This window comes from Marinobacter maroccanus (assembly GCF_002933275.1).
Taxonomy (GTDB): domain Bacteria; phylum Pseudomonadota; class Gammaproteobacteria; order Pseudomonadales; family Oleiphilaceae; genus Marinobacter; species Marinobacter maroccanus.
Window position 1 is genome coordinate 110,236 of the sequence record NZ_PSSX01000001.1, and the last position, 115,343, is coordinate 225,578.

Here is a 115,343-nt window from a genome sequence, read left to right on the forward strand (position 1 = left end):
GGCAAGTGACTTCTAAATTTCCTCGGGAAACACGGCCTCTAGGGGGCTAAGCGAAGCTGGCGAATTCATCAGAACTATGGGCAGCCGACCGGGGTCTTCCTTCCGGGAGTGTGAGCAGCAGGGATGCTGCGATCAAGCCCCCATGGATGGGTTCACGGCGTCTCCCGGAAGGAAGATCCCGGTCGGCTGCATGCACCAGACCCCGAAGGCTGGGGCCCTAAAATAGCAGGCAGCCGAATTCAGGCGGCCTCGGAATTTCCGGATTCGCGGCGAGCCTTCGCTTCAGCCGCTACCTCCGCGGCATAATCCGCATACTTGGCCATCAGCTCTTCCTTCCGGTCAGGATCCCAGTTGATTTTGCTCAGATCCCCCTCGTAGTGATCAATCACCCGCTTATCCATGGTTTCGTACCACCACTGGGGCAGATAAGCCGGCAACAGCATCGAGGCATAACCGCCGGGTAACTGTGGGGCCTTCTCGAAATGCCTCAGGGCCTGGTAACTGCGTTGTGGATGAGCGTGGTGGTCTGAGTGCCGCTGCAACTGATACAGGAACAGATTGGTCACAATGTGATTGCTGTTCCAGCTGTGTTCCGGTTGCGTGCGCACATACTTGCCATGCTTGTCCTTCTGGCGCAGCAGGCCATAGTGTTCAATGTAATTCACGCTCTCCAGCAGGCTGGCACCGTATACCGCTTGCGCCGCGAGGAACGGAACCGCTCTCGGGCCGCAAGCCAGCGTTGTTGCGCCAAAGAAGCCAGCGCTCATGGCCCAGCCCTGAAGCAGCTCGTTGTTCAGGCTCCAGAAACCCTTGCCTTTGCGGGCAAGCCTTGCCTTCTCGATCTTGATCGATGATTTGATACCACCCACCACCGTACGCGGCAGAAACTTCCAGAAACTCTCACCCATACGACTGCTGGCGGGATCCTCCGGCGTTGCCACCCGTTTGTGATGGCCAAAGTTGTGCTCGACAACAAAGTGGGTGTAGCCGGTGGGGGCCAGGGCCGCCATCGCCAGCAACTTGTTCAGTCTGTTGGACTTGTGGCCGAGTTCGTGGGCCGTGTTGATCCCTACGCCGTTGATAGCGCCGACCGTCAGCGTCAGGCCTATCTTGTCGTCCAGTGGTGTGCTTTTGCGGCTGGCAAGCCAGGCACCCATGAAGGTCATGGCGTACTGGGTGGGAATAAACGCCTTCACAATCCGGTCGTAGTACTTGTCATGCTCCAGGGTCTTCACCGCGGATTCCGGTGGATTGCTTTGATCCTCGCCAATAGCCCGGTCCAGGGCAGGAATAATGCCGTGCACCAGCGCCGGTCCGGTCCAGGCCAGGGCTTTCAGTTTTTTCGGGGCCAGGGCGTAGCCGGTCAGCGCGGCAAGTCCGATTCCCGGCAGGGCGGGGCCGAGCAGCCACATGTAGCGTTTCGGGTCTTTCCAGTTGCCAGTGGCGTCTTTTTCGACAGGTGATGTGAGCTGGTGTGATTGCAGATTGTCTGGGGTTTTGGCGTTCATTGTTTTCTCCCGTTCGGTGCGCGTACCTGCAATCTATGTCGGACAATCTGGCAATGCAACGGTCGTCCAGCGTCTGGAAGAACCTTGGCTCGAAATGACAAATGGCATTTCTTTGGCAGAAAGCAGGTTTCTGGGCCAGACTGAATTGGATAAGAAGAGCTTGATCACAAGGAAGAATCAGCCATGCCCAATCCTTCGTCTGCCACTGCTTCATACTCTGTTCAGGGGATGCTTCGTGAGTACCTGTCTTCCGGCAGGTTGACCGAGGTGGTCTACCGCGATAGCGCCGGCCAGATCTGTCTGGTTCATGATGTCATTCGTGAGTTTTTCAGTCGGGCCGGTCAGGACTTCCTGCTACTCGGGCGGGGCACCATGCTCCCGTTTGATCACGTGATTACCATCGATGGCCAGGTGCTCTCTGGCAGTGCCGGGTAACGAAAGGGTAATCGGCCGGTAATTGTGTTTTTCAGAGATCTCGCCGTACCCTGTGCTCCGATGTAAATACTTACCAACAGAGGGATATGGTATGAACAAGCTCACACTGAGTGCGCTTTTGATGGTTCTCACGCTCGGCCTTGCTGCCTGCAGTTCGGAAGACAATGAAGGGGTGGATGTCGAGCAGGCTGCAGATAACGCCGGAGACATGATGGAGGACGCGGCAGATTCCACTGAAGAAACTGTCGAGCAAGCCACCGGCCAGGATGAAAGTGCAATGGGCGAGTTGCAGGAAGGCGCAGAGGAAGCCGGTGAAGCCATGGGCGATGCTGCCGAAGAAGCTGGCGATTCAATCGAAGAGGGCTATGAAGAAGCCACCCAGCAGTAACTGAGTAGACTGACCGCTCCGCCGCAACAAATTGCGCGGAGCGGTCGGTGTCCCGGTGTCAGCCCTTGTAAACTAATGTTAACGAATTTGTCTTTTTAACTTCTGCTTACTGTCACATTCCCCGCCGAAACTGGCCTCTCAACAACATCGACCCGCTGTTCTTTGAGAGAGGCAAAAACATGGCTAAGCACGACCTTGATCCCAATTACCTGGATCCCAACTACGAGCCGGTAGTCAACCACACTGAAAACACCCCCTTCCACCAGGTTCTGGCCGCACGTATGCAGCGCCGTACCGTGATGAAAGGTAGCGTAGGGGCTGCTCTCGCCAGCGTCATGGGTCTGGGGCTGGCTGGTTGTGGAAGCGACAGCAACGACAGTACCACCAGCAGCAATGTTTCTAGCACCGATATCGGCTTCAAGGCGGTACCGACATCTACGGCCAATGAGGTGGTTGTTCCTGAAGGCTACTCCTCCGAAACGTTCCTCCCCTGGGGCACGCCCATCACCGGGTCTTACCCTGATTACAAACCGGATGGCACGAACACCGGCGCGGAGCAGGAGCAGCAGGTGGGCATGCACCACGACGGCGTGCACTTCTTCCCGATTGACCAGAAGGCCGGTGGCAACAGCTCAACCGAAGGCCTTTTGGTGATGAACCATGAGTACATCGCCCAGGGCGCGTTGCATGCCAACGGAGCCACTTATGTAAACGATATGCGCCCTGCGGACGAAGTTCGTAAGGAAATCGCAGCTCACGGTGTTTCTGTCGTGCACATCAAACGCGACACCAACGGCAAGTGGGACATTGTGTTTGGCAGCCCATTCAACCGTCGTATCACCGGTAACACCGAGATGGATATTCGTGGTCCGGTTCGCGGCTACAGCAAGCTGATCACCAAGTACAGCCCGGATGCCACCGAAACCCGCGGAACGCTTAACAACTGTGCAATGGGGCCGACGCCTTGGGGAACCTACCTCGCGGCTGAAGAAAACTGGCACGGCTACTTTGCCAACGGTGATGAATCTCAGCCTCGCGAGCAGACCCGCCACGGCGTGGGCAGTTCCAGTCGTTATGACTGGGAATTGGCCGACAGTGCTGAGGACCAGTACGTTCGATTCAATGTGAGCACTCTTGGTGCAACGGCTGCCGATGACTATCGCAACGAGGCCAACACCTACGGCTACATGGTTGAAATCGATCCGTTCACTCCTGAAAGCAAGCCACAAAAACGCACTGCTCTGGGCCGATTCGGCCACGAGGGTGTCATCTTCGCCCCGGTCAAGGAAGGTGAACCGGTGGTTTGTTACTCGGGCGATGACTCCCGGTTTGAGTACATCTACAAGTTCGTGTCGTCCAAGCCCTACTACGCCGCCACAGCAGGTGGTTACCTGCTCGACGAAGGTACTCTGTACGTTGCCCGCTTTAACGATGACGGCTCCGGCGACTGGCTGTCTCTCGACCTCGATAATGCCGACTTCAAGGCCAAGGTTGATGCTGCGGTTGGAACCATGGTTGGCGACGTTGCCTTCGACGGCTTCGAGAACCAGGCTGATGTTCTGTTGAATACCCGTCTGGCTGCCGATATCGCCGGTGCGACCACAATGGATCGGCCCGAATGGGGCGCCGTCGACCCGATTTCCGGACAGGTCTATTTCACTCTTACAAACAATTCGAACCGCGGCAAAGAAGGTTATGACGGCGTTAACGCTGCTAACCCGAACGAAATTAACCGCACTGGCCATATCATCCGCTGGAGCGAGGAAGGCAATGACCATACCGCTACCAGCTTCGACTGGGATATCTTTGTGTTCGCCGGTGAGCAGGGTACGGAAACCGTGGTGGATGACGAGGTCATCGTATCCCTGACCGACGACAACATCTTCAACAGCCCGGATGGCCTTTGGTTCGACTATAACGGACGTCTCTGGATCCAGACCGATGGCTCCGATGCTGCCCCCTACCAGAACAACATGATGCTGGCCGCCAACCCGGAGACCCGCGAAATCAAGCGCTTCTTCGTTGGCCCCGTTGGTTGTGAGGTTACTGGCGTTGTCTCCACGCCGGATGTGAAGACCATGTTCGTCAACATCCAGCACCCTGACGGCAACTGGCCGGATTCCAATGATCCGCGCCCGCGTGATGCAACCGTCATCGTTACCAAGGACGACGGAGGCGTTATTGGCGCCTGAGCCAACGCCGAAGTAGTCATCTGAACACCGCAAACCCGGCCCACTCGGTAACAGAGTGAGTCGGGTTTGCGGTTTTTTGTTTCAGAAACGCTATTCCCCGCCGATATGCATTTTAAATACACTAAAGTATGAGTTATTAACTCACGTCAATTCTTTAGTCTCCTCGATGGCCTTAAATAACAAAATGTTTGCAGAAGCAACAAAAAAGAAGAGGTTTCTATGGGCTTACTGGATCGGGCTTCAGTCCTTTGGGGGGTGGCAGTTGCCATTGTTCTTGCAGTCGTCTGTGCAGTGGTGGCGCCTTTGCTAGGCCTGGAACCTGCGTCGGTTCTGATCGGGCTTGTCGTCGGCCTTGTGGCTGCTGGCGGCTTCCTTATTGTCAGGGTGCTGGAGCCAGTGGAGCGAGGCCTCAAGGCGCTGAATGATGGCACCCTGGCTGATGACCATCCGCTACAGGCCCAGTGCCGCCAACTGCTTGCCGATGCCAGGGCGGGGCGTGCGTTAGTAGAAACGCTGTCCGGGAGCGCCGACAAGAATGCTATCTCCGCGGCCCAGGTGTCTTTCGCTGCCGATCAACTGAAGCTCCGGCTCGACCGCCAGGTGGAAGAAACCGCCCAGATGGCCGATTACGCCGGGCAGATCACCGAGACCGTCCGGGAGTCCTCGGAACAGGCCACCGATGCAGCCACCATGGCGCTGCAAAACAAGCAGACCAGCACCGAGGGTCGTGAAGCGCTGATCTCCGCCATCGACAGTGTTCGGGCTGTGCACCAGCAGTCCGGGGAAAACCTGCGGCTGATCCAGGAACTGAACGAAAAGTCCAACAAGATCCAGGGCGTGACCACCACGATTCAGGGCATTGCCGAACAGACCAACCTGCTGGCACTCAATGCCGCCATTGAAGCGGCCAGGGCAGGTGACCAGGGGCGCGGATTTGCGGTGGTGGCCGATGAGGTTCGCCAATTGGCGGGCCGAACTGCTCAGGCGACAGGGGAAGTGGCGGAAACTCTGGAAGAGATACGGTCCGATACCACCTTGATCGTGTCCCGTATTGAAGACCTCGCCCGCAGTATTGAGGAAGGGCTCGCGTCGGTAGAGAGTGTGGGCGGGCGGCTGGAACAGATCAGCGAGCAGTCTGAGCGGGTTCAGCAACAGGTTGCCCGGATAGCTGAAATCGACCAGAACAACGAGCAGAGTCTGGCCCAGGTGTTCTCGGCCATTGAAACGGTGCGTGACCAGATCTCCGAAAGTGATACCAGCGTTTCGTCACTCGCAGAGCAGGCGGCTACGCTGATGGAGCTCGCCGAAAAAGCCAACGCCTCATTCGCATTGAACAGTGAAGCCAGCTATCACCGGCCGTTCTTCGATCAGGCCAGAGCCGGTGCCGACCAGATAGGCCAGATGTTCGAGCAGGCCATTCGGGACGGCAAACTTTCCGAAAGTGCGCTCTTTGACAAGACCCGGACGCCGATCCCGAATACTCACCCGCCAAAGTACTCAAGCAGCTTTGACAAATTTACCGATCAATACCTGCCGAGCATCCAGGAACAGGTGAAAAATGCCCATGAGGCCATTGTCTTTGCCATAGCCGCTGCGCCTGACGGGTATGTACCGACCCACAACCGCGATTTCGCCCATGCACCGACCGGAGATCCGAAGGTGGATCTGGTGAAGAGCCGGAGCAAGCGGCTGTTCAACGACCGAACGGGCATTCGTTGTGGCACCCACACCGAGAACATGCTTCTGCAAACCTATCGCAGGGATACCGGCGAAATCATGCATGATCTCTCCGTACCTATTTATGTGAATGGCAAGCATTGGGGCGGTTTCCGCCTGGGCTACCGTCCGGACAATCACTGACCGCGGCGGGATTTTCGGCCACGGGGGCTGTGGTAGACTCCGGTTAATCGATCAACAGGAGACTTGTCTTGGCTGAACCGGAGTTTATTCCTGCCGACACCGACCCCGCCTCCCGCCGAAGTGATCCGGCGCGTAACCTGGCGGTGGTCGTCTACATCCTTCAGGCCCTGTCTTTTTTCGTAGGGGGCATTACCGGTCTGGTGGGTGTGATCATCAATTACGTCAAACTGGATGAGGTCCGTAATACCTGGGTGGAGCGGCACTTCCGCTGGCAGATTCGCACCTTCTGGATCGGCCTGCTCTGGACCGTGATTGGCATAGTGACCACGCCAATTATCATTGGCTGGTTTATTCTCCTGGGGATTTCGATCTGGATCATCTATCGGATCGTGAAAGGGGCCCTGGCTCTGAATGACGGCAAGGCGCCCTCCTGAACGGGCGCCCGTGATCAGTCTTCGGTCACTTCCTTCAGCCGTATGGCACTGAACATCCCTGCCAGCCCCATCAGGCCCAGAACGATTATGACCGCCACCTCTGAAATCATTGATATGAGTGCGGTCAGGCCGCCGGTAACGAGCAGCAGAACCCCTATGACTGTGTTGCTCACCGCCGTGTAATCGGTCCGCTTGTTACCCCCTGCCATATCCACCAGATAGGTTTTACGTCCCAGCCTGACGCCAGCATGGGCGATGCTCAGAACGAAGAATGCGACCGGGTAAAACCAGACACTGCCGATGTCCGTCCCGCTAAAGAGCGCTGCGAAGCCGACGATCAGGCACACACCGCTGGCCATTGCTGCGCCGCGAATCATGACTCTGCGGCTGGAGGTGTCTGCTGCCCAGCCCCAGAAACTGGCGCTGAGTGAGCTGGCGAGACTGCTGGCCAGCAGGAAAATACCCAGCATCCAGCCAATGTCGGATTCCTTCTGAGCAAGGACCACGAAGTAGGGCGACGCCAGGGCCGAGCAGAGCAAAAGCGCCCGGGTAATCACAAAATTTCTGAACGGGACATCATCGCGGAGCAGGTAAAGGCTTCGAAACGCCTCGTTGATGGCGTTGCCGCCACCACCTGTTTCGCCTTCATACTCTTCCACTCCGGCAAACAGAAAACCGGCAATAACCCAGAGCACACCGGCCAGAAGCAGGAGCACTGTGTAAAAGGCTATTGTCGGGTCGCCGCGTTCCCAGAACAGCAGGGCGGTCAAGACAACGGTGGCAGTGCCGCCAATGGTGGACGCCAGCCCGCCGAGTCTTCCCCGCCGGGTTTTCGGGATGCATTTGCCCTGCACATCTTTCATGGACACCGAGCAGAATCCGCGGGCGAGGGAAAATACAATGAGGGCAGCAATGATCCCTGAACCCGCGGCATAACCCTCGAAAAACCAGATGCTGGCCGCCATGGCCACAACGCTGGCGGCCTGGCCGAAGCTCCCGAGGGTCCAGAACCACTTGCGAACCGGTTTGCGGCGTACCCAGGCTGCAATCACCATTTGCGGCACGAGCGAGCCGGATTCCCGGATCGGTACCAGCCAGGCCACCAGGGCGGGTGCCCCGATGGCGCTCATCAACCACGCCAATACGGTCTTGGGGCTGATCAGCAGGTCGCCCAGTTTGGTCAGGACGTTACTGGCGAGAATCAGGAAGAAATTACGGGGTACCTCGCGACAGGCCTCCTCCGGAATGTCTTTGCAGACCCGAGCATCTTCTTCGTTGGCAATCAGGCTGTAAAGCTGGTCGATGGTGTCTTTTCTGCTCTCGGGCAAACCGCTGTCCTCCGGAAATTGAGTCGAAAGGATACCAGTGTTGCCCGGTATCCTTAAGCCCGGAGTACGGCACTTGCGGGCAATCAGACCAGGTGGTGGTCCCAGTGAACGGGGAGGTCTGCAAGTTCCCTGGCGGGTGGGGCAGCGCCCAGCTGAACCAGTTTCCCCCGGCCAGAGGAGACAAGAAAGTCGCCCCCGGCAAGGGCCTGGATGCCAGCGCAATCGGCGATAAAGGCGCGGTTGACCAGTTCACCGGTACTGCCCCTGAAGACAATGGCTGTGCCACCAACAGGCGAGGCAGCAGCGACGAGGTCGTTTTCCGGGTGGGCAACCACGCTGGCGATGTAGTTGGCCAGGGCTTTCTGGGTGTCCTCGTCAAACCGGTATTCGCGTAATGTTCCCTTCTCAAGACGCGCCAGCAGGGGCGGCGTTTCATAAAGCGGCCCCTGGTACTGATAGGCCACGTACACGCGGCCACTATTGCTGACGCTTACATGACGGGCGCTCTGCTGATGATGGGGCGGCTTGAAGCGGCCAACAATGTTGCCGGAATGCCGATCCATCAGCAGCAGGGCAGGATCCATGGTCTCCAGATTCAGCTTCATGCGTTCGTAATCCGGGTGGGTCAGGATGCCGCCAAGCCCGACTACCAGGGTTTCGCCGTCCGGGTGCAGGGTCAGCTCATGGGGGCCGATGCCGTTCAGATCAAAGGTATCGGTGCGCTGGTAATCCCGTTCGGCATCATAGACCGCAATAATGCCCTCACCCTGTTCGTATCGGCTGGCGGTGACGTACAGCCAGCGGCCATCGGCCGAGAACGCACCATGGCCGACCAAGTGTTCGCCGGCGTTTGCGTCTACGCGGTGTTTTTGGATTCCGGAGGTTGTATCGAACACGTAGAACGACCATCCGGGGCGGCGTTCGAAGAAGACGGTTTCACCCATGCCAGGCCGGTTGCATCCACTGTGGCAGCGAGTTTTGACCGGCGTCTGCCAGAGGATGCTGCCGCTACGGTCGAAGGCGCTGACTCCAAAACTGCCGTCCGGCAAGCCAACGGCGCCGATGTAGCTGTCAGAATGCCCCGAGGCTTTTCCGGGAAGCAGGGAACAGCCGGTCAGGCCCACGGAAATACCGCCGGCAAGGGACGCTTTGAGAAGGGCCCTGCGGTTCAAGCGCATACGGTCAGCCTCCTCAGTCGCCATCGCTTGAGTTGAAGCCTCTTACCACGCCAAGAGCAACCGCTGCCTGGTCATTAACCAATGTGGTCAACTGGGAAATATCCACATAGAGACTCTGCAGGACCCGGAACTGGCCTTCTTCGTTGAGGGCAGTTGCCATCGGCAGGTGGGCTCCGGGAAAGTTCTGCTGAACCTCGCCGAATTGTTTTCGAATGCGCTCTGCAAGACCGGACTCCCCCTTCGCTTCCAGCAATGCAGCGAGCCCCGGTAAAAAGAACTGTCGCAGGCCATCCACAGTGGCTTCAACGGTCATCGGAGTGTTGCCGCTGCGCCAGGCGTCGGTGATATAGGGATTGCGTTTGCCGTTGCCGCGGAGCCCCATGGGCCGGGCCAGACGGCGCTCTTCCATGATTTCCAGCGTTGCCATCCCCGCGCGGATTGTGGTGTCGCGGTATTGATCGGTCTCCAGGTAGTGCGGCCTGAAAGCCTGCCATCCGGCCCTCAACTCGTCGCTGTTGCTTTTCACGTGCGTAGCGACGTTGGTCAGCAGTTCGCAGGTCCGGGCGGCAGGCAGTGCATTGTCCCCGGCATTGAGCTGCTGATCGAATAGCAGGTATTCCATCATCGGGAAGCCCTGCACAGCGACACCGGACTGGCTGATCACCTGCGTCGTGATTGGTTTATCGCTTCCAATCAGGTAAGCGGCTTTGCGTGCGATCAGATTCTTTGGATCCGGCCAGAACTGGAACTGCCAGGAAAGATTGTTGTTTTCGACCGGGCCGAAATCGACAAAACGCACCCGTTGCCAGGCCAGGAAGGCATCCAGCCAGGCTCTTTCCAGCCGTGCCCGACTGTCTTTGGCGGGATTTTCGCAGTAGCCACGTGCAGACTCGGCCAGTTCCCCCGTTTGTGTTGTCAGCAACTGATAGCCGGTCGCAATGCCCTCATGCCACTGATGACGGGCCTGGAGGTTGGTATCGTTTGCCCACGCCAGAGGCGACATCACGGCCAGAATAGAGGCGCACAGTAGTCTGGTGATCGGTTGCATGGCAGATCCTCAGAGTGAATTCAGGAAATCAATCAGGGCCGTACGATCCTCTGACGACATCTGACGGTAGCGTTCGGCGGCCGCCTGAGCCTCGCCACCATGCCAGAGCACAGCCTCTTCCACTGTGCGGGCGCGACCGTCGTGCAGGAACCCGGCCTGCGGATTCACCACCTTGGCCAGGCCAATGCCCCAGAGCGGCGGTGTTCGCCATTCATTGCCGTTTGCCAGGAATTCATCCCGACCGTCAGCCAGGGCGGACCCCATGTCGTGGAGCAGCAGATCCGAATAGGGCCAGATGGTCTGGTCGCTGAGGTCCGGGCGGTCGGCAACGTCGCCGGTTTGATGTCTCGGCGTATGACAGCTGGCGCAGCCGGTTTCGTTGAACAACCTTGCCCCCTGCTGGACGGACTCGGACTCAAGGTTGCGGCGGGCGGGCACGGCCAGGCTCTTTGCGTAGAAGGTCACAAAGTTGGCGACCTTGTCGCTTACTTCAGGCTCGCCACCGTGGGTAAATCGCTCACAATTCTGTTCGGGCATGCAGTCGGTTGCGGGTTTCAGAGTAGAGGTCAGGCCCATATCTCCGGCGAAGGCGCCCATGCTCTGTTGATGGACATTCGGCTCTGCCGCCTTCCAGCCGAACCGGCCGGGCAACGTCTGTTCCGTGGCCAGATCCCAGACCCGGTTAAGCTTTCCGGAGATTCCGTTGCCGTCCGCATCATCAGGGTCATGGAGAGCTTGCAAGTGTTCAATGGGGATGGCCTCCAGCAGACCCATTCCAATCATCTGCGGCGCTACCCGGGGTGACACCAGCAGGTCCTCGGGCAAGGGTCCGTAGTTCGGGTTTTCGATGCGGTACACAGGCTTGCGCAGTTCCACAACAGTGCCGTCCGCAAGGGTCTTTTCCACCGGCGTCCATTCAATGATCAGATCGGCCTCCGGTTTTGCCGCGGGAAGCGCAGCGGTCTGTAACTGGCTGCCGTATACCGGTGCCGGTTTAAAACCGTGCTTGCGCAGAATCCCGGCGTCCTGTTTCGGGTCAGCGGGAACTGCCAGCCTCAGAAACAGGGAGACCGGCGGCTCGTCGCCGCCAGGGGGATGTCCACGACCATCCTTGATATGACAGCCCTGGCAGGAGTTGGTATTGAACAGTGGGCCCAGGCCGTCACGGGCATCAGTGCTCGCCGGGGCTTCGACCCAGGGGTTCCGGAAGAAACTGTTGCCGACACTGAAATCCAGGCGCCTGGTCATCGACAAGTTGCCCTGGGGCAGCGAGTAGGCGTTCGTGTCTGACTGTTGTACCGTGCCATCACCACCGGTGGCCGGAGTGGTCTGAATAGGGTAGCCGGCGTGGGTCTGGGCGGAAAGGGGGGCGCTGGCGACTGCCAGCGCACCCATTAAAGCAAGCTGTCTCATCATGCTCAGAACGCGTGACCGGCATCATCCGGAGACAGGGCTTCAATACCCAGATCCCGTGCGGCCTGCTCAATGGAGCCGGTCTGTGCGACCAGCGCCATGATGGCACCGTTGACGATACGGGTTCCCTCGGCATTACCCGGTGCAATCATGGTGTCGAACGCCATGGGATTTTCGCTGCTCTCTGCACGGGCCTTCATCAGAGCCAGAGCTTCCATGGAGGCGTCCAGCTGGTTGTTCAGGCGGGCATCCAGTTCGGGATTTCTTTGCTGAACCAGGTCAGAGAGGGACGGACCTGTCACCAGGCTGCCATCGACACGACGGTAGGTGCCGGTATAGACGTTCTGAATGCCCTGGCCGTTGTAGTAATGGGAGTTGTGGGTATTGTCGCTGAAGCAATCGTGCTCATCCTCGAAAGAGTTGGCTTCCAGGGCTACCTTCATGCGCTCACCGGCCAGCTCGCCCAGGGACAGAGACCCCATGCCGAACAACATTTTCTGAACACCCTCGTTGGCGTCAGCCGCAGTCAGCTCGGCGCGATAGTTGTCGCTGGCGCCCGGCGCCCACTGGGCCACCATCCACTGCAGGTCAGATACCAGCAGGTCGGTCACTGCATCCAGATATTCCCCGCGACGCTCGCAATTTCCGTTGGTGCAATCAGCACCACGGGCATAATCCGTGACCGGACGTTCGCCTGCGCCGCTTTCAAAGCCGTGGAGATCCTGACCCCAAAGCAGGAATTCAACCGCATGGTAGCCGGTAGCAACGTTGGCTTCAGACCCGCCCACTTCGTTCAATTCCGCCAGCAGGTCTGGAGACAGCGAAGTCACGTCCAGGGTTTCACCACCCACATTGACGCTGTTGCTGGCAATGATGTTTGCGGTGGCCCCGGCGTTGCCGAGCTCATGCTGGTATCCGTCAGCTTTCACATAGTCGATCAGGCCTTCGTCCAGCGGCCAGGCGTTCAGTTGGCCCTCCCAGTCATCGACGATAGCGTTGCCAAAGCGGAATACTTCGGTTTGTTGGTAGGGCACGCGCGCTGCAAGCCAGGCTTTTTTAGCGGCGGCCAGGTTGGCTTCGGTCGGGTTGGCAATCAGTCGATCGGTGGCTTCGTCCAGCGCGCGGGCGGTGATCAGAGCGTCTTCATAATTTGCGTGCGCCAGGTCGGCGTAATGATTTACTACCGAAGCTTTGGTTGCAGGGTCGGATTCTTCAGAGGACCAGAGCGTATTGGCGCAGCCAGCGGTAAGAAGGGCTGAAACAGTCAGCGCCAGTGGGGCTGGACGAAACATGGACGTCATTCCTTTTTTCAGATGTAGTAATAGTGGTGCGAATAATAAAGATTAGCGTTCAGGATTATGGGTGCCATTTTATGGAAACGCAAGCGGGGAAAGGACCCGTGTGGTCAGGATTGACGATAGTGCTCTTGCCCTGGGCAACCGTGTTCGGGCCTAATTGCAACGTCACCAGGGAGCTATTCTTGTATGTTGAGTTATTTGCACGCCTTCCACGCCGGTAACTTTGCCGATGTCCAGAAACACGGGGCTCTGGCGCTGGTCCAGACCATGATGCAGGCGAAGTCATCCGGCATTGCCTGTTTCGACACCCATGCCGGAAGCGCAATATACGATCTGCGAGGTGAGCGGGCCCGGAAGACGGGAGAGGCCGACGATGGTGTTCAGAAGTTGTGGAGCGCCAAAGATCGGCTTCGTTCCGAGGATTGGAAGCCCTTTCTGGATGTGCTGGCAGGATTCAATGCCGGTAGCGGAGAACTTTCCGTTTATCCTGGGTCTCCGGCGTGGTTCCAGCATTTTCTGCGGGCCGGGGATGCATTGACGCTTTTTGAGCTTCATCCGGGCGAGAGCGAGCAGCTGGCAGGCTGGGCTTCCAGGGCACCCATTCGCGTGCTCAGGCAGGATGGCCTGTCTGGGCTGCTGAAACAGTTGCCACCGAAACAGCCGCGCCTGCTTTCGCTCATTGATCCCTCCTACGAGATCAAATCTGATTATGTTGACGTTGCTGAAACCCTGGGAAAAGCATGGCAAAAGTGCCGTCATGGGGTCTATCTTGTCTGGTATCCGATTCTCACCAGCGGACTGCAGGTGCAGCTGAAAGAGGCCGTCAGACATACCGATGTGCGCAAGGTGCTGTGCAGTGAGGTTTCTCTGAGCAACCCGCCGGCGCGCGGCATGATCGGATCCGGCATGCTGGTGGTGAATCCGCCCTGGGGCTTTGATGCCCGGCTATCTGCAATGATGAACGACGTTGCCGGGTCGGACATTTTGAATCTGTCCCATGAGATTGATTGGCTGGTGCCGGAGTAGCTGAAGCGGCGTGATGCGGGGGAGCGAAGGGGTTGAAGGAAAAGCCGGTTGAGAAGTCAGAGTCCGTGGGGATGCCAGGTGGTCTCATCCCCGTTGAGCATTGGAGAGTGCCAGAGACCTCGGTGCGGCGGTCATTGAAAGATTCTTTTCGCCATGCCCTTGCACAGATTGGGGCGGGTGTTGTAACGGATAAAGAAACATTTGAAAGCCTCGATAACCTTCCGGAGCTTTCGGTGGAGCAGCTTGAGTCTTTTGCTCCCCGGCCCGACTTCCTTGAACTGGCTGGCACATTGTCCGGCGCCCTTGAAGAATCCATGTCCAACGATTTGGTTTGCCATGGAGTGACGTTACTGGTGGCGCCGCCGTTTTCGGGTATACGTCCCACCCTTGAATGCTTTCCCCAAATTGAATCGCAGCATAATGGCGGGGCGAAACAATGGTCGCTGATCGTGCCTCCCGAGAACCTGCTTCTGGATGACCAGGGCGCCCGGGAGTGGTGGGACAGGCAGGACCTTTCCAGACCCTGGGTGATTCCCGAGCTGGCTGATTTCTGGTTGCGCCATCTTTCTGGTCTGACCCTGGTTCGGGAATTACTGCGTCGGGTTGCCGCCGGGGGGCTTGCACCTGGCGTTATTGGTTGCTCGAGCTGGTGCTGGCAATTCTGGTCCAGTTACCTGGACGATGCGCCTTTTGCGCCGGTGACAACCTCGCCCATGGGGGCAGCGGAACTCGGTGCGTGGTTTGAGTCTCTCGCTGGTGGCGGTAGCAACAAGTTAATCATCGCCCGAATGGCAGACGACGGTTTATGGGTTTTGCCGATGGCAGATGAGAGTGATTGGAAAAAACGCAAACACAGCGGCTTTCTCCGGGATCTCGCCTCCGTCGCAAGGGGGAATCCGGGCGTTGCGTTGGCGATCTGGCGTCGAGCGCTCAGGGTCAGACCGGAAGAAGAGACAGACACCAAAGAGTCTGGCGAGGTTTCCGGTAACAGCGGCGGAGTCGCCAGGGTTTGGGTTGTCCCTTTTGATCAACTAGGTCTTCCGACAGTACCCCAGAGCAAGGGTGATAACATTGGCCTGCTTTTGCATGCCTTGCTTCTGCACGATGGCCTGGACATTTCTAGTTTGCAGTTGGTTACCGGCGTCGCAGAGCATGAGATGGGATTCGTTCTGGCGCGGCTGGCGCGATTGGAACTCATCGAGTTCGAGGCCACTGATGCTAGCTGGAGGATTACTGCACATGGATACCCTTCGATTCGTCGGCACTTGCAGAGCTGGGGCTTCCCGGTCGACGCCTTTTAGGAGATGAGCCATGGGTGATCTCGGCATTCGAGAGGCGTTTTCAGCGATTACTTCCCAAGCATTGCTGGAATCATTATTGGTTGTGCTGCTGGCAACGGGCCTGACCATCGCCATTCAGAAGCTGTTCCCGCGAATCGCAGGTAAACTGGGCGGCAAACCCCGGCTTTATATCCTGGCGTCGGTGCCTTTGTTGAGGCTGGTCATTATTGTTCTGACCATCATCATTGTGGTTCCGATACTGGTGGAGCCTTCGTTTGAAAACATGGTTGCCATTTTTGGCGCGTTGGGGCTGGCCCTGGGATTTGCTTTCAAGGATTATGCGAACAGTCTGATTGCCGGCATTGTAACCCTGTACGAAATGCCTTATCGCCCTGGAGACTGGATCGAAGTGGACGGTCAGTACGGGGAGGTACGCTCGATTGGCACCAGGGCTGCCGAGCTGGTTACGCCCGATGACACCGTGGTGGTAATCCCCCACAGTAAACTCTGGGCTTCGCTGATTGCCAATGCCAACGACGGTACTGACAACCTGATGTGCGTGGCGGAGTTCAATCTTGAGCCCCACCACGACGTCAGCCGGGTTATGAGCCTTCTCCGGGATGTGGCTTACACTTGTCCTCTGACCCGGACTTTTCGTCCTGTCGTGGTGGTGGTGTCCAACAAGCCATGGGGTATGTGTTACCGGCTAAAGGCCTACCCGGTTGAGTTGAAGGATCAATTTCGCTTCATTTCCGAGTTGACGGCGAAGGGAGCAAATGCGCTTGCCTCCGAAGGCGTCAGTTTTGTCTCAGTCCCCGTCGCCGGAACCCGCTGAACCCTGACTTCCGGTTTCGGTGTCGTTAATCAACTGGCGTAACTGCTCAAAAATACGCTGCCCACTCTCGCCGGTGCGTTCCAGATAGATGTCACGCACTGGCATGCTGGCCTGCCGGAACGCCTCCCGTTCTGCATCGGTAAGGCGGACGACTTCCAGGTGGCCTTCTTCCAGCATTTTTTCGAGCCGGGTCTGATTAAGTTCCTCCTGGGTCTCCCAGGCAATCTGTGCAACATCTTTGAGGCCGTTATCCAGCCATTGTTGCTGGTTTTCCGGCAATGCGTTGTACCAGTCAAGATTGGAAACCACTGAAGCAACGAACTGGGCCGGCCGTGCGAGCGTCATGGTGCTCTGGACTTCATAGAAATCCATTTCCTCGATGGCAAAAACGGGGTTGCTCTGGCCATCGATCTTGCGCAGCTGAAGGTCGCTGTAGACCTGAGAATAGGGGGCCTGGCTTGGTTCGGCGCCATAGGCGCGAAAGGCTTCCTCGGCCATGTCGGATGTCATGGTGCGGATCCGTTGGCCATCGAAGTCTTCCGGTGTGCGGAGCGCCTTGTTGGCGGTCCACGCCATCCAGCCCTCGGGTACAAAGCCCAGAAGTTTCATGTTCTCCCGGGCGTAGGGCTGCTCAAAAAGATCGAGCAATTCCGGGCTTGCCAGAACCTGTCGGGTAACCTCGGGATCGTCCGGCAGAACATAGTGGAGGGTAAAAAGGCCGACTTCCGGGATGGTGTTGGCAAGGTGTCCGGGAGAGGCGAAGGCAAGGCTGACCGAACCATTCCGGACCAGTTCAGTAAGCTGAGCCGAAGTACCCAGCGACCCATAGGGAAAGATATCGACTTCAATCTTGCCGTCAGAACGATCTTCAATGCGCTCTTTCAGTGCTTCAGCATAGGCGTGCTGAACGCTACCTTCGATTTCTTCCAGGGCAAAGCGCCAGGTGACGGGATATTCGGGGGGTTCCGGTGCCTCGGACGTCTTGTCCCCACGATCGGTCTGGTTGTCTGAGCAACCGGTCAGTGCAATGGCCAATGCGAGGCTCAGTGGCCAGAACCTGAAACGGGCGGTGGGCATAGCGGGGACTCCAGTTTTCCCAATCCTTGTTTGATATTGATATACAAGGTAACACAAGAATGCTCGCTGCCGTGGGTAACAGGGTTCGATTGGATTACACTGTCGGCCAAACGACCCAGTGGAGAAAGGAGAGAATCGATGGAGTTTCAGTGGTTGGCAGGAGGCCTTGAATGAAAAACCAGAAACAGGCGATGCTCTATGGCCTGGGCACGGTGCTGTTGTGGTCTACAGTGGCAACCGCGTTCAAGCTCTCCCTGAGAGAGCTGGCTCCCGTTCAGATGCTGCTGATTGCCTGCAGCGCGTCAGTAGTGGTGATGGCCATTATTCTGATGCTTCAGGGGCGTTGGCATCTGGTGTTTTCACTCAGTCGCAAACAGTACGCCCAGTCTTTCGGTATGGGGCTGATCAATCCCTGTCTCTACTATTTTTTGTTGTTCGGCGCGTTTGATCGGTTGCCGGCCCAGGAGGCGCAACCGCTGAACTACACCTGGGCACTGGTGCTGGCCTATATGTCGGTACCGTTTCTAGGGCATCGGCTGCGCAAGCTGGATATTGTTGCAGGCCTGATCTGCTATGCCGGGGTGGTGGTGATTGCCACCCGTGGAGCCGTGACTTCCCTGAGTTTCGAGGATCCGCTCGGGGTTTCCCTCGCCCTGGGCAGTACTGTGGTCTGGGCGTCCTACTGGATTATTGCCACCCGGGATACCCGTGATCCGGTGGTTGGCCTGTTCCTGAATTTTCTGTGCGGGCTGCCGGTGATTCTGCTCATTTGCTGGTGGACGGAGGGCCTGAACTTTGCCACCGGAACGTCGCTTGCTGCTGCGTTGTATGTTGGCGTGTTCGAGATGGGCATCGCTTTCGTACTCTGGTCCTACGCCATGAAGAAGGCGGAGAACACCTCGAAGGTCAGCAACCTGATTTTTATCTCGCCATTCCTTTCACTGGTGTTTATCTATTTTATTCTGGGTGAGCATATCCTGCCTTCCACCTACATCGGGTTGGTTCTGATCATGATGGGGCTCTGGATCCAGCAGAAAAAAGTGAAGGATCGGGAAGAGGCCCTGAACGTTGGCTAGCTGGTTTGTCTACATGGTGCGAACCGCACGGGGGGCGCTGTATACCGGCATAACCACTGACGTTGAACGGCGTTTCACTGAACATCAGGGAGGCGCTCCTCGGGGAGCACGTGCTCTGAGGGGCAAAGGGCCACTGGAACTGGTGTTCAGCGCGCCGGCCGGAGACCGAAGCCGGGCTTCACGGCTGGAGTGGCACATAAAACAGTGGCCGCGGCTCAGGAAAGAGGCCCTGGCTCGGGGTGAGGTCAGTCTGCCAGATGACGTTTGATGTGTTCGCCGGCGGTCTCCATCGCGGCGGTGGCACGGTCGAGCTGACCGCTATGCACCTGAAAAACATGCCATAGGCTGTTGTAGACCTCGAGGCAGGTTTCCACATCGTGCCGGTTTGCGGCCTCGGCCAGCCGTTCGGCATCATTCAGCAGGATTTCCTGGCTGCCCACCTGGATCAGCAAAGGGGGCAGGCCGCTCAGATCCCCGAAAATGGGTGATATCAGTGGATTGGTCAGGGATTCCTGACCGGCATAGAGTTTTGCCGCCTTGCTGGTCCAACTGGCCTGGAGCACTGGTTCACATTCGGGTGCGTAGAGCTTTTCCTGAGTGAGATCTATCCAGGGTGAAAACACCGTGACAGATGAAGGAAGTGGCTGGTTTTTGTCGCGCAGCTGCATGGCGAGGGCGATGGCGAGGCCGCCACCGGCGGAATCGCCAGCGATGGCAATCTGCCCCGGTTTAAAGCCTTCCTCGAGCAGCCCGTTCCAACAGGCTTCGGCATCATCCAGAGCGGCGGGAAATGGGAATTCCGGCGCCAGCCGGTAATCGGGTGTGACTATGGTGCAACCGCTGGTTTTGGCCAGGTGCCCGGTTATGCCCCGATGCGTGGCAGAGGAACCGATGATATAGCCACCGCCATGCAGATAGAGAACGGCGCCGTGAGGTTTGTTGCCAAAACTGGTGCTGGTGGCCGGAATGCCGCCCACCCTGGTGTTTTCGAAGCTTGCCCCTCGGGGTGGCGTAGAACTCCGGTAAGCCTGACGCACAATGCGTCGCTGGAGCGAAACAGGTACTGCCGGGGTAAGAACCGGTCTGACCAACCGGTTCATGGTCTGGCGCAACGCAGTCTCCAGAAGCTGTTGCAACATCTGTGTCTTTCCCCTGCTATGGGTTAGGATTGGAGGCCAAAATTTATAACTCATTCATGACAGGCGTTTAACTCTACGTGTACTGGAAAACAGATACCATAGAAATACCGGATTGGGACAGGCACTCGCTCCTGGACAGACTCGAACCGTTCAACCCGACCGGCTCACGGGATCTCAGTGATGAAATGGTGGCCTATTGCCGCTTTTACGGCCTGGATCTCTGGGTAGAGCATCCGGACGTTGCTTACCATCAGGGTTACGTCAACGCATCTGATCATGAGGTCATGGTGCACTATTTCCGGTTGCCAGAGCAGGCAACTGAGCGTGGCACAGTGTTTATTCTGCACGGCTATTTCGATCATGTTGGATTGTACAGCCAGTTGATCGATCGCTGTCTGGGAGCCGGCTTTGATGTCCTGGCTTACGATCAGCCAGGACACGGCCTCTCCAGCGGTACGCCGGCGGCGATTGGCAGTTTTCTGGAGTACCAGGGGGTTCTGGCAGACGTTATGGCTCAGGTCAGAGAAAAGGTGCGTCAGCCCTGGTTTGCGGTCGGTCAGAGCACTGGTGGTGCGATCCTGATCGACTACCTGTTGTCCAACCAGCACAATCAGCAGACTTCCGACTTCCGGAAAGTGGTGCTCCTGGCGCCGCTGGTGAGACCTGCGGGCTGGTTGGGAGCAAAGGTGCTCCATAGTATCGCTAAACCGTTTGTATCGCGGTGGCGGCGAGTGTTCGCGGAGAACAGTGGCAATAGCCGATTCCTTCGTTTTTTGCGGGAGCATGATCCTCTCCAGGCCAGGGCGGTGCATGTGGACTGGGTAAGTGCATTGCGAAAATGGGTGCCCCACATCGAATCCGCCCGGCCCGTGGACTTTCCGGTAACGGTCGTGCAGGGTGAAAAAGATCTGACAGTCGACTGGCAACACAATTTGCGTATTATCCGGAATAAATTTTCCTCGGTGGAGGAACTGAAAATCCCTGACGGACGTCATCATCTTGTGAATGAAGCCCAGGATTTGCAGGCAACAGTATTCAATACCATCATTGATACATTCACGAACTCGGCATCAAAGACCCGCTAGCGGTCTCTGCCAGGAACATCATGCACAGGAGATAGTTGTGAAAAAGACAATACTCGCGTTTGCAGTGGCCACTGTCGGTCTCGGTGGTTGCATGACCTATGACCCCTATACCGGCGAGGAGAAAACCTCCAGTGCAACCAAGGGCAGTATCATTGGCGCCATTGGCGGCGCTGCCGTTGGTGCGGCAACATCCAGCAAGAGTGATCGTGGTAAAGGGGCCTTGATCGGCGCAGCCAGTGGTGCGGCCATTGGCGGCGGCATTGGTTATTACATGGACAAGCAGGAAGCCGAGCTGCGTCGCAAACTGGAAGGCACCGGTGTGCGCGTGGTGCGTAATGGCGACGAGATTGAGCTGGTGATGCCGGGCAACATCACCTTCGACCTGAATGAATCGACGATCAAGCCGTCATTCAGTGGCACCCTGGAGTCTGTGGGTCTGGTTCTGAAGGAATATGACAAGACCATTATCCAGATCGAGGGGCATACCGACAGCTCCGGCTCAGACAGCTATAACCAGCTGCTCAGCGAGCGTCGCGCCTCTTCTGTACGTGACTTCCTGCTGAATCAGGGCATTGAGCCCAAGCGAACGCGGGCTGTTGGTTACGGTGAACGCTACCCTGTGGCGACCAACGATACCGCGGCAGGGCGCGAGCAGAACCGTCGTGTTGAGCTGACACTGGTGCCCATGCAGTAAACAGGGCGCTTCGCTGACATAAAAAAACCGGGGCAAATGCTCCGGTTTTTTTGTGCCAGGCCGTGAATCAGAACAGGACGCGACAGCGAATTGTTCCCTTCACCTTGAGCAGCTTTTCAAGTGCCAGCTCGCCATACTCTTTGTCCACATCCACGACCACGTAACCGATGTCTTCCTTGGTCTGCAGGTACTGGCCACAAACGTTGATGCCGTTCTCGGAGAATACCTGGTTGATTTCGGACATCACGCCGGGCACGTTTTCATGGATGTGCAGCAGGCGGTGCTGGTTGGGGTGTGACGGCAGGGCCACTTCCGGGAAGTTCACGGAAGAAACGGACGTGCCGTTGTCGCTGTACATGGCCAGTTTTTCCGCCACTTCGCGACCGATGTTTTCCTGGGCTTCGATGGTGGAGCCACCCACGTGCGGGGTCAGGATCACATTGTCGAATTCCCGCAGCGGAGACACGAATTCCTCGTCGTTGGACTTGGGTTCAACCGGGAACACGTCGATGGCTGCGCCCAGCAGCTTGCCGCCGCCCAGGGCGTCAGCCAGGGCGTCAATGTCGACAACCGTGCCACGGGAGGCATTCATCAGAATGCTGCCGGGTTTCATCTGGGCAAATTGCTCAGCCTTGAACATGTACTTGGTGGCCGGTGTTTCCGGCACGTGCAGGCTGACCACGTCGGCGATATTCAGCAGCTCCTGGAGCGTGCCCACCTGGGTGGCGTTACCGATCGACAGTTTTGAGACTACATCATAGAAGTACACATCCATGCCCAGGCCCTCGGCCAGGACACTGAACTGGGTGCCGATGTTGCCGTAACCGATGATGCCCAGCTTCTTGCCACGGATTTCGTAGCTGTCCTTGGCCGACTTCAGCCATTCACCGCGATGGGCCTTGGCGTTTTTCTCCGGAACACCGCGCAGGAGCAGGATGGCCTGGGCCAGAACCAGTTCGGCAACGCTCCGGGTGTTGGAGAAGGGCGCGTTGAAGACGGCAATGCCGCGCCGGGTGGCGGCCTGCAGATCCACCTGGTTGGTGCCAATACAGAAACAGCCCACGGCCACCAGCTTCTTGGCGGCTTCAAATACTTTCTCGGTCAGCTGGGTGCGCGAGCGGATACCGATGAAGTGCGCGTCGGCAATCTTCTCGATCAGCTCTTCCTCGGCCAGCGAGTGAGTCAGATACTCGATGTTGGTATAGCCCGCAGCGTTCAGGGTATCAATGGCAGATTGATGCACGCCTTCCAGCAGCAGGATACGGATTTTGCTCTTCTCAAGAGACGTATTTGACATGGGCTTGCTTCCGAACCTTTCGTCACGTGAAATGACCTGTGGCCAGTGATCGTCGGGGCTGGCTCACAGAACAGGGGCGGTATGATACCATAAACGCAGATTTTCACAGCGCGCCGGTTTGCCTGAATCAACTGTCTGTGATTCCTGTTGCAGGATGCTCCGGCCCAAACCTGACGAGACCGAAAATTCCATGAATGCTGAACAGATCATTGCTTCCCTCAAAGACCTGATGGCTAACGGCAATGCACCCGGCAAGGTGCTGACCGATCCGGCGGATCTGGACACCTACGGCAAGGACTGGACCAAGATCTATCCACCCAAGCCGTTGGCGATCGCGTTGCCCAAGACCACCGAGCAGGTTCAGGCTCTGGTGAAGTTTGCCAACGAGAATGAGGTGGCACTGGTGCCGTCCGGCGGTCGGACAGGTCTGAGTGCTGGCGCGGTGGCGGCCAACGGCGAAGTGGTTGTGGCGTTCGATAACATGAACCAGGTTCTGGATTTCAACGCCAGCGATCGAACCGTCCGTTGTCAGGCGGGCGTTGTTACCGAGCAGTTGCAGAATTTTGCCGAAGAGAATGGTCTTTATTACCCCGTGGACTTTGCTTCCGCCGGTTCCAGCCAACTCGGCGGCAACCTCTCTACCAACGCTGGCGGTATCAAGGTGATCCGCTATGGCATGAGCCGGGACTGGGTTGCCGGTCTCAAGGTTGTGACCGGTAAGGGCGATATTCTGGATCTGAACAAGGATCTTGAGAAGAACAACACGGGTTACGATCTCAGGCATCTGTTTATCGGCGCAGAGGGCACTCTGGGCTTTATCACCGAAGCCACCATGAAGCTGTCCCGTAAACCGGACAACCTAACGGTACTGGTACTTGGTCTGAACGACCTGACCAACACCATGGATGTGCTACAAACCTTCCAGAAGAAGATTGACCTTACCGCCTACGAATTCTTCTCCCATCAGGCCATGGGACATGTGCTGGCACATGGCCAGGTACAGGCGCCGTTTGAAACCGAGGCGCCTTACTACGCACTAATGGAGTTCGAATCTGTCTCCGACCAGGTGATGGACGACGCGATGGCCCTGTTCGAGCAGTGCGTGGAGAACGGCTGGGTGCTGGATGGTGTTATCAGCCAGAGCGAAACCCAGGCCCAGAATCTCTGGCAGTTGCGGGAGAGGATTTCCGAGTCGATCGCACCCCGCACGCCCTACAAGAACGACATTTCCGTGGTGGTTTCCAAAGTTCCCGGTTTCCTTCAGGAAATCGATGCGGTGGTCACCGAGCATTATCCTGACTTTGAGATTATCTGGTTCGGCCATATCGGCGATGGCAATCTGCACCTCAACATCCTCAAGCCAGAAGATATGACCAACGAGGATTTCTTCGAGAAGTGCCAGCAGGTCAACAAGTGGGTGTTCGAGATTGTCGAGCGCTACCAGGGCAGTGTGTCAGCCGAGCACGGCGTGGGTATGACCAAGAAGCCCTATCTGCACTACACGCGCAGTGAGGCGGAGATCGCCTATCTGAAGGGGATCAAACAGGTATTTGATCCCAAGGGCATCATGAACCCGGGCAAGATCTTCGACTGATGCAGGACCATATCGTTGTACTGACAGGCGCTGGCATCAGCGCCGAAAGCGGCCTCTCCACCTTTCGGGACAACGGAGGATTGTGGGAGCAGCACAGTGTCTACGATGTGGCCACGCCCGAGGCCTTTGCCCGGAACCAGGAACTCGTGTTGCGGTTCTACAATGATCGTCGGCGCCAGTTGAAAACCGCGCAACCCAATCAGGCCCACCGCATGCTTGCGGAACTGGAACAACGCTACCGGGTCACCGTGGTCACCCAGAACGTGGACGACCTCCACGAACGTGGCGGTGCCAGTAACGTAATCCATCTCCACGGCGAGCTCATCAAGGCCCGCAGTTCAAAGTACCCGGAGCTCGTCTACGAGATCGGTTACCGCGATATCAATCCGGGTGACACTTGCGACCGCGGGGCCCAGCTTCGCCCCCATATCGTCTGGTTCGGTGAGGAAGTTCCCATGTTGGAAAAAGCCGCCGACATTGTTCGTACGGCTGATCATCTGCTGATTGTCGGTACCTCGCTCCAGGTCTATCCGGCTGCCGGACTAGTTTACGAAGTGGACAGGGACGTGCCCATCACGGTGATCGACCCTGGAGAGCCTGCTTCGGTGTCCCGGGCCCGGTTTATTCGAAAAGGAGCCAGCGAGGGGATGGCCGAGTGGGTGAGTAGCCTGCGCTAGCTCTCCGCGCCAGCGTGCTCGGAAATCTGAAGGTATCTTTCCAGCTCTTCCCGAAATGCAGCCTGAACACCCAGTCTTTTCAGCATCCAGTAATGCCCGGCAATCATACGGTCGATAAAGATGCTTTCCACCGGCGGCTTGAAGTAGTCCAGGTATTTGAACACGGTGCTGGTCTTTTCTGCCACGCGCTTGTGGATGTCGGCCTCGGCAAAGTCGTAAGGTACGTCGCGCTGTTCAAAAGGTACTACCAGAATATCACGCCACATGGCGTAGTAGGCTTCATCTACCGCTGGCTGGCTGCCGACCCTCGCGCCAAGGTCAATCAGGTGGCGATCCAGCGCTTCGTAATCCTCATCCAGGGCTGAAACCAGGGCGTTCCGGTAGGCGTCGATGATTTCCGGCTTTAGCTTTTTCACGCAGCCGAAGTCGTACATGATAATCGAGCCGTCAGGGCGGTAGGCAAAGTTACCCGCGTGGGGATCGCCATGGATGCATTGGAAACGGAAAAGCTGATCGGCCATCAGGGTGAAGATCCGATGGCCGATCAGGTTGATGGTGTCCTGGTCGTAGCGTTCCTTGGTGACCTTGCTGACATGATCACCTTCAACCAGCTCCAGTGTCAGTACCCGGCGGGTTGAATGGCTCTTAGCCACGGCAGGAATGAGGACCCAGGGCTGGTCTTTATGGAACTCTCGGAACAGTTCTATGTTTCTCGCTTCGTTCTCGTAATCCAGCTCCTCCTTGAGCCGCTCCCGGATTTCAGCGAACAACCGGTCGACAGACTCCTTGGGCATTTTGAGCAGGCCACCGAGCCTCAGGGCCATACGTAGCTGTTTGAGATCGGAATCGCAGGATTCATCCACGCCTGGATACTGAATTTTTACGATAACATCGGTGCCATCGTGAAGCCGGGCCCGATGCACCTGGCCAATGGAAGCGGCGGCGTAGGGTTTTTCCTGCAGGTATTCAAAGAGCTCGGATACCGGTTTACCCAGTTCCGATTCGATCTGCTCCACGATGACTTCGAACGGCATGGGCGGCGCTTCTTTCTGGAGCTTTTCCAGCGCGTCCGAGAATTCCTTGGGTAGGAAATCCTGAGTCTGGGAGGCAATCTGCCCCACCTTCATGACCGCTCCTTTCAGTTCGCCCAAGGTGTCGGCAATCTGGTCGGCCATGCGGGTATAGCTTTCGCTCTGTGCGCCTTCATCATTCTCTGAGCGGAATAGTCGGCGCGCCCGCTGTCCTGCATACTGCCCTGCCACAGAGGCAGTCATGCCAGCGAGTTTGAAGAAGCGACCACGTCGGGAGGTTACCGGTTTCTTTGCCATAAACAGATGTACGCCTTTGACCGGATTTGGGTTTAGCCGGCCCTGCACGTTAAACCACTTTGGTCTCCACGAACAGCAGGTCTTCCAGTTCGAGCGAGAGCGTCTGGCCAGAGATCAGCGGTCCAACGCCTTTCGGAGTGCCCGTCAGCACCACATCCCCCGGCAGCAGGGTGAACTGGCTGCTGATATGGGCGATCAGAGGCACAATCGGGTTGAGCATGTCTCCGCTATCACCGGTTTGCTGGCGGCTGCCATCGATGTCCAGTGTGAAGTGGATGGGGCCACCGGAAAACTTATCGACTGAGACAAATGGCGACAGCGGGCAGGCACCATCGAAGCCCTTGGCCCGTTCCCATGGCTGGCCTTTCTCCTTGAGCGTGCTTTGCAGGTCCCGCAAGGTCAGGTCCAGCGCCAGGCCGTAGCCGAGGATGGCGGATTTTGCCTCGCTGGCTGACGCCCGGGTTAAAGGGCGACCGATGAGAACAGCCAGTTCTGTCTCGAAGTGAACCGCGCCCTGGTTTCTCGGGAAATCCAGGGGGCGGGTGAGATGCACCGCCGAGGTTGCGGGCTTGATAAACAGCAGGGGTTCATCCGGTACCGGGTTGTTGAGCTCCCGGGCATGCTCAGCGTAATTGCGACCAATGCAGACGATCTTCCCCAGCGGCAGGTGAACGGGCGTGCCGTCTTTCCAGTGGTGTTGGTAATCCTGCATGGTCGCCTCCTGTTTGCTGTGGATTATTCCCCTTCAAATGAGCAAACAGTATAAACCTGAAGGCCTTCGTCCTGCAGCTTGCGTGAGCCGCCGAGATCCGGGAGATCGATCATGGCGGCTACTTCCACAATTTCCGCGCCAATACGGCGGATCAGCCGGGTGGCGGCGAGCATAGTGCCACCGGTGGCAATCAGGTCGTCCACCAGAACTACTTTATCTCCCGGCTTGAACGCGTCCTTGTGCAGCTCAACGGAGGCCGTTCCGTATTCAAGCTCGTAATCCTCCACCAGGGTATCGAAGGGCAGCTTGCCTTTCTTTCGGACCAGCACGAGAGAGGCGTTGAGCTCATAGGCCAGTGCCGAGCCGATGATGAATCCGCGCGCGTCTACCGCTGCCACGGCATCAATCTTGTGGCCGTGATAGCGGTGTACAAAGGCATCAATCAGTTTCCGGAAGGCAGTCTTGTCCTGCAGTACCGTAGTGATATCGCGAAAGGCCACGCCGGGCTTCGGCCAGTCGGGGACCGTGCGAATGGCCTTTTTGATGCTCTCAGAAAAATAGTCCATAAACGTTCCGGTTAATGCTCTGGACGCGGATCAGGCCGCATCCAGGAAAATGAATTTCAGAACAAAGACAACGGCAATGATAACAACACTGACGTTCAGATCCGCCCAGCGGCCGCTCAGCGCTTTGAGGATGGCGTAGGTGATGAACCCCAAGGCGATACCGTTGGCGATGGAGAAGGTCAGCGGCATCATCAGGGCGGTGACTACTGCCGGAGCCGCGTCGGTTACGTCATCCCAGTCAATCAGTTTGAGGCCGCTGGCCATCAGAACCGCAACGTAAAGAAGCGCCGGGGCGGTGGCGTAGGCAGGAATGATGCTGGCAATGGGTGACAGAAGCAGACACGCCAGGAACAGTGCGGCAACAACCACAGCTGTCAGGCCGGTACGCCCACCGGCGGAAATACCCGCAGTGGACTCGATGTAGCTGGTGGTGGTCGAGGTACCGAGGGCAGCACCGGACATGGTCGCAACCGAATCCGACATCAGAGCACGGCCAAGACGTGGCAACTTGCCGTCCTTGTCCAGCAGTCCGCCGCGCTGGGCGGCTCCGATGAGCGTGCCGGACGTATCGAACAAATCGACAAACAGGAAGGCAAAGATCACGCTGATCATGCCGATGTTAAGAGCGCCGGCCAGGTCCAGCTGCATAAAGGTCGGTGCCAGGCTGGGCGGGGCGGAAACAAAGCCTTTGTACTCCACCATCCCGAGCGCCATGGCAGCGCCGGTAACCGCGATAATGCCAATCATGACGGCGCCGGTGACCTGCCGGAAAGACAGCGCGCAGATCAACAGGAAGCCGCCAAAGAACAGCAGGCTCTCTGCAACCTTCACTTCGCCCAGTCCCACGAGCGTGGCGGGGTGATCCACTACAATGCCGGCGTTCTTGAGCGCAATCAGGGCCAGGAAGAAGCCAATGCCGGCAGAAATGCCGAAGCGCAGGGACAAGGGGATGCTGTTAATGATCCATTCGCGAACCTTGAAAATGCTCAGCAGGAAGAACAGGAAGCCGGAAATGAACACTGCTCCCAATGCCACCTGCCAGCTGTAGCCCATACTGCCAACGACCGTGAAGGAGAAAAAGGCGTTCAACCCCATGCCCGGCGCCAGAGCGATCGGGTAGTTGGCCCAGAGTCCCATGATCAGGGTGCCGATAACGGCTGCAAGGCAGGTCGCAACGAAGACAGCCCCGAAGTCCATGCCGGTGGACGACAGGATGCTCGGGTTGACCACGATGATGTACGCCATGGTCAAAAAGGTCGTAATGCCCGCAACCACTTCTTTACGAACAGTGGTGCCGTGGGCCTGGAGTTGGAACAGTCGTTCAAGCATGACGGGTGTCTGCCTCACAGGATGCTGAAAGTTAGTGTTTGGAAGTCTGGTCTGTGCGGAAATCGTGAATTGCGTGAAAAAACGGCAATATTACCGGCTCATCTGTCCCAGGCCAAGGGATGATTGACAGTTCGTCAAGCTCAAGAAGCTGTTAGCTGCCGTTTGGATCCCGCTGCAGCCGGATATCAAACCGTACGGCCAGCATGCGCGCAATCACGATGAAAAGCAGGCCGATGGCCAGGGGCAGAGCTTCGTTATCAAGGAACCACTGGCACACGAAGTACAGCCAGCAACCGGCAAAGGAAATGGACGCGTAGATCTGGTCCTTGCGGAAGATGTAGGGCACTTCGTTACACAGGGTGTCTCGCAGTGCGCCGCCAAAGGTGCCGGTCATGACCCCGAGCAGGGAGGCGACAAACCACGAGTGTCCGAGGTCAAGAGCCAGCTGGGCACCAAGAATGGAAAAAACCCCGAGTCCGATGGCGTCCGGAAAGATGATTCTGGACTCTCGGAGCCGCTCAGCCCGTTTCCAGTAACTGAAGACAATAGCCATCGCCAGAATCAGCATGGGCTGTTCCTCATGCTTGATCCAGTAGAGCGGATGGTTATCCATGATCAGGTCCCGCAAGGTACCGCCGCCCAGTGCAGTGATAAATCCGATGGTAAACACACCCACAGGATCCATATTCTTGGCGCGGGCCACGATCATGCCGGAAATTGCGAATGCGACGATGCCAATCATTTCAAGAACGTAGATGATGTCGAACATGGCGAAATCCGGGAGAGGCGAAGAATGGCCTGATGGAGTAGTTTTGAGGGCGGAGGATAGCGGAAAACCCCCTTTTTTTCATCTACAGATCTGGTCTGGAAGGTCGTATGGCCAGCCGGGACTGTGATCCATAACGACACTTTCAAGCGTATCTTGCATTCATCTTACCTCTATCCTGTTGTACGGAGTTGTTATGTCCTTGATGCGTCTGGCCTATGCCAGTGAAGCCACGTTCGAAGCCAAGCCGGTGGAAAAAGGTGTAGAGCCTCACGTCGCGCGAATTTTGATGACTTCTCGTAAGAACAATGCCAAGGACCATTTGGTCGGTGGTCTTTATTACGGAAACGACCGCTTTTTCCAGTATCTGGAAGGTGATGAAGATGCAGTGCGCAGGACCTACGATCGTATTCTGAAAGATGAGCGCCATCGGAACGTCGTGACTCTCATTGAAGAGCCGCTCTCAAGCCGGACCTTTAGCAACTGGTCTATGAAGTATGTGCCGCTGTCCCGGGATGTCCGGAAGTTTCTGGACGAGCAGGGGCTGGAATCCTTTGAGCCCTCCTCTTTCACATCGGATCAGTGTGAGAAAATGATCGAACTCATACGCAACTCCAGCCAGGATCAGAATCTGGGTAGACGTGACGATCGTAAATCCGTCGGCGATGCGCCCCAGGTGTTGTCCTCCGGGATGAAAGTGGGCCTGATTGTGGCTGGCCTGGTTCTAGTAGGGGCTCTGGTGATCGGCGGGACCATGCTCTGATGGAATCGCTGTGAGCAATAAGCCTGGCTTATGCGTTTGGATAAAAGAACTTTATTTGCTTCATGATAAGACTCTGTTTAGCTTGACGGGTATCAAGCGCGGGCAAATCGCGCCTCAAACCTGATCAAACAAGAACGGAGAGCTCATGAAAGCCATCCTCTGTAAGGAATACGGCCCGGCCGAGAAGCTGGCCATTGAAGATGTTCCCAGTCCTGAGGTGAAAGGCCGCGGTGTAAAAGTACGCGTAAAAGCCGCCGGCCTGAATTTCCCGGACACCCTCATTATTGAAAACAAATATCAGTTGAAGCCGAGTCTGCCTTTTTCCCCGGGTGGTGAAATGGCGGGTGAGGTTATTGAGGTTGGTGACAAGGTAACCCGATTCAAAGTGGGGGACCGTGTCGCAGGGCTTACCGGTTATGGCGCTTTTGCCGAGGAAGTGATTGTGCCGGAGCAGAACCTGCTGCCAGTCCCTGATGGCATGTCTGATGAAAAAGCCGCCGCCTTCACCATGGTTTACGGAACCTCCTACTACGCGCTCAAACAGCGCGGCAACCTTCAGCCTGGTGAGACGCTTCTGGTACTCGGCGCGAGCGGCGGCGTTGGTCTGGCGACGGTCGAGCTCGGCAAGGCCATGGGCGCAAAGGTCATTGCGGCCGCCAGTTCCGCCGAAAAGCTTGCGGTTGCCAAGGAAGCCGGCGCCGACGAGCTGATCAACTACACCGAAGAGCCTCTCAAAGACGCCGTCAAGAAACTAACCCACAGCAAGGGCGTGGATGTGATCTACGACCCTGTTGGCGGTGACTTCACCGAACAGGCCCTCCGTGCCATGGGTTGGAATGGCCGCCACCTGATCATCGGTTTCGCCGCCGGTGACATCCCGAAGATCCCGGCGAATTTGACCCTTCTGAAGGGTTGTTCCGTGGTTGGCGTATTCTGGGGCAGCTTTACCCAACGCGAACCAGAGGCCAGTGCCCAGAACATGATGGAGCTGATGAAGCTTTATGCCGAAGGCAAAATTGATCCGAAGATCAGTGCGGTTTACGACTTCGAGGATTACGCAAAGGCGCTGGGAGCTTTGACCGAGCGCAAGGCGACGGGCAAGGTGGTGCTTAAGGTCGGCTCCTGAGTTTTATCGGAGCCTGAAAGCTTTGGGAGGTTGCCGGTTGGAAGCCCTTCCCAAAAACCGCTACGAGCACCCCTACGGCGTCCAGCCAGCAATCACAGATTGCTGTCGTTCGGCTGTCGCATGAAGCTTCGCTTCATAAACGCTCGGCCTCACCCATGTGCGCTTGGCGTCGGCCATCCATGGCCGCCGACATTTTTGGGAAGGGCTTCCAACCGGCAACTTCTGGCTTGAGAGAGGTATCGACTATATCAAAGCCTGACACCCTTGCATTTTGTAGGTCGGATTAGACGAAGTCGTAATCCGACAACGAATCCAATGGGCTTGTGTGTATGTGTCGGATTACGGCTGCGCCTAATCCGACCTACCGGACTATAACTCCGAGGTTTGAGCGCCGGCTTCGGGACATCTGCCCAAAAATGTAGAGGGCCAAGGATGGCCCGAAACAAGCGCACATGGACGTGCTCGTAGCGGTTTTTGGGCAGATGTCCCGAAGCTGGCAGTCCCCGAATCAATAAGGCTAGGGCAAAACGACCGGTCTAATCTCAAAAGCTAACATTCCCACCATCAATCTCCGAAACCAACTCCGGAGTGAGCAGGGTGTAACCGTCAGTCCGAGGCAACCAGGCGTATATGTTGTCACTGGAGTCTCCCAGCGAATAACCCGCTTTTTGGATATCCACCTTCCGGTACTTGAAGGTCCCGGTTTTCTCGATGGCTTGGGTTACTCGCACGAACACCGGCACTGCGTAGGCCGGCAGGTTATCCCGGAGATACTTGAATAACTTGTTGGCGTCGAACGCCCGGCCATTGCTCTGAGGTACGAGGGTTACCATGCCAGCCTTGCCGTTGGTGCCGGGAATCTCCACGCCGTAGACGATAGCTTCCTCGACCAATCCTGAGCCGTCGATGATGTTTTCCACCTCCGTCGTCGAGACATTCTCGCCCTTCCAGCGGAAGGTATCCCCCATGCGGTCAACGAACTGCAGATGGCCGCAGCCGATTTCTTTCAGGACATCGCCGGTATTGAACCAGGCGTCGCCTTTCTTGAAGGCGTTGCGGAGGATGGATTTTTCCGTGGCGTCTTGCTGGGTATAGCCCTCAAACGACCACTTCTCGGTGATCTCTCCGATCAATAGGCCGGGCTGGCCCTTGGCCACTTCCTTCATAAAGCCTTTGTCGTCACGAATTGGATCCCGAGTGCCATCGTGGAATTTCACCAGCTTGTAAGGGGCGGTGGAGAAACCCACGGTGTTATCCATGTTGAAGAAATTACTGAAACCGATGTTGCCTTCGCTGGAGGCATAGAGTTCCGCCACGGTTTCGATGCCGAAGCGTTCTTTGAATTCTTTCCAGATGGAGGGGCGAAGGCCGTTGCCGATCATTTTGGTGAGGCTGTGGTTCCGGTCCTGCTCGCTCGGCGGTTGATTCAACAGGTAGCGGCAGAGTTCGCCGACATAGCCGAACGTGGTGGCGTGGTAGCGGCGAACATCGTCCCAGAAGGCACTGGCGGAGAACTTGCGGCGCAGGGCAATAGCGGAGCCGCCGGCCAGCACGGAACCCCAGCAGACCAGCAGCGCGGTGCCGTGGTAGAGGGGCAGGGTGCAGTAGAGAACATCCTCCGGTTTCATGGCCAGAGACATCAGGCCGAAGCCGCCATAGGCCTTGATGAACTTTCGGTGCGAGCCCGGGGCGGCCTTGGGCAGGCCGGTAGTGCCGGAGGTGAACAGGTAGATGGCTGTGTCACCCATTGTCGGGGGATCGCTCAGAACCGGCTCATCACTGTTGAAGGTGCTTACTTCACTGGCCATGTTGGCGTAGCCGGCCGGAGAATCGCCAAAGGCGTTTAACGTGTTGGTATCCGCCAGAAACTGGAATGGCTGCGGATGGTCGGTCTTGATCCCTGTTTTTATGCCGTCAAAGGCCTCAGTCAGCTCTTCGCCCACAACAACCATTTTCGGTTCAATCAGGTTGATGCTGTGTTCGAGTACTTTGCCTTTCTGGGAGGTATTGAGCATGGCGCAGGCGACACCGAGTTTGGCGGCGCCGGCCACCACGGCAAGCAGTTCCGGACGGTTCTCCAGAAATAATGCAATGGCATCGCCTTTGGCGAGCCCCCGGTCCTGCAGGTAGCGGGCGATTCGGTTGGCCCAGCCATTGAGCTCGCTCCAGGTGATTGAGCGGTCCTCAAACAGGATAGCGGGTCGATTGCCAACACTCCCGGCGTTGCTTTCGATGAGTGTGCCCAGGGTCAGTTCCCGATTCTGATCTTTCAGGGAGTAGTAGTACAAACCCCGGGTAATGGCTGGCAGGCGACGAATGACGCCGGGCAGGCTGCGGGCGATGTCCAGTGCGGATACGTTGTCTTGGCTCATGGTCTTTCCATTGGTCCCTTTTATTGTGTGGACTATGAGCCCGTAACAACGCATGCCTTGGGCTCAGTCCAGAAACAGATCCGGCATCAGGGGCTTGTCGCCCGGTTCGTACCGGTAATGCTCGAAGTCAGTAATACCGTCCTGCCGGAGTAGGTCCTCGTCGATCAGGTTCTGCCCGGTCATGGTGTCAGGCGACCGGTTCAGGATGCTGACGGCGGCATCGGCCATGATGTCCGGCTTTCTGCCCTGGGCCATCATCTTCGGGCCGCCCACTTCAAACTCGATTGCCGCCGTGGCGATCAGGGTTTTCGGCCACAGTGTGTTAACTGCGATGCCGTAACGCTTGAATTCCTCCGCCATGCCCAGACTCAGCATCGTCATGGCGTATTTTGTGGTGGTGTAGGGGCCATGCTGGGCGAACCACCGGGTATTCAGGTTGAGAGGCGGCGACAGGCTCAGGATGTGGGCCTGGTCCGACTCTTTCAGCCAGGGCAGGGCGGCCTGGCTGCAGGCCATCACCGCCCGGGCATTGACCTGATGCATCAGGTCGTACCGGCTGACCTTGAGCTTTTCCACCCCGGTCAGCCGGATGGCGCCGGCGTTGTTCACCAGTGCGTCGATGCCGCCAAAATGTTCGCCAGCTTCATCGATACGCTGGCGAATCTGCTTCTCATCCCGGACATCCAGAACCAGGGGCAGTGCCCGGCCGCCGGCTTCGCGCACTTCCTCAGCTACGGTATGGATGGTGCCGGGTAGCTTCGGGTGTGGCGTGTCCGATTTGGCGGCGATCACCACGTTGGCGCCCTGTCGGGCACAGGCGAGGGCAATGGCCCGGCCGATGCCCCGGCTGGCGCCGGTAATAAAAACGGTGCGGTTACGCAATGTGCTCATGCGTTGCTCTCCTGTTCGGCCGTCTCGTTGGCGGTAATCTCAACCAGCAACTGGCTTCGTTTGACCTGGTCGCCTTTACTGGCATGAACCTCCCCGACAACGCCGTCGCGGTCGGCTTTCACTGGATGCTCCATTTTCATGGCTTCCAGAATCACCAGCGTATCGCCCTGGCGAACGCTGTGGCCAGCCTCAACCAATACATCGATGATGGCGCCATCCATGGTCGCCTGGATTCGGCCGCTGCCGGCACCACCGGCGCCCTGTGCAGGCTGGTGGGTCACATCCCGCACCGACCAGGATTGCCCGAACGCCTGCAAATATAGAGAATCGCCCTGGCGGTGATATTGGCAAGTCTGACGAATGCCGTTGTCGATTATGCATAACAGGCCATCGCGCTGGCTCTCCAGCACCAGGGTGTGGCGGGTTTCACCCATATTGAACGTCAACCGGTTGCCACTGCGGGTTACCAGTAACTCGACAGTGGTGTCACCGCTTTCCAGCTTGATCGGTGTCATGGTAGCCGGCGCATTGCTCCAGGCGCTCTGGCCTGAACTGCCATGGTCGAGTACGCAAGCGGCGAGGGCCAGTTGGCGAATGTCCAGAGTCTGCGGTTGCAGGGACGGGTCATCGCTGAAGGCCTGCTGCAGGAAGGCTGTGGTAGCTTCGCCTGCACCGAAGGTGTCGTTAGCGATGATCCGGCTCAGGAAGTGGCGGTTGGTGGTCACGCCGAACACCCTGGTGTCCTCCAGAGCTCGGATCAGGCGGCGACGGGCTTCATCGCGGTTCTGGCCCCAGGCAATGACCTTGGCCAGCATTGGGTCGTAGTGGGGCGTGATGCTGTCTCCGGAACGAACACCGGTGTCGTATCGAAGGCCTTCTCCCTCGGCAGGTTCAAATGCATAAAGGGGGCCGGTCTGGGGCGTAAAACCCTGGGCAGGGTCTTCGGCATAGAGCCGCACTTCAATTGCATGGCCATTCAGCTGGATCTCATCCTGGGTGAGCGGTAGCTCACGGCCTTCAGCGACGGTGAGCTGCCAGGCCACCAGGTCCTGGCCGGTGATCAGCTCGGTGACCGGATGCTCCACCTGCAGGCGGGTGTTCATCTCCAGGAAATAGAAATTCCGGTGTTTGTCGACCAGAAATTCGACGGTGCCGGCACCTTCGTAATGGCAGGCCAGGGCCGCTTTGACCGCAGCCTCGCCCATGGCCTGACGCAGTTCCGGTGTCACAAAGGGGGAGGGCGCTTCTTCGACTACTTTCTGGTGCCTGCGCTGTACAGAGCAGTCCCGCTCGCCCAGATAGACGGCGTTGCCGTGGCTATCGGCGAACACCTGAATTTCCACATGTCGAGGCTCGATCACGGCTTTCTCGAGGATCAACTCGTCGTCGCCGAAGGCCTGCTTCGACTCGGAGCGGGCCCGTTTGATGTTGTCGGCCAGCTCGGATTCGCTTTCAACCAACCGCATACCGCGGCCGCCGCCGCCGGCCGAGGCTTTGATCATCAGGGGGTAGCCGATGTCTTTGGCGGCGGCGATGAGTTCGTCGTCGCTGGCGTTGTTGCCTTCGTAACCGGGCACCACGGGCACTCCGGCTTCCTGCATGGCGATTTTGGATCGGCGCTTGCTGCCCATAAGCTCGATGGCCGATGCTGGCGGGCCAACGAAGACCAGGCCGGCGTCTTTGCAGGCGTTGGCGAAGGCGGCATTTTCGGAGAGGAAGCCGTAGCCGGGGTGGATGCAGTCGGCTCCGGTTTTGCGGGCGGCTTCAAGAATAGCATCGCTGTTCAGGTAGGAGGCGGACACCTGAGCTGGGCCAATGCAGACGGCTTCGTCGGCCAGTTCAACGTGCATGGCTTTGGCGTCGGCTTTGGAGTAGACGGCCACGGTGCGGTAACCCAGAGCTTTGGCAGTGCGGATAACCCGAACTGCGATTTCGCCGCGGTTGGCTATTAACAGTTTCTTTAGCATGGTGCTGGTCTCATTGTTTTGTGCCAGTCCGCGAGCGGGCGTGGGGAGGCTTTCAGGAAACCGCTACGAGCACATCCATGTGCGCTTGGCGTCGGCCATCCGTGGCCGCCGACATTTCCTGAAAGCCTCCCCACACCCGCTCGCTCCCCCGTAACTTAGTCGTTGGATTCTGCCCAGGCTGGCTGCCGCTTTTGCATGAAAGCCATGGTGCCCTCGGTTCCTTCGCTTCCACGGATGGCGTCAGCAAACTTTTCTGCAGCGCTGTCGAGCAGGCCGCCCATGGGTTCATGGCCCACCCGATGAAGTAGAGCCTTGGTTTCAGCCGTAGCTACCGGAGCGCAATGGCGAACACGATCCAGAGCGCTTTTCAGCATACCTTCCAGTTCATCATCCGAAGCGGCCGCCTGGTGAACGATTCCGAGACTGCAAGCCTCGGTCGCATCGATTCTCAAACCGAGCAGGGCCAGTCGCCGGGCCTGTGTGAGGCCGATTCGTTCAACCACGAACGGTGCAATCTGGGCGGGAATGACGCCGAGGGAGGTTTCCGGCATGCCGAATTTTGCCGTTGGCCCGGCGATGGCGACGTCGGAAACGCAGGCCAGGCCGAAACCGCCGCCCATGACGGCGCCTTCGGTGACCGCGACAACGACTTTTGAGGATTCGTTGACCTGTTGGATCATCTGGCCGAAGGCCCGGTTCAGGCGGTAGAACGGATCGGCCTCGCCTTCGGCAGCTTTCTGGCCCCGGGCACCGGCCATGTCTTTGATATCGCCACCGGCACAGAAATGACCACCGGCGCCCCGGATTACGACGGCACGGATGTGCAGGTCGCTTTCGATCTGCGTAAATACGGCCGAAAGCTCCGCCACCATTTCCAGGCTCATGGCGTTGCGGACGTCAGGCCGGTTGATGGTGATAAACAGGGCGGGGCCCTGTTTTTCCAGTAAAAGTGTTTCGCATTGTGGTAGCTGGTCCATACATAACTCCACTATTTTGGTTTGGAGCCAGCAGGCTTTCAGAGCCTGTCGATTCGTAGGTCGGATTAGCCAAAGGCGTAATCCGACAACCCAAGTCCGGGGCCGGCAGGCCGGTAGTTCTGTCCAGGACCGTTGAGGGCCATGGATGGCCCGATCGAGCCCTACACGGACGTACTTGCGGGCGTGTCCTGGACAGAACTACCGGCCTGACGGCCATGCACCGTATGTCAGTCGCGCTTCTTGCCCGGCAAAGTCCCCATCATCTTGCAGATAATCCCGAGCATGATTTCATCGGCACCACCGCCGATGGACACCAGCCGAACATCCCGGTGTGCCCGGGAAATCGGGTTATCCCACATATAGCCGTTGCCACCCCAGTACTGCAGGCAGCTGTCCGTTACTTCACGCCCCAGACGCCCGGCCTTGAGCTTGGCCATGGAAGCGAGGCGGGTCACATCCTTGCCGTCAACGTGTAACTCGCAAGCCTGGTAGGTGAGGGCGCGCAGGGCCTCTACCTCGGTTTGCAGCTCGGCCAGGCGGAAGTGGATCACCTGGTTATCGATCAGCGGCTGGCCGAAGGTCTTGCGCTCGCGGCAGTATTCGATGGTCTTGGTGATGCAGTTTTCCAACGCCTTGATCACGTTGGCGGCACCCCACAGGCGCTCCTCCTGGAACTGCAGCATCTGCATCATGAAGCCGGTGCCCTCGGCGCCAATGCGGTAACGCTGGGGAACGCGGACATCATCAAAGAAGATCTGCGCCGTTTCCGAGGAGCGCATGCCCAGTTTGTTCAGATGCGGGCTGAAGGAGATGCCCGGAGTTTTGGTGGGCACCACGATCAGGGATTTGTTCTTGTGGGGCTTGTCGTCCGAGGTGTTGGCCAGCAGGCAGATGAAGTCGGACTTGGGGCTGTTGGTGATCCACATCTTGGAGCCGTTGATGATGTAGTCGTCACCGTCTTTCCTGGCGGTGGTTTTCATCCCAGCTACATCAGAACCCGCGCCAACCTCGCTGACGCCAATGCATCCCACCATATCGCCGGCAATAGCCGGGGCCAGGAAGCTGCGTTTCAGTTCATCGGAACCAAACCGGGAAATGGCCGGCGTACACATATCGGTCTGAACCCCGATGGCCAGCGGAACGCCACCACAATGGGCCATGCCCAGTTCTTCAGCCGCTACCAGATTGTAGCTGTAATCCAGCCCCATACCGCCGTATTCCTCCGGCTTCTGGATGCCCAGGATTCCCAGGTTGCCAAGCTTTTTGAAAAGCTCATGAATCGGGAATTCCCCGGCGGCTTCCCATTCGTCGCAGTGGGGATTGATTTCCTTCTCCACGAAATCGCGGACGGTTTTTCGGAGGGCTTCGTGTTCGGCTGTGAATTTCACGTTTTTGTTCTCCTGGGTGTTAGTTCGTGCCTTCTGTGGTTCGGAGCACGTTCTTTAACTTGGGTGGCGGCTGTGTGGGACGGGTTTCAGAAAACCGCTACGAGCACATCCATGTGCGCTTGTTTCGGGCCATCCTTGGCCCTCTACATTTTCTGAAACCCGTCCCACACAGCCGCCAAGGTCTGCAAATTTGTTGCTGCCTGTTGGCAGTTTTGTTGTTTTTGTAGGTCGGGTTAGCCGAAGGCGTAACCCGACAGATTGGCTGACTGGCCTGGCTTTTTTGTCGGATTACGCCTTCGGCTAATCCGACCTACGGTTGTTTTTTCGCACGCTGCGGCTGAAAAGCATGCTGGCTAAAAGCGTGACCTCTGCGTTTCGACGAACCGGTTGGGCCCCCCTGTCCAAAATGTCGGCGGCCAAGGATGGCCGACGCCAAGCGCACATGGATGTGCTCGTAGCGTTTTTTGGACAGGGGGGCCCAACCGGTTCCTCCCGAAAAACTCGCAGGCCAACAGGCGAGCCCCACCAAAGCTCGAAGGCTCAAAGGCGGGCCACCCCAAACGTATTAGGCCGCAACTGCCGAGCTTCAGCCTCCCGGCAAACGTCCAGAACCAGAGCCAGAACGCGCCGCGTATCCCGAGGATCAATCAGCCCGTCATCCCACAATCGGGCCGTTCCAAACAGCGCCGTGGAGCCTTCCTCCAGTTTCTTCGCCGTGGCCTGCTCCAGGAAATCCAGTGTCTTCGGATCCGGCTCCATGCCGCCGCGACGTTGCTTGTCCTCTGCCACAATACGCATCACCTTGCCCGCCTGCGCCGGGCCCATCACCGCCGTGCGGCTGTTAGGCCAGGCGAAGATAAACCTTGGGTCCAGACCACGCCCGCACATGGCGTAGTTACCTGCACCATAGGAACCGCCGATCACAATTGCGACCTTTGGCACCCGGCAATTGGCCACCGCCTGGATCATTTTCGAGCCGTGTTTGATGATGCCGTTCTGCTCCGAGTGTGTGCCCACCATGAAACCGGTGGTGTTATGCAGGAACAGCAGGGGCGTTCCGGCCTGGTCGCAGAGCTGGATGAACTGGGCGGCCTTGGCAGAGCCTGCCGGAGTGATCGGGCCGTTATTGCCGATAATGCCAACGGAGTGACCCTCGATCCGGATGGTGCCGCAGACGGTCTGGTCGTCGAACTCGTTCTTGAAATCCATGAACTTTGAACCGTCGGCGATGCGGGCAAGGATTTCGCGCACGTCGTAGGGTTTCTTGGAATCCGCCGGAATCACGCCCAGCAATTCGTCGGCCGGATAGAGCGGTTCCTCCCATTGAAGCTCTCGCCGGGGCGGCAGTTGCTCGTTCCAGGGCAGGGCCTCAAGGATGTTTCTGGCCTGGCGGATGCCGTCGGCGTCGTCTTCGGCCAGGTACTCTGCTGTCCCAGCTACCGTGGCATGCATCTCCGCGCCGCCGAGTTCCTCATCGGTCGCTACTTCACCCGTGGCGGCTTTGAGCAGTGGCGGGCCGGCGAGGAACATCTTGGCTTGCTCGCGCACCACGATCACATAGTCCGACAGACCCGGCTGATAGGCGCCGCCTGCCGTGGCGTTGCCGTGGACCACGGTGACCTGCGGAATGCCGGCGGCAGACATGCGAGCCTGGTTGGCAAAGCCCCGGGCGCCCAGCACGAAAATATCGGTAGCATAGTTAAGGTTGGCGCCGCCGCTTTCGGACATGGACACGATGGGAAGCTTGTTCTCCATGGCGATCTGTTGCAGCCGCAGCGTCTTGTCCAGGCCGGCCGGGGTAATGGTGCCGCCTTTGATGGCGCTGTTGCTGGCAACGACGAGGCAGCGAATACCACTGACATAGCCGATACCGGCGATGATGTTACCGCCGGCCATGCTGCCGTCCTTGTCATCGTGCATCTTGTAGCCGGCAAGGGAGCAGAGTTCCAGGAAAGGCGTGCCACGGTCCAGCAGCCGGTTAATGCGGTCCCTCGGGAGCAGCTTGCCCCGCTTGGTGAACTTCTCCCGAGCGGCCTCCGCCAGGTCCAGGACCTTCTGTTCCACATCCCGAAACGTGGTGATGTGCGCTTCCATGGCTTCGGCGTTGGCGCGAAAGTCCTCGGACCGGGAGCTTACGGTGGATTCAAGTACCTGCATGTTCGCTCCTCAGTCGTCGCTCAGAACTTTCGGGGTGACAGCCCGATGAAAGCCGTTGTAGGGCTCGTTGTTCTTAGCCTTCGGCAACGGCCACACCCGGCCGCCCTGGGAGGCGCCGCCATCGATTCGCAAGCAGTCGCCGCTGATAAACGCCGCCCCCGGGCTGAGCAGAAAACAGATGGCCGAGCTGACTTCGGATTCGGTACCCATCCGCTTGATGGGCACGTTATCGCCAAGACTGCGGATCCACTGCTTCATGTGTTCGGGGTAGTTGTCCATGCCGCTGGAGGCGATCCAGCCCGGAGCAACTGCATTCACCCGAACGCCGGAAGCGCCCCACTCAACCGCGGCAGTCTGGGTAAAGTTCACCATCCCGGCCCTGGCCGCGCCCGAATGCCCCATGCCCGGCATGCCGCCCCACATATCAGCGACGATATTGACGATGGCACCCCCAGTTTTCGACAGTGCCTGGGTGTAGGCTTCCCGGGCCATCAGAAAGCCGCCGGTCAGATTGGTGCGCACCACCGTCTCCCAGCCCTTCTGGTTGATCCCCGTCAGCGGCGCCTGAAACTGCCCGCCGGCGTTGTTCACCAAACCATTCAGGCCGCCATGTTCGGCAATAATCGATTTGACGGTGGCTTTCACCGATTCCTCTTCCCGGATATCGCAGACATGGGCTGAGGCAATGCCGCCGTCCTCGATGATCTCCGCTGTTACCGATTCCACCTTCTCGACTTTACGGCCCACCAGGGCAACCCGCGCTCCGAGGGCGGCAAGCTCGTGGGCCGTGCACCGGCCGATGCCGGAGCCGCCGCCAGTAACGATAAACACCTGGCCTTTAAACAGGTCCGGATGAAAAACAGATTGATAGCTCATATCTCGAAAACCTTTCCCAATGTTCGGGCGTTCGGGCCGCTGGCCCCTCCCGGGACTGTGAGCAGCAGGGATGCTGCGATCAAGCGTACAGGGATGTATTCACAGCGTGTCCCGGGAGGGGCCAGCGGCCCGAGCGCGTGCTCCATGGTTTATTAGTTGATGATCTTTGAAGGAACAGGCACAGGAAACTCCAAAAGCTGTTGCGCAAACGCCTTCCCCTGGGGATCAATCCGTAGGCTGGCAACACCGCCGCCACCCAGACTGTGCTCCAACAGGAAATTGATGGCCTGCAGCCCAGGCATGGCCCAGCGGGTCACCCGACCGGTTTCCGGGTTCAGGGTATGGGCCATCCAGTCGGCAACGGCCGCTTCCGTCAATGCTGACTCGATAAACGGCAAAAACTCCGGTTTCCGGGCAATCACGCCGATGTTGGTGTGGTCACCCTTATCGCCACTCCGGGCCCAGGCAAGTTTTACCAGTGGCACAGTGGTATCGGTGCCACCTGTCTCGTGTGTGAACGACTGGGGCTGGAGTTCGCTGTCCTTGAATCCGCCAGCAGTCTCAACCTCAACGGTCTGCCGCTCGCCACCCAGATCCACCGATACCTCAACTTCTGTCTTCGGCACCAGGCAAGAATACAACCGGATTTTCGGCCATACCGTGGGCCGCCCCCCGACAATTCCGGTAATCCCCGGCGCCATGCCCGTTGCCGCCTGGGCAATTTCCCGGGAAAACAGAACCAGAGCCTCTTTTTTGGGATGGGCCGTGCTGATCTTTACCACCACTTCCCGGCAATCCTCGCCACGGCCGTGAGCGCCATAGGTGGTTTCGGTACCCAGGAGCTCGATACTGGTCTCGCTGTAATCGGGCAGGCCGCGTTCGCTGAACATGCGTGAAGTCTTGGCCAGAATGGCCTGGGCGACGGTCTGTGCTTTGGCCCTGGCTTTCATGCCGGCCAGAAGGAATGTGACCGTGCACTTGAACCCATCCGGCCAGGTGCCTGATACCTTGTAGCTGTCCGTGGGCGGAAGCCCTCGCGCGCCCCGAACCTGAACGCGGTCTTTACCGGTTTCCTCCAACTCAACCCCCGTGAAATCGCAGGTAACATCTGGCAGCAGGTAGGCCCGGGGATCGCCAATCTCGTAGACCAGTTGTTCTGCCACGGTGCCCCGGCTGACGAGGCCGCCGGTGTCTTCGGGCTTGGTAACAAAGAAGCTGCCGTCGCCGCTCACCTCGGCTATCGGGAAGCCCATGTTGGCGTAGCCACCGGCTACCTCTTCCCAGTCGGTAAAGTTGCCGCCGGTGGACTGGGCACCGCACTCAAGCAGGTGCCCGGCCAGGCTACCCTGGGCCAGCTTGTCGTAGTCCTGCCAGCCCCAGCCGAATTCGTGCACCAGAGGCGCCAGCACCAGGGCGCTGTCGGCAACCCGGCCGGTAATAACGATGTCGGCACCCTGTTCCAGGGCGGCAACCAGGCCAGGAGCCCCCAGGTACGCGTTCAGGCTGACCATCATCGGTGGCATCGCCTGGCCGGAACTTATCTCCGTAACGCCCATGTCGGCCAGCTTTTTCTTCTTCATCAGCAGGTCGTCGCCCAGCACCAGGGCGATCTTCATTTCTACGCCTGCCTTTTCACAGAGAGCCTGGAGGGCATCCCGACAAGCCACCGGGTTCACGCCGCCGGCGTTGGCCAGAACGCGGATGCCTTTTTCCTTGATGTCGCCAAGCAAAGGGCCCATCACGGTTTGGACGAAATCCCGCGCATAACCCTGGGACGGGTCCTTCATCTTCTGACCTGCCATGATCGACATGGTGATTTCGGCCAGATAATCGGCCACCAGATAGTCGATGTTGCCCTGATGAACCAGTTGCGCGGCGGCGGTTTCCGTGTCGCCCCAGAAAGCGGCGGAGCATCCTATGCGAACGGTTTTTTGGGATTCAGCCATGTTCCTGTGCCTTGTCTATGGTTACCGATTCGATGCCAGTGGCAATCGCGGTTTTGTCTCACGATAAAACTGACAATACCAAGCAAGCGCTTGGTTTGTAAACAGGCAAGTTTAAGGTAGAATTAAAGGCCTCTTTTGCCAACCGGATAGCTTTAGTGAGCCAGAGCCAGATACTCCAGTCCCTGATCGCCGAAAACCTTGTGTCAGACCCCGGTGGTGCCCGTGGCCGCCTGCTCACCGAGGCCGCCCGGCTGTTCCGGGAAAAAGGCTATGAACGGACTACGGTTCGCGACTTGGCCGCGGCCGTGGGTATTCAGTCTGGCAGCCTGTTCCATCACTTCCGGACCAAGGAAGAGATCCTCAAAGCAGTCATGGTTGAAACCATCCGGCTGAACACGGCGCTCATGCAGGCGGCTCTGGAGGCTGCCGATACCAACAGAGAGAAGCTGCGGGGTCTGGTCCGTGCCGAGCTGGAGTCGATCAATGGCCAGACTGGAGAGGCGATGGCGGTATTGGTGTTCGAATGGCGGAGTCTGTCGGCCGCTTCTCAGGTTGAAGTGCTCGAACTCCGGGATATCTATGAGAAGCTCTGGCTGGATGTGCTGGAATCGCTGAAAAACGAGGGCGCTCTGGAGGCGGATCCTTTCGTTGTTCGACGGATGCTGACCGGCGCCCTCAGTTGGACGGTAACCTGGTACAAGCCGGAACGGGGAGGCCTGACACTGGGTGGCCTGACCGATCAGGTGATGGCGATGATGGCACTGTAAGCAGATTTCTAGTTTCAAAAGTCATTGTTTTAAATCAAGAAAATCTTCCGAAACCCCTTTCCCTCCGGGCCATTGGCCCGATCGGCATAACAAAATCGGCATTCGAGCCATTTTTGTAGGACAGTTTTCACCGCATTCTTGCACCCGTTGACAAAAACCGAGTTCAGATCGGGCAAACAAAAACAACGTGATGCAGGGTGAAATATGATCTCCTCTCTGGCAAGGCTCGGACCGCACCTTATTGCGGCTCGCCTCAAGGCTCTCTCGCTGGCGGCGGTTGTCGCTCTCGCAGGCTGCTCGGCAAATCCCATCTACACCACCACCGGCGTTGTACTCTCCAATTACTCGGAGGGCGAGGCCACGCCCTACGTACTGCAGATGTCCGACGCCCAGATGGCTTGTGCGCTGGGTGAGGGCATTGACCCGTTGCTCTATTCCTTCTCACGGGTGACCGATGCCCCTGACAGCACCGGCTCCTTGCTGATGCTCCTGGCAGGCAATTGCGCCGAGTATGAAGCCTGGGAGGCGGAGCTCGCCTACCTTAGAGCGGATTACGAAGGCGATGTCGAAGCGGCCAAGGACGCCAGGGAAGTGGCAAAACGCCTGAACGCACTGACTGCGAAGCGTCGCTATGCGTCCTTTCAGCGAGCGATGGCCGCCTACGAGTTCGATCCCGGCGCTGAACCCCTTGAGTGCCCATTCCTGTTTAGCGAGCAGGATGAAATTACCTTTCTGCTCGGTTTGCTGACTGGCATGCAGGCCATCGTGAACGATGCCAATTCCGGCGCCATGGCCGGAGTACCCAGGAACATTGCTCCCCAGGCCGAGCGCGCGGCCACCTGTCTGGACAATGAAAAGTGGGGCGGCATGCCCAACGCCATCCGGGCTCTGGTCTGGCTGCTGCTGCCGGATACCCGTCCGGCGCTGGCGCCGGATCCCTGGCAGGTGCTGGAACACAGCAGGGAGCTGGGCGTTGAAAAAGGCATGCGGGTTCCGCACGCGCTCCAGGCTGTCGCCGCCGAAACCTTTGGCCGACCGGAAAAGCTCGAGGAAGCCATCGCCAGTTTCGCCGAGGCCGATGCAACTATTGAGGTCTGGGATGAGTACCGTCTGGTGGATGAAGTCGCGGCCGGCGTGGTTCGCTTTTCTTCTGACAAGCATTGGACCGCCAACTACGGCTATCGGACGCCGCAATCCTTCTTCGGCAGGATGAGCCCTGAGCGGCAAACCGAAAACGTCGAAACCATGAATCTGGACGATCTGCTGTAAAGCAGGTTGCCGACATCCTCTGAAAACTGACAAGCACAAGAATGACCCGGAGGTCGTTATGATCCGCAAATCCCTGACAGCCATGGCCCTCGTCGCCGCCGCTCCTCTGGCATCGGCACAGACTGTTTCCATGTGTGTGTTCGATGTCATCGGCGCCAATGGAGACTTCTACAACTTCGTCAAAGACTATGCCCTTGAGATGAAAGGTCAGGGCGTGGATTTCCAGCTGAAACCCTACACCGATGAGGGTGTGGCGATTGGAGATTTTAACGCCGGGCAATGCGATGCCGTTGCCGCAACGGACATCCGGATTCGTCCATTCAACAAGTTCACCGGCAGCATCAGCGCCGTCGGGGCCCTTCCCACCTACGACAACCTGAAAACCCTGTTGGCTACCCTGGCGCAGCCCAAAGCAGCGCCATTGATGAAGGATAACGGATACGAAGTTCTTGGAATCATCCCGGTCGGTGCCGGCTACCTGTTTGTAAACGATCGCAGTATTGATACCGCCGGTGAGCTGGCGGGCAAGCGTATGGCAACCCTGGACTACCAGAAAGACGCGATTCACATGGTGAACTTCGTCAAAGCCACGGTCGTGCCTTCCGACATCACCAACTTCGCCGGCAAGTTTAACAACGGTTCGGTGGATACCGCCTATGCGCCGGCTTTTGCCTACGAAGCTCTGGAACTCTACAAGGGCATTGGCGAAAACGGCGGGGTTGTGGACTATCCGCTGGCACAGCTGACGCTTCAGATGGTTGCTCGCGATGACGTACTGGACGACGAAACTGCCCAGAAAGCCCGGGAAGTTGCCTGGAACATGTTCCCGCAGGCCATGGGCCTGATCGAAGGCCAGGAAGCGGCCATTCCTGAAGAAAAATGGGTACGCATTCCTGAAAAAGACATCCGCGGCTATCAGGAAATGTTCCGGGAGAACCGCATCGAGATGCGCGATGGCCTGAACGGTGCCCCGGATGTGTATCACCCGAAGATGATGGGGCTGCTCAGCAAGATCCGCTGTGCAAGTAATCCCGCTGCTGCCGAGTGCACCGCGGCCAACCGCGAATAACAGGGCGGAACCATCATGAACTGGCGAGCAATCACCGCTCCGGCCGCAAGGACACTCTACCCCGTACATCGGATGTATGGGGCTGTTCTGCTGCTCTTGCTGTTGTTCACATTGCTGTTGGGGATGGGCAATTCCCTGCATTCCCGGCTGCTCTGGGTCGGCGAACAGACGTGGCCGAACTACTATTTGCTGAATCCGGATGCCACGGAGCCCTCGTGCCAACTGGAGATGGATATCGACGCCGAGGTTGCCCGCCGCGTGGCCGATTACAAGCCGGACCCGGATGACCTTTTCAGTTCAGCACCTAATCCGGAAGCCATTCGCAAATCCCTCCAGAGCAATCTGGAACTCTGCCAACAGCAATACGATGTCTATGAACAGAATTTGGTGCATGCCACGCCAGCTCTCGGGGCCTTCAAGACGTTAGAGCAGGGGCTAGCGGGCTTCCTGCTTGAGAACATTGAGCTTACCAAGTACCTGTTTATCGCAATGTTCGCGATGGCTGCGGCAATCGCCGCACTGGATACCGACCATATTGCACTGCGCCTGCCTCGCAACCGTGCCGAATGGCGGCTGAGCCAGGGCGTTCAGTTTGTGGTCAATGGCCTGATGGTGCTTTCGCTGAACGCCTATCTGGGAAAACTGGCCACATCTCCGGGCTCGGAGGCCACCATGACCCTGCAGTACGCCTGGGGCGGGGTCTTCGGCCTGTTCATGGTGATTAATGCCGTCCGGTTCCTGAACGTTCCGGAACGGATTCGACCCGGAGGCCTCTCCGCCTCTTCTGGTCTGGTGATTCCGCTCTACTGTGCCATGGGCCTGGTCGCCATGAGCTATTTCTTCCTGGTAGACGGTTACGCCTCGGGGCTGGCCATCTATTTCGGGATGATGTCCAACCTGTCGTCCATGTTCATCAACATTGGCCTTTACGTGCTGGTGGGCATGATGCTCAAGCAGACCCGGATCCCCGAACTTCTGCTGAATCTCATCAAGCCTTTCAATCTTCCTGCACCGCTGCTGGCTTCGGTGATCATCTTCGCAACCGCGTTTCCGACAGCATTTACCGGCGCATCGGGCATTTTCATCCTGGCGGTGGGCGGTGTTGTTTATGACGAACTCCGCCGTGCCGGGGCAGGGCGCCAGCTGTCTCTGGCAACGACCGCCATGTCTGGCAGCCTCGGCGTTGTGCTGAATCCGTGTCTGCTGATTGTTGTCGTGGCTGCACTTAATAAAGAAGTCACGACCACAGAGATGTACAGCTGGGGTTTCTGGGTCTTCATTATGTCGGCAACCCTGTTCTCGCTGATTGTCTGCAAGACCCAGGGAAACTGGAAGCCTCGTCCGGCGCCGGGGGCCTTCCGTGCGGCTCTTGGTGAAAGCCGGGCATTGCTGCCTTATGTGGTTGTGGCTGCTCTGGTCATCCTGTCGATCTGGATTGTTCTGGGCTTGAAGTTCAACGAGTACAGCGCCCCGTTGATCCTGCCCTTGGTCATGCTTGCTTTGGTGCTCCTGGATTCCGGCGGGAGCAGTGAGGACCGGGGCCAGACCCGCTCTCAGGCATTCTGGAGCCGAAGTTCCGCCGCTGCCAGCGATTCAGCGGTGCATATCGGAGCCCTGCTTGCGCTTATCGGATTTTCGATCTGCCTCGGGGGTATCCTCGAACGCTCGGATATTGTTCACGCGCTCTTCCCGGAGGACCTGACCAGTCCCTGGATCGCCATGCTCGTGATTGTGGTTATGCTCACGGTAATCGGCATGGTCATGGACCCGTTCGGCGCGGTAATCCTGGTGTCGGCCACCATTGCCCAGCCGGCAATCCAACTGGGTATCGATCCGCTGCACTTCTGGATTGTCTGCCTGGTAGCGTTCGAGCTTGGCTATCTGAGCCCGCCGGTGGCACTGAACCATCTGCTTACCCGTCAGGTTGTAGGCGAGACGGAAGTGCTGGCGGCAGAGCGTACCGGTTCGTTCTGGCATCGCTATGAGCGCCTGCTGCTACCTCTGGCTGTGATGGGGCCAACACTATTGTTCGTGGCCTTTGTGCCGATGCTGTTCTACGCGTTGTAATGTTGAAATGAGATAAAGAAGGCCGCCTGAGGGAAACTTCAGGCGGCTTTTTGCATCTGGAATACAGGAGGAAACGTAGTTTGAACGAAACCGAACACTCGAGAGAAGCGTGTTTGGTATACCCTAGGAAATAAAATCGACTTGTTGCCAGTGGCCCGACATATGAATTCACTTGCCCTCTCAAAATTGGTCCCGGTTTTCTTGGCTCTGCTTTCCCTCGTGGGTTGTGGGGGTGGCGGCGATGGCCTGGATTCTCAGGAGCCCGGTCTGAGCGGCACCATTACGATCGAAAGTGGAACGCGAGTGGATTCGGATACGGCTGATGACAGTCGTCTGAACGAAGCGGTACCCAATGATTCGCCCAGCACCGCTCAGCTAATCGCTTCAACAGGTATCCTGGGGGGCTATTTGAGTGCTACATCTGGCACCTATCCAGATTCTGGCGAGTTTGTATTTGAGTATGTAACCGATGAGCAGGATACATTCCGCGCCGATCTCGCAGCGGGCAGCACGATTGCCGTGCAGGTTTTCAGGGATTCGGTTTTTGAGACCCCCGCAATTACCCTGTCGGTTGCCCAGGGTGGTGTACTTGTAGATTCTGCACTCGGGACCGGCATTACGCCTTTAATGGTGAGCGCGCCGGACGCCGGGCCCTCAGAAATAAGTGTCAGTACCTCGGGTGGCGGTCCATTCAGATACGTGCTGTCTGTTTCGGCTGCCGGCGTCACCAACTTCCAGAGTTCTCATTACAGCCAACCGGAGTTCGTGCTGGACGAAGCTATTGTCCTGATGTCGCCGGAAGAGCAGGGTCGTATGGGGCCGCAAGGCGTCGCCGGAGCCTTGTCGGCCTCCTCCGCGAAACCACTGGGGCAGGGCGCCTGGTTAGTAAGGCGTGATCCTGTTGGCGTAGTCGCTTCACAATCGCCCGGCTCTGCAGGTGGCCTGCGGGGTGTGACGCTTCGTTGGATCGCCGAACTGAAAGCGAAGCCTGGAGTTCAGATTGCGGAACCGAATTATATCTATCGGGCCCAGGCGGACCGGGATCTTTCCTCTCTGCAATGGAATCTGCCCCTCATCAGCCTGCCGCTTGCCTGGCAGGCCGCCCCGTCCCGAGGTAATGCTATCGGGGTCGCTGTGATGGATACGGGTCTGTTTACGTCTACTCCGCAAACCTACGGCGACTGGCACCTTGATCTGGATGCGAATGCAGTTCCGTTTAATTCCGGCAGAATTCTGGATTATGTTTCCGCCGATCTGGATATAGATCCACAATTCAATGACCGGTTGGGCTATGACAATAATCCTGCGGATCCAGGTGACGGCAAACCTCAGAGCAGTAATTTCCACGGAACTCACGTTGCAGGCATTGTTGCTGCACTGGCAAATGGCGAAGGCGTGAATGGAGTGGCTCCAGGCGTCACTCTCTGGCCAGTCCGGGTATTGGGCAGGGACGGAGCAGGAACTCTTGATGATCTTGTCGCGGCGATGAACTGGGCTGCTACCAATCCAGATATTAACGTCATCAATCTCAGCCTGGGCGGCGTTGGTCCGAGCACCGTGTTGGAGGCGGCCATAAACCGGGCAGATTCAAATGGAAAGTTGGTCGTCGCTGCGGCAGGCAATCAGGGCACCGATGAGTTGACCTATCCGGCAGCCTTTGGGCGAGTCATTGGCGTTGGCGCAGTGGATGCGGGCAAGGTACGGGCTTCTTACTCCAACTTTGGTGGTTCTGTGGATCTCGTTGCTCCGGGCGGGGACGCGACCAGGGACGCGAATCTGGATGGCAATGCCGATCTGGTCATCAGCACCTGGGGAGTTGACGACGGTGGTGACTTTATCCGTTCTTATGCAGGGTTACAGGGCACCTCAATGGCGGCTCCGCACGTTGCAGGCGTTTATGCCTTAATGAAAGGGGCAAACCCTGGTGCAGTTACGCCCGGCCAGTTTCGAGCCTGGCTTGCCGGCGGTGTGCTGACAGAAAACGTCGGCAACAGTACCGAATACGGAGCCGGTCTGATAAACGCGCTCAAGTCAGTCGACGCGGCCCTCGACGGGTCAGTGAGCACGATCGTATTGTCTTCGCCTTCCGCCATCGCGTTTGATCGGGCGCGCTTCAATAGCGAACTTGATTTTACTGTTTACCCTGAAGGCGAATCGGTCGTGGTTAATGGCGTTGCCTTCGATTCTGATCTGATCTCTCTCGATCCGGTGGTTTTGGCTGGCAGTCCTCTGCCGTCCTCGGTGGCCGTCTCGGTGGTGGAGTCAAATGTCGTTGACGGGCAGAGTTATGCCACGACGATTCGAATCGACTACAGTGCCGGTGGCGAAACCGGAATCCTGGAGGTTCCAGTTTCGATAGACCTCAGGGCTTTGGCTGATGAGCGAGACGCAGGTCGCCATTACGTCTTGCTGGTAAGTCCGGATGAAAGCCGTGAAACCATAGAGCAGCGCGTGGTGACCGCCCGTGATGGAAGCTATAGCTTTTCGTTCGATGGCATAGAGCCCGGGGAGTATTTCCTGGTGGCTGGAACGGACATGGATAACAACGGCTTTATCTGTGAGAGCGGTGAGGCTTGCGCCGAGTACCCGGTAAATGGTCTGCCAGAAAAGATCGTTATCGGGGGAGAACGGGTTACCGGAGTCAGTCTCAGCACAAGCTTCCGGCGCCCGACCATTGCTTCCATGGGTTTGCCTCGCATCGGCTTCGAAGGCTATCGTTTGAAAAATGATGGAAACCAAACCGCTCAACCAGTGAGAACCCTGGAGACCAAACGTTGATGCCCATTCACATTCGCGCTGTTTGTCTTCTGGTTGCAACGCTTCTGGCATCCGGATGTGCGAGCAGTCGCTCGGAAACCGCAGAAGGTGGGCCATTGGCACGTCAGATTACCCAGTCAGCACACTGCGGTCTCACGGCTCCCGGTCATGTCCACCTGACAAGTCGTGCAGAGGTGCAGCGTCTGGAAGCCCTGCCCGGTCGAAACCTTTCCCTTGAGACCTTGAAAACTGTCCAGTTTGAGAGGGAGCACATCGTTCTGGCGGCTATTGGTCAGAAGCCAACCGGGGGGTATAGCGTAACCCTCGATTCCTCTGAGATCCGTAGCGGAACTCTGGAACTGAGAATCAGAGTTGCCGAACCGGCCCCCGGAACCATGGTCACGCAAGCCTTGACCACCCCCTGTGCGGTCATCGCGGTGACCGCTGAAGGCTGGGATGATATCCAGATCACCCGCGCCGAAAACAACCGTTGATCTTTCGTCACGAATCCCTAAGCTATGGCTCAGCTTTTCATATCAATCGCGGAGTCAGTTCCTGCCCATGAGCCAGCAACAATATAACGCCGATGCTATTGAAGTACTGAGCGGCCTGGATCCGGTGCGCAAGCGTCCGGGGATGTATACAGACACCAGTCGGCCCAATCACCTGGCGCAGGAAGTTATCGACAACAGTGTGGATGAGGCGCTGGCGGGACACGCCAAACGACTCGACGTGGTGTTGTACAGCGATGGCTCGCTAAGCGTTGAGGACGACGGCCGGGGCATGCCGGTGGATCTTCACAAAGAAGAGGGCCTGCCTGGCGTCGAACTGATCCTTACCCGCCTCCACGCCGGCGGCAAGTTCTCTCAGGGCAACTACAATTTTTCCGGTGGCCTCCACGGTGTCGGTGTTTCCGTCGTCAACGCCCTGTCCACCCACCTGGAAGTGACCATCAAGCGGGATGGCCAGCTTCACCGGATGACCTTCGCCAATGGTGACAAGGCGTCCGAGCTCGAAGTGATTGATACCGTCGGCAAGCGTAATACCGGTACCCGACTGAAATTCACGCCAGACGTGACTTATTTTGATAGCCCCAATTTTTCTGTCAGCCGGCTTCGCCATAACCTGAGGGCGAAGGCGGTTCTCTGTCCGGGCCTGACGGTAACGTTCCTGCAGGAAAAAACCGGTGAGAAAGACGAGTGGTTCTATGAAGACGGGTTGCGGGACTATTTGCGCACGGCCCTGGCGGATATCGAAGTGGTGCCGCTGGAACCTTTCACCGGAAGCTTTTCCGGAAACAAGGAAGCGGTGGACTGGGCCATCCAGTGGCTGCCGGAGGGCGGCGAAGCCATCATGGAGAGCTACGTTAACCTGATTCCCACGGCCCAGGGCGGAACCCATGTGAACGGGTTGCGTACCGGCTTGTTGGAAGCCATGCGCGAGTTCTGTGAGTTCCGTAACCTGTTACCCCGTGGCGTGAAGCTGTCTCCGGAGGATATCTGGGAGCGGGCGGCCTATGTTTTGTCCTTCAAGATGCAGGAACCGCAGTTCTCCGGCCAGACCAAGGAACGCCTGTCTTCCCGGGAAGCGGCGGCTTTCATTTCTGGTGTGGTCAAGGACGCCTTCAGTCTCTGGCTTAACCAGCATACTGATAGTGCGGAAGCACTGGCCGAGCTGTTTATCAGCAATGCCCAGCGCCGCCTGCGAGCCAGTAAAAAGGTTGCCCGGAAGAAAGTCACATCGGGTCCGGCACTGCCCGGCAAGCTGGCAGACTGTTCCGGCGGCGACACCGCCCGGTCAGAGCTGTTCCTGGTTGAGGGTGACTCCGCGGGTGGTTCTGCCAAGCAGGCCCGGGACCGGGAATTCCAGGCGGTTATGCCGCTGCGGGGCAAAATTCTCAATACCTGGGAAGTGGACTCCGGCGAAATCCTGGCGTCCCAGGAAGTGCATGATATTGCCGTTGCCATTGGCGTGGATCCCGGTTCTGACCAGCTGGATGGCCTTCGCTACAACAAGATCTGCATCCTCGCAGATGCGGACTCGGATGGCCTTCACATTGCCACGCTGCTGTGCGCGCTGTTCGTCAAACACTTCCGGCCGGTGGTTGCCGCCGGCCACGTGTTTGTGGCCATGCCGCCGCTTTATCGGGTGGATCTGGGCAAAGAAACCTTCTACGCCCTGGATGAGCACGAGAAGCAGGGCATTATCGATCGGATTGCGGCTGAAAAGCGCAAAGGCAAGATTTCGGTGACCCGCTTCAAGGGCCTGGGTGAGATGAATCCGCTGCAGCTTCGTGAAACCACCATGGCGCCGGACACCCGCCGCTTGGTGATGCTGACCATTGAGGACGGTGACGACACCGACAGTCGCATGGACATGCTGCTGGGCAAGAAGCGCGCATCAGACCGGAGGGCGTGGCTGGAGACCTACGGCAATATGGCAGACATTGAGGTCTGATATACTTTAAAGTGCTATAAACAGCATCCTTTATTCTTTCTCTGCATTCTGCAAACTCGTTATCCTGCCAGTTTTCTGATCGGGAAGAACCGTTGATGGACTGGCAGGGTTGGTTTGCGCTGGGGCTCGCAGGCACCGCGCTGATACTCATGAGTGCAGGGCGATTTGCGCCCCATCTGGTTATGATGGGCGTGCTCGTGGTGCTCAGTGCCAGCGGTATCGTGTCTGCGGATCAGGCCCTGGCCGGATTCAGTAACAGTGGCCTGATCACCGTTGTTGCCATGTTCGTGGTGGCAGCGGGCATTCATCATTCCGGTGGTGTAGATCTGCTGGTGCACCATCTGCTGGGCAATCCCAGGACCGTTCGGTCTGCCCAGGCAAGGATTGCGCTCCCGGTATCCCTTCTCAGTGGTTTTCTCAACAACACCCCGGTTGTCGCTACCATGATTCCGGCGGTGCACGCCTGGTCCCGGAAGATCGGTATCTCACCGTCGAAATTGATGATTCCCCTGAGCTATTCCGCCATCCTCGGCGGCACTCTCACACTGATTGGAACCAGCACCAACCTGGTCGTCAATGGCCAGTACCAGCAGCTGACCGGCGAGCAAGGCTTCTCCATCTTCTCCATTACGGCGGTCGGTCTGCCGGTGGCCATCATCGGTATTGCGGCCCTCCTGCTGGTTATGCCCAGAGCGTTGCCGGACCGCAAGGACCAGCAGAAATTCGGCTCCATGAGGGAATTTACCCTGGAAGTGGCGGTATCGTTCGACGGCCCCCTGGTCGGGAAGACCGTAGGTGAGGCCGGGCTTAGGGAGTTGGAGCGGCTGTATCTGGTCGAGATCGAACGCGACGGCAGCGTAGTTACCGCTGTGCCGTCGGAAGAGCGACTTCGGGGTGGTGATCGACTGGTGTTTGCCGGCGATACCCAGGCTATATCGGACCTCCTGCGAATCAATGGCATTGTCCCGTCAGTCCACGAGGATGAGCCGAGTCTGAGCAAGGATAGGGCCGAACGGCGACTGGTGGAGGCGGCATTGTCGCCGCAATCTGACGTACTTGGCCTGACCATTCGGGACGCGCGCTTCCGGGATCGCTACGGTGCTGTTGTGCTGGCCGTTGCCAGGGGAGGCGAGCGTGTCTCTGGAAACCTTGGGAATATCAGACTCAAACCCGGCGATGTTCTGCTTCTGGAAGCTCGTCCCGCGTTTGTCAGCCGTCAGCGCTATAACAAGGACTTTCTGCTGATCAACGATCTGGAAACCGAGACGCCCCGGCATGACCGGGCCTGGCTGTCCTGGGGAATCCTGTTGGTGCTGGTGGGCCTCGCTGCCTGTGGCACCCTGAGTATGCTCAACGCGGCACTGTTGGGCGCAGCGGGAATGATTCTGACCGGCTGCTGCTCGGTTGGCCAGGCGCAGAAGTCGGTGGATGTGCCGGTCATTCTCACTATTGCCGCTTCCTTTGCCATGGGCGCGGCCCTAGAGCAGACCGGCGCGGCAGGCTTTGTTGCCGAAGGCATTCTCGAGTTCAGTCAGGGCAACGTCTTGTTAACCATCCTGCTGGTCTATCTGGTGGTGTCGGTGCTGACCGAGGTTATTACCAACAACGCAGCCGCTGTGCTGGTAATCCCCATCGTCCTCTCAATGACGACCAGTATGGGCGTGGCTGCCGAGCCGTTTGTAATAGCCGTCATGATGGCCGCCTCGGCCAGTTTTGCAACGCCGCTGGGGTATCAGACCAACATGATGGTGTTTGGGCCAGGCGGTTACCGGTTCAGTGATTTCGTGCGGGTAGGGCTGCCAATGAACGTGTTTATTGGTGCCGTCACGGTGGTGGTCATCGCCCTGGTGTACGACATCAGCCTCGGCTTATAAAGGCTGTTCCGTCGGGTTGGCGAGAATGTCGCAGCACAGCACCTGAAGCTTGCCATCCTGATAATATCCCAGTGACAGAGTGACGCACATATAAGCCCCGGTAACGCAGAGATACGGTGCGGTGACGTGCAGGCTCTCGGGTTGGGCCAAAGCCTGGCGAAGATACTGTTGGCGGTACCAGTCAGCGCTGCTGGTGCTTTCCAGGGGTTTGAAGCGCGGGTCCATGCTGCGGGTACCGGCGTCGGAAACCAGAGTGTCATCCATCTGGACGCCCTTGTCGTCGACCAGATAGCAGCGGGAGACTGCAGGGTGGTTCAGCAGTTCCAGGCAGGACTGTTGCATGCTCATTCCGCTGCGAAGCTTGGTTATGGCATGGTCGAAAAAGCCACTGAAAAAATCCACCAGTTGCCGTGTCGGGTCCAGGGTAACCTGGTTGCGGGTCTTGTATTCCTGCAACAGGTGGTCGAAGTCCGCGGGCGCATGGGCCAGCTGATCCAGGTCAGTGCTCGGTCTTCGGAAATAGAAGCCCTGTACGAAATCAACCCCGGCATCGATGGCAATCATGGCTTGATCCCGGGTTTCCACCCCTTCCAGAAGGACCAGGCAGCCGGACTGGTGTAGCAGTGACACGATGCCGTTGAGAATTTGGCGGGCCTTGTGATCGTCTGTCGCCCGGGTCAGCAGTTTCCGATCCAGTTTCACGATGTCCGGTGACAGATTCCAGATACGCTCGAAATTGGAATGGCCGGCGCCGAAATCATCAATGGCCGTAAGGCAGCCCAGCTTTTTGTAGTAGGCGACCGTTTCCCGCAGCCTTTCTGCATCGTCTGTTGGCTGCTCGACGATTTCCATGACAATGCGGTGCGGAGGCAGGCCGGTTTTGGCGAGCAATTGACCAAAAAAAGAATCGGCCTGACTTCCGCTGGTCACCACCTGAGGCGATACGTTCAGGAAGAGCCAGTTGAGTTGATCACGAATGCCACTGTAATTGCGTATATGCAGGTAGCGGCAGAGGCGGTCAAGGAGCAGATTCTCCGCTTCTGAGGCTGGCAGTTGGAAAAGATGGAGCGGGAGGACTGCAGAGTTATCGTTATCGAAGGCCCGGATCAGCGCCTCATAGCCAACGATGCGCTTGTGCGAAATGCTGTAGATGGGCTGGAGCGCTGTTCTCAGGGTCAGGCCGCGAAAATCGGCGGTCCATGTGTCACCTTCCCTGTTCAGCATAGGGGATAACAGTTCCACTTCCGGAGCTGTCAGCTTTTCAGGGAGTCGTTTCGACATAGACGATTCTGGTTAATTAAACGAACACATCAGCCGCCCCAGTCTGGCGTCTGAACTGTCTTTTATCAGTACAGGTGGCGCGGGAAAACTTGCGAAGTTACTGATAGTTGGAAGGAAGATTGCCAAAAAAACGCGTTTATTACCACTGTTTCATGTAGAAACTGGAAACCGTTTGTATCTTTGGCGGTCTGGAGAGCGGAGGGAAAAGCCCAGCGGTCCGGGCGGACCGCCAGAGAATCAGTTGTTACTGGGTACAACCACGCTTTCGTCGAATTCGAGTTCCATGTCCTGTCCTCTCGGTCAATGAGGCCCCAGACGGGGCGTCCAAATATGCAATAAGTCTATCGTTGCTATAATTTTGAACAATCCGTAAAACCCCTATACGACCAAAGGCAAAAGGACGACCAAAGGCAAAAGCGCGGGTAATGGTCAGAAATTCTGATGTAGCGCCGCAAAAGATTTTGATTTTCTTCGTCGGTTCGAGTTTCTAGACTTGAATTTATCGTTGGAACCAGGGAACAGGGTAAGTACTCACCATGCAACTCAGGAACACTCCAGTCAGTTACGGTCTTGTCGCTATCATTATTCACTGGCTTGTTGCACTGGCTGTCTTTGGCCTGTTCGGGCTTGGCTACTGGATGGTGGACCTGTCGTATTACGACGACTGGTATCGCAGGGCACCGGATATCCACCGCAGCATTGGCGTCCTGCTCTTGATGGTCATGCTCTTCCGGGTTGTCTGGCGAGTGGGCAACTTCTCGCCGGAGCCACTGCCAGGCCATAAGCGCTGGGAGATTCGCAGCGCGCACATCGCTCACCTTCTGCTGTATGTGCTGATTTTCGTTGCCATGGTGAGTGGTTATCTGATTTCGACGGCGGATGGCTCTTCAATCAGCGTTTTCGGCTGGTTTGAGGTGCCATCAGTGACCGGCCAGATCAAGGGCATGGAAGATACCGCCGGAACCGTTCACTACTGGTCCACCTGGGCAATCGTGGGCCTGGCTCTGGTGCATGCGGCTGGGGCCTTCAAGCACCACCTGTTTGATCGTGACCGCACATTACGGCGTATGGTAGGTAAGTGACCTGCCTGCTGTTCTACTTATTGTCTAACGCCCGGGAGTCGGGCATCAATGAAATAAGGGAGATAATCATGAAAAAAGTTCTGCTTGCCTCTGCCGTGTCGATTGCGCTTGTTGGTGCAGTTCATGCCAACGAGCACAGTGGCACCTATGCTTTTGATACCAAAGGCGCCCACCAATTCGTCACCTTCAAGATTTCCCATCTCGGATACAGCTGGCTTTACGGGCGATTCAACGATTTCGATGGCGAATTCGTGTACGACGCCGAGAACCCGGAAAACAGCACCGTTAATGTCACAATTGACACCGCGAGCGTGGATTCCAATCATGCCGAGCGTGACAAGCATCTGCGCAGCGAAGATTTTCTCTATGTCAGCGAGTTTCCTCAGGCTACCTTCCAAAGCAAGCGAGTGGTCGTGGACGAAGAAGGTGAGGCCGATATCGTTGGCGATTTTACCCTCCGCGGTGTGACCAAAGAAGTTACCCTGGATGTCGAGATGCTGGGCCACGGCGAAGATCCGTGGGGTGGCTATCGCATGGGGTTTGAGGCTGAAACCGAGCTGCGCCTGAAAGATTTCGGTATCCCGATGGATCTCGGAAAGGCATCCGAGACTGTTGAGATCATCATTTCTGTCGAGGGTATCCGGCAGTAATATTGGCTGACCCTGCCACTGTCAGATTCCGGGCCTAAACCCGGAATCTGCCTGTCTGACTCTCCAGTTCCCTTGCATAGCCCTCAAGAGATTCACTGATTCCGTCAATGTCCCGGGACCGGTTTGCACTTTCCGTAGCCAGATCGTTGATCTCGGTAATACTGCGGTTGATCTCGTCCACCACTTGGGTCTGTTCCTCGGTGGCCGACGCAACGCTGGTATTCACGTCTGCAATGTTTGCCATGGCCTCAAGAATGGCCTTGAGCTCAGACTCGGCATCGGTGGCCAGCTTCTCGGTTTCGCTTGCCTCTTTGCTGCCCGTTTCCATCACCGACACGATGTCGGCAACGCCCGCCTGCAACGTTGTGATCATCGTCTGAATATCTTCCGTCGATTGGCCTGTCCGTTGCGCCAGGGTCCTGACTTCATCGGCGACTACAGCAAATCCCCGTCCCTGCTCGCCGGCTCGCGCCGCCTCGATGGCGGCATTTAGTGCCAGCAGATTGGTCTGCTCTGCGATGCCTCGTATCACGTCCAGAACGGATGTGATGTTGTCGGAATCGTCAGATAGCTTGCGGATTACGTCCACTGCTTTTGAAATCTGGGCTGCCAGCCGGTGCACCTGTTCTGAAGAGCTCCGGATAATCCGTGCGCCGTTCTTGCCTTTCTCTTCGGCCTCACGAGTGATTTCAGCGGCTCTCGAAGCGTTGCCCGCTACCTCTTCGATAGCGCTCTGCATCTGATTGATAGCCGTGGCGACCATGGAAATGGAATCAGTCTGTCGGGTCACGCCATCGTTGTTATCCTTCGAGGCCCGAGCGAGATCCGTCGCTCCGCCGCCAAGCTCCCGGGTAAGCTGTTGGATGGAACCGATCATCGATTGCAGGTTTTCAAGAACCAGGTTAAAGCTCTTCGCGAGCATGCCAAGGTCATCGTCAAGCTCTACAGGAATCCGCTGGGTCAGATCGCCTTCTCCCTGGGCGATGTTGTCCAGCTGGTCCCGGAGCGCCTTGATTGAGCTGATTATCATCTTCAGAAAAATCGAGAACAGTAGAATGCTGACAACAATGGCGACAGCGGTTATCAGAAGTATGGTGATCGAGCTGCTCTGGCCCTCTGCAGAGGCTTCGCCGGCCCGGATCTGTGCCTGGGCATCCGCGTGCGCACCAGCGTCATCGAAGTAGTTCCTGAGATTGTTGAAAAGATTGTTGGTTTCACTGGCCGCCAGCGATCGCGCATCTTCCGGATCCCCCGCTGCTGCAAGCTCAAGAACCCGTTGGGCGGAATTCAGCCATCGCTCGTAGGCGGCATCGAAGCCGCGGGTAACATCAGAAACACCCGTGCCTTCAAGCCTTGCAACGGCCTTTTTGAAACGATCCAGAGCCTGACCGGCGTTTTCATCGAAACTGGCCAGGTAGTTCTCACCTTTCTCGTTGTTGAACTGGGCATCCACATAGGCCATCTGGGCCACCAGCGCCTGATAGAGATCCCGGTCACCATTGAGTATTTCGCTGACGGATGGCAGGTAGGTGTCGGCAATGTTGTCAGTATCTGACACGAGGTTACGGACAGTGCTGACGGCGAACAGGCCGATAACAACCAGGGCGATCGCCGTGATGGCGAAAGGCAAAGCAACTTTGGCCCGAAGTCCCAGGCGCTTACCAAAATCCATGTGTCTCTCCCGCGTTGCCCAGATGGCTTATTGGCAAGCATAGCAGCAGGAAAGGAATTGTCTTGAGAAACAGTAGAGTAATTGCTCCCGGTCAAATAAGCGGCACCTGTACCGGAAGCGAAGAGCGTTAACGGGAGGGATCAGGTGATTCCCGTGGGGTTTCGCAGGATTTGCAGAGGTGTCTCTGGCGCCAGAACTGCCCAGCGAAGATGACCAGCCAGATCAACAAACCCGCCCAAAGGTAGGGCTCGGGAACCTGGAAGCTACCGCTGATTGCAAACTCCACAAGGAGCATCAGTGCCACCGCCAGAACCGCATTTACCATGGCTGTAACCATGGCTTGCCCGCAGGCTTTGATGTTGGGTTTCATAGTGTTCCGCTTGTCAGAGAAGTAAAACGGTCTTCTATTCACTGAGAGGGAGAATACGGCCCACCTTACGGACTCTCCATGCGGGAATTCCGCTATTGGAATCAGTCGTCTGTGGGCCAGATGACCGTTTTTGGCCAATAAATCCGCAGGTTGTTGGTGTATCAGCGCCTTGCTCCATATAATGTGCGCTCCTGTTAACCGGTGATCAATCCGGGCGCAGGGAGTAGGATCACGGACATCATTCCAATCAGGCAATACAGGCAATCAAAGAGGCATCCATGCCAGAGTTTCAGACAACGGATGAAGGCTTCGAGCGGGTTTCGCTCCGGGATTACACGGAAAAGGCCTATCTCGATTATTCCATGTACGTCATTCTTGACCGGGCACTTCCCAATGTCGGCGATGGCCTGAAACCGGTTCAACGGCGAATTGTCTATGCCATGTCCGAACTGGGGCTGAAATCCACCTCGAAGTACAAGAAGTCCGCTCGGACCGTGGGCGATGTACTGGGTAAGTTTCATCCTCACGGTGATAGTGCCTGTTATGAAGCCATGGTGCTGATGGCTCAACCTTTTTCTTATCGCTACCCTCTCGTGGACGGGCAGGGGAACTGGGGCTCGCCGGATGATCCCAAGTCCTTCGCCGCCATGCGTTACACCGAATCCCGTCTGGCGCCGTTCGCGGAAGTGCTTCTGGGTGAGTTGGGGCAGGGGACCGTGGACTGGGTGCCCAATTTCGATGGCACCATGGAAGAACCGTCGGTATTGCCTGCCCGGTTGCCCCATGTGCTGTTGAACGGCACCACCGGTATCGCCGTTGGTATGGCCACCGATATCCCGCCGCACAACGTGCGGGAGGTGACCGCAGCTTGCATACGCCTGCTGGATCAGCCCGAGGCGACGGTAGAAGAGCTCTGTGAACACATCAAGGGCCCGGATTTTCCGACCCAGGCGGAAATCATTACCCCTCGGAAGGACATCCGGCAGATGTACGAAACCGGCCGTGGATCGTTGCGGATGCGCGCCCGGTGGATCCGGGAGAGCGGCGAGATTGTGGTTACGGACCTCCCGCACCAGGTGTCTGGCAATCGGGTGCTGGAGCAGATCGCCCACCAGATGCAGACCAAAAAGCTCCCCATGGTGGCCGACCTCCGGGACGAATCCGATCATGAAAACCCGACCCGCCTGGTAATCGTGCCACGCTCCAACCGGGTGGATCTTGATGGCCTGATGGCGCACCTGTTTGCCAGCACCGATCTTGAGAAAACCTACCGGGTCAACATCAATGTAATCGGTAACGACGGCAGGCCCGGAGTCAAGGGGCTGCAACAGATCCTCACCGAGTGGCTGACGTTTCGGCGCACCACCGTTATTCGCCGGCTCCAGCACCGTCTGGACAAGGTTCTTGCTCGGCTGCATATCCTGGAAGGCTTGCTGATCGCTTATCTCAACATTGATGAAGTGATCGAAATCATCCGTACCGAAGACAAGCCCAAGGCCGAGTTGATGGCCCGTTTCGGGTTGTCCGCCGATCAGGCCGAAGCCATTCTCGAACTGAAGCTGCGCCACCTGGCCAAGCTTGAGGAAATGAAAATCCGGGGCGAACAGGATGAACTGTCGGCCGAGCGGGATGAGCTTCAGTCAATCCTGGGTTCTGAAGACCGCCTGCGGGAGCTGATCAAGAGCGAGCTACAGGCGGATGCCGAAACCTTTGGCGATGACCGTCGCTCACCGATTGTTGAGCGCGAGGAGGCCCGGGCATTCAGTGAAGTGGATCTGGTCTCGAACGACCCGGTGACCGTTGTACTGTCTGAAAAAGGCTGGGTCCGCGCCGCCAAGGGGCATGATATCGAGCCGGAAGGTCTGAGTTATAAAGCCGGCGACCGTTTCTCCCTGGCGGCCCGGGGACGCAATAACCAGCAGGCGATTTTCCTGGATTCCACCGGGCGCGCCTATTCCTTGATGGCCCACAGTTTTCCGTCTGCCAGAGGTCAGGGCGAGCCGCTGACCGGGCGGATCAATCCACCATCTGGTGCCAGCTTTTCAGGCCTGTTGATGGGGGATCCCTCCCGCAAGGCACTGCTGGTTACCGACGGCGGCTACGGGTTTGTTACATCGCTGAATGACATGATCAGCAAGAACCGCAACGGCAAGGCGGTGGTCAGTGTTCCCAAGGGGGCGAAGATCATGCCTCCGTTGACTATACCGACCACCGAGAAAACGCTGTATCTCGGGGCGGTGTCCAACGAGGGCCGGATGCTGGTGTTCCCGCTGAGCGAATTGCCGGAACTGGCTAAGGGTAAGGGCAACAAGATCATCAGCATTCCTTCTGCCCGGGTTCAGAGCCGTGAAGAGTATGTGGTGGCAGTGGCGGTGTTTGCCGAGGATGACCAGTTGGAGATTCGGGCTGGCAAGCGCAAGATGGGGCTGCAGTTCAGTGATCTGGAGCACTACCTTGGTGAGCGAGGACGTCGTGGCCACAAGCTGCCCAGAGGGCTGCAGCGGGTTGATGGTATTGACGTGATTCCGTCCGCCGCCCGGGCGCAGGAAGAGGCGGGCTCTGACAGCGAGGGTGCCGACAGTGAGTGAACTGGTACTGATTAATGTTTCCGGGCGAGACAAGCCGGGCCTGACGTCGGAAATAACCGGCATCATGGGGCGCTACGATGTGCGCATCCTGGATATTGGCCAGGCGGTCATTCACGATCACCTCACCTGGGGTATCCTGATTGAGATTCCGGACGAGTCTAAATCCTCGCCCGTCATTCGGGATCTTCTGTTCCGGCTCCATGCCCTGGATCTGCAGGTCCGGTTTGCGCCGATCACCGTGGAGGAATACCAGTCCTGGGCCGCGGCCCGGAACCGTGCCTGCTACATCGTGACCCTGCTGGCCCGTGATATCAAAGCCGAGCAGATTGCCCGGGTTTCCGCCATTACTGCCCGCCACGGCCTGAATATCGATAACATTTCGCGGCTGTCCGCCAGGCCATCGCTGAACGCCGCCGACAACCGGATTGCCTGTGTCGAGTTTTCGGTGCGGGGCACGCCATCGGATCTTGAGCAGTTGCGCGCGGATTTCCTGCATATTGCAGGCGAAATGAATGTGGATATTGCCTTCCAGGAGGACTCCATTTTCCGGCGTAATCGTCGTCTGGTGGTTTTTGACATGGACTCTACGCTGATCGAAGCCGAGGTGATCGACGAGCTGGCCACGGAAGCCGGCGTGGGCGATCAGGTGGCGGAGATTACCGAACGGGCCATGCAGGGCGAGCTGGATTTCAGTCAGAGTTTCGCCGAACGTCTCGCGCTTCTGAAGGGGCTGGATGAGTCGGTGCTTGAAGGCATCGCCTCCCGGCTACGAATGACCGAGGGGGCCGAGCACCTGATTCTCAGTCTGAAGGCGCTGGGTTATCGTACCGCAATCCTGTCCGGCGGGTTCACCTACTTTGCCCGCCATCTGCAGCGCAAGCTTGGCATTGATTACATCTACGCCAACGAGCTCGAAATTGAGGATGGCAAGGTGACCGGCCGGGTGTCCGGGCAGATCGTGGACGGCAAACGGAAAGCGGAGTTGCTGCTGGAGATCGCCGAGAAGGAGCACATCTCAAGGGAGCAGGTGATTGCGGTCGGTGATGGCGCCAATGACCTTCCCATGCTGAGCCAGGCCGGCCTGGGTGTGGCCTTCCGTGCCAAGCCCCTGGTGAAGGAATCTGCTCGTCACGCCATTTCAACCCTTGGGCTGGACGCAATCCTCTATCTGATTGGTTTCCGTCAAAGCGAAACCAACCAGAGTCTGGAGAATGCCGACTTCTGAGCCGCTCAGGCTCAGTTGTCGCCGAAGTCGTAGTTCATTTCGGGTACCGGTGCCTGCAGGTAGTAGCCCTGAATATAATTCACCCCAGCCTGCCAGAGCGTGGCGAGAACCCCTGCGTTCTCCACCAGCGGAATGATGGTGAGCTTGCCGTTTGACTGCAGGCTCTTGACCATTTCCTTGACCTGTTCCTTGGCCTCATCGCTCTTCTGGATTTCTTCAGTGAAGGAACCATCGATTTTCACGTAGTCGGTATCGATGTGTTTGAGGGTATTGAACGGATTGAGGGCGCAGCCGAACTGGGCGATGGACACCTTGCAGTGAAGTTCGTGGACGGCTTTGGTGAAGTCCTTCGCCTGCTTCATGTAATTGTTGGCATCGCCTTCCCGTATCTGGAAGATCAGGGAATCGCCAGGCAAACGCGCGGCTTTCAGAGCAACGCTCAGCCAGGGCGTGAAGGTTTTGTCCTGAAGGGTTTCGGCCGTCACATTGAGGAACAGGCGCGTATCGTGACCCCGGGAACGATGGCTGGACAGCTGTTTGATGGTCTGCAGGATGACCCAGCGGTCGATCTTGATCGCGGTGTCGCTGGGCCCCATCGGCGGCAGGAAGTCATAGGGTGAGACTTCCTCGTCATCCTTGTCGAGCATGCGCACGAAGGCCTCGTAATGTTCCTCGCCTTCACCGCGCAGGTTGATGATCGGCTGGAACAGGAGCCGGAAGCGGTTTTCTTCCAGGGCTTTCTGAATCGCCTCCACTGAATTGCTTTCATCCAGCGTTTCAAAATCTGCCGGGTTATAAACTACCACACCGTTACCTTGGGCATGGCCTTCGAGCTTGCGGACTTCCGCCGACGCGGTATGAGCCCGGGCCATCAGTTCCTCCGCCTTCGGCGAGTTCTCGGTAATGGCGGCCACACCGATACTGACGGTCAGTTGGACCGTCCGGCCATTGATGTCGAACAGATGGTCTTCAACTGCTTTGCGGATGCGCTCGGCATGTTCCGCCATGGTGGTTTCATCACAGGGCTGGCACAGAAGGCTGAAGGCGTCGTCGCTCAGCCGGGCCAGCGCGAGATCTTCGCCCGCCTGTTCTTTGAGCAGGTTGGCCAGATCGCCGAGCAGCAGGTCTGCACCGGAAATGCCAACCTGGCCCTTCATGCTCATGAAATTGTCCAGCGCGATGTAGGCAAGGGCGCCTGTCTCATTGCTCTTGCCAGCATTGGCGATGGCTTCGGCCAGTGCATCCATCAGGTACTGACGGTTAAACAGACCTGTCAAAAGATCTTGGCTGCTGATCTGGCGAAGTTTTTCTTCAAGTTCTGCATCGCTATGCTCTGGCTGCAACACAATCTGCGTGCAGGACTCGCCGTCATAGGTGGCGGCCGATACTGACATGGTCACGTTCAGTTCGTGATCGTCACTGCGCCGAGCCGTGCAATTCAAAGTCATGCCGTCTTCACCTTTTTCGGCAAACGACTTCATGAACTCCCTGTACTTCTCCTGACTTTCCGGCGTAAGGGTGTCCAGGACCGGTACGCAGATAAGATCGTCGATATCGTCGTACCCAAGGAACTCCATGTACGACTGGTTGGCATAGATGTGCATGCCATCATTAATATAGGCAATCGCATCCTTGGAGCTTTCGAGAAGCAACTGGCAACGCTGTTCCGCTTCCCGGAGATGGGATTCCAGGACACGACGCCTTCTGCGTTCGTCAAGGGCCGCCAGCTCACGGTTAACCTTCAGCACAATAAGATCCGTGTGCTCGGACGACACGGTGTCCTGGGCGCCAGCCTTCATTATTCCGACCGTGCGTTCGCGGCTTTCCTCCTCCGTCAGGAGGATAAAAGGAATGTCCTTGTCCATGCGGCGGATCATGGCGAGGGCATCATCGGCCGAGAATTCCTGGTCCAGGTCGCGGGCGAGAAGGAGATCCCAGTTACCGGCCTTCAGCGTCTCTTCCAGATCCTCTTCTGAGGTGATTCTGTGGGCTCGGGTGGCCTTACCGGAGTTACGGAGCAGGCTGACCAGGGATTCGGCATCGTTTTGCGATGGATCAAGAATCAGCAGGTGTACGGTCGCGTTCTTTTTCTGCATTCGAAGGGCGTCTCGTGATACACGGTTCATTCACTAACGCTGAATGATGCAGGGGTTGTGGATCAATAACAACCCTCTGCGGGGTTCCGGTGTCTCAGTTTGGCGACCTTACAGAGATGGCCAAAGCGAGTCGAATTCATCCTCGCTGGCTCCGGATGATGCTGGTGGGGCACCAGCGTTCAGCGTCGCAGCATTCTGCAACTTGAGTTCAAACTGGCTGATGCTGCCAGTGGAGGAAACCTTTCGAGACAGCTGGCCCTGATCCTCCCGGCCATCATGGAGCAGGGAAATGCGGCTCCCGGACTGGAATGGCAGTCGAGGTGTGATCAGCGTGGCAGACTGGTTGACCACGCTGATTTCCGGCAACAGCAAGCCGCGCAGGTACTCGCTGCTGTTGCCCACTTTCTGGATCAGGCGAACGCCACAGGGAGATGCGCTGGGGGCCAGCAGCTCAATGCCGACCTGGGTGCCCTGGTTCTTGATCTGACGAATCCAGCGCACCACGGCAACGCTCCAGGGGTGGGTGCTTTGCTCCCGAACGCCCAGCACTTCCCCGGCCTGCAATGAGGGGGGTACATTGCTTTCCCAGGCAACGCAGTAGCCGCCGGGGCTGGTATTGATTAGCAGCGAATGGTGCGATCTCGGCCGGTTCCTGTCCGTCGATGGCGCCTGTGAGTTGCCGTAGGAACCCTTGAAATTGATGGGTGTGTCAGCGGCGTGGAGCCGCTCATCACTGGGGCCTGCATCATGGGCGCCCGACCAGGCATCCTGTTTCTGGCGGGAAGACCGCACGAACAGGTTTTCTTCCTCATGGTGGCCGTTGTCATTGCCATTCACGAATTCGGTAAAGGTTTTTTCGCCGGCAATGAAGTAGTGAGCAGCGGTCAGACCTACGCAGACTTCCAGAGACCCCTGGCTGGCGATTCGATTGAAGTTTCGCTTGGCGAGAATGCCCAGGGCCTGGCTGAGATGGGTGAGCAGGGTGTCGCTGACCTTTGCCGACACCCTCAGCTCGTGATCGGTTGCTTTATGCTCCCGGCGGGCGTGAAGCGTTTCGGAGAGCATGGCGGAGAGATCCCGGGTGTCGAAACCGAAGCTCTCATCCCCGGGCTGCTGCTCGAGCAGGCTGCGGTAAAATGGTGGGTTGTCCCGCTCCATGTTGATGACGAACAGGCTATCGTCACCGATATCCGGGCCACATCGGGTGTGGTCAGTCCACGATTCGAACAGTTCATAGACATGCAAGAGTTCCGCCTGGCGTAGCTGGTTGGGGCGAGCGCAGCCGAGCAGGAGAATTCGTTTATAGGCGTCGGCGACCGAGCTGGTGCGACGATGCTGGAGTGTGTCGTCCTCCACCTGAACCACAGAGAGCTTGTTGCGATGGGCGAAACGGTACAACCGGTGACACTCGAGCCAGCTTTGGGCAGGGCTGGGGCAATAAAGCTGATGTGATCTCAGAATGGTCGCCGAAAGCTCGGAAATGGCTCGATGCGCTGCAGTGGCAATCTGGCGGCGATTTTTGTCCAGGCCACCGTTGTCGATGAACTCCAGAACGCACAGCTTGTAACCACCGGCCAGATGCAATTGAAGTGCCTGGGACAGATTGGCGATTTTCCGTTGTTTTTCAGGCAGCGCCACGGCCAGACCGAGGTAGTGCCGGGAAAGCTCGTTGCAGACGAAATGAATCTTTTCCCGGATAAGTTCCAGGAACTGCATGCGTTGCTGGGGAGCCAGAAAGAGGTGATTCAGCTCGATAATGGCATGGTAGAGCTGCCGTGATACTTCGCCGATATTGGCCATCGGCAACTGGTCGATCCAGGCCCGAAACGCCTTGGGCGTCGTGTCACAGAACGACAGGCTGGCCGTTTTCTGTTCGGGAACGCGGAGATCAGGTTTCAGGGTCTTACCTTCCATGAATGCATGCCAATGTCTGGACCACAGGTGGTATTCCGGGGTTGGCCCTGGCCGGCTGGCGGTTATTGAATGTCCGCCGGCCTCTCGGGAAAACGCCGTAAATACATGTTTTTATCTTCAACGTTACTGGACTTTAAAGTAGCAAACCAGTCGTAAAAAGCGAGAAGATCATGAGTTGACAATCTTTGACAAGTGAATTTGGGCCGATTTTTGCGAAGCCGGTCACGGGAACAGGTTGATCGGGGTCTTGCTTTCCTCGCCTGGCTCCTCTCTCACCAGCTTCGGCACCAGGAACCCCGGCAAGCGCGACAGCAGTTCGCGGACCAGAGTTCGGGCCTCTTCATCAGGCACATCGTAGTGGTGGGCGCCTGCCACCGGGTCAAATGCGTGCAGGTAGTAGGGCAGCACGCCTGCTTCAAACAAAGTCTCGCTCAACTCTTCAAGCACCGACGCCCGATCATTTACGCCCCTCAGGATAACGCTCTGGTTGAGCAGCGTTGCGCCTGTCGCCCGCAGGTACCCCAGGGCGCGACGCGTGGCCGTGTCTATTTCCGCCGGATGATTGATGTGCAACACGATAATGACCTGCAGCGGCGTCGTTGAAAGCCATTTCAGAAGCTCGTCGCAGACCCTTTGTGGAATAACCACGGGCAGACGTGTGTGCAGGCGCAGGCGGCGAATGTGGGGAATGCCACTGATTGCGGTTGCCCACTGGGCCAGCAGTCGGTCATTGACAGCCAAGGGGTCGCCGCCGCTGAAAATGACTTCATTGATTTCCGGGCTGGCGCCCAGGGTGTCAATCACCCGTTGCCTGTCGTCCGGGCTCAGACGTTGTTCATCATAGGGAAAGTGTCTGCGGAAGCAGTATCGGCAGTTTATCGCACACTGCCCGGTCACCATAAGCAGGGCGCGGCTGCGGTATTTGCGGATAAGTCCGGTGGTGGCAATGGCGCCTGACTCTTCCAGTGGGTCACTGATAAAACCGGGCGCGTGACCGGTTTCTTCCGTAAGAGGAAGCACCTGCCTGAGCAGGGGGTCGGTCGGGTTGCCCTTTTCCATGCGCGCAAGAAACGGTTCAGGCACGCGAACCGGAAACAGGCGGTGACCTTGTCGTGCACCGGACAGCCACAGGTCCTCCGGTAACTCCAGGCGGCGGAGCAGTTCTTCCGGTGACGTCACAGACTCCGACAGCAATTGCTGCCAGCTGCGGTGGTCATGGTCGGAAAGGTGGGCTTCTATACGGGCGGGGGTTCGCTGTATCATATCGCCCTTCGAATTCTAAACAGCATTTTGTCAGGTGGACATTTCATGGCTTCATATTCTACCAACGAATTTCGCGGCGGTCTTAAGGTTTTGCTGGATGGCGACCCCTGCATCATTCTCGAGAACGAGTTCGTCAAACCCGGCAAGGGGCAGGCCTTCAACCGCGTAAAGCTGCGTAACCTCATGACCAACCGGGTCTGGGAGCGCACTTTTAAGTCCGGCGAAAGTCTGGAAGCCGCAGATGTCATTGATCAGGATATGGAATACCTCTATACCGACGGTGAGTTCTGGCACTTCATGCTTACTGATGGCTCCTTCGAACAGTACCCGGCGGATGCCAAGGCGGTTGGCGATGCCCTGAAGTGGCTGAAAGAGCAGGACGTCTACACCGTAACGCTCTACAACGGCTCGCCGCTCTCGGTAACGCCCCCCAATTTTGTCGAGCTCGAAGTGGTTGATACCGACCCGGGCATGAAGGGCGACACCGCTCAGGGTGGCTCCAAGCCTGCGACTCTTTCAACCGGTGCCGTGGTCAACGTACCGTTGTTTATCACCATCGGTGAAGTGCTCAAGGTTGATACCCGCTCCGGCGAATACGTAAGCCGGGTGAAGAGCAGTTGATCCGTTCATGACCGGCGAACCTGTCTGGCAGCCCTCTGCCTCGCAGGCTGCCCTGAAAAGCCGTGCACAGCAACTGGCGTTTGTGCGCGGCTTTTTTGCGCAAAGAGGGGTGCTGGAGGTTGAGACGCCGGTACTGGGCCGGTGCGGCGTCACTGACGTAAATCTTGACGGCATCCATGCGCAGGTCACTGCCGGTTCCCGGACCGGGGGCTGGCTCCAGACTTCTCCCGAATACCACATGAAGCGCCTGCTTGCGGCCGGCTGTGGATCCATCTATCAGGTCTCCAGGGTATTCCGCGATGGCGAGCAGGGGCGTCGCCACAACCCTGAATTTTCCATGCTGGAATGGTATCGGACCGGATTTGATGACGTGGCGCTTATGGAAGAATTGTCTGATCTTGTCTGCGGCTGGCTGGGGTGTCAGCGGCCCGTCGTTATTCAGTATCGGGACGCACTGAAGCACTGGGCAGGTATCGATCCGTTTGCCGCAACCGATCGCGAACTGATGCGGCGCTGTGAGCAATGGCTGGAGCCCGAGCAGTTGGCGGATCTTGGCCGCGACGGCTGCCTGGACTTGCTCATGAGCTTTGCGGTGGAGCCGCACCTTGGCCGGGATAGGCCCATGTTCATAACCGGCTATCCGGCGTCGCAGGCGTCGCTGGCCAGGGTCTCACGGTCGCATGGCTATGAAACGGCGCACCGTTTCGAGCTTTATATTGATGGCCTGGAGCTGTGTAACGGCTACTGGGAATTGACCGATCCAAAAGAGCAGAGGCTGCGATTTGAGGCGGAAAATCGGCAGCGCCTACGCTTCGGTAAACCTGAAATGGCGCTGGATGAGGCGTTTCTTGCCGGGCTTGAGCAAGGATTGCCCGAGTGCTCCGGTGTGGCGCTCGGGCTGGACCGACTGCTGATGCTCAAGCTCGGGGTTCAGGATATCAGTGAGGTTTTGGCCTTTCCGTTCGAACGGGCGTAATCAAGCGAGGGCGCCGAATGCCTCGCCCATGCGAACGGTTTTTCCCGCCACCTGGTCGCTGTTCCAAGTGACGGCTCCTTTGGGCATAACCATAATGACCGTGGAGCCAAGACGGAACCGGCCCATCTCCTCGCCCTTGGCAAACCTGATGGCTTGCTCGCCTTCATATCGGGTTGAGGTAACCTGCTTGCTGCCGGGCACGACGACGCCTGCCCAGCGGGTTTCCACGCTTCCAACGATCATGGCGCCAACCAGCACCAGGGCCATGGGGCCGGAATCGGTGTCGAAGATGCAGACAACCCGCTCGTTGCGGGCGAACAGATTCGGGACATTCTCGGCAGTGACCGGATTCACCGAGAACAGCTTGCCGGGAACATGGATCATCTGCCTCAGCGTACCAGCCATTGGCATATGGATACGGTGATAGTCCTTCGGCGAGAGATAGATGGTCGAAAACTCGCCATTGGCAAACGGGGCCGTAGTCGTTTCTTTGCCGCCCAGCAACTCACTCAGGCTGAAAGACTGGCCCTTGGCCTGGAAAACCCGGTCTCCGGTCACCTGCCCCAGCTGGCTGATGGCACCGTCGACGGGGCTGACGAGGGTTTTTTCGCCGTCCGCCAAGGGCCGGATGCCCGGTTTCAACTCCCTGGTGAAGAACGCATTGAAGGTGGGGTAGGCTTCCGGGTCTGGTTCGACGGCCTCGCTCATGTCTACGCCGTAGCGGCCGATAAACCATTTGATCACCCGGTTCTTGAGCGCGGGGGAGCGGTCATTGTCGGCCAGGCGGCCGGCCAGGTTGGAAACTCCCAGTTGCGGCGTGATGTACTGGCTCAGAACAAAAAGCTTGTCGAACATTAAATGTGATCCTTTGCGATCAAAGGCGCGAAGTTTACCAAAGACTGCCACCTGTATAGAAATTGTTTCACGGCTTCGCGGTTCGGGCGAGGCCTTGCTATTATCAGGTCACCTTTTACGTGACAGCTTCCGGCTCCGGCCGATAACCAAGAATATAAGGCGTGCTTAGTTACCATGTTACTGATCATCGGCGGGATTATTGTTCTGGCCAGCGTATTGACTGGCTATGTTCTCCATGGCGGCAATTTGATGGTGCTCTGGCAGCCAACCGAAGTGTTGATCATTTTCGGGGCGGCTCTGGGGTCGTTCATTATTGCCAATCCGGTACATACGCTTAAGGAAACCTTTAGCCGGGGTTTTCAGCTGCTCATTGGTTCGCCCTACAACAAATCCTTCTACATGGATCTGCTCAGTCTGATGTACGAGATTTTTGATAAATCTCGTAAACAGGGAGTGATGGCCATAGAAGAAGATATCGACAATCCGGAATCCAGCCAGATTTTCACTCGTTACCCTGCGATTATGAAATCCAGGGAATTGCTGGCATTTATCACCGATTATCTGCGCATTATCAGTTCCGGAAACATGGCGACCCATGAGCTGGAAGGCATGATGGAAAACGAAATCGACAGCCGCCAGCACGAAATCGAAGAGCCTGCCCATGCGGTCAACAAGATCGCAGACGCGTTGCCTGGTTTGGGGATTGTCGCGGCGGTGCTGGGCATCGTCATCACGATGAATTTCATGAGTGAGGGCCCCGAAAAAATCGGACTGAGCGTGGCGGCGGCACTAGTTGGTACGTTTTTGGGTATTTTCATGGGCTACGGTTTTGTGGGTCCCACCTCCATTGCCATGGAGCATGCGGCAAAGTACGAGCTGAAGGCTTACGAGTGCGTTAAATCGTCAATTGTCGCGACCGTTTCCGGGCAGGCACCCCAGATGGCCATTGAGTTCGGCCGGAAAGCATTGCCGACGGATAAGCGACCCGGATTCCAGGAACTGAACGATCACGTTCGCTCCAAGTAATACCGCCAGAACCTGACCCCGGAGCCGATTCGTGGAAGAACAGCCGATCATTATCAAACGCAAGAAGAAAATAGTCGGGGGCCATCACGGTGGTTCCTGGAAAGTTGCGTTTGCCGATTTCGCCACCGCCATGATGGCGTTCTTCCTGGTGCTCTGGTTAACCGCGACGGCCTCGCCGGAGCAGAAAAAAGCGGTTGAGGGTTACTTCCGGGATCCCGTTGGCTTTACCGAGGGGGGCTCTCCAAACCCTGTGGATCTTGAGGGCAGTGCTTCGGTGGTCAACGAGGCAAGTCCGGACATCGAGTCCAGCCAGATCCAGATCGAAGATCAGGTGGTAGATGAGCTCTCAGAAACTCTGGAGCAGCGGCGAATGGAAGAGCTTTTCCAGGAGCTTAAGGAGCGCATTGAACAGAACGAAACCCTGCAGGAGTTCAAAGACCAGCTGTTGATCGACATCACTGACGAGGGCTTGCGAATCCAGATCGTCGACCGATCCGGGCGTCCCATGTTCGACAGCGGCCGCGCAGAGCTTAAGTACTACTCGCAGGACATTCTGTTTGAACTGGCTAAAACCCTGGGTTCCGTAAACAACAAACTCAGTATCACCGGGCACACCGATTCCACACCGTTCAGCGGTCGGCCCGGTTACACCAACTGGGAGTTGTCGGCGGACCGGGCAAATACCGCCAGAAGAGCCCTGGTCGCCGGTGGTGTTCGTCAGCAACAGATTGCCCGGGTTGTGGGGCTGAGCGATTCCGTGCTGTTCGACAAGGAAGACCCGAATGCACCGGTGAATCGCCGGATCTCCATCATCGTCCTCAACAAGAAAACCGTCGACAACATCCAGAGCAGCGCCGGCCAGTCGGATGAGCCCCTGATTGATCTGACCCGGCCAACGGAGGCGGAGCAGGAGGCTGCACGGGAGCGCCTGGAAAGCGGGGAATGGTTGCAGGAGAAAGAAGAGCCTGCGCCGGGCGAGTTGAACTGGTAAAGCCGGGTACGTCAGTCCAGTTTCAGCCCCCGGGCCTGTTGCTCCGTCATATCCTGAAGTATCCGGTGGAAGCTTTTCAGCCGCTCGGGGCTGATTTTTCCTTCTTCAGCGGCCTTGTTGATGGCGCAGCCGGGGTCACCCATGTGCCGGCAATTGCGGAATTTGCAGGTGCCAATCACCTCCCTGATTTCCCGAAAGCCGTATTCGATTTCCTGCGCCGTCATATGCCAGAGCCCGAACTCACGGATCCCCGGCGAGTCAATCAGATCGCCTCCGAGGGGCAGGTGGAACAGTTTGGCCGTGGTTGTGGTGTGAATACCCTTGCCGGTGCTCTCCGACACAGCCCCAACGCGAATAGCTTCATCGGGCATCAGGGTCTGGATAATGGATGACTTGCCCACCCCGGATTGCCCCACAAACACACTGGTCTGATCCTTCACCAGCGCCTCAACCTCCGGCGAGGGTTTATCCCCCGACTCGGCTGCGGACGTTCGCACCACCTCATAGCCGAGGGCCTCATAGCGGCCCAGCAGCGCATCGATACTTTCCTGGTTGCTGTCGGTGATCAGATCCGTCTTGTTCAACAGAATCACCGCCGGAATGTCTGTGATCTCTGACGCCACCAGATACCGATCAATAAGGTTGTCGTGCGGTTCCGGCTCCGGCGCGATCACAAGAATAATGTGATCAATATTGGCGGCCACCGGTTTCAGGGCGCCAAAATTATCCGGCCGCTGCAGCAGATTGCGACGCTCACTCCGGGCGACAATCACCCCGGTTTCATTCTTACCCGGCCGCCAGACAACCTTGTCACCGGTCACCAGGCTATCGATGTTGGCCCGAACAAAGCACCGCACCACGTCACCGACCTGATCACCCTCCAGGGCTTCGACATCCAGCTGTTGCCCATAGTGGGCAATAACCAACCCTTCCTGCTCCGGACCGAGCTCCCCGGCATCAGCCTGCTCCTGAACCTTCTTCTCCTTGCGCGCCGCCCGGGCCGCCCGCTCTTCCTGGACTTTCTTGATGCGGAATTGCTGCTGTTTGTTCAGTCGCCGTTTTGCCATGTAGATAGCTGATGCCAAATTTGGTGTGCGTGAGGTGTTACATCATACGTTAATCGTCCACAATACAAAGACAAATCAGACCGGTGTAATCTCAATAACATTGACCGGCAATGACGTTTTTCTTGTATATCTCTTAACTTTGCTGCGGGGGTGGGGTTGTTGATCCGGGAATGTCGTCGGCCATGGATGGACGACGCCAAGCGCACATGGATGTGCTCGTAGCGTTTCCCGGATCAACAACCCCACGCCCGCGGACTCAAATCTAGAAGGCTGGTAACAAAATGGCAGAAGGCGATCGCCTAGTTTGGATTGATCTGGAAATGACAGGCCTGGATCCGGAAAAAGAGCGGATCATCGAAATGGCCACAATTATCACCGATTCAGAGCTCAATATAGTTGCGGAAGGACCGGTTATCGCCGTCCATCAGCCACAATCCTTTCTGGATGCCATGGACGAATGGTGCACCCGAACCCATGGTGAAAGCGGCCTCACCAAGCGCGTTCAGGAAAGCGACATCTCCGAATCTGAAGCCGAACAGCAGACTATCGAATTCCTGAAAAAACACCTGGAAAAGGGCCAGTCACCCCTCTGTGGCAACAGTATCGGCCAGGATCGCCGATTCCTCGTCAAGTACATGCCCGAACTGGAAGACTTCTTCCACTACCGGAACCTCGATGTATCCACGGTGAAAGAGCTAGCCCGTCGCTGGCGCCCGGATGTCCTGGCCGGGGTTAAAAAGAAAGGTAGCCACCTAGCCCTCGACGACATCCGCGACTCCATCAACGAACTGCGCCATTATCGGGAACAGTTCTTCAAGCTATAGACCGTGCCGCCTCAAGGCCCACTGGACATGCTCGCGGACCATCTCGGAAGGGTGGTTTGCCCGCTGTTTCAGGGCCTCTATCACCGGAATGGTTGAGGGCGCGTTGCCCAACCCGACCGCCAGGTTGCGAAGCCAGCCCTCATAGCCCGTTCGCCGAATCGCGGATCCCTCAGTGCGTTTCAGGAACTGCTCCTCCGTCCAGAGAAACAGTTCTGCCAGGGAACTGTTGTCCAGCCCGTGTCTCGGTTGAAAGTCCTTCTCTCCTGTCGGCTTGCTGAACTTTTGCCACGGACACACCAACTGGCAGTCGTCGCAGCCAAAAACCCGGTTGCCCATTAGTGGTCGCAGCTCCTCGGGTATGCTCCCCTTAAGCTCAATGGTCAGATAGCTGATACAGCGCCGGGCATCAAGCTTGTGGGGGCCAACAAAGGCGTCCGTCGGGCAGAGATCAAGGCAGGCGGAGCAACTGCCGCAATGGTCGGCTTCAAACGGCTCATCGGTGGGCAGGGGCGCGCTGGTAAAGATTTCCCCGAGGAAAAAGAACGAGCCGGCCTTCGGGTGGATCAGCATGTTGTTCTTGCCAATCCAGCCCAGACCCGCCCTCTGCGCCAGGGCGCGCTCCAGCACCGGCGCGCTGTCCACGAACGCCCGATAGTCGTATCCGCGGACGGCTTCATCAATCCTGGCTGCCAACTGCGCAAGCCGCTTGCGGATCAGCTTGTGGTAATCCCGTCCGAGAGCGTAGCGTGTCACATAGGCGCCCTCGCGGTTAGTAAGCGCTTCTTTCGGGCTGTCCGGTGAGGGCAGGTAGTCCATTCTCACTGAAATCACCCGAGTCGTGCCCGGCACCAGGGAGGTGGGCGTGTAACGCTTGTCACCATGGTGGGCCATATAGTCCATTTCGCCCTGATAACCCGCTGCCAGCCAGTCCTGCAAATGGTTCGCGTGCTCGCCAGTGTCCGCCGTGGTAATGCCCACATCGGCGAACCCGAGCTCGGCTGCCCACTGGCGGATAAGCGCTGGCAGATCAGCGAGTTCCGGGTGTGTTGTGGTACTCAACGATGTGGCGCTCATAGTCACTGCCGGTGCTGGATTTTGTTCGCGAAGCCGGGTACGGATATTTAATCTGATTAAGTTATGACCTTTTCCGCTGTTTTGCTATGCTTTACAGGTATCTGGCCAATTTTCTTAAACCGGTTTCTGTAACGGGAGCAAAGGTTCATGCCGCCGTCCGCTGGGCACAGTCTACCAGACGCACTGTTTTCCGCCGATGCGGTGAGGCAGATCGATCGCTATGTGATTGATCAACAGGGTGTTGATGGTTTTGAGCTGATGCAGTCTGCTGCCCATGCCGCCTTTCGTTGTCTGGTGCGGCACTGGCGCAACTGTGGCTCGGTTCTGGTGCTGTGCGGTGCGGGTAATAACGGCGGTGACGGCTACCTGGTTGCAGCCAGCGCGCGGAGGCATGGTCTTGGTGTTCATTGTATCGCCGTCGCGCCAACCGTAAAACTGTCCGGTGACGCCCGTAAGGCCTGGCAAAAGGCCCTGGCGGACGGTGTTGAAGTCCTCGAACTGGAGGCTCTTAGCGAATCATCACTGGATGATCTGTTTGCTGGTGCCGGCCTGATTGTAGACGCCATGCTCGGTACTGGCGTGTCCGGTGCACCCCGGGAGCCGTTTGCCACTCTGATAGGCCGATGTAACAGTGCGCCTGCGCCAGTCCTTGCGGTGGATCTGCCGTCCGGTTTGAACGCCACCACCGGAGCAGCCGAAGGGGATGTGGTCAATGCGGCCATGACGGTGACCTTTATCGGTCTCAAAGCCGGCCTTTTTACGGGGCAGGGCGCAGCGGTCTGCGGGGAAGTGGTTTTCGAATCCCTGGATACAGAAGATGGTGTCGCCGGTAGTGGTCAAAAACCTGTGGCGTGCCGTCGTGACTGGGGTTCCGTCATGTCCTGGTTGCCGCCCCGGCCTGCCAACGCCCACAAGGGGCGGTTCGGGCATGTACTGGTGGTAGCCGGCGATCGGGGTTATGGCGGTGCGGGCCTGCTGGCGGCAGAGGCCGCAGCGCGGTCCGGGGCTGGTCTGGTCTCGCTGGCAACACGCCCGGAACATGTGACGGCCGCCCTGGCAAGATGCCCGTCGGTAATGGTTCATGGCCTGATTCATGGCTCTGAATTACCGTCGCTGCTGGACGCCGCCTCGGTTGTAGTGTGCGGTCCTGGTATCGGGCGAAGTGCCTGGGGCCAGCAGATGCTGGAGCAGGTGATTGCCAGTGGCAAACCAAGGGTGCTGGATGCGGATGCCCTGAACCTGTTGTCCGGTCGGGTTGCCGTGCCGGCGGATAATCACGTTTTGACGCCCCACCCGGGCGAGGCGGCCAGGTTGCTGAATTGTCTGGTGCCGGAGGTAGAGGCGGACAGGATGGCCGCCGCCCGAAAATTGCAGGCACTTTACGGCGGAACCGTTCTGCTGAAAGGCGCGGGCACCATTGTCGCTTCTGAAGGTAGCGCTCTTGATGTCATCAGCGGCAGCAACCCGGGCATGGCCACCGGCGGTATGGGTGATGTTCTTTCGGGTATTATCGGCGCGGTTCTGGGGCAGATTGGTGACGGGCAAAAAGCCGCCGTGCTCGGAGCGGCGGTCCACCTGGCTGCGGCTGGCAGGGCTTCAGAAGCCAGTGGGTTCATCGGTTTGATACCGACCGATGTTATCGATGCGCTGCCGCTGGTTTTTCGGGAGTCTGAGAGGTACCCGGAGGCGAGAGACTTATGAGCATAATGGGTAATGAGCGCCGGCTTTTCTTGCAAGGCGAGGCTGAAACCGAGCATCTTGGCCGTGAGCTGGCGAGAACCGTCGCGGAATCTGGCCGCGGCCTGGTGATCTATCTGGATGGTGAGCTCGGTATGGGGAAGACCACCATCAGCCGGGGTGTCATGCGCGGGCTGGGTCACGAAGGGGCCGTAAAGAGCCCGACCTACACACTGGTGGAGCCCTACGAAAACCTCAATCCACCGACTTACCATTTTGACCTGTATCGCCTGGGCGATGCTGAAGAACTGGAATATATGGGCATCCGGGATTATTTCTCCGGCGAAAACCTGTGCCTTATTGAGTGGCCTGAGCGAGGTAAAGGCATATTGCCCGAGCCGGATCTGGAAATTCATCTCGAGACTCGAGGTGAAGGACGTTCCGTAGTGATCAGGGCCCGCTCAGAACTGGGCGCCCAATTGCTGAACGAACTGGAGTTGATTGGTCCGGCGCATTAGCGAGTCCGAGACCGGGAATAAACTGGCAGGTAAGCTTTATGAATTGTGCAAAGCTGAGTAAACGATTGATCTGGCCGATCGCGGCATTACTCGCGTTGTTGGCGTTTCACGGTTCGGCTGCAACGCAGGTCGAGAGTGCGCGTATCTGGCCCGCGCCAGATCATACCCGGCTGGTTCTGGATACCGGCGGGCAGGTAGAGCACAACATTTTCTCCCTGAGCAGTCCGGCGCGGCTGGTTATCGATCTGAAAAATGCGAATCTGAAGACCGATTTCTCAGGTCTGGACCTTTCCGGTAGCCCGATCAAGCGGATCCGGAGCGCGCCAAGAAACGGGACCGATATACGCGTGGTCCTGGATCTCAAGGCCGACATCAAGCCGCGGAGCTTTCAGCTTGAGCCGAACCAGCAGTACGGCCACAGGCTGGTGGTCGATCTCATTGACGAAAGTGGCAGCCGGCTGGAGAAGGCTACAACGCCCACCGTGACCCAGGATTCATCCGGGAAGCGGGACGTTATTGTAGTCATCGATGCCGGGCACGGCGGCGAAGACCCTGGCGCCATTGGTCCCCGGGGAACCCGTGAAAAGGATGTGGTTCTGAAAATGGCGAAAACCCTGGCTAACCTGATCAATGATCGGCCGGGATATACCGCCAAAATGACCAGGACCGGAGACTATTACATTGGCCTTCGCAATCGAACGATTCTGGCCAGGAAATACAATGCCGACCTGTTCGTTTCGGTACACGCCGACGCCTTCCGGACACCGCAGCCCAAAGGGGCATCGGTGTTCGCCCTTTCCCAGCGAGGTGCCACCAGTGAGACGGCCCGATGGTTGGCTAACAGTGAGAACCGGTCTGATCTGATCGGTGGTGCCGGGGGATTGTCTCTCGATGGCAGGGACGACATGCTTGCCGGTGTTTTGCTGGACCTCTCGATGACAGCCAGTATCAATGCCAGCCTTGGTGTTGGCAGTTCCGTTCTCGGTAAGCTTGGTGGCGTGGCGAAGTTGCACAAGCCTGGCGTCGAGCAGGCCGCTTTTGCGGTGCTGAAATCGCCGGACATCCCCTCCATTCTTGTGGAGGCCGGGTTTATCTCAAACCCCCAGGAAGAGAAGAATCTTGCCACCGAGTGGTACCGTAACAAGCTGGCTGGCGCCATCATGAAAGGTATTGATGACTACTTCCAGAAAACTCCACCTCCCGGGACTCTTCTGGCGTGGCAGAAACAGAATCGCCAGGGTGGAGACAGCATAAGCCACTACCGCATCCAGCGTGGCGACACCCTGTCCGGAGTGGCCCGGAAAAACCAGACCACCGTCAGTGAGCTGATGCAGTTTAACGACCTTCGGGACGACCGTGTTATGGTAGGGCAAACCATTCGTATTCCCGCGTCCTGATCAAGAGGTTTTTCCGTAACATGCCCCCCATTCGATTGCTGTCACCACGGCTCGCGAACCAGATTGCCGCGGGCGAGGTGGTGGAGCGACCCGCGTCTGTTGTCAAGGAACTGGTCGAAAATGCCCTGGATGCCGGTGCCAACCGGGTCGATGTTGAGGTCGAGCAGGGCGGCGTCAAGCTTATTCGCGTTCGGGATGACGGCGGCGGGATCGAGGAAGACGACCTTCCCCTGGCGCTCAGTCGTCATGCCACCAGCAAGATCGCCAGTCTGGATGACCTGGAAGCTGTGGCGTCCCTTGGCTTTCGCGGGGAAGCGCTTGCCAGTATCAGTTCTGTCTCACGGTTGACCCTGACCTCAAGGACCGAATCGCAGGAAGCTGCTTCCCGGGTGGAAGTCGAGGGCCGTGAAATGGACGCGAGAATTTCGCCTGCCGCTCATCCGGTCGGAACGACCGTGGAAGTGCGGGATCTGTTCTTTAATACCCCGGCCCGTCGAAAATTCCTCCGTACCGAAAAGACCGAATTTAATCATGTCGAAGAGTGCGTGCGCCGGCAGGCCCTGAGCCGTTTCGACGCCGGTTTCACCCTGCGCCACAATCAACGCGTTGTGCAGAGCCTGAGACCGGCCGAATCGGCGCTTGATCGCGAGCGGCGTATTGGCGCACTGTGCGGCCAGCAATTCATAGACAACGCGGTGGTCATTGATGCGGAAGCTACCGGGTTGCGGCTCTGGGGTTGGGTAGCCCTCCCCACGTTTTCACGCAGCCAGGCCGACCTACAGTATTTCTTCGTTAACGGTCGCGTGATCCGTGACCGCCTGGTGGCCCATGCAGTGCGCCAGGCCTATCGGGACGTACTCTACAATAACCGGCATCCGGCGTTTGTGCTCTATCTCGAAGTGGATCCCGCCACCGTAGACGTGAACGTCCACCCGACGAAGCATGAAGTCCGATTCCGTGATGGCCGTCTGGTCCACGATTTTATTTTCAGGACCCTGCACAAGGCATTGGCCGATGTGCGCCCGGACGATCATTTTCGCGGTGCGGTGGCCCAATCCTTCGGTCGCGAAGCATCGGCCCAGGCCCCGGAGACCGTCCCGGCAGGTACGGCCTGGAACGGCCAGCCGTCGGTGCCAGATTACGGTCCTTCAGGTGGCTCAGGCTCCGGATTTGGCGGACAATCACAGCCGCAACAGGAGTGGCGAGCCAGCGATCAGATGGCGTTTTACCAGTCCCTGAATGCCGGCGGGGGTAGCGAGGGGCAGCAGTCTATGCCCTCTGGCGATGGCGTTGCTACGCCAATGCCTACTCCGCCTGTTGATAGTGATCAGGAGCCGCCGCTGGGTTATGCCATTGCCCAGCTGCATGGGATCTACATTCTTGCCCAAGGTCGCGCGGGTCTAATCGTGGTGGACATGCACGCGGCCCATGAACGCATTACCTACGAGCGGATGAAACGTGCGCTCGCCGAGCAGGATCTGAAAAGCCAACCGTTGCTGGTGCCGCTGTCGCTGGCGGTCAGTCAGAAAGAGGCAGCCCTGACCGAGAGTCATGGTGAAGAATTGCAGAAACTGGGTTTGCAGATCGAGCGCATTGGCCCGGAAACCCTGGCGGTTCGGCAGGTGCCCGCGCTCCTGCGTGGTGCCGATACAGAGCAGCTGGTGCGTGACGTTCTGGCCGATCTGATTGAACACGGACAGAGTGACCGGGTTGAAGCGGTGACACATGAATTGCTGGGAACCATGGCGTGCCATGGTTCCGTTCGTGCCAACCGGCAGCTGACCATTCCTGAAATGAACTCGCTGCTCAGGGATATGGAGGCGACCGAGCGGAGCGGCCAGTGCAATCACGGCCGGCCGACATGGACCCTGGTGACCATGTCTGAACTGGACAAGCTGTTCCTCAGGGGGCGCTGAGGTGTCGCTGCCCCCTGCCATCTTCCTGATGGGCCCCACGGCCTCTGGTAAGACAGACCTGGCCGTGGCGCTCTGTGACCATCTGCCTTGCGAAATCATCAGCGTGGACTCTGCCATGATCTATCGAGGCATGGACATCGGGACGGCCAAACCAACCGCTGCCGAACTGGCACGCGCACCCCACCGGTTGATTGATATCTGCGATCCGGCGGAAACCTACTCCGCTGCGGATTTCCGTCGGGACGCCCTGGCAGCGATGGCGGAAATAACGGCTGCTGGCCGAATTCCCCTGCTCGTAGGCGGCACCATGATGTATTTCAAAGCGCTGCTCCATGGTATGTCCGGCCTGCCTTCGGCAAGCCCCGCCGTGCGACGGGCTCTGGAACAAGAGGCCGAAGAGCGGGGCTGGGAGGCCCTGCACGAGGAACTAAGGAGCAGTGATCCGGTCGCAGCTGAGCGCATCCATCCCAATAACCGGCAGCGTCTGATTCGGGCCCTCGAAGTCCTGCGGCTCACCGGTAAGCCAATTTCCGAATTCTGGAAGGCCGAATCCGATTCGGGCGGACAACCAACGGCAGCGGCGGAAGGCGGCGATATTGAGGATTACACCTATTTCACTCGCTGGCAGGCAGACGAAACATCTTTGCTTCCGTATACTGTGGTTCAGCTTGCCATGATGCCGCCGGAGCGGCGAGTGCTTCATGAGCGAATTCGTCTGCGTTTCCTGAAAATGCTGGATGCAGGCTTTCTCGACGAAGTGCGGGCACTGATGCTCAGGGAAGACTTGCACCCTGATCTCCCTTCCATGCGTTGTGTCGGATATCGTCAGGCCTGGAGTTATTTGTCCGGGGAAGACGACTACGAGACATTTGTCAGCAAGGGAGTGGCAGCAACACGCCAGCTGGCCAAGCGGCAGTTGACCTGGTTGCGCAAGTGGTCCGATGTGGACTGGCTGGACAGCGACGACAAACTTATCGCTGAGGCAGCCTTGAAAAAAATCCGACTTCGCACCACATTTAAATTTGACAAATGACGATCTGCATTTACTAAAAACAGGAGAAAACACATGTCAAAAGGGCATTCGTTACAAGACCCTTACCTTAATGCATTGCGCAAGGAACGCATTCCGGTTTCCATCTTTCTGGTCAACGGTATCAAACTTCAGGGCCAGATCGAGTCTTTCGACCAGTTCGTGATTTTGCTGAAAAATACTGTCAGCCAGATGGTCTACAAGCACGCTATTTCCACTGTGGTACCTGCCCGCAATGTTCGCATTCCGCAGCAGGCGCCGGGAGGAGAGGGCGAGTCTGAAGACTGATTCATCCGCTTCCCGGTCTTGCCACCCGCGCTCCAGAAGATCCCGTCCAGGGGTCTTGTGGCCGCGGGTGTTTGTTTTTATGACACTCATAGTCTGATTGCCCCGGAGTTGATGCCAATTGTTTGAACGTCCTGATGTCGGTGAGCGCGCGGTACTCGTCCACATCGATTTTACTGCCCACGATGGCACCGAAGACCCCGGTGAATTCCGCGAACTGGTTACGTCTGCCGGTGTTGAGCCGGTCTGCACCGTTACCGGGTCCCGCAAACAGCCCAGCCCGAGATTTTTCGTCGGAGAGGGCAAGCTGGAAGAGATTCGCGATGCAGTAGCCGCCAATGAAGCCGACGTCGTATTGTTCAACCATGCTCTGAGCCCGCGTCAGGAGCGCAACATTGAGCATGAACTCAAGTGCCGTGTGCTTGACCGCACCGGCGTGATACTGGATATTTTTGCGCAGCGGGCCCGCACACACGAAGGTAAGCTCCAGGTAGAGCTGGCCCAGCTCGAACATATGTCCACGCGTCTGGTTCGGGGCTGGACTCACCTTGAACGTCAGAAAGGTGGTATCGGTCTTCGGGGGCCGGGTGAAACCCAGCTGGAAACCGACCGCCGTCTCTTGCGGGAGCGGATCAAGTCCATCCACAAGCGCCTCGAAAAGGTACGTCGCCAGCGAAATCAGGGTCGAAGAGCCCGTCAGCGGGCTGACATTCCCACGGTGTCGCTGGTCGGTTATACCAACGCCGGTAAATCGACTTTGTTCAACCGTATTACCACTTCGTCCGTATATGCTGCAGACCAGCTGTTTGCCACGCTGGATCCGACATTGCGGAGGCTGGAACTTCCGGATATCGGGCCGGTCGTAATGGCGGATACCGTAGGATTCATCCGGCATCTCCCGCACAAACTGGTCGAGGCGTTCCGGGCCACGCTGGAGGAAACCACGCAGGCAACCTTGCTGCTGCATATTATCGACAGTCACGATCCGCGTCGTGACGAGAACATCGAGCAGGTTGAAGAGGTTCTGGCCGAAATCGGGGCAGATGAGATTCCCATGCTGCAGGTGTTCAACAAGATTGATCTGTTGGAAAACTTCACACCGCGGGTTGAGCGCAATGAAGACGGTGTTCCGGTGCGGGCCTGGGTGTCCGCGGTAACCGGTGAAGGTCTCAACGGCCTGTTCGATGCAATCGTTGAGCGAGTGGCAGAAGATGTTGTTCACCACTTCGTTCTGCTCGGTCCTGCGGATGGCAAGTTGCGCGCGCTGCTGCATGAAGCAGGTTCGGTGTTGAGCGAGGAGTACCGCGATTCCGGCGATACGGTTGTTGAAGTGCGATTGCAGAATCGGGACTGGCAGCAACTGCTCAGCCGGGCCGGAGTCAACGAAAAATCCGTCAGGCTGGACGTTGGACATGCCTGAAACCGCAACGGCTATTGCCGGGGCGGAGATAAATCCCTAGTATTTGCAGCCATTCTATCTATAAGTCAGTAACGGAGAGCACTATGGCCTGGAACGAACCGGGTGGAAACCGTAACGACAATGACCCCTGGGGTACCGGTGGTGGTCGGCGCGGTAATGATCAAGGGCCGCCAGACCTCGATGAGGCGCTGAAAAAGGGTCTCGACAAGCTCAACAAAATGCTTGGCGGCAAGGGTGGAAAATCCGGCGGAAGCGGTGGTAGTAGCGGCGGAAGCGCCGCTGGCTTCGGGGCCATCCTCGCGCTGGCAGCCATCCTGGTGGTCGGCTACGTCATCTTCCAGTCTTTCTATACCGTGGACGAACAGGAACGGGCGGTTGTCCTCCGTTTCGGTGAATACCACCAGACCGAGAATCCGGGTCTGAGGTTCAAGGTGCCGCTGATTGACAGTGTTACCAAGGTACGTGTCACTAACGTGCGTACCGCTGAGTCCAGTGGCCAGATGCTGACCCAGGACGAAAACCTGGTGACGGTGGATCTGCAGGTTCAGTATCGAGTAGGCGACGCTGAGGCCTACGTACTGAATGTGCGTGACTCCAACCAGGCACTGGCGTTCGCGACCGACAGCGCAATTCGTCACGAGGTGGGTAGCTCCACGCTCGACGACGTGCTGACCGAAGGTCGTGCGGAACTGGCCGTTCGGGTAGAGCAGAGGCTCCAGATGTTCCTGCGGGAATACGGTACCGGCCTTGAGCTCGTACGAGTGAACGTTGAAAGTACTCAGCCGCCGCCTGCGGTTCAGGATGCCTTCCGTGAAGTTCAGCGCGCCCGTGAGGACGAGCAAAGAGTGAAAGAGGAGGCCGAGACCTATCGAAACAAGATTGTTCCCGAGGCCCGTGGTGAGGCTCAGCGGATGATCGAAGAGGCCAACGCTTACAAAGAAGAGGTTATCGAGCGGGCCCGTGGTGAAACCGCGCGTTTCCTTGAGCTGCTGGCGGTTTACCAGATGGCTCCTACCGTTACCCGCGAGCGGATGTACCTGCAGACGGTCGAGACTGTGCTGGCCAACAGCAGCAAAATCCTGGTGGATACCGAGAGCAGTGGCAACATGATGTACCTGCCGCTTGACCGCCTGACCCAGGGCTCCCTGCCCCGCACCGGTGGATCTTCTTCCAGCAGCAACCAGGGCAATGTGGACATCCAGACCCTGACTGATCAGGTTCTTCAGGAACTGCGAAACAGGCAGGATACGACCGTTCGGAGGAGCAGATAATTATGGGACCTAAAGGTGTAGTGGGCCTTGCAGGCGCCCTTATCGTTGTCCTGCTGGTGCTGTCCAGTGTGTACATTATTCCGGAAACCCACAGGGGTGTGCTACTCCGGTTCGGTGAGCTGGTTGAGACCGACATCCAGGCGGGTATTCATTTCAAGGTTCCGGTTATTGACCAGGTCCGTGAATTCGATATCCGGGTTCTGACCATGGATCTGCCCTCCCGGCAATACCTGACCGTGGAAAAGAAACCACTGGATGTGGACTCTTATATTGCCTGGAAGATCCGGGATGTGGACCAGTTCTACCGGGCAACCGGCGGCGATGAGTTCCGTGCCCAGTCTCTGCTATCTTCCCGTGTCGACAACGGGCTGCGGGATGAGTTTGGTATCCGGACCATGGTTGAAGTGGTTTCCGGCCAGAGGGATGAGCTGATGCACACCCTGCGGGATCGCGTAAACCAGACCGCCCAGAGCGAATTTGGTATCGAGGTCCTGGATATCCGGGTCAAGGCCATCGAGTTCCCCGGGCAGGTCAGCGAAAACGTTTACCGCCGGATGGCGACCGAGCGTGAGAAACTGGCCCAGGAGTTCCGTTCACGGGGCCGCGAGCTGGCCGAAGGTATTCGTGCAGACGCGGATCGCCAGAGAACGGTTGTTCTTGCAACAGCTTTTGCGCAGTCTGAGGAAACCCGTGGTGAAGGGGACGGCGAAGCCGCGCGAATCTATGCTGATGCTTACGGCTCCAATCCGGAGTTCTACAGCTTCTATCGCAGTCTTCAGGCTTATCGCAACACCTTCATGAGCAAGGATGACATCATGGTGATCGATTCCAACAGTGCGTTCATGAAATTCCTGAACGACCCGCAGGGTGCTCGTTAACCCCGCAGGCTGAAACCAAAAACCGGAATACCTCAGTATTCCGGTTTTTTTGTGCCCGCCAACCGTGTAAAATTCTTGCGGTTTTGTGTCGGGCTTTTTAACGAGTGCCGCCTTAAATCCTGTGTGATCCCCCGCCGACTGCGCCGGAGCGGATATAACGGACAACGGAATCTCATGACAGTATCTGATCGCTGGTTACTGCCAGACGGGGTAGAGGATATTCTGCCTCCATTGGCCGGACGGATCGAATCCCTGCGTCGGGATGTAATGGATACCTGCCAGCGCTGGGGTTATCAGCTGGTTATCCCACCGCTTATCGAATATCTCGAATCCCTTTTTACCGGAACCGGGCATGATCTGGAGCTACAGACCTTCAAGCTGACCGATCAACTCACGGGTCGCATGATGGGTGTGCGCGCCGATATGACGCCTCAGGCCGCCCGCATTGATGCCCATACACTGGGTCAGGAAGGGATCACTCGCCTGTGCTATGCAGGGCACGTACTCCATACCCGTCCAAGGCATATGCTGACGGGGCGCACCCCCATCCAGGCCGGCTGCGAACTGTTTGGCAGTGGCTCGGAAGCGGCAGACATGGAAGTGATCAGCCTGATGCTGGAAACACTCCGGGTTTCCGGTTTGCCGCGTATCCATCTGGATCTGGCCCATGTGGCCATCTACGAGAGCCTGATTGGCGAAGCGGATTTTGATCGGGATACCGAGAGCGCCATTTTCGATGCCATGGCCCGCAAATCGGTTCCCGAGCTTGATGAACTGCTTGGTCAGTGTGCGCCTGGCTCTGCTGGCGCTCGCCTGCGAGAGCTCGCCCGTGTCAGCGGTGGTCCGGAAGCCTTGAGCCAAGCGCGCCGGATCCTGGAGGGGGCGTCTGAGAGTCTGGATGCTGCGCTTGATCAGCTCGGGCGGGTGTCCGACATGTTGAGCCGGGATTATCCGGATATCAGTTTCGGATTCGATTTCTGTGAGCTCCGTGGCTACAACTACCACACCGGGCTTGTGTTTGCGGCCTATGTGCCTGGCCATGGTGATTCCGTGGCCAAGGGTGGTCGTTATGATGCCATCGGCAGTGATTTTGGCCGGGCCCGCCCGGCAACTGGGTTCAGTCTTGATATACGGTCACTTGTCTCGCTCGGAGAACGGGTGGCACGGAAAGCAGGGGCCGTCTGGGCGCCGGCGGATGACGACCCGGCCCTGGAGGGCGTGATCTCCGGTCTGAGAATGACGGAAACCGTTGTTCGCGCCTTGCCCGAAGATGACGGCGTAAATCCGGCCGCCAGAGGTTGTGACCGGGAGCTGGTTAAACAGAATGGCCAATGGGTCGTGCAAACGCTGGGCTGATGCCGCGGGGCCTCGGTGAATTCATTTACAGGTAAACTTGCGAAACGCCTGTCCTGCGGGGCAGCCGCATTGAGAGAGAATCATGGGTAAAAACGTTGTTGTGCTGGGCACCCAGTGGGGTGATGAAGGCAAGGGTAAGATTGTTGACCTGCTGACCGACAAGGTTGCAGCGGTTGTTCGCTTCCAGGGCGGTCACAATGCCGGTCATACCCTGGTTATTGACGGCAAGAAAACGGCGCTTCACCTGATTCCTTCCGGTATCCTGCGGCAGCATGTCTATTGCCTTATCGGTAACGGTGTTGTCCTGTCGCCCGAGGCCCTGCTGAAAGAAGTGCGTGAGCTGGAAGCCAATGACGTGGCGGTTCGCGATCGCCTTCGCATCAGTCTGGCGTGCCCGATCATTCTGCGTACCCACGTTCGAATTGATCAGGCCCGGGAAAGGGCTCGCGGTGTCGACAAGATCGGCACCACCGGTCGCGGTATTGGCCCGGCCTATGAAGACAAGGTCTCCCGCCGTGGCCTGCGCCTGGGCGATCTGTGTAACCCGGCAGATTTCGAAATGAAACTGCGGGAAATCATGTCGTACCACAACTTCATTCTGACCGAGTACTTCAAAGAAGAAGCCGAAGACATTGATGCAGCCCTGGAAGAGCTGAAGCAGATGGGTGAGGAAATCCTGCCCATGGCGGCTGATGTCACTGACATGCTGCACGATTTCCGCAAGCGTGGCGAAAACATCCTGTTCGAGGGCGCGCAGGGCTCACTGCTGGATATTGACCTGGGTACCTACCCGTATGTGACGTCTTCCAACACCACCGCCGGCGGTACCGCCACAGGCTCAGGTTTCGGCCCGTTGTTCCTGGACTATGTGTTGGGTATCACCAAGGCTTACACCACCCGTGTTGGTTCCGGGCCGTTCCCCACCGAGTTGTTTGACGATATGGGTCAGCATCTGGCCGTCAAGGGCAACGAAGTTGGAACCACAACCGGGCGCGCCCGTCGTTGTGGCTGGTTTGATGCGGTGGCTCTTCGCCACGCCATCCAGATCAACAGCGTGTCCGGCATCTGTCTGACCAAGCTCGATGTGCTGGACGGACTCGAGACCGTGAAGGTGTGTGTCGGTTACAAGACCCCGAACGGCGAGATTTTCCGGCCGCCCATTGGCTGCGACAGTTACAAGGACATCGAGCCTGTCTACGAGGAGTTGCCGGGCTGGAGTGAGAGCACCGTTGGCCTGACCAGCGTCGATCAGCTGCCGGAGAATGCCAAGGCCTACATTCGTTTCCTGGAAGAGCAGATCGAGGCGCCAATCGACGTGATCTCTACTGGTCCGGATCGTATTGAGACCATCACGCTCCGTCATCCATTTGGCGAATAATCGCTGATGGATGAAAAACCGCCCTGCCGAAAAGCACGGCGGTTTTTTCGTGTTCAGGGCTTCTCGGCAATCACGGTGGCCCGAAGTGGCCCTGGGTATCCTTCCACGGTTTTCGACGGGTCGTCCGGATCCAGAAAGTCCTGCAGGGAATTGAAGCGCATCCAGTCAGTACTGCGCTGTTCCTCGGTGGTGGTCTCGGTTACATCCACCACCCGGGCATTGCGGAAGCCGGTGCGGTCGAGCCAGCGCAGCAGTGTGTCGCAGCTGGGCAGGAACCAGACATTTCGCATCTGGCCGTAGCGATCCTCGGGCATCAGGCTGAAGCCCTCGGGGCCATCAACCACAAGTGTTTCCAGCACCAGCTCACCACCCCGGCGAAGTGTCCCCTTGAGCTCCAGCAGGTGGTCCAGTGGCGAGCGCCGGTGGTAAAGGACACCCATGGAAAAGGTGGTGTCGAAGGTTTCAAGATCTGCCGGCAGATCTTCCATCCTGATGGGCAGTAGATCGACGGGGACGTCGCCGAGGTAATCCTTGACGCTGAAGAACTGGAACAGGAACAGGAGGCCCGGGTCGATGCCAATCACCCGGCTCGCACCTTCTCCAAGCATGCGCCAGCAGTGGTAGCCAGAGCCACAACCGACATCCAGTATTCGGCGACCGGCCAGGTCTGAAAGGTACGGAGACACACGGTCCCACTTCCAGTCAGAGCGCCACTCAGTATCGATGTAGGTCCCGAAAAAATCGAAGGGCCCCTTGCGCCAGGGCATCAGGCCTCGCAGTCCGAGCTCCAGCTGCTCTTGTTGTGCCACGGTCAGGGGCTGGGGGGCATTCAGGGTAACGGCAGAGCGGTCCAGCTGCGCCGCTACCTGCTCCAGGTCGGGCAGGCGGTCCAGGGCGGCCTGCCAGCGGTCAAGATCGCCATGGGGGCGGTCTTCGAAGCGGTGAACCAGTTGCTGCCGGAGCGAAGTGGCCCAATGATCCAGGCCGTCTTTCGCGAGTTCATTGATGATTGGCCCGAATCGGGCTTTCCAGTCAAAATCTGCCATGGTCATTTGGTGGTTTGGTTGGCCTTGATGGCGAGCATGGAAACAAAGTTGAAGCACTGGTACCACACCACCACATCATTGAAGCCCGCCGTGAGCAGTCGTTCCTTGTGGGCTGCCAGTGTCTCGGGGATCAGTACCTGTTCGATGGCCGTGCGCTTCTGGCTGATTTCAAGATCCGAATAGCCGTTGGCGCGCTTGAATTCGTGGTGCAGTCGGGTCTGAACGGCCTGCTCGTCTTCGGACTCAAAGCGGATTTTCTCTGACAGGATCAGGACGCCGCCTGGGAGAGTGGCATCAGCAACTCGCTTGAGCAGGCTGGCACGTTTTTCCGGATCGACAAACTGCAAGGTGAAATTCAGCGTGGTTACCGAGGCGTTGCTCAGTTCGGTGTCCAGGATATCCTCGCACCTGAGGGTGACAGGGAGGGCGCTGTCGTCAAGGGCAATGTAATGCTCGCAGCGTTCGATCATGGCGCTGGAGTTATCCACCCCAACAAGCGCGCAATCCCCATGGGAAATGCCGTGACGCATTGCCAGGGTTGATGCGCCCAGGGAGCAGCCCAGGTCATAGCAGTGGGAGGCTGGCTGGGCGTATTGTTCGGTGATCACCTCGATCATCGGAATGATGGTGGTGTAGCCCGGCACAGAACGTCGAATCATGTCGGGGAACACCCTGGCTACCGATGCGTCGAATCGGAAATCCTCCGGCCGGCGTTCTGTGGCAAACAGCCGGTCCGTCACCTGCTCGGGTGCCTCCGACAGCTTTTGGGATTTAGCCATTGGAGTCGGGTGCCTCCGGAGAGGATGGTACAGCAGGCCCTGTCGGTGACGGCCGGGAGCAACGTACACCCCGGTTTTTATAGTCCACCAGGATTCCCCGGAACGACGGGTCCACATCGGCGGCAATCGCCAGGTAGCCATTTTCGCAGACCGCATGTAATTCCGAGGCTTTGGGCGACATCCGGAACGGATCGTCCTCGGTTACATGAATAGCCTGGAAATCGCCAACCGGCATGTGGTCCTTGTTGTCGCTGTGGCTGATCTTGCCACTCATTTCCAGCGCAAGAACGGTACCGATAACCGCAACCAGAGCGGTTACGATCAGGCTGCGGACGGTGTAACGGGCCTCATTCTGGCTCATGCCTACCTCGAATCAAACGAATTTAAAGTGTTGCTCAGTACTGCCCCGGTACCGTGATGGCCGGGGACTGCAGGGCGGATAGTTGTTCCCGAAGCGAGAGAATCTGGTCTGACCAGAAGCGTGGCTGGGCAAACCAGGGGAAAAAGCGTGGAAAGGCTGGATCATCCCAGCGTTTGGCCAGCCAGGCACAATGCGCGATCTGTCGATAGCAGCGCAAGGGCTCGATCAGATGGCGTTCACGACGATTGAAATCACGGAACATTTCGTAACCTTCCAGCAATTCGCCAAGCTGGGCGCCGCGCTCGAACTCGTCACCGTTCAGGAGCAGCCACATATCCTGAATAGCGGGGCCCGTGCGGCAATCGTCCAGATCCACAAACAGCATCTGCTCGTCTCGGCAAAGAATATTGCCGGCATGGCAGTCGCCATGAAGCCGCAAGGTTTCCACCGGGCCGGCTTCATCAACTCGAGCGGCACAGAGCCTTTGCAGGTCCGGGATCAGGCTGTCCCAGGCGGGCCTGAGGTCCGTCGGAATCCAGCTGCCTTCCAGCAGAAGCCGGTTGCTCGCGTCAATACCGTCAAGCAAGTCCATGCTGGAGCGGTGGGCAAACGGTTTGCTGGCGCCAATGTTGTGGATCTGACCAAGCCACTGGCCCAGACGGTAGAGGGTGTCGGTTACACTGGTGTCCGGCGCCTGACCGCCACGCTGTGGAAAAACCGCGAACAGGAATTCGCCATGGCGCCCCAGGGTGTCGCCGGAAGCCAGTTCCATCGGGGCTACAACTGGAATATCCGCCTGCAGAAGCTCCAGGGTGAACTCATGCTCCTCCCGGATTCCCGCTTCGCTCCATCGGCCCGGCCGATAAAATTTGGTGATAACCGGGGCGCCCTCATCCAGACCCACCTGATAAACCCGGTTCTCATAGCTATTCAGTGCGAACAGCCGGCCACTGACCGCGAACCCGGCCTCTTCCATCGCATCCAGGATAGTATCGGGCGTCAGGGAATCGTAGGGATGGGTGGATGCCGCAAGTGATGGGTCATGGGTCATAAAAGGACGTTTCAGAGCCTTGTGTCGTATTTGGATTTCATGGATTGCAGATGGTACCAGTTCTCATCCAGCTCCCAGCGAATACGGCTAATGCCAGACGCCCCGAGAACAACGTCTCCGGCGCGGGCCTGCACCTGCGCCAGCTCGCGTTCGGCCCGCTGCCAGTCCCGATGGCTGTCGCCAAGATTGCGCATGCTCGGGAAGACTGCACTCAAGGCCTTGTGGGTCGATGTCGTGTGCGACCGAAGCGAACTCATGATTGCAGTATCGCCCTCCACCCGGAGCACCCGGTGCTTGTAGGGATAGCTGGCAACCACATTGTCAGATTTCAGGCGTTCGTTGAGGCTTATTACCTCAAAGCCTCGCCAGCCTAGCCACCCGACAAACAGGGCGGCCACCACCATTACCAGAACAAACTGCTTCCTGTCAGACATCATAAGCCGGGCTCCATGCACTACTTTCCGGAAGCAAGTATAACCGGTATGGACTCCTGAGTAATGTGTTGAGCCTTGCCGGGGCGGTTTTGGCAGGGATGGAAGGATGGGGTAACCTCAGTGCGTTGTCAGTTGAGCCGGGGCAAGCGTAAGTGTCGACAGAAGTCCTTGAAAACCAGACCGTTGTAATCGGCGCCGGTGTCGTCGGGCTTGCCATTGCCCGCGCACTGGCCAGAGCCGGCCATGAGGTGATTGTGCTGGAAGCTGCAGACCGCTTTGGTGAGGGCATCTCCTCAAGAAACAGCGAAGTCGTTCATGCCGGCATCTATTATCCGGAACGGTCACTGAAAGCAGAACTGTGCGTTGAAGGCCGGCAGCGGCTTTACGAATACTGCCGGAGCCATAAAGTCGAACACCGGAAATGCGGCAAATGGATTGTAGCGGCCGACGAATCACAGAATAGTAAACTCCGGGATATTCAGGCCGCTGCGGCGCGCAACGGCGTCGAGCTGGCCCTGCATGACCCAGACAGAATCACCCGTGAAATCCCGGAAATCCACGCCAGTTCGGGACTCTGGTCGCCGGAAACCGGAATAGTCGACAGTCATGGTTTGATGCTCTCTTTGCTCGGCGAGCTCGAGGATGGCGGCGGCCAACTCGTTCTCCGGTCACCCGTGGTGGCCGCTGAATCGGACAACCACTGGCATCGCCTCCACGTAGGAGGCGACCATCCGCTGACCCTGAAAGCGAAAAATGTCATCAACGCCGCCGGACTCGCCGCTGTTTCGCTGGCAAAAACCTGGGCCGGCCTGCCTGATAAATACAAACCCCGGCAGTGGTTCGCAAGGGGAGCCTACTTTAGTTACAGCGGCCGAACACCCTTCAAAACCCTGATCTACCCGGTCCCGGAACCCGGTGGGCTCGGTGTTCATCTCACCCTCGACCTCGCCGGCCAGGCCCGCTTTGGCCCAGACGTTGAATGGATCGAAACGGAAGACTACACCGTTGACCCAAACCGCCAGGAAACCTTCGCCAGAGGCATCCGCCAATGGTGGCCACACCTCGACCCGGCCCGACTTCAACCGGCCTATGCTGGCATCCGGCCCAAGCTGGCCGGGCCTGATGGTGGCTTCGCAGATTTCCGAATTGATGGACCGGAAAATCACGGTTTGACAGGGTTGGTTAACCTCTTCGGAATCGAATCGCCAGGACTAACGTCCTGTCTGGCAATTGCCGAACGCGTAAAAGCGATGCTGGCATAACTGAAGATTTCGGGCGCCGGTCAGGCAGGTCCTCCCGGGATTGTAGAGGGCCATGGATGGCCCGAAACAAGCGCACAGGGAAGTGCTCGTAGCGTATCCCGGGAGGGCCTGCCTGACCGGTGCTTGCTCCGAAGAAGAATTTAATAGACTAACCGGGTGTCCGCGCCAAAGCCCAAACCTGAATCTCCCTGGCCCCGGCCTCCCGCAGACCCGAAGCCAAAACCCGAACCGTCGCCCCCGTCGTCACCACATCATCCACAATGGCCACCCGCTCAGGCACCTCCGAAACGACCTCAAACACCCCGCGCAGATTCGCCAGCCGCGCCTCGCGGTTCAACTCCCGCTGCGACCGAACCCGCCGGACGCGTTCCACCAGTCCGGTAGCCACAGGAATGTTCAGTTGGCCCCCGATGGTCTCGGCAATGTCCTGGGCCTGATTGAATCCTCGTCGGCGCCGTCGCCGGGCATCCATCGGTGCAGGCACCAACGCCGCGGGTCGCGTGATACTGCCACTCTGTAATGCCTGCTCAAGCAAGCCGGCGAAATCCGACATCAGCGGCCGGCCAAACTTACGTTGGCCATTGTATTTATAACGGCCAATCATGCCGTCCAGCGGGTACTGGTAACGCCAGGGAACAAAGGACGTCTCGAAGGGTGGTGGGTGCTTCAGGCAGTCGCCACAAAGCAGTTCCGAGGACGGAAACGCCAGGGGCAGGGCGCAGCAGCGACAGCGCCAGCGGTTAACCGGTAAATCGTCCCGGCAAGGCTGGCATAACCCATTGAAGGCCTTGGAGGAAAGGCAGGCGACGCAGAGTCCGCCCTGCTTTACGCTGTTAACCTTTTGTTCCAGGAAGGTTGACAGCCAGTTCAGCCCCTTTATCATCTGATTCATCCGTAAACCCAGAGACCGGGAAAGGTTAACAGGACTTTTACATGACCGCTACAGAACTCCGCCACGACTGGACACTGCAGGAAGCACGCGAGCTTTTCGAGCTCCCCTTTAACGATCTTCTATTCCGTGCCCAGAGCGTGCATCGCCAGCACTTTGACCCGAATGAAGTGCAGGTGAGCACTCTGCTGTCGATCAAGACCGGCGCCTGCCCGGAAGACTGCAAGTACTGCCCGCAGAGCGGTCATTACAACACTGGCCTTGAGAAAGAAAAGCTGCTGGAAATTGAAAAGGTGGTAGCTGAAGCCAAGGCCGCAAAACAGAAGGGGGCTTCCCGGTTCTGCATGGGCGCCGCCTGGCGCAGTCCTTCGAAGAAGGACATGCCTTATGTTCTGGACATGGTCAAACAGGTGAAGTCCCTGGGGCTTGAGACCTGCATGACGCTTGGCATGCTCAAAGAAGAGCAGGCGGTGGAACTGGCCGATGCCGGGCTGGATTACTACAACCACAACCTGGATACCTCTGAGAAGTATTACAGCCACATCATCACCACGCGGACCTACCAGGACCGTCTGGATACGCTGGACAATGTTCGCAAGGCCGGCATGAAAGTCTGCTGTGGGGGCATTATGGGCATGGGCGAAGATGAAGATGACCGGGTTGGTCTGCTGATGCAGCTGGCAAACCTGCCTCATCACCCGGAGAGTGTTCCGGTGAACATGTTGGTGAAGGTGAAAGGCACGCCCATGGAGGATGTCGAGGATCTGGATCCATTCGAGTTCATCCGCATCATTGCGGTGGCGCGGATTATGATGCCGGCTTCTCACGTTCGTCTGTCGGCGGGCCGTGAGAACATGAATGAGCAGATGCAGGCTCTTTGTTTCATGGCTGGCGCCAACTCAATTTTCTACGGCGAGAAGCTGCTGACTACCTCCAACCCTGAGGCTGATGCCGATATGCTGTTGTTCAAGCGTCTGGGAATCCGGCCTGAGCAGCGGGAGCAGTGTGCCTCTGAGGAGCAGGAAGAGGAGGCGATTGCCGAGGCTGTGGAGTATGAGGCGACACGTCACATGTTCTACGACGCTACGCGGGAATCTGCCTGAGCCTTTGATCTTGGGGAAGCAACGAGCGGGTAAGGCTCCCCGGGATACGCTACAAGCACATCCATGTGCGCTTGTTTCGGGCCATCCTTGGCCCTCTACAATCCCGGGGAGCCTTACCCGCTCGTTGCCCGGACCGTTGAGTTAACCTCCAGGTGCTATCGTGCGGGACTTTGCCCTTGAACTCGAAGAGCGGAAACAGGCCGGTCTTTACCGGACGCGGCGGCATGTAGCCGGTCCTCAGAGGCCCTCTCTCATTGCTGACGGCAAACTTTTGTTGTCGTTCTGCAGTAATGATTACCTTGGTCTTGCCAATAACCCCGCCAATATCGAGGCCCTCCGTAATGCGCTTCCGGAGACAGGTCTTGGGGGCGCAGCTTCTCATCTGATCTGTGGTCACCATGATGCCCATCACCAGTTGGAGCTTCGTCTGGCGGAGTTCACCGGTCGCAGTTCCGCGCTGTTTTTCTCCACCGGCTATATGGCCAATATGGGGGTTATTTCGGCGCTGGCCGGTCGTGGCGATACGATTTTTTCGGATCGGCTGAATCACGCCTCCATTATCGATGGCTGTATTCTCAGCCGTGCCCGGGTTCGGCGTTATGCCCATGGTGATGTGGCAGCGCTGGAGGCGATGCTGGCAGAGACGTCCGGGCACAAGCTGGTGGTAACAGACGGTGTGTTCAGCATGGATGGCGACATTGCGCCGTTGGCTGAGTTGGCTCGGGTCTGTCGGGCTCATGATGCGTTACTGGTTGTCGATGATGCGCACGGAATTGGTGTGCTGGGGCCTGAGGGCCGGGGCAGTGTTGCGGAACTGGGGCTGTCTGAGGACGAGGTGCCGGTGCTGATTGGAACCCTGGGCAAGGCGGTAGGTACCAGTGGCGCATTCGTGGCCGGGCCGTCGATGCTGATGGATTATCTGGTTCAGAAGGCTAGGACCTATATCTATACGACGGCGATGCCGCCAGCGCTTGCCATGGCGACCATTTCGAGCCTGGATGTCATTGAGCGGGATCAGGGGCGTCGTGATCATGTGTTGGGGCTGGTGTCCCGGTTCCGCTGTGAAGCCTCTGCCATGGGGTATGAACTGATGCCCTCGCGTACGCCGATCCAGCCAATCATGATTGGCGATAATCACGATGCGCTGGCACTGAGTCAGGCGCTGGAGGAACGAGGTCTGCTGGTCTCGGCGATTCGCCCGCCCACGGTTCCGGTAGGAGAGGCGCGTTTGCGGGTTACGTTCAGTGCCGCCCATTCGCAGGAGGATCTTGATTGTCTGTTGCGCGCACTTTCCCAGTGCCGTGACCTGGTTCAAAAGACGGACGTGGCGATATGAACTCCGGTAGGGTCTGTCCGCGTCTGGTGGTGGTTGCCGGGTGGGGTGTTCGTGCGGAGATGCTGTCGGAGCTCTATGGGTACTGGCCCGGGGAAGTTGTGCCGGTGTCGCTGGACGATGAGTTGCTGGCCCGTTGCGATTCGCTTTCAGAGGTAACCGATGAGCTTTTGTCGCTGTATCCGGAAGCGTCCGTCTGGATGGGGTGGTCCCTGGGCAGTCAGGTTGTGATGGAGGCCGCTGCGCGGCAGACCGGCGCGGTATCCTGCGCCATAACGCTGGGTGGTTTTCCGAAGTTTGTTGCCGATGACAGCTGGCCTCACGGGATGCCGGCAGAGGACTTCCGGGCTTTCGCCCTGGGTATCCGGCGGGACCCTCAACGTTACTGGCTGCATTTCCTGTTGCTGATGATCAACGGTTCTGCAAAAGAACGGCAGGAGCGGCAAAGCCTCAAGCCCTGGCTGGAAAAAGGAACCCTGGTTTCTCACGAACACCTCAACAAGAGCCTCGCTTGGCTGGAAACCGGGGACCAGCGGGCATTATGGCGTTCACTGGTCACGCCCGCCCTGCATGTGATGGGTGAAAACGACATTGTGGTCGGGTCCAGCGCCAGTGATCTTTCGCTTCCCGGTTCCAGTGCCCATGCGATCATACCCGGGATGGCGCACTGGCCAGGCGGCTGTTCGGCGTCGGATTGCTGGGGCGCGATTCAAACGTTCCTGGTCTCGCAGAAGGGGTTGTCATGGGCGTTTTGAGCTGTCCGCCGGGTACATCGGTTGGTGTCTCTGAATCGCTCAAGTCGGATATTGCCCGGGGCTTTGGCACTGCCAGTGGCACCTATGAAAGTGCTTCCAGACTGCAGCGTTTCATGGGCAATACCATGCTGCAAAAACTCCAGTACCGCGAAGGCCAGCCATTCGATTCGACCGTCCTGGATCTCGGTTGTGGCACCGGTTGGTTTACCCGCAAGTTCGCTGACTCTGGTCGCATTGGAACGTTGGCCGGAGTTGATCTTTCCCCGGGCATGCTCGAGCGCGCTCGTGAGAACGGGCCTGGAGACATTGACTGGATTGTGGGCGATGCAGAGCAACTGCCTTTCCTCGATGACAGTGTGGACCTGATCTTCAGTAACCTGATGATTCAGTGGTGTGATGACCCCCGAGCGGTGCTCAGGGAATGCCAGCGGATTCTGCGCCCCGGTGGATTCCTAATGGTCTCCACGCTGCTGGATGGCACACTGCGAGAGCTGAAAGCGGCCTGGCACGCAGCGGACCCTGATCATCAGCACGTAAATCGCTTCGAGACCGAGCTTGCCTTACAGGCCAAGGTGCATGCCGAGTTGTCGGAGGCCATTGTTGAAAGCCGCACTATCAGGCTGCCCTATGAGTCGCCGATGGCGCTTGCAGGTGAGCTTCGCCATCTTGGTGCGGGCTTCCGCGGCGCTGGTCGGCGAACAGCGGTCACGGCACCCGGGAGAGTGCGGGCAATGTGCAGGCAGTACCCCAAAGAGCCGGACGGCACTATCATGGCAAGTTATGAAGCTGCCTGGATTTACTGGCAGAAACCATAGGACTCGTAACTGGGAACAATAATGGCCAAGCAATCCTTCTTTGTAACGGGCACCGACACGGGGGTTGGAAAAACCCTGGTATCCGCAGCCATTCTTCACGCGGCCAGGGCCATGGGGAAACACACCCTGGCGATGAAACCCATCGCATCTGGTTGCGACCGGACGCCGGAAGGCCTCCGCAACGAAGATGCCCTGATTTTGCAGAATGCGATTACGGAGCCACTGGCTTACGAGCTGATCAACCCGGTGGCCCTGGAACCGGCCATTGCCCCGCACGTGGCCGCTGAGCAGGCCGGACGTTATATTACCTCTGATCGCCTTGTCGGGTTCTGCCGCGGTTTGCAAATCCGTCCAGCGGACCTGCTGCTGGTGGAGGGCGCCGGCGGCTGGCGGGTCCCTCTCAACGACCGGGAAACCTACTCGGAGTTTCCGCGCCAACTGAACATGCCGGTTATTCTGGTGGTTTCACTCCGCCTGGGTTGTATCAATCATGCACTCCTGACAGCTGAAGCCATCAGGGCTGACGGTTTGCGATTGGCGGGGTGGGTAGCCAATCGGACAGAAGCCGACCCCATGAGTTGCGAACAGGACACCCTGAATTACCTGGTGAACCATATGGGGTCGCCCTGTCTGGGTATTCTTCCGTGGCTGGAGCAGTCGCGGCCGGAAATGCTGGCTGGTTATCTGAATATTGATGGGTTGTTTGAAAATTGACCAGATATGTGGCTTAATTGAGTCAATTAATGGTCATCGGGCAGCGCAGTTATGATCAGCAACACTCTCACAGTTGGAATTCAGGGCATTCAGGATGGCATGGTCGGCATGGAGAATGCCGCCCGCAAGATTGCCCGTGCTGGCACCGATGGACCCCAGGGAACTGCAGAAGGTGCGGGCAGTCTTGTTGAGCCCATTGTTGATCTCAAGATCTACGAGCGCAGTGTTGAAGCGTCCGCCCAGGTGGTAAAAACCGCGGACGAAACACTGGGAACACTCCTGGATATCATGGCCTGATAGCTGAAAGGGCGCCGAGTCCGTGCTTTCCTCTCTCCCTCCTGTTCCCCCATTTTCCCCTGGGGCCTCTTTTCAAGGCCAGGTCTCGCCACGTGTCCAGGCAACCGGTTCGGCAGCGGCGGAGCCCGAGACGCCTTCTGCTGAAGCCAGATCCACTGAGGCTTCCGGTAAAGCCGAGTCGGCACGGGAAAACCCCCAGTCGAAACCTGATGGCCAGAATTCCGATAACCCGCAGGGCCTGTCTGAACAAGAGCTGAAACGACTCACCGAGCTGAAAGCCCGGGACCGCGAGGTTCGTGCCCACGAAGCCGCGCACCAGGCGGTTGGCGGTCAGTATGCCGGTGCCATGTCTTTCACCTATCAACGCGGGCCGGACGGTGCGCAGTATGCGGTAGGTGGTGAAGTCTCTATCGATCTGTCTCCCGTTCAGGGGGATCCCCAGGCGACTATCGAGAAGATGCGGATTGTCCGGGCGGCGGCCATGGCGCCGGCGGAACCCTCCGGTCAGGATCGTGCGGTGGCTGCTCAGGCGATGCAGATCATGCTTCAGGCCCAGTCGGAGCTCGCCGCCGAAACAGGAACTTCATCAAGGGCTGCCAGCGATGCCTATCGTGAGGTCTCCGCCATGGGAGAATCTGATCAGAGCGGTGACGAAAACCGTGCTCCCTCCTTCGAACCGGTGTCTGCCTGACCGGTTATTTTCCAACTCCCAGGTCCTTCCATAGATATCCGGCACTTATACCTGTGATCCGGCTGCATGCACTGTAGTGGCGCGTGATCCGGTGACAGTTCGCAACACAAATTTTGCATCCGGCTATTGACAATTCTGTGCCTGTAAACGTATGTTTCAAACAAGTGTTTAATTAAGGCTGCGGCGCATTGCGTTGCGGTGTCTGAGCAAACCCAAGGCCAGAAGCTGTCAAATCTGATTCAGCTGAGACCGAGAACCGAGGTGGATTCCATGCCTGAGTACAAAGCGCCCCTGCGTGACATCAAATTCGTAATGACCGAGCTGCTGAACAGCGAGCAGCATTACGCCAACCTGGAAGGTGCCGAAGACGCCACTCCGGATATGGTGGATGCCATTATCGGGGAAGGTGCCAAGTTCTGTGAGCAGGTTCTGTCTCCCCTGAACCAGGTGGGTGACAAGGAAGGCTGTACCTGGAGCGAAGACGGCGTAAAAACACCGACTGGCTTCAAAGAAGCCTACCAGCAGTACGTTGAAGGCGGCTGGCCTTCCATGACGGCCGATCCCAACTATGGCGGCCAGGGTCTGCCGCATTCCCTCGGTCTGGTTATGAGTGAGATGGTCGGTACCGCCAACTGGTCTTTTGGCATGTACCCTGGCCTGAGTCATGGTGCAACCAACACCATTGAAGAGCATGGCACCGAGGAGCAGAAGCAGACCTACCTGACCAAATTGATCAGCGGCGAGTGGACCGGCACCATGTGTCTGACCGAGCCGCATTGTGGTTCCGATCTCGGCACCCTGCGCACCAAGGCAGAGCCGAATGCCGATGGCACTTACGCTATTACCGGTACCAAGATCTTTATCTCCGCCGGTGAGCACGACATGGCCGAGAACATCGTCCACATCGTTCTGGCACGTCTGCCGGGCGCACCGGAAGGCACCAAGGGTATCTCCCTGTTCATCGTGCCCAAGTGTCTGCCGAACGAAGACGGCTCCTCCGGCGAGCGCAACGCCGTGTCCTGCGGTTCCATCGAGCACAAGATGGGCATCCACGGTAATGCCACCTGTGTGATGAACTTCGACGGCGCCAAGGGCTGGCTGATCGGGCCGGAGAACAAGGGCCTGAACTGCATGTTCACCTTCATGAACACCGCCCGTATCGGCACCGCTATCCAGGGTCTGGGTGCCGCCGAGCTGGGCTTCCAGGGCTCACTGGCCTACGCCAAGGAGCGTCTGGCCATGCGTTCACTGAGTGGCCCCAAGAATCCGGAAGGCATCGCCGATCCGATCATTGTTCACCCGGACGTTCGTCGCATGCTGCTGACACAGAAGGCGGTTGCCGAAGGCGCCCGTGCCCTGATTTACCTGACCGCGCAGCAGGCAGACGTTGTTCACAGCGGCAAGACCGAAGAAGAGCGCAAGGCGGCCGATGAGGCGCTGGGCTTCCTGACACCGATCGCCAAGGCGTTCCTGACCGAAATCGGTTACGAGGCAGCGAACCTGGGTATGCAGGTATTTGGTGGTCACGGCTTTATCTCCGAGTGGGGCATGGAGCAGAACGTTCGTGACGCCCGTATCGGCATGATCTACGAAGGCACCACCGGTATTCAGGCGCTGGATCTGCTGGGCCGCAAGGTTCTGATGACCCAGGGCGAATCCCTGAAGGGCTTCACCAAGCAGGTGCACCTGTTCTGCAAGGAAAACGCGGAAGACGAGCAGCTGAAGGAATTCATTGAGCCGCTGGCGGCCATGAACAAGGAATGGGGCGAGCTGACCACCAAGATTGGTATGTCTGCCATGAAGAACCGTGAAGAAGTGGGTGCGGCCTCGGTGGACTACCTGATGTACTCCGGTTACGCGGTGTTCGCCTACCTGTGGGCCCGTATGGCCAAGGTTGCCCTGGACAAGATGGTTGAGGGTACTACCGAGGAAATGTTCTACAACGCCAAGATCCAGACAGCGCGCTTCTACTTCAAGCGCATGTTGCCCCGGGCCAAGGGCCACGCTGAAAGCATGCTGGCCGGCGCCGACAGCCTGATGGACATGCCGGAGGAAGCCTTCGCCATCTAAGGCGCGGGCACCGAAGGACGGTTCCAAGGACCAGAAAGCCCGCGCTCCCCGGAGGCGGGCTTTTTTCATGAGTTGCGGTCCGCTTTTAGGGTAGAATAGGGCCCATAAAAATAATCTTCAGCGGACACATAGCCCGAGCAGGTGTGACTGGCCGGAATGACGGCCCCATTGCCACCTGAACAGACTGACAGAATTTTTGGAGAGTTTTAGATGGCTGATTATCAGGCACCCCTACGTGACATGCGCTTCGTTCTTAATGAGGTTTTCGATGCCCCCGCCCTCTGGGCCTCACTGCCCAAGGTTGCCGAGAATGTGGATCCGGAAACGGCGGACGCCATTCTTGAGGAAGCCGGGAAGATCAGCAGCGGTGTACTTGCGCCCCTGAACCGTGAGGGCGACGAGCAGGGCTGCAAATGGAACGACGGTGAAGTGACCTCACCAGACGGCTTCAAGGAAGCCTACCAGACCATCGTTGAAGGCGGTTGGAACGGCCTGGGCGGTAACCCGGAGTTCGGTGGCATGGGAATGCCCAAGACCCTGGTGGCCCAGTTCGAGGAAATGATGCAGGGTGCCAACATGGCATTCGGCCTCGCTCCCATGCTCACGGCAGGTGCCTGTCTGGCTCTGGACGCCCACGGCAGTGATGAGCTGAAAGAAAAATACCTGCCCAACATGTACTCCGGCGTCTGGTCCGGCGCCATGGATCTGACCGAACCCCATGCTGGTACCGATCTGGGTATTATCCGCACCAAGGCCGAGCCCAATGATGACGGCTCCTTCAACTTGACCGGCACCAAGATCTTTATCACCTGGGGCGAGCACGACATGGCGGAGAACATCGTCCACCTGGTGCTGGCCAAGCTGCCGGACGCACCGAAAGGTCCCAAGGGCATTTCCATGTTCCTGGTACCCAAATTCCTGGTGAATGACGACGGCTCTCTGGGCGAGCGCAATAGCTTCAGCTGTGGCTCCCTCGAGAAGAAAATGGGCATCAAGGGTTCAGCCACCTGTGTCATGAACTTCGATGGCGCCAAAGGCTGGCTGGTCGGCGAAGAGAACAAGGGCCTGGCTGCCATGTTCACCATGATGAACTACGAGCGTCTGGGTGTGGGCATCCAGGGTATTGGTGCTGCCGAGGCCTCGCTGCAAAGTGCGCGGGAATACGCCCTGGACCGCATCCAGAGCCGCGCGCCAACCGGGACTCAACAGCCTGAGAAGGCCGCAGACCCAATCCTGGTGCACCCGGATGTCCGCCGCATGCTGCTCACCATGAAAGGCTATGTCGAGGGCGGTCGTACCTTCTCAACCTACGTGGCCCAGTGGCTGGATATCGCCAAGTACGCAGAGGACGATGAGCGTCGCAAGCATGCTGAGGGCATGGTGGCGTTACTGACCCCGGTGGCCAAGGCATTCCTGACCGATCGCGGCCTGGATGCCTGTATCATGGGCCAGCAGGTCTTCGGTGGCCATGGTTTCATCCGCGAGTGGGGTCAGGAGCAACTGGTTCGTGACTGCCGTATCACCCAGATCTACGAAGGAACCAATGGTATCCAGGCACTGGATCTAATGGGCCGGAAAGTGGTCGGCACCCAGGGCAAGCTTTACGAGCTGTTTGCCCAGGACGTGGCTAACTTCCTTGAGGAAAACAGCGGTGACGAGCACTTGCGCCCGTTCCTTGAGCCACTTGCGGCGGCCGTTGAGCGTCTTGACGACGTGACCGAGCATGTGATCAAGCAGTCTGGGGATAACCCGAATGCCATTGGGGCGGCGTCTGTGGACTACCTCGATTTGTTCGGCCTGACGGCTCTGGGTTACATGTGGGCGAAGATCGTCAAAGCGGCGGCACCACAGGCCGAAGCGGACACGTCCGGCTTCTATAGCGGTAAATTGAAGACAGCGCGGTTCTACTTTGATCGTCTGTTGCCGAAGACGGTTTCGCTGGCTGAAGGTATCCGTAGCGGCAGTGAGTCAATGATGGCGCTGACTGCAGAAGAATTCTGATTCCGACAGCAATAGCCATTTATAAAAAACAGGCCTCCGGGCCTGTTTTTTTATGCTTGACTGGTCAGCCGACCAGCTTCCCGGACTCTCAAAGTCGCTCGATTCTCTCTGGATCAGTAATAAAGGGATTGTCGTTACCCTGGATGTCGGCAATGCGCCGGTGCCGGGTGATTTCGCCATCATCCGGCGGATCCAGACGGTTCCATCCCTTGAAAACTGCGGAGGAGCCGAGCCAGGGCAGGTCATAGGTGTCCACCATATACGCAACGGTGCGCGCAACATCGCCTTTGACCCTGACAGGCGGCTCAAAGAACTGGGCGCTCTGTCGAATGCCGCACTCATCCTCACTGACCGACGCCCCGAGATCCTCGTAGCGGGCGTTGCGCCGGCGCATCTCCGTCCGGCTGCGCACCGGCACCATGTTGTGCAGGTCGGAAGCGATCTGACGGTAGCGGTTATCCTGTTCGTATTGACGCGAGGTGCCGCAGTCGAGTGCGCTGCGAACATCTGCCAGCGGGTATACGTAGCCGTCGGTCAGCACGAAACCTTTGCTTGTGAAAGCCGTGTTGCAGAAGAAGGAGTTGCCGCCACTGGCGTAGAGGTCGCCCCAGAAGTGCTCGGAAACAACGGTTTCCGGGTCGCTGAACCGGGTGTTCTGGCCAATCACCAGCGTGGTGGTAAGCAACAGACAGAGTGCTGTGGGTATCAGTAAGAATTTTTTCATACGCCTTTTATACCTCGCAGTGTGCTCAAACCTCCTGGTAATTCGGGCCCCATTGATCAGGGCTGGTCAGGATTTGATCAGGCGGGTCAAAACTATGACGCTTTGTTCACTGATACTGTGAAGTATGGCACAGAGGCTCCAAACCACGGAGCCTCTGAGGTAGAAATTTGTGGCGTAGTGTTAACGGGTTAACAGTTTTACTTCAGTTTGTTGCGGATGTTCTGGTAACCGGTTTTCAGATCTTCGCCCAATTTTTGTGCGGTTTGGCGGGCTTCCTGGGATGCATTTTCCGCATCGTGCAGAACCTGGTCGATCCTGTTTTTGAAACGATCCCAATCCTGCTCAAGGTCATCCCATTCGTCTTTAACGTCTTCCCGGGCCAGATGCATCTGAACGCGCGCCTCGTCCCGGTACTGTTTTACCTTTTCCGACAGCTTTTTGAGATCTTCTTGAAGACTCATATCAAGCACCTCCTTGGATTGTTGGTGTGCTTACAATGCGCCCGATTGTAAAAAACTGTCAAGGGGCTGGATGTGCCAATAGAGCACAAGGAGAGCGGAGTTTGATGCAGATCATTAACGGCCCGCGAGCAGGGCCGACATGTCCCGCAAATAATGCCAGGGCGACAGGGGGTCGAAGCCTTTGGCGGCCCGATCGATCTGGCTGCAAAGGGTGATGGCCTCATTCAGTTGGGAGCGGTTCAGTCGGCGTGCGGCCTGCTCCAGTGCCCGGGCTCGTTGGGGCTGGAACACCCCCCGCTTTTTCAGGAAGGCGGCGGGATTTTCCGACTGACCGGCTGAGGACTTCAGCTCCAGCAGTAGATTCAGGTCGCGGCTGAGGACGGATAAAAGGCCCAGCGGATTTTCTCCCTCCTGCTGCAGAACGGTGATCATCTTGCCGGCATGAGGTGCCCGGCCACTGATCAATTCCGTCACCAGTTCAAAACCATTGAACCGGGAACTATCCTGGACCGCCTGTTCAACGGTTTCCTCATCGATGGTATTGCCGTTTGCCAGCAGAGACAGCCTGTCAAGTTCCTGGCTGGCGGCGAGCAGATTGCCTTCCAGGCGTTCGCTCATGATGGCCAGGGCGCCCCGGGTCAGGCTGAGGCCGCGGTTGCTGGCCCTCTGCTGAAGCCAGCCCTGGAACTTGTCGGCATCCACAGGCCACACCGGCACGTGCACGCCTTTGCCCTGAAGCTCCTTGTACCATTTGCGGCGAGTTTCCGCCGCGTCCAGGCGAGCGCTGATCAGCAGCAAAATGATATCTTCGGGAGGGTCAGCCAGGACCCGCTCAAGTACCGCCCGACCATCGCCAAGCTTGCCGGTTGGCAGGTGGATCTCGATGCGCCGTTTCTCTGCGAACAGGGACATGGCACTGAATTCTTCGCCAACGGCATTCCAGTCCAGCTGGTGGTCGGCGTGGAAGGTCAGACGGTCATGAAAGCCGGCGTCTTTTGCGGCCTTTCGAACCTGATCACAGCATTCCTGGACCAGCAGGGGTTCATCACCGGAAATGAGATAGACCGGAGAGAGGCCCTTTTTCAGAAGCTGGGATAACTGTCCCGGGTTGGTCTTCATGGCTGACCTGTGGCTGGGGCGTCGGCTTCCTGTTTGCGCTGGTATTCTGCCCTGATGGCCTCGATTCTCTGCGGGGTCAGAGGTGCCAGACGGAATATCACCTGCTGTGCAAGGCGATCGTCCATTTGCTGGCGCAGGGCTTCCTCTTCCCGCTGTCTTGCCAGAACGTTGGTTTCGTCATACCGGTAACTTTCGCTGGTGCTCAGGCGTGTTGTGGCTACCATGGGGACCCGGTCTGCGCTGATCACCTCAAGGTCAACGGAGTGACGCAGCGTGTATTCTGCAGCCGCGGCCTGAGCGGTGATGGCACTTGCGCGACGGTCCCGCTCGAAGTTCTTCAACCGTAGAATGTAGTCGGCGTCCGCAACCGGCGCGAGGCTGACGTTGCCAAGGCTGAGCTGTTCCCCTAATGACCGGCAAAGGGTTTCGGGCACCTGTGACGCGCAATCCACGGCCAGCGGCTCAAGGGCTGAAGAAACCGGTGGCGCACCCCGCAACTGGAATCCGCATCCTGAAAGCAACACCGCCATCACAGCACTCAGCATCAGGTTTGCCAAGGATTTCAGAGCGGAGTGTTGGAACATATCAGTTGGCCACCACGTTCACCAGTTTGCCGGGAACCACGATAACCTTGCGCACCGTTGCGCCCTCGGTAAAACGCATAACGTTCTCGTTCTCCAGCGCCAGCTTTTCCAGGTCCGCCTTGCTGATATCGGCAGGCACATCTTCCTTTGCTCGCACCTTGCCATTCACCTGCAGGACCACCTGAATCTGGCTGCGAACCATGGCGGCTTCATCGGCTTTGGGCCAGGGCGCATCAACGACTGGCTCATCGTGCCCGAGCGCCTGCCACAGGGTGTGGCAGATGTGCGGAACGATCGGTGACAGCACGAGTACCGCGGTGTCCAGCGCTTCCTGGCGGACCGCGCGGGTCTGTGGCTCGTCACCCTGCAATTTGCCAACATCGTTGAGCAGCTCCATCACGGCGGCAATGGCAGTATTGAACGTCAGCCGGCGGCTGATGTCGTCACTGACCTTGGCAATGGTTTCGTGAGTCTTGCGTCGCAGGTTTTTCTGCTCATCGTTCAGGTCGGCCGCGTCCACAGCCGGCGCAGGGCCAGCCGCAGCGTGCTCGTTCACCAGGCGCCAGACGCGCTTGAGGAAGCGGTGGGCGCCTTCAACCCCGCTGTCGGACCATTCAAGAGACTGTTCGGGGGGCGCAGCAAACATCATGAACAGACGAACCGTATCGGCGCCATGCTCGTCAATAATGGCCTGGGGATCGATACCATTGTTCTTGGACTTGGACATCTTGGTGACGCCGCCGGAGACCACCGGTTCGCCATCTTCCTTATGCACTGCCCGAACAGGCTGGCCTTTTTCGTCCCGCTCAACAGTCACGTCGGCGGGCGAGATCCATACTTTGCCGCCCTTGCCATCTTCACGGTAATAGGTCTCCGCCAGGACCATGCCCTGGCAAAGCAGCCGGTTGAACGGCTCGGAACTGGTTACCAGGCCCACGTCCCGCAGCAGCTTGTGGAAGAAACGGGCGTACAGAAGGTGCAGGATGGCGTGCTCAATGCCGCCAATATATTGATCCACCGGCAGCCAGTAGTTGGCGGCCGACGGGTCCAGCATGCCCTGATCGTAATTGGGGCTGCAGAATCGGGCGTAGTACCAGGAAGACTCCATGAACGTATCAAAGGTGTCGGTTTCCAGAGTCGCCGGCTGGCCATTGAATTCGGTCTTGCACCACTCGGGGTCGGCCTTGATCGGAGACTGGACACCGTCCATTTCGACATCTTCTGGCAGGCGAACCGGCAGCTTGTCATCGGGCACCGGCATCTCGGTGCCGTCTTCCAGAGTCATCATCGGGATCGGCGCGCCCCAGTAACGTTGGCGGGATACGCCCCAGTCACGCAGGCGATAGTTCACGGTTCGTTTGCCGATTTTGTGTTCTTCCAGGTAGCTGGCGATCGCGTCGAAGGCTTCTTCGCTGGTCAGGCCACTGTATTTGCCCGAGGACACCAGCGTGCCTTTCTCGGTAAACGCCTCTTCCTGCACATCGATCTCACGGCCATCGCGGGCGGCGATAACCTGCTTGATGGGCAGCTTGTACTTGCGGGCAAATTCATGGTCTCGCTCGTCATGGCCCGGAACCGCCATTAGGGCGCCGGTACCGTAATCGGTCAGAACAAAGTTGGCGACCCAGATCGGAATCTCTTCCTGGGTTAGCGGATGGACAGCCTTGAAGCCGGTATCGATGCCGCGCTTCTCCATGGTGGCCAGCTCGGCCTCCGCGGTTTTGCTGTTCCGGCACTCCTCCACAAACTCAGCTACATCGCGGTGACGCTCTGCCGCTTCTTTCGCCAGCGGATGCTCCGCGGCCACAGCCATGTAGCTCACGCCCATCAGGGTGTCGGGGCGTGTGGTGTAAACAGTCAGGCCACTGTCCCGGTCTTTAAGCGGGAAGGTCAGCTCGGTACCTTCCGACTTGCCAATCCAGTTGCGCTGCATGGTCTTGACCTGCTCGGGCCAGTCTTCCAGCTCATCCAGATCGTTCAACAGTTCTTCGGCGTAATCGGTAATGCGGATAAACCACTGGGGAATCTTCTTCTGTTCCACCAACGCGCCGGAGCGCCAGCCCCGGCCGTCCACAACCTGCTCGTTGGCCAGAACCGTCTGGTCCACCGGGTCCCAGTTCACCGTGGACATTTTCTTGTACACCAGGCCCTTCTCATACAGGCGGGCGAAGAACCACTGCTCCCAACGATAATAATCCGGCTTGCAGGTCGCCAACTCCCGGTCCCAGTCGTACCCAAAACCCAGCTGCTTGAGCTGGTTCTTCATGTATTCGATATTGGCGTAGGTCCACTTGGCCGGAGCAGTCTTGTTGGCAATGGCAGCGTTCTCAGCGGGCAGGCCGAAGGCATCCCAGCCCATGGGCTGCATCACGTTCTTGCCCTGCATGCGCTGGTAGCGGGAAATCACATCGCCGATCGTGTAGTTACGGACATGCCCCATGTGCAGCTTGCCGCTGGGGTAGGGGAACATGGACAGGCAGTAGTACTTGGGTTTGCCCGGTTCTTCCTTCACCGTGAAGGTCTTGTTCTCTTCCCAGAAATTACGGGCATTCTGTTCTACGTCACGGGGATTGTATTGCTCGTCCATTCCTGCCATTACCGAAATTACCTTGTGTGGAAAAATAAAAGCCTGTATCAAAATCACGTCCGGAGCGGGCCGGACATTCTAACGCACACTAGCCTTTACAGGTAGTCTGCCAATTTTCTGTTCTTGTGCCAGACTTACAGTGTTGGTGGGAGACGGCGGCCGGTGCAGCTTCCTGAGACACGCCGTAAATACGTCCCTGTAGGCTTGATCGCAGCATCCATGCTGCTCACAGTCTCAGGAAGCTGCACCGGCCGCCGTCCCGAACCCTGGGAGGAATCGTCTGGAATGCGAGCACGAAATGTCCGGGAGGCAGGGTGTGTCAGGTCTTTCCGGGACTGTCTGCAGCATGGATGCTGCAGTCAAGCGTACATGGATGTATTCACAGCGTGTCCCGGAAAGACCTGACGCAGCCTGACTCCTCCACCAATAGTTCGACTAAACGCTTGTTTTTTGGAAACCCGAGGTCCATTTCAAGGAGCAGTTATGACACAACCAGAAAGAAGTCATCTCTCAGGCAAGGCACTGGAAGTTTACGACCGTATGCTGGAGCGGGTAAAAACGCGTCTCCATGACCTGGAAGAAACATCGCTCCAGAACCTTGAGGAAGAAGTCCAGAAAGCGGTGGAGTTCGAGTACGAACTGGAGGAAATGACCCGGGATGAGGCGAACCTCCTTGGTGCCTATCTGCAGCGGGATCTTGAACATCTGCTGCATTTTGTCGAGGAGACCGGCGAAGGCCTGAGTGAATGGTTGCAGCTCGATATCGCGCTGCTGGAACACCAGTTGGCGGACAGTTTGTTTTCGGTTGCTGACAAAACCGTGGTCGACTTCCTGGAGCTCAAACAGAAATTGGAAAACAAGGAGGTGGGCCAGTACATCTCGGGCGAGGTGGCCACCGCTGGTATGTTCCAGTGCCTGAACTGCGGGCACATGCGGTGTCTGACAGCCACCAGCCACCTCGAACCCTGTGAAGCCTGTGGCTCCCACTACTACGAACGGGTTACGAGCCGCTGGCCGAAACAGGAGGAATGATCCGCTCCCGGACAAACACGATCAAAATAACTGCGAGGGTCAGGACCGGCCAGGAGCCAGTTTGCATGTAGGGCGTGCTGCCCGTGGCGGTGAACACCTCGCCGGTCAGGGTGGCGCGCTCGAACTGAGGGATGGTTTCGGTCAGTTCGCCCCGGTTATTGATGATCGCAGTCACGCCGTTGTTGGTGCCCCGGAGCATGTAGCGACCGGTTTCCAGTGCCCGCATTCTGGCAATCTGCAGATGCTGTAACGGCCCAATGGAATCGCCAAACCAGCCATCGTTGCTGATCGTGAGCAGCAAGCCCGCGCCCCGGGCGTTGAAGGCCACGAAATCCGGGTAGGCGACTTCATAGCAGATGAAGGGCATCACATTGACGCCATTGGCCTTCAGCGGATCCTGCCATTCGGGCCCCCGGCTGAAATCGCTCATGGGCAAATCGAAGAAACCAATCACCCCCCGCAACACGCTCTGTAGTGGCACATACTCCCCGAATGGCACCAGCTTCTGCTTGTGGTAGATGCCTTCGCCGTTGCCGATGGCCATGATGCTATTGTGAAACGTGAAATCTTCAATACGGTCGCTGAATCCGTACCAGGGTATGCCGGTAATCAGGGTGCTGTTGTCACCCAGTTCTGCACTGATGTGGTCGATGATCTTGCCGGCCTGATCCTGGGGGATGGGAATGGCGGTTTCCGGCCAGAGGATCAGGTCGGTGTCCCAGTGGTCTTCGGTCATCCCCAGATAGGTGACGATCTGGTCCTTCAGGAATTCCGGGTCCCACTTGATCTGCTGGGGAATATTGCCCTGCATGGCAGCAAACGAGGTTGGGTCCTCGCTCAGATCCGTCCAGTCGAGCCGGTTCATGGCCGGGGCAACTAACCAGGGAATCAGGGCGACAACAACGGTAACGCTCGCAGCAACCGGTTTCAGGTGTTTCAGCAGCCACCAGCCGCCGTACAATGCGGCACCGGTTGCAGCAATCCAGAACGTGATGCCATGGACGCCGGTCAGAGGTGCCAGCCCGGCCAGCGGGCCGTCAGTGTGTGCGGTGCCCAGATACAGCCAGGGAAAGCCGGTGAGCAGCCAGCCCCGGAGCCAGTCGCCCAGGATCCAGATGGCCGGAAACAGGATCAGGCGCCGGGCCGGGCTGTCCTTGGCAAGCTTGCCCCAGAACCAGAAGGCCAGGCCATGGAACAGCGCCAGGCCAGCCACGAACAGAACCGTCAACAGGATGGCAATGGGAATTGCCGTGTTGCCGTGTTCGCTGATGCTGATGTAGACCCAGCTCGCGCCGCTGCCGAACAGCCCCAGGCCAGTAAGCCAGCCGGCCCGGAAAAGCTTCTCCGGTGCCAGGGGGATGGTGACCAGGAGAATCAGCAGTACCGAGATAGGGCCCAGCCACCAGAGGTTGAACGGTGAAAAGGTCAGGGTTTGCAGGGCGCCGGCGACCACGAGGGTAGCCGCGCCCAACCAGACGTTGGAGGAAAGCGGGGTTTTCAGTGCTCGGGTGTTTGTGGCGTCACTGGTCACTTCGGGTTACCTGCAGCAGACGGATTACACGGTTATCGGCGTTGGCAATGGTAAAGCGCAAGCCGCCGAATTCAACCGATTCGCCCCGTCTGGGCAGGTGTCCGAATTCCTTGAGAACCACGCCACCAATGGTATCGAATTCCTCTTCGTCCATTTCGGTCTCGAAGAACTCATTGAAATCATCAATGGGCGTTACTGCTTTTACGGCGTAGCTGCCATCGCCCCGGGCCTTGATGTGGGTCTCTTCATCAAAATCGTGCTCGTCCTCGATTTCACCAACAATCTGTTCAAGCACGTCTTCAATGGTGATCAACCCGGCGGTGCCGCCGTATTCGTCCACTACAATGGCCATATGGTTGCGATTTTCCTTGAACTCCTTGAGCAGCTGGTTCAAGCGTTTGCTCTCGGGCACGAAGGTGGGCGGGCGTAGGATCTCCCGGATACGATTCCAGTTCAGATCATTGTTCAGGGCCAGGGGAAGCAGATCCTTGGCCAGAAGAACGCCAATCACGTCATCCTGGCTGTCCCCGATGACCGGGAACCGGCTGTGTGCGGAATCCATGATTTCGCCCAGAAACTCTTTGGGCTCCTGGGATGCTTTGACGGTGACCATCTGTGAGCGGGGGATCATAATCTCATCCACCCGCATGTCGATCACCTGCATGGCACCTTCGATGATGCTCATGGCATCAACATCGATGATGTTCTGGGACTCGG

General features: G+C 57.9%; 100 protein-coding genes (2 of these 100 only partly in view). 56 read left to right on the top strand and 44 right to left on the bottom strand.

Going from position 1 to position 115,343, the window contains the following annotated elements:
- Positions 1-9, top strand: the final stretch of a protein-coding gene (locus tag KEHDKFFH_RS00550) for a crotonase/enoyl-CoA hydratase family protein (protein WP_104320117.1). 771 nt of this gene lie to the left of the window's left edge; only the last 9 of its 780 coding nucleotides appear in the window; its start codon lies off the left edge, out of view; the stop codon is at positions 7-9.
- Positions 10-239: 230 nt separating this feature from the next.
- Here the strand turns inward: KEHDKFFH_RS00550 and KEHDKFFH_RS00555 are convergent, their stop codons facing one another.
- Positions 240-1,508 (bottom strand): alkane 1-monooxygenase, encoded by a 1,269-nt coding sequence (locus KEHDKFFH_RS00555; RefSeq protein WP_104320118.1) that lies wholly within the window; start codon positions 1,506-1,508, stop codon positions 240-242.
- A gap of 183 nt (positions 1,509-1,691) precedes the next feature.
- On the opposite strand from KEHDKFFH_RS00555, the gene KEHDKFFH_RS00560 reads away from it, so the two are divergent.
- From KEHDKFFH_RS00560 to KEHDKFFH_RS00580, 5 genes are all read left to right on the top strand, one after another.
- Entirely contained in the window at positions 1,692-1,943 is a 252-nt protein-coding gene (locus KEHDKFFH_RS00560; protein WP_104320119.1) for a hypothetical protein, read from the top strand.
- A gap of 91 nt (positions 1,944-2,034) precedes the next feature.
- A complete protein-coding gene (locus tag KEHDKFFH_RS00565) occupies positions 2,035-2,331 on the top strand; it encodes a hypothetical protein (RefSeq protein ID WP_104320120.1) in 297 nt (98 codons plus the stop codon).
- A 179-nt stretch (positions 2,332-2,510) separates the two neighbouring features.
- Positions 2,511-4,523, top strand: a complete 2,013-nt coding sequence (locus KEHDKFFH_RS00570) for a PhoX family protein (protein WP_104320121.1) — start codon at positions 2,511-2,513, stop codon at positions 4,521-4,523.
- Between the two features lie 219 nt (positions 4,524-4,742).
- Positions 4,743-6,383: a methyl-accepting chemotaxis protein gene (locus KEHDKFFH_RS00575; protein WP_104320122.1), complete on the top strand. Its 1,641-nt coding sequence runs from the start codon at positions 4,743-4,745 to the stop codon at positions 6,381-6,383.
- Between the two features lie 68 nt (positions 6,384-6,451).
- The gene (locus KEHDKFFH_RS00580) at positions 6,452-6,817 is read left to right on the top strand and encodes a DUF4870 family protein (RefSeq protein WP_104320123.1); all 366 of its coding nucleotides are present in this window, start codon (positions 6,452-6,454) and stop codon (positions 6,815-6,817) included.
- Between the two features lie 14 nt (positions 6,818-6,831).
- On the opposite strand, the gene KEHDKFFH_RS00585 is transcribed toward KEHDKFFH_RS00580, so the two are convergent.
- The 5 genes from KEHDKFFH_RS00585 to KEHDKFFH_RS00605 all read right to left on the bottom strand — a co-directional run bounded on the left by KEHDKFFH_RS00585 (position 6,832) and on the right by KEHDKFFH_RS00605 (position 13,076).
- On the bottom strand, positions 6,832-8,145 hold the full coding sequence (locus tag KEHDKFFH_RS00585; RefSeq protein ID WP_104320124.1) for an MFS transporter: 1,314 nt from the start codon (positions 8,143-8,145) through the stop codon (positions 6,832-6,834).
- Between the two features lie 83 nt (positions 8,146-8,228).
- Entirely contained in the window at positions 8,229-9,323 is a 1,095-nt protein-coding gene (locus KEHDKFFH_RS00590; RefSeq protein WP_104320125.1) for a DUF1513 domain-containing protein, read from the bottom strand.
- A gap of 13 nt (positions 9,324-9,336) precedes the next feature.
- On the bottom strand, positions 9,337-10,371 hold the full coding sequence (locus tag KEHDKFFH_RS00595; RefSeq protein WP_104320126.1) for an imelysin family protein: 1,035 nt from the start codon (positions 10,369-10,371) through the stop codon (positions 9,337-9,339).
- A gap of 9 nt (positions 10,372-10,380) precedes the next feature.
- Positions 10,381-11,787 (bottom strand): di-heme oxidoreductase family protein, encoded by a 1,407-nt coding sequence (locus tag KEHDKFFH_RS00600; RefSeq protein WP_104320127.1) that lies wholly within the window; start codon positions 11,785-11,787, stop codon positions 10,381-10,383.
- Positions 11,788-11,789: 2 nt separating this feature from the next.
- Positions 11,790-13,076, bottom strand: coding sequence for an imelysin family protein (locus tag KEHDKFFH_RS00605; protein ID WP_104320128.1), 1,287 nt, complete (start codon positions 13,074-13,076; stop codon positions 11,790-11,792).
- Between the two features lie 192 nt (positions 13,077-13,268).
- Between KEHDKFFH_RS00605 and KEHDKFFH_RS00610 the strand changes: the two genes are divergently transcribed.
- The 3 genes from KEHDKFFH_RS00610 to KEHDKFFH_RS00620 all read left to right on the top strand — a co-directional run bounded on the left by KEHDKFFH_RS00610 (position 13,269) and on the right by KEHDKFFH_RS00620 (position 16,223).
- Positions 13,269-14,108: a 23S rRNA (adenine(2030)-N(6))-methyltransferase RlmJ gene (locus KEHDKFFH_RS00610; protein ID WP_104320129.1), complete on the top strand. Its 840-nt coding sequence runs from the start codon at positions 13,269-13,271 to the stop codon at positions 14,106-14,108.
- 134 nt (positions 14,109-14,242) lie between these two features.
- Positions 14,243-15,409, top strand: coding sequence for a hypothetical protein (locus KEHDKFFH_RS00615; protein WP_241956399.1), 1,167 nt, complete (start codon positions 14,243-14,245; stop codon positions 15,407-15,409).
- 10 nt (positions 15,410-15,419) lie between these two features.
- A complete protein-coding gene (locus KEHDKFFH_RS00620; RefSeq protein WP_104320131.1) occupies positions 15,420-16,223 on the top strand; it encodes a mechanosensitive ion channel family protein in 804 nt (267 codons plus the stop codon).
- Here KEHDKFFH_RS00620 and KEHDKFFH_RS00625 read toward each other — a convergent pair.
- Positions 16,197-17,300 (bottom strand): TRAP transporter substrate-binding protein, encoded by a 1,104-nt coding sequence (locus KEHDKFFH_RS00625; protein WP_104320132.1) that lies wholly within the window; start codon positions 17,298-17,300, stop codon positions 16,197-16,199. The genes KEHDKFFH_RS00620 and KEHDKFFH_RS00625 overlap by 27 nt on opposite strands.
- Before the next feature lie 170 nt (positions 17,301-17,470).
- Between KEHDKFFH_RS00625 and KEHDKFFH_RS00630 the strand changes: the two genes are divergently transcribed.
- A complete protein-coding gene (locus tag KEHDKFFH_RS00630; protein WP_104320133.1) occupies positions 17,471-18,376 on the top strand; it encodes a DMT family transporter in 906 nt (301 codons plus the stop codon).
- 13 nt (positions 18,377-18,389) lie between these two features.
- Positions 18,390-18,644, top strand: a complete 255-nt coding sequence (locus tag KEHDKFFH_RS00635; protein WP_104320134.1) for a GIY-YIG nuclease family protein — start codon at positions 18,390-18,392, stop codon at positions 18,642-18,644.
- Here KEHDKFFH_RS00635 and KEHDKFFH_RS00640 read toward each other — a convergent pair.
- Positions 18,622-19,515, bottom strand: a complete 894-nt coding sequence (locus tag KEHDKFFH_RS00640; protein ID WP_104320135.1) for an alpha/beta hydrolase — start codon at positions 19,513-19,515, stop codon at positions 18,622-18,624. The genes KEHDKFFH_RS00635 and KEHDKFFH_RS00640 overlap by 23 nt on opposite strands.
- Positions 19,516-19,592: 77 nt before the next feature.
- Between KEHDKFFH_RS00640 and KEHDKFFH_RS00645 the strand changes: the two genes are divergently transcribed.
- Together KEHDKFFH_RS00645 and KEHDKFFH_RS00650 are read left to right on the top strand one after the other, a co-directional pair.
- Entirely contained in the window at positions 19,593-20,600 is a 1,008-nt protein-coding gene (locus KEHDKFFH_RS00645; protein ID WP_104320136.1) for an alpha/beta hydrolase, read from the top strand.
- Positions 20,601-20,637: 37 nt separating this feature from the next.
- A complete protein-coding gene (locus KEHDKFFH_RS00650; protein ID WP_104320137.1) occupies positions 20,638-21,294 on the top strand; it encodes a YiaD family glycine zipper/OmpA-like lipoprotein in 657 nt (218 codons plus the stop codon).
- A gap of 67 nt (positions 21,295-21,361) precedes the next feature.
- Here the strand turns inward: KEHDKFFH_RS00650 and serA are convergent, their stop codons facing one another.
- Positions 21,362-22,591 (bottom strand): phosphoglycerate dehydrogenase, encoded by a 1,230-nt coding sequence (serA, locus tag KEHDKFFH_RS00655; RefSeq protein ID WP_104320138.1) that lies wholly within the window; start codon positions 22,589-22,591, stop codon positions 21,362-21,364.
- A 190-nt stretch (positions 22,592-22,781) separates the two neighbouring features.
- Between serA and KEHDKFFH_RS00660 the strand changes: the two genes are divergently transcribed.
- Together KEHDKFFH_RS00660 and KEHDKFFH_RS00665 are read left to right on the top strand one after the other, a co-directional pair.
- Complete coding sequence (locus tag KEHDKFFH_RS00660; RefSeq protein ID WP_104320469.1) at positions 22,782-24,185, top strand: FAD-binding oxidoreductase; 1,404 nt, start codon at positions 22,782-22,784, stop codon at positions 24,183-24,185.
- Positions 24,185-24,862, top strand: a complete 678-nt coding sequence (locus tag KEHDKFFH_RS00665) for an SIR2 family NAD-dependent protein deacylase (protein ID WP_104320139.1) — start codon at positions 24,185-24,187, stop codon at positions 24,860-24,862. Before KEHDKFFH_RS00660 ends, KEHDKFFH_RS00665 begins: the two co-directional genes overlap by 1 nt.
- On the opposite strand, the gene KEHDKFFH_RS00670 is transcribed toward KEHDKFFH_RS00665, so the two are convergent.
- The 5 genes from KEHDKFFH_RS00670 to KEHDKFFH_RS00690 form a co-directional block, all read right to left on the bottom strand.
- Positions 24,859-26,190, bottom strand: coding sequence for an ABC1 kinase family protein (locus KEHDKFFH_RS00670; RefSeq protein ID WP_104320140.1), 1,332 nt, complete (start codon positions 26,188-26,190; stop codon positions 24,859-24,861). The two genes, KEHDKFFH_RS00665 and KEHDKFFH_RS00670, sit on opposite strands and share 4 nt — an antisense overlap.
- 49 nt (positions 26,191-26,239) lie before the next feature.
- Complete coding sequence (locus KEHDKFFH_RS00675; RefSeq protein ID WP_104320141.1) at positions 26,240-26,902, bottom strand: fumarylacetoacetate hydrolase family protein; 663 nt, start codon at positions 26,900-26,902, stop codon at positions 26,240-26,242.
- Positions 26,903-26,925: 23 nt separating this feature from the next.
- A complete protein-coding gene (locus KEHDKFFH_RS00680) occupies positions 26,926-27,468 on the bottom strand; it encodes an adenine phosphoribosyltransferase (RefSeq protein WP_064228603.1) in 543 nt (180 codons plus the stop codon).
- A gap of 30 nt (positions 27,469-27,498) precedes the next feature.
- Positions 27,499-28,797 carry an NCS2 family permease gene (locus tag KEHDKFFH_RS00685; protein ID WP_104320142.1) on the bottom strand — a complete coding sequence of 433 codons (1,299 nt, stop codon included), beginning with the start codon at positions 28,795-28,797 and terminating at the stop codon, positions 27,499-27,501.
- Positions 28,798-28,948: 151 nt separating this feature from the next.
- A complete protein-coding gene (locus KEHDKFFH_RS00690; protein ID WP_104320143.1) occupies positions 28,949-29,566 on the bottom strand; it encodes a trimeric intracellular cation channel family protein in 618 nt (205 codons plus the stop codon).
- A 193-nt stretch (positions 29,567-29,759) separates the two neighbouring features.
- On the opposite strand from KEHDKFFH_RS00690, the gene KEHDKFFH_RS00695 reads away from it, so the two are divergent.
- Positions 29,760-30,326, top strand: coding sequence for a BLUF domain-containing protein (locus KEHDKFFH_RS00695; protein ID WP_104320144.1), 567 nt, complete (start codon positions 29,760-29,762; stop codon positions 30,324-30,326).
- 145 nt (positions 30,327-30,471) lie between these two features.
- Positions 30,472-31,452, top strand: coding sequence for an NADPH:quinone oxidoreductase family protein (locus tag KEHDKFFH_RS00700; RefSeq protein WP_104320145.1), 981 nt, complete (start codon positions 30,472-30,474; stop codon positions 31,450-31,452).
- 542 nt (positions 31,453-31,994) lie between these two features.
- Here KEHDKFFH_RS00700 and KEHDKFFH_RS00705 read toward each other — a convergent pair.
- From KEHDKFFH_RS00705 to KEHDKFFH_RS00740, 8 genes are all read right to left on the bottom strand, one after another.
- Positions 31,995-33,824 (bottom strand): long-chain-acyl-CoA synthetase, encoded by a 1,830-nt coding sequence (locus tag KEHDKFFH_RS00705; protein WP_104320146.1) that lies wholly within the window; start codon positions 33,822-33,824, stop codon positions 31,995-31,997.
- A 63-nt stretch (positions 33,825-33,887) separates the two neighbouring features.
- Positions 33,888-34,715: an SDR family oxidoreductase gene (locus KEHDKFFH_RS00710; protein WP_104320147.1), complete on the bottom strand. Its 828-nt coding sequence runs from the start codon at positions 34,713-34,715 to the stop codon at positions 33,888-33,890.
- Complete coding sequence (locus KEHDKFFH_RS00715; protein WP_104320148.1) at positions 34,712-36,682, bottom strand: acetyl/propionyl/methylcrotonyl-CoA carboxylase subunit alpha; 1,971 nt, start codon at positions 36,680-36,682, stop codon at positions 34,712-34,714. The genes KEHDKFFH_RS00710 and KEHDKFFH_RS00715 overlap by 4 nt, the downstream gene beginning before the upstream one ends.
- A gap of 155 nt (positions 36,683-36,837) precedes the next feature.
- Positions 36,838-37,659, bottom strand: coding sequence for an enoyl-CoA hydratase/isomerase family protein (locus tag KEHDKFFH_RS00720; protein WP_104320149.1), 822 nt, complete (start codon positions 37,657-37,659; stop codon positions 36,838-36,840).
- A 227-nt stretch (positions 37,660-37,886) separates the two neighbouring features.
- Positions 37,887-39,047, bottom strand: coding sequence for a citronellyl-CoA dehydrogenase (atuD, locus tag KEHDKFFH_RS00725; RefSeq protein WP_104320150.1), 1,161 nt, complete (start codon positions 39,045-39,047; stop codon positions 37,887-37,889).
- 540 nt (positions 39,048-39,587) lie between these two features.
- A complete protein-coding gene (locus KEHDKFFH_RS00730) occupies positions 39,588-41,204 on the bottom strand; it encodes an acyl-CoA carboxylase subunit beta (protein WP_104320151.1) in 1,617 nt (538 codons plus the stop codon).
- Between the two features lie 9 nt (positions 41,205-41,213).
- Positions 41,214-42,080, bottom strand: coding sequence for an SDR family oxidoreductase (locus KEHDKFFH_RS00735; RefSeq protein WP_104320152.1), 867 nt, complete (start codon positions 42,078-42,080; stop codon positions 41,214-41,216).
- A 152-nt stretch (positions 42,081-42,232) separates the two neighbouring features.
- Positions 42,233-44,026, bottom strand: a complete 1,794-nt coding sequence (locus KEHDKFFH_RS00740; protein WP_104320153.1) for an acyclic terpene utilization AtuA family protein — start codon at positions 44,024-44,026, stop codon at positions 42,233-42,235.
- A gap of 146 nt (positions 44,027-44,172) precedes the next feature.
- On the opposite strand from KEHDKFFH_RS00740, the gene KEHDKFFH_RS00745 reads away from it, so the two are divergent.
- The 8 genes from KEHDKFFH_RS00745 to KEHDKFFH_RS00780 all read left to right on the top strand — a co-directional run bounded on the left by KEHDKFFH_RS00745 (position 44,173) and on the right by KEHDKFFH_RS00780 (position 56,286).
- A complete protein-coding gene (locus tag KEHDKFFH_RS00745; protein WP_104320154.1) occupies positions 44,173-44,793 on the top strand; it encodes a TetR/AcrR family transcriptional regulator in 621 nt (206 codons plus the stop codon).
- Between the two features lie 204 nt (positions 44,794-44,997).
- On the top strand, positions 44,998-46,062 hold the full coding sequence (locus KEHDKFFH_RS00750; protein WP_104320155.1) for a hypothetical protein: 1,065 nt from the start codon (positions 44,998-45,000) through the stop codon (positions 46,060-46,062).
- A gap of 58 nt (positions 46,063-46,120) precedes the next feature.
- Positions 46,121-47,131 (top strand): putative solute-binding protein, encoded by a 1,011-nt coding sequence (locus KEHDKFFH_RS00755; protein ID WP_104320156.1) that lies wholly within the window; start codon positions 46,121-46,123, stop codon positions 47,129-47,131.
- A 15-nt stretch (positions 47,132-47,146) separates the two neighbouring features.
- Complete coding sequence (locus KEHDKFFH_RS00760; protein ID WP_104320157.1) at positions 47,147-49,198, top strand: TRAP transporter large permease subunit; 2,052 nt, start codon at positions 47,147-47,149, stop codon at positions 49,196-49,198.
- A gap of 201 nt (positions 49,199-49,399) precedes the next feature.
- The gene (locus tag KEHDKFFH_RS00765; protein ID WP_158253172.1) at positions 49,400-51,976 is read left to right on the top strand and encodes a S8 family serine peptidase; all 2,577 of its coding nucleotides are present in this window, start codon (positions 49,400-49,402) and stop codon (positions 51,974-51,976) included.
- A complete protein-coding gene (locus KEHDKFFH_RS00770; protein ID WP_104320159.1) occupies positions 51,976-52,449 on the top strand; it encodes a protease complex subunit PrcB family protein in 474 nt (157 codons plus the stop codon). The genes KEHDKFFH_RS00765 and KEHDKFFH_RS00770 overlap by 1 nt, the downstream gene beginning before the upstream one ends.
- A gap of 67 nt (positions 52,450-52,516) precedes the next feature.
- Entirely contained in the window at positions 52,517-54,412 is a 1,896-nt protein-coding gene (parE, locus tag KEHDKFFH_RS00775) for a DNA topoisomerase IV subunit B (RefSeq protein ID WP_104320160.1), read from the top strand.
- Positions 54,413-54,507: 95 nt separating this feature from the next.
- Positions 54,508-56,286, top strand: coding sequence for an SLC13 family permease (locus tag KEHDKFFH_RS00780; protein WP_104320161.1), 1,779 nt, complete (start codon positions 54,508-54,510; stop codon positions 56,284-56,286).
- Here KEHDKFFH_RS00780 and KEHDKFFH_RS00785 read toward each other — a convergent pair.
- Positions 56,281-57,567: an EAL domain-containing protein gene (locus tag KEHDKFFH_RS00785; RefSeq protein ID WP_104320162.1), complete on the bottom strand. Its 1,287-nt coding sequence runs from the start codon at positions 57,565-57,567 to the stop codon at positions 56,281-56,283. The genes KEHDKFFH_RS00780 and KEHDKFFH_RS00785 overlap by 6 nt on opposite strands.
- A 536-nt stretch (positions 57,568-58,103) precedes the next feature.
- On the opposite strand from KEHDKFFH_RS00785, the gene KEHDKFFH_RS00790 reads away from it, so the two are divergent.
- Both KEHDKFFH_RS00790 and KEHDKFFH_RS00795 read left to right on the top strand, forming a co-directional pair.
- On the top strand, positions 58,104-58,649 hold the full coding sequence (locus KEHDKFFH_RS00790; protein WP_104320163.1) for a cytochrome b: 546 nt from the start codon (positions 58,104-58,106) through the stop codon (positions 58,647-58,649).
- Between the two features lie 68 nt (positions 58,650-58,717).
- Positions 58,718-59,299 carry a YceI family protein gene (locus KEHDKFFH_RS00795; protein WP_104320164.1) on the top strand — a complete coding sequence of 194 codons (582 nt, stop codon included), beginning with the start codon at positions 58,718-58,720 and terminating at the stop codon, positions 59,297-59,299.
- Positions 59,300-59,333: 34 nt separating this feature from the next.
- On the opposite strand, the gene KEHDKFFH_RS00800 is transcribed toward KEHDKFFH_RS00795, so the two are convergent.
- Together KEHDKFFH_RS00800 and KEHDKFFH_RS00805 are read right to left on the bottom strand one after the other, a co-directional pair.
- A complete protein-coding gene (locus KEHDKFFH_RS00800) occupies positions 59,334-60,971 on the bottom strand; it encodes a methyl-accepting chemotaxis protein (RefSeq protein ID WP_104320165.1) in 1,638 nt (545 codons plus the stop codon).
- 127 nt (positions 60,972-61,098) lie between these two features.
- Positions 61,099-61,341 carry a hypothetical protein gene (locus tag KEHDKFFH_RS00805; protein ID WP_104320166.1) on the bottom strand — a complete coding sequence of 81 codons (243 nt, stop codon included), beginning with the start codon at positions 61,339-61,341 and terminating at the stop codon, positions 61,099-61,101.
- Positions 61,342-61,619: 278 nt separating this feature from the next.
- Here KEHDKFFH_RS00805 and parC point away from each other — a divergent pair, with 278 nt between their 5' ends.
- The gene (parC, locus tag KEHDKFFH_RS00810) at positions 61,620-63,929 is read left to right on the top strand and encodes a DNA topoisomerase IV subunit A (RefSeq protein WP_104320167.1); all 2,310 of its coding nucleotides are present in this window, start codon (positions 61,620-61,622) and stop codon (positions 63,927-63,929) included.
- A complete protein-coding gene (serB, locus tag KEHDKFFH_RS00815; protein WP_104320168.1) occupies positions 63,922-65,154 on the top strand; it encodes a phosphoserine phosphatase SerB in 1,233 nt (410 codons plus the stop codon). Before parC ends, serB begins: the two co-directional genes overlap by 8 nt.
- Positions 65,155-65,165: 11 nt before the next feature.
- Here serB and KEHDKFFH_RS00820 read toward each other — a convergent pair whose 3' ends face one another.
- The 3 genes from KEHDKFFH_RS00820 to epmB all read right to left on the bottom strand — a co-directional run bounded on the left by KEHDKFFH_RS00820 (position 65,166) and on the right by epmB (position 70,427).
- Positions 65,166-67,250, bottom strand: coding sequence for an EAL domain-containing response regulator (locus KEHDKFFH_RS00820; RefSeq protein ID WP_104320169.1), 2,085 nt, complete (start codon positions 67,248-67,250; stop codon positions 65,166-65,168).
- 108 nt (positions 67,251-67,358) lie between these two features.
- Positions 67,359-69,164 (bottom strand): GTPase, encoded by a 1,806-nt coding sequence (locus KEHDKFFH_RS00825; protein WP_104320170.1) that lies wholly within the window; start codon positions 69,162-69,164, stop codon positions 67,359-67,361.
- A gap of 222 nt (positions 69,165-69,386) precedes the next feature.
- The gene (gene epmB, locus KEHDKFFH_RS00830) at positions 69,387-70,427 is read right to left on the bottom strand and encodes an EF-P beta-lysylation protein EpmB (RefSeq protein WP_104320171.1); all 1,041 of its coding nucleotides are present in this window, start codon (positions 70,425-70,427) and stop codon (positions 69,387-69,389) included.
- A gap of 45 nt (positions 70,428-70,472) precedes the next feature.
- On the opposite strand from epmB, the gene efp reads away from it, so the two are divergent.
- Positions 70,473-71,048, top strand: a complete 576-nt coding sequence (gene efp / locus KEHDKFFH_RS00835; RefSeq protein WP_041645387.1) for an elongation factor P — start codon at positions 70,473-70,475, stop codon at positions 71,046-71,048.
- Between the two features lie 7 nt (positions 71,049-71,055).
- On the top strand, positions 71,056-72,024 hold the full coding sequence (epmA, locus tag KEHDKFFH_RS00840; RefSeq protein WP_104320172.1) for an EF-P lysine aminoacylase EpmA: 969 nt from the start codon (positions 71,056-71,058) through the stop codon (positions 72,022-72,024).
- On the opposite strand, the gene asd is transcribed toward epmA, so the two are convergent.
- The gene (gene asd / locus KEHDKFFH_RS00845) at positions 72,025-72,879 is read right to left on the bottom strand and encodes an archaetidylserine decarboxylase (RefSeq protein WP_104320173.1); all 855 of its coding nucleotides are present in this window, start codon (positions 72,877-72,879) and stop codon (positions 72,025-72,027) included.
- A 174-nt stretch (positions 72,880-73,053) separates the two neighbouring features.
- Between asd and motA the strand changes: the two genes are divergently transcribed.
- Together motA and motB are read left to right on the top strand one after the other, a co-directional pair.
- Positions 73,054-73,905 carry a flagellar motor stator protein MotA gene (motA, locus tag KEHDKFFH_RS00850; RefSeq protein WP_104320174.1) on the top strand — a complete coding sequence of 284 codons (852 nt, stop codon included), beginning with the start codon at positions 73,054-73,056 and terminating at the stop codon, positions 73,903-73,905.
- A gap of 31 nt (positions 73,906-73,936) precedes the next feature.
- The gene (gene motB / locus KEHDKFFH_RS00855; RefSeq protein WP_104320175.1) at positions 73,937-74,896 is read left to right on the top strand and encodes a flagellar motor protein MotB; all 960 of its coding nucleotides are present in this window, start codon (positions 73,937-73,939) and stop codon (positions 74,894-74,896) included.
- An 11-nt stretch (positions 74,897-74,907) separates the two neighbouring features.
- On the opposite strand, the gene rsgA is transcribed toward motB, so the two are convergent.
- On the bottom strand, positions 74,908-75,963 hold the full coding sequence (gene rsgA, locus KEHDKFFH_RS00860; RefSeq protein WP_104320176.1) for a small ribosomal subunit biogenesis GTPase RsgA: 1,056 nt from the start codon (positions 75,961-75,963) through the stop codon (positions 74,908-74,910).
- Positions 75,964-76,244: 281 nt separating this feature from the next.
- On the opposite strand from rsgA, the gene orn reads away from it, so the two are divergent.
- Positions 76,245-76,787, top strand: coding sequence for an oligoribonuclease (gene orn / locus KEHDKFFH_RS00865; RefSeq protein ID WP_104320177.1), 543 nt, complete (start codon positions 76,245-76,247; stop codon positions 76,785-76,787).
- Here the strand turns inward: orn and queG are convergent.
- Complete coding sequence (gene queG, locus KEHDKFFH_RS00870) at positions 76,782-77,861, bottom strand: tRNA epoxyqueuosine(34) reductase QueG (protein ID WP_104320178.1); 1,080 nt, start codon at positions 77,859-77,861, stop codon at positions 76,782-76,784. The two genes, orn and queG, sit on opposite strands and share 6 nt — an antisense overlap.
- A 147-nt stretch (positions 77,862-78,008) precedes the next feature.
- On the opposite strand from queG, the gene KEHDKFFH_RS00875 reads away from it, so the two are divergent.
- The 11 genes from KEHDKFFH_RS00875 to KEHDKFFH_RS00925 all read left to right on the top strand — a co-directional run bounded on the left by KEHDKFFH_RS00875 (position 78,009) and on the right by KEHDKFFH_RS00925 (position 90,987).
- The gene (locus KEHDKFFH_RS00875) at positions 78,009-79,562 is read left to right on the top strand and encodes an NAD(P)H-hydrate dehydratase (protein ID WP_104320179.1); all 1,554 of its coding nucleotides are present in this window, start codon (positions 78,009-78,011) and stop codon (positions 79,560-79,562) included.
- Positions 79,559-80,056, top strand: a complete 498-nt coding sequence (gene tsaE, locus KEHDKFFH_RS00880) for a tRNA (adenosine(37)-N6)-threonylcarbamoyltransferase complex ATPase subunit type 1 TsaE (protein ID WP_104320180.1) — start codon at positions 79,559-79,561, stop codon at positions 80,054-80,056. Before KEHDKFFH_RS00875 ends, tsaE begins: the two co-directional genes overlap by 4 nt.
- A gap of 38 nt (positions 80,057-80,094) precedes the next feature.
- Positions 80,095-81,453 (top strand): N-acetylmuramoyl-L-alanine amidase, encoded by a 1,359-nt coding sequence (locus tag KEHDKFFH_RS00885; RefSeq protein ID WP_104320181.1) that lies wholly within the window; start codon positions 80,095-80,097, stop codon positions 81,451-81,453.
- Positions 81,454-81,473: 20 nt separating this feature from the next.
- The gene (gene mutL / locus KEHDKFFH_RS00890; RefSeq protein ID WP_104320182.1) at positions 81,474-83,369 is read left to right on the top strand and encodes a DNA mismatch repair endonuclease MutL; all 1,896 of its coding nucleotides are present in this window, start codon (positions 81,474-81,476) and stop codon (positions 83,367-83,369) included.
- A gap of 28 nt (positions 83,370-83,397) precedes the next feature.
- Positions 83,398-84,402, top strand: coding sequence for a tRNA (adenosine(37)-N6)-dimethylallyltransferase MiaA (gene miaA, locus KEHDKFFH_RS00895; RefSeq protein ID WP_241956410.1), 1,005 nt, complete (start codon positions 83,398-83,400; stop codon positions 84,400-84,402).
- Positions 84,403-84,435: 33 nt separating this feature from the next.
- Complete coding sequence (gene hfq / locus KEHDKFFH_RS00900; RefSeq protein WP_008170056.1) at positions 84,436-84,687, top strand: RNA chaperone Hfq; 252 nt, start codon at positions 84,436-84,438, stop codon at positions 84,685-84,687.
- Positions 84,688-84,805: 118 nt separating this feature from the next.
- The gene (gene hflX, locus KEHDKFFH_RS00905) at positions 84,806-86,104 is read left to right on the top strand and encodes a ribosome rescue GTPase HflX (protein ID WP_104320184.1); all 1,299 of its coding nucleotides are present in this window, start codon (positions 84,806-84,808) and stop codon (positions 86,102-86,104) included.
- An 83-nt stretch (positions 86,105-86,187) separates the two neighbouring features.
- Positions 86,188-87,375: an FtsH protease activity modulator HflK gene (gene hflK, locus KEHDKFFH_RS00910; protein ID WP_104320185.1), complete on the top strand. Its 1,188-nt coding sequence runs from the start codon at positions 86,188-86,190 to the stop codon at positions 87,373-87,375.
- A gap of 2 nt (positions 87,376-87,377) precedes the next feature.
- The gene (gene hflC, locus KEHDKFFH_RS00915) at positions 87,378-88,253 is read left to right on the top strand and encodes a protease modulator HflC (RefSeq protein WP_104320186.1); all 876 of its coding nucleotides are present in this window, start codon (positions 87,378-87,380) and stop codon (positions 88,251-88,253) included.
- Positions 88,254-88,427: 174 nt separating this feature from the next.
- Positions 88,428-89,609, top strand: coding sequence for an ATP phosphoribosyltransferase regulatory subunit (locus KEHDKFFH_RS00920; protein ID WP_104320187.1), 1,182 nt, complete (start codon positions 88,428-88,430; stop codon positions 89,607-89,609).
- Positions 89,610-89,691: 82 nt separating this feature from the next.
- Positions 89,692-90,987 (top strand): adenylosuccinate synthase, encoded by a 1,296-nt coding sequence (locus KEHDKFFH_RS00925; RefSeq protein WP_064228650.1) that lies wholly within the window; start codon positions 89,692-89,694, stop codon positions 90,985-90,987.
- 53 nt (positions 90,988-91,040) lie between these two features.
- On the opposite strand, the gene cmoB is transcribed toward KEHDKFFH_RS00925, so the two are convergent.
- Genes cmoB through KEHDKFFH_RS00950 form a run of 5 tightly spaced genes read right to left on the bottom strand, consistent with a single transcriptional unit; the run spans position 91,041 to position 94,658 of the window.
- Positions 91,041-92,033 carry a tRNA 5-methoxyuridine(34)/uridine 5-oxyacetic acid(34) synthase CmoB gene (gene cmoB / locus KEHDKFFH_RS00930; protein WP_192875733.1) on the bottom strand — a complete coding sequence of 331 codons (993 nt, stop codon included), beginning with the start codon at positions 92,031-92,033 and terminating at the stop codon, positions 91,041-91,043.
- Between the two features lie 2 nt (positions 92,034-92,035).
- Positions 92,036-92,812, bottom strand: a complete 777-nt coding sequence (cmoA, locus tag KEHDKFFH_RS00935; RefSeq protein ID WP_104320189.1) for a carboxy-S-adenosyl-L-methionine synthase CmoA — start codon at positions 92,810-92,812, stop codon at positions 92,036-92,038.
- Positions 92,805-93,173: a PA3694 family proteiin gene (locus tag KEHDKFFH_RS00940; protein WP_104320190.1), complete on the bottom strand. Its 369-nt coding sequence runs from the start codon at positions 93,171-93,173 to the stop codon at positions 92,805-92,807. The genes cmoA and KEHDKFFH_RS00940 overlap by 8 nt, the downstream gene beginning before the upstream one ends.
- A gap of 34 nt (positions 93,174-93,207) precedes the next feature.
- Complete coding sequence (locus tag KEHDKFFH_RS00945; RefSeq protein WP_104320191.1) at positions 93,208-94,224, bottom strand: serine/threonine protein kinase; 1,017 nt, start codon at positions 94,222-94,224, stop codon at positions 93,208-93,210.
- Positions 94,225-94,235: 11 nt separating this feature from the next.
- Positions 94,236-94,658 carry a hypothetical protein gene (locus tag KEHDKFFH_RS00950; protein ID WP_192875723.1) on the bottom strand — a complete coding sequence of 141 codons (423 nt, stop codon included), beginning with the start codon at positions 94,656-94,658 and terminating at the stop codon, positions 94,236-94,238.
- Between the two features lie 152 nt (positions 94,659-94,810).
- Here KEHDKFFH_RS00950 and KEHDKFFH_RS00955 point away from each other — a divergent pair, with 152 nt between their 5' ends.
- Positions 94,811-95,920 carry an NAD(P)/FAD-dependent oxidoreductase gene (locus KEHDKFFH_RS00955; protein WP_104320193.1) on the top strand — a complete coding sequence of 370 codons (1,110 nt, stop codon included), beginning with the start codon at positions 94,811-94,813 and terminating at the stop codon, positions 95,918-95,920.
- Between the two features lie 148 nt (positions 95,921-96,068).
- Here KEHDKFFH_RS00955 and KEHDKFFH_RS00960 read toward each other — a convergent pair whose 3' ends face one another.
- Positions 96,069-96,812, bottom strand: a complete 744-nt coding sequence (locus KEHDKFFH_RS00960; protein ID WP_241956401.1) for a ComF family protein — start codon at positions 96,810-96,812, stop codon at positions 96,069-96,071.
- A 41-nt stretch (positions 96,813-96,853) separates the two neighbouring features.
- On the opposite strand from KEHDKFFH_RS00960, the gene bioB reads away from it, so the two are divergent.
- From bioB to KEHDKFFH_RS01005, 9 genes are all read left to right on the top strand, one after another.
- Positions 96,854-97,912, top strand: coding sequence for a biotin synthase BioB (gene bioB / locus KEHDKFFH_RS00965; RefSeq protein ID WP_104320195.1), 1,059 nt, complete (start codon positions 96,854-96,856; stop codon positions 97,910-97,912).
- Positions 97,913-98,072: 160 nt separating this feature from the next.
- Positions 98,073-99,248, top strand: a complete 1,176-nt coding sequence (gene bioF / locus KEHDKFFH_RS00970; RefSeq protein ID WP_104320196.1) for an 8-amino-7-oxononanoate synthase — start codon at positions 98,073-98,075, stop codon at positions 99,246-99,248.
- Positions 99,245-100,000 carry an alpha/beta hydrolase family protein gene (locus KEHDKFFH_RS00975; RefSeq protein WP_104320197.1) on the top strand — a complete coding sequence of 252 codons (756 nt, stop codon included), beginning with the start codon at positions 99,245-99,247 and terminating at the stop codon, positions 99,998-100,000. Before bioF ends, KEHDKFFH_RS00975 begins: the two co-directional genes overlap by 4 nt.
- Positions 99,988-100,815, top strand: a complete 828-nt coding sequence (gene bioC, locus KEHDKFFH_RS00980) for a malonyl-ACP O-methyltransferase BioC (protein WP_104320198.1) — start codon at positions 99,988-99,990, stop codon at positions 100,813-100,815. Before KEHDKFFH_RS00975 ends, bioC begins: the two co-directional genes overlap by 13 nt.
- A gap of 21 nt (positions 100,816-100,836) precedes the next feature.
- Complete coding sequence (bioD, locus tag KEHDKFFH_RS00985) at positions 100,837-101,529, top strand: dethiobiotin synthase (RefSeq protein WP_104320199.1); 693 nt, start codon at positions 100,837-100,839, stop codon at positions 101,527-101,529.
- A 51-nt stretch (positions 101,530-101,580) separates the two neighbouring features.
- Positions 101,581-101,826 carry a flagellar basal body rod C-terminal domain-containing protein gene (locus KEHDKFFH_RS00990; RefSeq protein WP_104320200.1) on the top strand — a complete coding sequence of 82 codons (246 nt, stop codon included), beginning with the start codon at positions 101,581-101,583 and terminating at the stop codon, positions 101,824-101,826.
- Positions 101,827-101,848: 22 nt separating this feature from the next.
- Positions 101,849-102,517, top strand: coding sequence for a putative metalloprotease CJM1_0395 family protein (locus KEHDKFFH_RS00995; protein WP_104320201.1), 669 nt, complete (start codon positions 101,849-101,851; stop codon positions 102,515-102,517).
- Positions 102,518-102,787: 270 nt separating this feature from the next.
- The gene (locus KEHDKFFH_RS01000; protein WP_104320470.1) at positions 102,788-104,587 is read left to right on the top strand and encodes an acyl-CoA dehydrogenase C-terminal domain-containing protein; all 1,800 of its coding nucleotides are present in this window, start codon (positions 102,788-102,790) and stop codon (positions 104,585-104,587) included.
- A gap of 210 nt (positions 104,588-104,797) precedes the next feature.
- On the top strand, positions 104,798-106,588 hold the full coding sequence (locus KEHDKFFH_RS01005; RefSeq protein WP_104320202.1) for an acyl-CoA dehydrogenase C-terminal domain-containing protein: 1,791 nt from the start codon (positions 104,798-104,800) through the stop codon (positions 106,586-106,588).
- An 88-nt stretch (positions 106,589-106,676) separates the two neighbouring features.
- On the opposite strand, the gene KEHDKFFH_RS01010 is transcribed toward KEHDKFFH_RS01005, so the two are convergent.
- The 5 genes from KEHDKFFH_RS01010 to leuS all read right to left on the bottom strand — a co-directional run bounded on the left by KEHDKFFH_RS01010 (position 106,677) and on the right by leuS (position 112,063).
- Positions 106,677-107,312 (bottom strand): endonuclease, encoded by a 636-nt coding sequence (locus KEHDKFFH_RS01010; protein WP_104320203.1) that lies wholly within the window; start codon positions 107,310-107,312, stop codon positions 106,677-106,679.
- Positions 107,313-107,509: 197 nt separating this feature from the next.
- On the bottom strand, positions 107,510-107,773 hold the full coding sequence (locus KEHDKFFH_RS01015) for a hypothetical protein (protein WP_104320204.1): 264 nt from the start codon (positions 107,771-107,773) through the stop codon (positions 107,510-107,512).
- Between the two features lie 114 nt (positions 107,774-107,887).
- Positions 107,888-108,892, bottom strand: a complete 1,005-nt coding sequence (holA, locus tag KEHDKFFH_RS01020) for a DNA polymerase III subunit delta (protein WP_104320205.1) — start codon at positions 108,890-108,892, stop codon at positions 107,888-107,890.
- Complete coding sequence (locus tag KEHDKFFH_RS01025) at positions 108,889-109,476, bottom strand: LPS-assembly lipoprotein LptE (RefSeq protein ID WP_104320206.1); 588 nt, start codon at positions 109,474-109,476, stop codon at positions 108,889-108,891. The genes holA and KEHDKFFH_RS01025 overlap by 4 nt, the downstream gene beginning before the upstream one ends.
- Position 109,477: 1 nt before the next feature.
- Positions 109,478-112,063: a leucine--tRNA ligase gene (gene leuS, locus KEHDKFFH_RS01030; RefSeq protein ID WP_104320471.1), complete on the bottom strand. Its 2,586-nt coding sequence runs from the start codon at positions 112,061-112,063 to the stop codon at positions 109,478-109,480.
- Positions 112,064-112,546: 483 nt separating this feature from the next.
- On the opposite strand from leuS, the gene KEHDKFFH_RS01035 reads away from it, so the two are divergent.
- On the top strand, positions 112,547-113,095 hold the full coding sequence (locus KEHDKFFH_RS01035; protein WP_104320207.1) for a zinc ribbon-containing protein: 549 nt from the start codon (positions 112,547-112,549) through the stop codon (positions 113,093-113,095).
- Here the strand turns inward: KEHDKFFH_RS01035 and lnt are convergent.
- Both lnt and KEHDKFFH_RS01045 read right to left on the bottom strand, forming a co-directional pair.
- The gene (gene lnt / locus KEHDKFFH_RS01040) at positions 113,064-114,626 is read right to left on the bottom strand and encodes an apolipoprotein N-acyltransferase (protein WP_104320208.1); all 1,563 of its coding nucleotides are present in this window, start codon (positions 114,624-114,626) and stop codon (positions 113,064-113,066) included. The two genes, KEHDKFFH_RS01035 and lnt, sit on opposite strands and share 32 nt — an antisense overlap.
- On the bottom strand, positions 114,616-115,343 hold the 3' portion of the coding sequence (locus KEHDKFFH_RS01045; RefSeq protein ID WP_064228670.1) for an HlyC/CorC family transporter. The gene runs 118 nt beyond the window's last position; 728 of the gene's 846 nt are visible here — the last part of the coding sequence; its start codon lies beyond the right edge, outside the window — the gene reads right to left on this strand; it ends in the stop codon at positions 114,616-114,618. Before KEHDKFFH_RS01045 ends, lnt begins: the two co-directional genes overlap by 11 nt.

Bases quoted from the DNA above. Each gene is read 5' to 3' on its own strand.
- KEHDKFFH_RS00710 (WP_104320147.1), bottom strand. From the start codon at position 34,715: ATGAGCACATTGCGTAACCGCACCGTTTTTATTACCGGCGCCAGCCGG.
- leuS (WP_104320471.1), bottom strand. From the start codon at position 112,063: ATGGACGAGCAATACAATCCCCGTGACGTAGAACAGAATGCCCGTAAT.
- KEHDKFFH_RS00750 (WP_104320155.1), top strand. From the start codon at position 44,998: ATGATCTCCTCTCTGGCAAGGCTCGGACCGCACCTTATTGCGGCTCGC.
- KEHDKFFH_RS00805 (WP_104320166.1), bottom strand. From the start codon at position 61,341: ATGAAACCCAACATCAAAGCCTGCGGGCAAGCCATGGTTACAGCCATG.
- KEHDKFFH_RS00695 (WP_104320144.1), top strand. From the start codon at position 29,760: ATGTCCTTGATGCGTCTGGCCTATGCCAGTGAAGCCACGTTCGAAGCC.
- KEHDKFFH_RS00950 (WP_192875723.1), bottom strand. From the start codon at position 94,658: ATGTCTGACAGGAAGCAGTTTGTTCTGGTAATGGTGGTGGCCGCCCTG.
- bioB (WP_104320195.1), top strand. From the start codon at position 96,854: ATGACCGCTACAGAACTCCGCCACGACTGGACACTGCAGGAAGCACGC.
- KEHDKFFH_RS00735 (WP_104320152.1), bottom strand. From the start codon at position 42,080: ATGAGCTATCAATCTGTTTTTCATCCGGACCTGTTTAAAGGCCAGGTG.
- cmoA (WP_104320189.1), bottom strand. From the start codon at position 92,812: ATGGCTAAATCCCAAAAGCTGTCGGAGGCACCCGAGCAGGTGACGGAC.
- efp (WP_041645387.1), top strand. From the start codon at position 70,473: ATGGCTTCATATTCTACCAACGAATTTCGCGGCGGTCTTAAGGTTTTG.
- KEHDKFFH_RS00990 (WP_104320200.1), top strand. From the start codon at position 101,581: ATGATCAGCAACACTCTCACAGTTGGAATTCAGGGCATTCAGGATGGC.
- KEHDKFFH_RS00940 (WP_104320190.1), bottom strand. From the start codon at position 93,173: ATGAGCCAGAATGAGGCCCGTTACACCGTCCGCAGCCTGATCGTAACC.
- KEHDKFFH_RS00780 (WP_104320161.1), top strand. From the start codon at position 54,508: ATGGACTGGCAGGGTTGGTTTGCGCTGGGGCTCGCAGGCACCGCGCTG.
- KEHDKFFH_RS00575 (WP_104320122.1), top strand. From the start codon at position 4,743: ATGGGCTTACTGGATCGGGCTTCAGTCCTTTGGGGGGTGGCAGTTGCC.
- KEHDKFFH_RS00630 (WP_104320133.1), top strand. From the start codon at position 17,471: ATGAAAAACCAGAAACAGGCGATGCTCTATGGCCTGGGCACGGTGCTG.
- parC (WP_104320167.1), top strand. From the start codon at position 61,620: ATGCCAGAGTTTCAGACAACGGATGAAGGCTTCGAGCGGGTTTCGCTC.
- hflC (WP_104320186.1), top strand. From the start codon at position 87,378: ATGGGACCTAAAGGTGTAGTGGGCCTTGCAGGCGCCCTTATCGTTGTC.
- motA (WP_104320174.1), top strand. From the start codon at position 73,054: ATGTTACTGATCATCGGCGGGATTATTGTTCTGGCCAGCGTATTGACT.
- KEHDKFFH_RS00685 (WP_104320142.1), bottom strand. From the start codon at position 28,797: ATGCTTGAACGACTGTTCCAACTCCAGGCCCACGGCACCACTGTTCGT.
- KEHDKFFH_RS00660 (WP_104320469.1), top strand. From the start codon at position 22,782: ATGAATGCTGAACAGATCATTGCTTCCCTCAAAGACCTGATGGCTAAC.
- KEHDKFFH_RS00600 (WP_104320127.1), bottom strand. From the start codon at position 11,787: ATGATGAGACAGCTTGCTTTAATGGGTGCGCTGGCAGTCGCCAGCGCC.
- bioC (WP_104320198.1), top strand. From the start codon at position 99,988: ATGGGCGTTTTGAGCTGTCCGCCGGGTACATCGGTTGGTGTCTCTGAA.
- KEHDKFFH_RS00960 (WP_241956401.1), bottom strand. From the start codon at position 96,812: ATGAATCAGATGATAAAGGGGCTGAACTGGCTGTCAACCTTCCTGGAA.
- miaA (WP_241956410.1), top strand. From the start codon at position 83,398: ATGGGCCCCACGGCCTCTGGTAAGACAGACCTGGCCGTGGCGCTCTGT.
- KEHDKFFH_RS00715 (WP_104320148.1), bottom strand. From the start codon at position 36,682: ATGCTAAAGAAACTGTTAATAGCCAACCGCGGCGAAATCGCAGTTCGG.
- cmoB (WP_192875733.1), bottom strand. From the start codon at position 92,033: ATGGCAGATTTTGACTGGAAAGCCCGATTCGGGCCAATCATCAATGAA.
- orn (WP_104320177.1), top strand. From the start codon at position 76,245: ATGGCAGAAGGCGATCGCCTAGTTTGGATTGATCTGGAAATGACAGGC.
- KEHDKFFH_RS00665 (WP_104320139.1), top strand. From the start codon at position 24,185: ATGCAGGACCATATCGTTGTACTGACAGGCGCTGGCATCAGCGCCGAA.
- rsgA (WP_104320176.1), bottom strand. From the start codon at position 75,963: ATGGCAAAACGGCGACTGAACAAACAGCAGCAATTCCGCATCAAGAAA.
- KEHDKFFH_RS00565 (WP_104320120.1), top strand. From the start codon at position 2,035: ATGAACAAGCTCACACTGAGTGCGCTTTTGATGGTTCTCACGCTCGGC.
- KEHDKFFH_RS00560 (WP_104320119.1), top strand. From the start codon at position 1,692: ATGCCCAATCCTTCGTCTGCCACTGCTTCATACTCTGTTCAGGGGATG.
- KEHDKFFH_RS00920 (WP_104320187.1), top strand. From the start codon at position 88,428: ATGACAGTATCTGATCGCTGGTTACTGCCAGACGGGGTAGAGGATATT.
- KEHDKFFH_RS01015 (WP_104320204.1), bottom strand. From the start codon at position 107,773: ATGAGTCTTCAAGAAGATCTCAAAAAGCTGTCGGAAAAGGTAAAACAG.
- KEHDKFFH_RS00785 (WP_104320162.1), bottom strand. From the start codon at position 57,567: ATGTCGAAACGACTCCCTGAAAAGCTGACAGCTCCGGAAGTGGAACTG.
- parE (WP_104320160.1), top strand. From the start codon at position 52,517: ATGAGCCAGCAACAATATAACGCCGATGCTATTGAAGTACTGAGCGGC.
- queG (WP_104320178.1), bottom strand. From the start codon at position 77,861: ATGAGCGCCACATCGTTGAGTACCACAACACACCCGGAACTCGCTGAT.
- KEHDKFFH_RS00820 (WP_104320169.1), bottom strand. From the start codon at position 67,250: ATGCAGAAAAAGAACGCGACCGTACACCTGCTGATTCTTGATCCATCG.
- KEHDKFFH_RS00885 (WP_104320181.1), top strand. From the start codon at position 80,095: ATGAATTGTGCAAAGCTGAGTAAACGATTGATCTGGCCGATCGCGGCA.
- KEHDKFFH_RS00720 (WP_104320149.1), bottom strand. From the start codon at position 37,659: ATGGACCAGCTACCACAATGCGAAACACTTTTACTGGAAAAACAGGGC.
- KEHDKFFH_RS00800 (WP_104320165.1), bottom strand. From the start codon at position 60,971: ATGGATTTTGGTAAGCGCCTGGGACTTCGGGCCAAAGTTGCTTTGCCT.
- KEHDKFFH_RS00755 (WP_104320156.1), top strand. From the start codon at position 46,121: ATGATCCGCAAATCCCTGACAGCCATGGCCCTCGTCGCCGCCGCTCCT.
- hfq (WP_008170056.1), top strand. From the start codon at position 84,436: ATGTCAAAAGGGCATTCGTTACAAGACCCTTACCTTAATGCATTGCGC.
- bioD (WP_104320199.1), top strand. From the start codon at position 100,837: ATGGCCAAGCAATCCTTCTTTGTAACGGGCACCGACACGGGGGTTGGA.
- KEHDKFFH_RS00705 (WP_104320146.1), bottom strand. From the start codon at position 33,824: ATGAGCCAAGACAACGTATCCGCACTGGACATCGCCCGCAGCCTGCCC.
- KEHDKFFH_RS00740 (WP_104320153.1), bottom strand. From the start codon at position 44,026: ATGGCTGAATCCCAAAAAACCGTTCGCATAGGATGCTCCGCCGCTTTC.
- KEHDKFFH_RS01000 (WP_104320470.1), top strand. From the start codon at position 102,788: ATGCCTGAGTACAAAGCGCCCCTGCGTGACATCAAATTCGTAATGACC.
- KEHDKFFH_RS00670 (WP_104320140.1), bottom strand. From the start codon at position 26,190: ATGGCAAAGAAACCGGTAACCTCCCGACGTGGTCGCTTCTTCAAACTC.
- KEHDKFFH_RS00760 (WP_104320157.1), top strand. From the start codon at position 47,147: ATGAACTGGCGAGCAATCACCGCTCCGGCCGCAAGGACACTCTACCCC.
- KEHDKFFH_RS00875 (WP_104320179.1), top strand. From the start codon at position 78,009: ATGCCGCCGTCCGCTGGGCACAGTCTACCAGACGCACTGTTTTCCGCC.
- asd (WP_104320173.1), bottom strand. From the start codon at position 72,879: ATGTTCGACAAGCTTTTTGTTCTGAGCCAGTACATCACGCCGCAACTG.
- KEHDKFFH_RS00680 (WP_064228603.1), bottom strand. From the start codon at position 27,468: ATGGACTATTTTTCTGAGAGCATCAAAAAGGCCATTCGCACGGTCCCC.
- serA (WP_104320138.1), bottom strand. From the start codon at position 22,591: ATGTCAAATACGTCTCTTGAGAAGAGCAAAATCCGTATCCTGCTGCTG.
- KEHDKFFH_RS00925 (WP_064228650.1), top strand. From the start codon at position 89,692: ATGGGTAAAAACGTTGTTGTGCTGGGCACCCAGTGGGGTGATGAAGGC.
- holA (WP_104320205.1), bottom strand. From the start codon at position 108,892: ATGAAGACCAACCCGGGACAGTTATCCCAGCTTCTGAAAAAGGGCCTC.
- KEHDKFFH_RS00640 (WP_104320135.1), bottom strand. From the start codon at position 19,515: ATGTTGCAACAGCTTCTGGAGACTGCGTTGCGCCAGACCATGAACCGG.
- KEHDKFFH_RS00570 (WP_104320121.1), top strand. From the start codon at position 2,511: ATGGCTAAGCACGACCTTGATCCCAATTACCTGGATCCCAACTACGAG.
- tsaE (WP_104320180.1), top strand. From the start codon at position 79,559: ATGAGCATAATGGGTAATGAGCGCCGGCTTTTCTTGCAAGGCGAGGCT.
- KEHDKFFH_RS00635 (WP_104320134.1), top strand. From the start codon at position 18,390: ATGGTGCGAACCGCACGGGGGGCGCTGTATACCGGCATAACCACTGAC.
- KEHDKFFH_RS00690 (WP_104320143.1), bottom strand. From the start codon at position 29,566: ATGTTCGACATCATCTACGTTCTTGAAATGATTGGCATCGTCGCATTC.
- KEHDKFFH_RS00790 (WP_104320163.1), top strand. From the start codon at position 58,104: ATGCAACTCAGGAACACTCCAGTCAGTTACGGTCTTGTCGCTATCATT.
- KEHDKFFH_RS00620 (WP_104320131.1), top strand. From the start codon at position 15,420: ATGGGTGATCTCGGCATTCGAGAGGCGTTTTCAGCGATTACTTCCCAA.
- epmA (WP_104320172.1), top strand. From the start codon at position 71,056: ATGACCGGCGAACCTGTCTGGCAGCCCTCTGCCTCGCAGGCTGCCCTG.
- KEHDKFFH_RS00825 (WP_104320170.1), bottom strand. From the start codon at position 69,164: ATGGAAGGTAAGACCCTGAAACCTGATCTCCGCGTTCCCGAACAGAAA.
- KEHDKFFH_RS00625 (WP_104320132.1), bottom strand. From the start codon at position 17,300: ATGCCCACCGCCCGTTTCAGGTTCTGGCCACTGAGCCTCGCATTGGCC.
- KEHDKFFH_RS00700 (WP_104320145.1), top strand. From the start codon at position 30,472: ATGAAAGCCATCCTCTGTAAGGAATACGGCCCGGCCGAGAAGCTGGCC.
- KEHDKFFH_RS00795 (WP_104320164.1), top strand. From the start codon at position 58,718: ATGAAAAAAGTTCTGCTTGCCTCTGCCGTGTCGATTGCGCTTGTTGGT.
- KEHDKFFH_RS01025 (WP_104320206.1), bottom strand. From the start codon at position 109,476: ATGTTCCAACACTCCGCTCTGAAATCCTTGGCAAACCTGATGCTGAGT.
- KEHDKFFH_RS01010 (WP_104320203.1), bottom strand. From the start codon at position 107,312: ATGAAAAAATTCTTACTGATACCCACAGCACTCTGTCTGTTGCTTACC.
- KEHDKFFH_RS01005 (WP_104320202.1), top strand. From the start codon at position 104,798: ATGGCTGATTATCAGGCACCCCTACGTGACATGCGCTTCGTTCTTAAT.
- hflK (WP_104320185.1), top strand. From the start codon at position 86,188: ATGGCCTGGAACGAACCGGGTGGAAACCGTAACGACAATGACCCCTGG.
- KEHDKFFH_RS00770 (WP_104320159.1), top strand. From the start codon at position 51,976: ATGCCCATTCACATTCGCGCTGTTTGTCTTCTGGTTGCAACGCTTCTG.
- KEHDKFFH_RS00975 (WP_104320197.1), top strand. From the start codon at position 99,245: ATGAACTCCGGTAGGGTCTGTCCGCGTCTGGTGGTGGTTGCCGGGTGG.
- KEHDKFFH_RS00605 (WP_104320128.1), bottom strand. From the start codon at position 13,076: ATGTTTCGTCCAGCCCCACTGGCGCTGACTGTTTCAGCCCTTCTTACC.
- KEHDKFFH_RS00730 (WP_104320151.1), bottom strand. From the start codon at position 41,204: ATGCAGGTACTTGAATCCACCGTAAGCTCCCGGTCCGAGGACTTTCGC.
- KEHDKFFH_RS00590 (WP_104320125.1), bottom strand. From the start codon at position 9,323: ATGCGCTTGAACCGCAGGGCCCTTCTCAAAGCGTCCCTTGCCGGCGGT.
- KEHDKFFH_RS00610 (WP_104320129.1), top strand. From the start codon at position 13,269: ATGTTGAGTTATTTGCACGCCTTCCACGCCGGTAACTTTGCCGATGTC.
- KEHDKFFH_RS00675 (WP_104320141.1), bottom strand. From the start codon at position 26,902: ATGCAGGATTACCAACACCACTGGAAAGACGGCACGCCCGTTCACCTG.
- KEHDKFFH_RS00555 (WP_104320118.1), bottom strand. From the start codon at position 1,508: ATGAACGCCAAAACCCCAGACAATCTGCAATCACACCAGCTCACATCA.
- KEHDKFFH_RS00945 (WP_104320191.1), bottom strand. From the start codon at position 94,224: ATGACCCATGACCCATCACTTGCGGCATCCACCCATCCCTACGATTCC.
- KEHDKFFH_RS01035 (WP_104320207.1), top strand. From the start codon at position 112,547: ATGACACAACCAGAAAGAAGTCATCTCTCAGGCAAGGCACTGGAAGTT.
- KEHDKFFH_RS00595 (WP_104320126.1), bottom strand. From the start codon at position 10,371: ATGCAACCGATCACCAGACTACTGTGCGCCTCTATTCTGGCCGTGATG.
- epmB (WP_104320171.1), bottom strand. From the start codon at position 70,427: ATGATACAGCGAACCCCCGCCCGTATAGAAGCCCACCTTTCCGACCAT.
- mutL (WP_104320182.1), top strand. From the start codon at position 81,474: ATGCCCCCCATTCGATTGCTGTCACCACGGCTCGCGAACCAGATTGCC.